Genomic DNA, 110164 nt, shown 5'->3' with positions numbered 1-110164 from the left:
CGAGATGCGGCACCAGCAGGATCATCAGCGCGACGGCGGCGGGATGGGCGACGAGCTTCATCGCGACGATCACGCCGGCCAGCGGAAGGGCGCCGCCATGCGGACGACCGACCAGCGAGCCGCCGATCACGAAGAGCGACAGCGGCGCGGATGCGGTGGCGACCATGCCGACCGTCCGGTCGAGCGGGGCCGGCAGGTGCATCCCGGTCAGGGCGAAGGCGAGGGCGGCCAGCAGCGCGAGGACGAGCGGCTGGCGGATCAGCCGGCGGAATACGCCCACGCCGACGCGCAGGCGGTTGCCGCCCGGGGGCGTAGAGGCGATTTCGAGCGCGGCGAGAATGGCCGGAATCATGACGAGGTTTTCCACCATCATGTTCAGCGCCAGGGCCACCCCGGCGATGCTGCCGAAGGTCAGAAGCACGATCGGATAGCCGATGAAGCCGGAATTCGAGCAGCTCATTCCCATCAGGCAGACGGTTCGCGTGGTGCGGTCCACCCCCGGCCAGCGGCGGAGGATAAGCCAGCCGGCCAGGACGACGAGAAGCGAGCCCGAGAGATAGGCGAGGAGGTAGCCGGCGTTGAAGATCTCGGCGAGGTCGCGCTTGGAGACCGCGTTGAAGATCAGCGCGGGCAGGGCGATGCGGATGACGAAGCGGCCGAGCGTGCGGATCGTCGCGGTGTCGAAGACGCCGCGCGCGGTCGTCAGATACCCGAGCCCGATCAGCGCGAAGATCGGGAAGGTGATCGAGAGGAGGCCTGCCACGTCAGCCGATCTTTCCGCGGATGCCCCCGGTCTGGCCCCTGTCGAGCAGGATGTGGTCGAGCAGCACGCAGGCCATCATCGCCTCGCCCACCGGCACGGCGCGGATGCCGACGCAGGGGTCGTGGCGGCCCTTGGTGACGATCTCGGCCCGTTCGCCGCCGGTGGTGATGGTCTTGCGGGGCGTCAGGATGGAGGAGGTCGGCTTCACCGCGAAGCGCACCACAACGTCCTGCCCGGTGGAGATGCCGCCGAGGATGCCGCCGGCGTGGTTCGACAGGAACCGGGGGCCGTCGTTGCCCATCTCGATCTCGTCGGCGTTCTCGACGCCGGTGAGGGAGGCCGCGCCCATCCCCTCGCCGATCTCCACGCCCTTGACCGCGTTGATCGACATCATGGCGGAGGCGAGGTCGCTGTCGAGCTTGCCGTAGATCGGCGCGCCAAGGCCGGGAGGGACGTTGCGGGCCGTGACCTCGATCACCGCGCCGACGGAATTGCCGGACTTGCGCAGCTCGTCGAGGTAATCGGCCCAGTCGGCGGCGGCGCGGGCGTCGGGCACCCAGAACGGGTTCTTCTCGATCTCGTCCCAGTCGAAGCGGCGGCGGTCGATCACATGCGGGCCCATCTGGACCATGTAGCCGGTGATGGAGAGCTCGGGCGCGAGATGGGCGAGCGCTGCGCGGGCGACGCCGCCGGCGGCGACCCGGGCCGCGGTTTCGCGCGCCGAGGAGCGGCCACCGCCGCGCGGGTCGCGCAGCCCGTATTTCTGCCAGTAGGTGATGTCGGCATGGCCGGGGCGGAACTTGGCGGCGATCTCGGAATAATCCTTGGACCGCTGGTCGGTGTTCTCGATGGCGAGCTGGATCGGGGTGCCGGTGGTCAGCCCTTCGTAGGTGCCGGAGAGGATTCTGACCGCGTCGGCCTCGCGCCGCTGGGTGGTGAACTTGTTCTGGCCGGGCTTGCGGCGGTCGAGCCAGGGCTGGATCGCCTCTTCCGTCAACGGAAGGCCGGGGGGGCAGCCGTCCACCGTGGCGCCAAGCGCCGGCCCGTGGCTTTCGCCCCAGGTGTTGACGCGGAAGAGGTGGCCGAAGGTGTTGAGGCTCATGGCAGGCTCCAGGCGGCGGCGGGCAAGCCATAGCAGGGGCGGGCGGGGATGAGAAGGCGGGAGGGGGAGATGCGCGGGGAAGAGGGCCGGTGGCCGTCCGCGGGTGGGCGCTGGCGGCGGCTGGGGTCCGTCCGTTTATGGGGTAAAGAACCCCTTCGGTTTGCCGGGGCGGTGAGTTCAAGAAGCGCCCGGCCTTGGGGGTGCGGAGGGGGACCGTGGCCCCGGTGGGGCCGCGTAAGGCCCCGAAGCGGGGCGCTGGCCCGGCGGGCTGCACCCGCTGTTTCGGGTCCGGGGGGCCGGTGACTGAGGCAGGTGCTCGCCCTGAGCGTGGTAGCCCCTCCTCCACCCCCCTTGCGCCCTGCGCGCTTCGCGTTATGGTCCGCCTCACCTCGGGGTGCCTGGGGGTCTGACGACCCAGGGCTGAGATGCGCAAGCGAACCCGTTGAACCTGAACCGGTTAAGACCGGCGGAGGGAAGGTAGAGGATCAGCCTCCAGCCCGACCCCGCCCGTCGCATTGGAGGACGATATGAAAGCTCTGATTGCTGCGGGTCTGATTGCCTTGGCGAGCACTGCTGCCCAGGCCGAGACCCCGACGCTCACCGTCTACACCTACGACAGCTTCGTGGCGAGCTGGGGCCCCGGCCCGGCCGTGAAGAAGGCCTTCGAGCCGATCTGCCACTGCCATCTGAACTTCGTCGCCACCGGTGACGGGGCGGCGCTGCTCTCTCGCGTGAAGCTGGAGGGCAAGCATACCAAGGCCGATGTCGTGCTTGGCCTCGACACCAGCCTGACTGCCGACGCCGCCGCGACCGGGCTTTTCGCCGATCACGGGCCGCTGCCGAAGCTCGACCTGCCGATCAAATGGACCGATCCGGTCTTCGTGCCCTTCGACTACGGCTGGTTCGCCTTCGTCTATGACAAGACCAAGGTGAAGGACGTGCCGAAGAGCTTTCCGGAGCTGGCCAAGACCAACCTGAAGGTGGTGATCGAGGATCCGCGGTCCTCCACGCCCGGCCTGGGCCTGCTCTACTGGGTGAAGGATGTCTATGGCGACAAGGCCGGCGAGATCTGGAAAAGCCTGAAGCACAACATCCTGACCGTCACGCCCAGTTGGGATGCGGCCTATGGCATGTTCACCAAGGGCGAGGCCGACATGGTCCTGTCCTACACCACCTCGCCCGCCTATCACCTGATCGAGGAGAAGGACGCGACCAAGGGCGCCGCGCTCTTCACCAAGGGCAATTACATGGAGGTCGAGGTCGCGGCGAAGCTGAAGAGCTCGAAGCACCAGAAGCTCGCCGACGAGTTTCTGAGCTTCATGACCACGGATGCCTTCCAGAAGATCATCCCGGAGACGAACTGGATGTACCCGGTGATCAAGCTGAAGGACGGGCTGCCGAAGGGGTTCGATGAATATCACCCGACGAAGACGCTCTTCCTCGCGCCCGAGAAGGCGAAGGCGCTGCGCGACAGCGCGCTGGCCGAATGGCGCGACGCGCTGAGCCGCTGATCCGGGTGGCCGGCGGCGCGGCGGGGGGCCTCCTCGCCGCGCTGACGCTCGGCACGCTCGCGGCCGTGGCAGCGAATGCCACGGGGGTTGCTCGGCTGGATCCGGCGGATCTGGCCGCTCTGCGCTTCACGCTGGTGCAGGCGGGGCTTTCGGCGCTCCTGTCAGTGGCGCTGGCCGTGCCGGTCGCCCGCGCGCTGGCGCGCCGCAGCTTTCCGGGGCGCGGGGTGCTGGTGGCGCTGATGGGGGCGCCCTTCATCCTGCCGGTGATCGTCGCCATCCTCGGGCTTCTGGCCATCTTCGGGCGGGGCGGCATGGTCAACGCGGCGCTCGGCGCTCTGGGGCTGCCGGGAGTGACGATCTACGGCTTCTGGGGCGTGATCCTCGGCAATGTCTTTTTCAACCTGCCGCTGGCGGTGCGGCTGATCCTGCAGGGCTGGCTGGCAATCCCGGCGGAGCGGTTCCGCCTTGCCGCCGCGCTGGGTTTCGGGCCCCGGGAGGTCGCGCGGCTGATCGAGCGGCCGATGCTGCGCGCCGTGGCGCCGGGGGCGTGCCTGGCGATTTTCCTCATCTGCCTCACCAGTTTCGCCATTGCGCTGACGCTCGGTGGCGGGCCGGCGGCGACGACGATCGAACTGTCCATCTACCAGGCCTTCCGCTTCGATTTCGACCTGGGCCGCGCGGCGCTGCTGGCCGGGCTGCAGTTCGGCCTCTGCGCCATCGCCACGCTCGTCGCGCTGAAGCTGACGCTGCCCGAGGCGGCGCTGGCGGGCCTGGACCGGCCGGTGCGGCGCTGGGATGCCGACGCCTTGGCGCTGCGGGCGCTCGATGCGGTGGCGATCGGCCTTGCGGGGCTGTTCCTGGTGCTGCCGCTGCTGGCGGTGGCCCTCAGCGGCGCGGCGGCGCTGCCGGGGCTGCCGGCAGAGGTCTGGACCGCCGCCCTGCGCTCGCTGGCGGTAGCGCTGGCCTCGGCCGCGATCTGCGCCGTGGTGGCGCTGGCGCTGGGCCTGGCGCGGAGCCGCGGGGTCGGGCGCTGGCTCGACCTTGCCGGGATGCTGCCGCTTGCCGCCTCGCCTCTGGTGCTGGGGACGGGGCTGTTCATCCTGATCGATCCGGTGGCCGACCCGGCGGCGCTGGCGCTGCCGGTGACGGCGCTGGTCAACGCGCTGCTGGCGCTGCCCTTCGCGATGCGGGCCCTGCTGCCGGCGCTGCAACAGATCGAGGCGACGCAGGGGCGGCTGGCGGACAGCCTGGATCTGCCGGCGCTGGCGCGGCTGCGGCTGGTGACCCTGCCGCGGCTGCGCCGGCCTCTGGGCTTCACGCTGGGGCTGGCGGCGGCGCTGTCGATGGGGGATTTGGGCGTCATCACCCTTTTCGCCGGATCCGATGGGGCGACCCTGCCGCTGGAGATCTACCGGCTGATGGGGGCATACCGGATGGCGGAGGCCGATGGCGCGGCGCTTCTGCTGCTGATCCTGAGCCTGGCGCTGTTCTGGATCTTCGACCGCGGGGGGCGGGTGAATGCTGAGGCTTGAGACTCTGAGGATCGAGATGACGGGCTTCACGCTCTCGGCCGATCTGACGGTGCCGGAGGGCGCGCGGGTGGCTGTCATCGGGCCCTCGGGCGCGGGGAAATCCACGCTGCTGGCCGCGATCGCGGGGTTCCAGCCGGTCGCCGCGGGCCGCGTGCTGTGGAAGGGCGGCGACCTGGGGCCGCTGGCGCCCGGGAAGCGGCCGCTTTCGATCCTTTTCCAGGATAACAACCTCTTCCCGCATCTGACGGCGGCGGAGAACGTTGGACTGGCGCTGAGGCCGGGCCTGCGGCTGGGCGAGCAGGAGCGGGCCCGCGTGGCTGGGGCGCTTGCGAGGGTGGGGCTGAAGGGGTTGGGCGACCGCCGGCCCGCCGCGCTGTCGGGCGGGCAGCAGAGCCGGGTGGCGCTGGCCCGCGCGCTTCTGCGGGCGCGGCCGATCCTTCTGCTCGACGAGCCCTTCGCGGCGCTCGGGCCCGCGCTGAGGGCGGAGATGCTGGACCTGGTGGCAGAGATCACGGCGGAGACGGGATCGACCCTGCTGATCGTCACCCATGATCCGCGCGATGCCGAGCGGATCGCCGATCTGACGATTCTGGTGGCGGAGGGCCGGGCGGAGGCGCCGGTGCCGACGGCGGCGCTCTTCGCCGATCCGCCGAAGGCGCTGGCGGAGTATCTGGGGGCGTGAGGGCTTGGTGCGCAATGAATGCGCACCCTACGGCCATGGCGCCCCCTTTTCCTTGGCCCGAATACTCACCTTCGGCCCGAAACAGCGGGCGTAGCCCGCCGGGCCAGCGCCCGCCCTTGGGGGCGGACGGGCGCTGGCCCTCCTCCGGGATGGAGCCCCAAATGAAAACGCGCCCCGGGTGGGGCGCGCTTCGGTGTCTCGGGCGGGCGTTGCCTCAGGCGTCGGCCTTCTTCTTGCCCTTCACATCGGCCCAGATCCGCTTGTTGGTGAGGTAAAGAAGCGAGGTCAGGATCACCAGCAGGAAGACTGCGTCAAAGCCCGCGTGCTTGCGCGCGTCCATATGCGGCTCGGCGGCCCACATCAGGAAGGCCGCGACATCCTCGGCCTCGCTCTTCAGGTCGTTGGGCGAGCCGTCGGCGAAGGTCACCTGCCCGGCCGCCAGCGGCGGCGGCATGCGGATCCAGCCGCCGGGGAAGATGTGGTTCTGGTAGACGGTGGAGCCGGCCAGGTTCTTGGTCTTGTCGGTGAAGCCCGTCAGCAGCGCCACGATGTACTGCGGCCCGCCGATGCCGTGGATCAGCTGGTTGATCCCCAGCTTGTAGGGGCCGTGGAACGCCGCCCGCGCCTTCGCCATCACCGAGAGGTCCGGCGCGCCCATCGAGTTGTTCGAGGGGAAGTGATCCGAGGGGATCAGCTTGCGCGGGTTGCCCGAGCTGTCGAGGAACTGCGGGTTCGAGGCGGTGTCGTTCACCGGGAAGGCGGCGGCATAGGCCTTCACCTGGTCCTGGCTCAGATGCGGGCCGCCGGGGTCGCCCAGCGTGCGCATCGCCACCAGGTCGAGGCCGTGGCAGGCCGAGCAGACCTCGGTATAGACCTGCAGGCCGCGCTGCAGCTGGTGCTGGTCGTAGGTGCCGAAGGGCCCGTCGAAGGAGAAGGGCACGTCGGGGATGGCAGGCGTCGCCGCCTCCTGCGCCTGCGCCATGCCCGCCATCAGGAGGGCGGTGGCGGCAATGGCCGAGAGCGTCAGTTTCCGGATCATCTTCGCGGTCCTTTCTCTCACTCGGCCGGATGGGCTGCGCCGCCCGTCCCGTAGTGGGCGTTGAAGTCCTCCTCGATCGTTGCCGGCGTTGGCAGCGGACGCTCCAGCACGCCGAGAAGCGGCAGGATCACGAGGAAATAGGCGAACCAGTAGGTTGCGGCGATCAGGGAGATCCAGCCGATCAGCGCGGTCGGGAATTGCGAGCCGCACCACATCAGAACCAGGAAGTCGACCACCAGCAGCCGGAACCACCACTTGAAGCTGGGCCGGAAGCGGCCGGAGCGGACGGTGGAGGTGTCGAGCCAAGGAACCAGCGCCAGCACCGCGATGGCGCCGAACATGGCCAGAACGCCGAAGAACTTCGCGTCGACGATGCCGAAGGTCACCCAATGGGCGAGCTGCACCACCCAGACGTCCTGGGTGAAGGCGCGCAGGATCGCGTAGAAGGGCAGGAAGTACCATTCCGGCTCGATCGAGGGCGGGGTCTTCAGCGAATCCGCCATGATGTAGTTGTCGGGCGAGCCGAAGTAGTTCGGCATGAAACCGACGATGGCGAAGAAGATCGTCACCACGATGCCCAGCGCGAAGAGGTCCTTCAGCACGAAATAGGGCCAGAAGGGCAGGGTGTCCTTCTCCGCCTCTTCCTTCGAGCCGCGCCGCACCTCGACCCCGGTGGGGTTGTTGTTGCCGGTCGAGTGGAAGGCCCAGATATGCACGATCACGAGCCCTGCGATGATGAAGGGCAGCAGGTAGTGCAGCGAGAAGAAGCGGTTCAGCGTCGCGTTCGAGACCGACGGCCCGCCGAGGAGCCAGGTCTGGATATGCGGGCCGATGCCGGGGATGGCGCCGAAAAGGCCGGTGATGACGGTCGCGCCCCAGTAGGACATCTGGCCCCAGGGCAACACGTAGCCCATGAAGGCCGTGGCCATCATCAGCAGATAGATCAGCATGCCGACGATCCAGGTCACCTCGCGCGGGGCCTTGTAGGAGCCGTAGAACAGGCCGCGGAAGATGTGGATGTAGACGGCGAGGAAGAACAGCGTGGCGCCGTTCATGTGCAGATAGCGGATGAAGTAGCCGCCGTTCACGTCGCGCATGATGTGCTCGACCGAGGAGAATGCCATGCTGGTGTTCGGCGTGTAATGCATCGCCAGGATGATCCCGGTGATGATCTGCAGCCCGAGGCAGAAGGCGAGCACGATGCCCCAGATCCACCACCAGTTCAGGTTCTTCGGGGTCGGGATCATAAGCGTGTCATAGACCAGGCTGACGATCTTCAGGCGTTCGTGCAGCCACTTCTCGATGCCCGACTTCGGCTCGTAGTGGTCGTGGGGAATTCCGGCCATCTCTCTCTCCCTTAGCCGAGCTTAACGGTTTTCGGGTCGGTGAACTTCGCGACCGGAATTTGCAGGTTGCGCGGCGCCGGGCCTTTGCGGATACGGCCGGCGGTGTCGTATTGCGATCCGTGGCAGGGGCAGAACCAGCCGTCGTACTCGCCGGCGTTGTTGCCGAGCGGCACGCAGCCCAGGTGGGTGCAGATGCCGATCATGACGAGCCACTTGCCCTCCTTGTCGAGGACGCGGTTCTCGTCGGTCGCCTGGGCGCCGTCGGGGAGGTTGGAGTTCTCGGCCTTCGGATCGGGCAGGTCGCTGATCTTGACGGCGCGGGCTTCCTTGATCTCCTTTGCCGTGCGGTGGCGGATGAAGATCGGCTTGCCGAGCCATTTGACGGTGATCTGCGTGCCTTCCTGGACGTTCGAGATGTCGACATCGACGGAGGCCAGGGCCGCGACATCGGCGGAAGGGTTCATCTGGTCGATCAGCGGCCAGGCTGCGGCGCCGGCGGCCACGGCGCCAACACCGGCGGTCGCGTAATACAGAAAGTCTCTTCGAGTTGCCCTAGGTTCTTCTGCGTGAGACACGTGGCTTCTCCCTTCCCAGGCCGGGATGCCGGCCCAATGCTTAGACCGCGGCGGTTTTCCGCCGTCCTCACAGGCTTGTTAGCGCCCTCCCATACGTCCGTCCAGCGGACAATCCGGCGCAGTGGCACGGATTACTGGGCGAATTTGCCGCGCCCCGGGGCTTTTCGCAAGCTTCGGGAACGGGGCAGGGCGCCGGGACGGGCGGCGGAGAGGGCGCGGGGGCGGCTCAGGCAGGGATGGTTTCGGCCAGGCTGGGGCGGGTCAGTATCGCCGCGTACCAGGCCGAGAGCGCGGGCCGGGGCGCGCGCCAGTCGCGCCCGGGATGGCGCAGATCCAGATAGCCGAGCGCGCAGGCGACGGCGATCTGGCCCATATCCATTGGGCCTGAGAGGTGGCTCATCCAGCGCGCCTCGATCGTGTCGAGGGCGCGGGCGATCTTTTCCCACTGCCCCTCGATCCAGGGCGCGAACTGCGCGGCCTCCGGGCGCACGGTGGTTTCGTAGCGCATCAGCACGGCGGCATCCATGATGCCGTCAGCGGTGGCCTCCAGCGTCAAAGTGTCCCAGAGGCGCGGCGCCGCGGGATAGAGCTTTCCGCCGGCCCGGTCGTCCAGGAAGCGGCAGATCACCCGGCTGTCGTAGAGCGCGGGACCCGAGTCGCGTTCCAGCGTCGGGATCTTGCCGAGCGGGTTCTGGGCGACCGGCATGGTGCCCGGGGCGACGGCATGGCCGGCAGCGGGAACGAGGGTAACGTCGGCCTCCTGCCCGGTCTCCTTCAGCAGGACGAGGACCTTGCGGACGAAGGGAGAGGCGGGGTTGGAATGGAGGCGCATGGCGGATCCTTTCGGCTGGCGGCGCCGGGAAGGTAGGGCGCGGCCGTGCGGCTGTCCATGGGGCGGGGCGGTGCGCAATGAATGCGCACCCTAAGGGGCTTGGAGGAAGCCTCTCCCACGGCCCGGCCCAAAACAGCGTCGCGTAGCGGCGCCGGGCCACCGTCCACCCCGGGACGGGCGCTGGCCCTCTTCATGGTAAGGGCGCTCAGACCTCGCGCATCAGCCTTGCGAGGGCGGCGGCTTCAGGCGCCTGCCCAGCCGCATCGACCCCATCGGCCGCGCCGAGGCGGGCGGCGTCGGGCTTGTTCTGCGACAGCTTCCAGGTGCCCTGCACGTCCTCTACCACCATGCGGCAGGGGACGATCATCCGCATCATACGCTCCATCGCGCCCGTGGACATCTTGGCCGAGGTCCAGGGCGTCTTCGGCGCAAGCCGCCCCTCGAACTGAGCCGAGAGCCGGTCGAGCAGGCCGTGCATCTCGTCCTCGGGCAGAAGCGAGAGCGTGCCGCGCAGGTGGACGGCGACGTAGTTCCAGGTCGGGACCTGGTCCTCCATCCCGTACCAGTCGGGCGAGATGTAGCCCTCCGGCCCGGTGACGGCGATCACCGCGGGCTGCGGCGTGGCGAGGGTGCGGCTGATCGGGTTGGAGCGGACGAGATGCAGATCCAGGCTCAGGCAGTCCTCGGCCAGCTGGAACGGGATATGCGACAGAAGCGGCCCGTCGGCGGCGTTCACCGCCAGCATCCCGAAGCTGCGGGCCCGCGCGAAGGCGAGGTTCTGGCCGGACGGGGTTTGGCGGAAGGCGGGATTGGGATGCATGGGCGCCTCGGGTTGTTCAAGGCGCCGTTCTAGGCCCGGACCGGCCCTCCGCCAAGCGGCATCAGCGTTGCAGCGACTCGAGGTAGAGCGCGATCGACATCACCTTGCCGCGGGCCTCGATCACCGCGCCAAAGGGATTGTCCGCGCCGCCCTGAGCGGCCTCGAAGCTTCGCCCGAAGACCGGCATCGGGTTGCCGTGGCTGCGCACGCCCGTGCGCCCGTCGATAACGTGGAACACCTTCAGGAAGGGGAAGGTGCCGTCGTTCTGCCGTGCGAGCAGCGTCAGGTCCGGCGCTGGAATGGTCATCACCCCGGCCATGTCGCCGTCGCCCTTGGCGGTCTCGCCGTGGCAGGCGGCGCAGTTCGAGGCGAAGAGCGCCTTTCCAACGCTTTCGTCCTGGGCGCGCGCGGGCGCGGCGAGAGACAGGGCCAGGCTGGCGGCGAGGGTCGCAAGGGCGGGCGATATGCGGAGGGCTGGCATCGTCTTCTCCTTCGGTTATCACGGTTTCGTGAATGCGAAGGATGGGCAGGGTCCCGGCCCTGGTCATTGACGCCGATCACAGGCGCGGGGCGCGGCGCCGCGGCCCGGGGCGGGTTCAGGCCAGAAGCGTGGCGCCGTCCTGGCCGGTGATGCGCGCCTCCAGAATCGTGCCCTCGGGGCGGTCCTCGGCAAAGCGGACCTCGGTGAAATGCTCGGTCCGGCCCATGCGGGGACGCTCGGTCAGGATGCGGTGGGTGCGGCCCTGCTCGGCCAGGAGATGGCGGGAGAGCGCGGCCTCGCCCGCGGCGCGCAGGCGCGCGGCGCGTTCACGGATCGCGGGGCCGGCGACGGCGGGCATGCGGGCGGCGGGCGTGCCCTTGCGGGCGGAATAGGGGAAGACGTGCAGGAAGGTCAGCCCGCACTCCTCGACCAGCTTCAGCGAGTTCTGGAAATGCGCCTCGGTCTCGGTCGGGAAGCCCGCGATGATGTCGGCGCCAAAGACCATGCCGGGGCGGAGGCGGCGGGCCTCTTCGCAGAACGCGATGGCGTCGTCGCGCAGGTGGCGGCGCTTCATCCGCTTCAGGATCAGGTCGTCGCCATGCTGCAGCGAGAGATGGAGATGCGGCATCAGCCGCGGCTCGGTCGCGATGGCCTGCATCAGCCGGTCGTCGGCCTCGATCGAATCGATCGAGGAGATCCGGAGCCGCGGCAGGTCCGGCACCAGCTTCAGGATGCGCAGCACCAGATCGCCGAGCTTGGGTTCCGCCGGCAGGTCCGCGCCCCAGCTCGTCAGGTCCACCCCGGTCAGCACGACCTCCTGGAACCCCTTGCCAACGAGGCGCTTGATCTGCTCCACCACCACGCCCGCGGGGACCGAGCGGGAATTGCCGCGGCCGTAGGGGATGATGCAGAAGGTGCAGCGGTGGTCGCAGCCGTTCTGCACCTGCACATAGGCGCGGTGGCGGCCGAAGCCGTCGATCAGGTGGCCGGCCGTCTCCCTGACCGACATGATGTCGTCGACCTGCACCCGCTCCGTCTCGCCGATCAGGTCGGGGGTGCGCAGGCCCTGCCAGCTTTCGGGGCGCATCTTCTCGGCATTGCCGAGAACGCGGGAAACCTCGGGCATGGCAGCGAAGGTTTCGGGCTCGGTCTGCGCGGCGCAGCCCGTCACCACAAGCGTGGCGGCGGGGTTCTGGCGGCGCAGCTTGCGGATCTCCTGCTTGGCCTTGCGCACCGCTTCCGCCGTCACCGCGCAGGTGTTGACGACGACGAGATCCTCGATCCCTTCGGAAAGCTCGCGCATCGCCTCCGTCTCGTAGGCGTTGAGGCGGCAGCCAAGCGTGGCGAAGACCGGGGCGCCCATGCTCAGGCCCCGGCCAGCGCCGGGTCGAGCAGGCCCGAGAAGACCCGCGCGGTCGGCCCGGTCAGCCAGACGCCGTCCTCCGCCCAGTCGACGAGAAGCGTGCCGCCGTCGACCTCAACCGTCACCTTGCGGCCCGTCAGCCCGCGCCGGGCGGCGGCGACGGCGGTGGCGCAGGTGCCGGAGCCGCAGGCCAGCGTGATGCCGGTGCCACGCTCCCACACCCGCAGGCGCAGGCGGTCGGGGCCCAGGAGGCTCGCGAATTCAACGTTGGTGCGCTCGGGGAAGAGCGGGTCGTGTTCCAGCCCCGGGCCGCGGGCGGCGAGGTCGACCGCCCCGGCATCCTCGACGAAGAAGATGCAATGCGGGTTGCCCATGCCGACCGCGGCGGGATCGCCGGGCATCGGCAGGTGCAGCGTGTCGGCAGCCTGCGCCAGCGGGATCTCTGCCCAGTCGAGCTGGGGCTGGCCCATGTTGACGCGGATCAGGCCCTCTGCCGTCTCTTCGGCGGACAGGAGGCCCCGGGCGGTGCGCAGCGTGAGGCGGGGCTTGCCGGTCTCGGCCATCAGCATCTGCGCGACGCAGCGGGTGGCATTGCCGCAGGCGCCGGCCTGGGTGCCGTCGGCGTTCCAGAAGGTCAGCCGCGCGTCGGCCTCCGGATCGGTCGTGATCGTCACCAGCTGGTCGTAGCCGACACCCCGATGCCGGTCGCCCACCACGCGGGCGAGCGCGGGCGTGACCTCGGGGGCGGCCGGGCTGCGCCGGTCGATCACCACGAAATCGTTGCCCGCCCCGTGCATCTTCACGAAGGGCAGGCCGGAAGGGGAATGCGCGCTGTCCATGGCCGCGCATATAGAGCCGGGCGGGCGGGGAATCCAGCGTTCCGCGCGGTGGCGTGCATTTTCCTCTTGTGCCCGGTTTGGCTTGGCGTTACTTCGCCGCCCGTGGGCCGTTAGCTCAGTTGGTAGAGCAGCTGACTCTTAATCAGCGGGTCAAAGGTTCGAATCCTTTACGGCTCACCATTTTCCCCCGAACATCGATCGCAGGCCGGGAAATGCGTGTTGCCCCCGATTGGGGGCTTGACCCCTGTCGCCCATTTCCGTAGCACCCGCGCCAGCGTGGGCCCGTAGCTCAGTTGGTAGAGCAACTGACTTTTAATCAGTGGGTCACAGGTTCGAATCCTGTCGGGCTCACCACCTTCTCCTCAGAACGGTCCGGATCGGATGGCGCGGTGGCGTTTGGTGCCCTGCGCGCGTGGCCGGCTCAGAGCAGGCCGAACTTCAGCGAAAGCGCCACCGCCTCGGCGATGGTACGGGCGCCGAGCTTGAGGCCCAGGTTGGTGCTGTGCAGGTCGATCGTCGGCACCGCCAGGTCGAGGTCGTGGGCGAGCTGGTCGCGCCGCAGCCCACGCATCAGCCCGTGCAGCACGTCGCGCTCGCGCGGGGTGAGGCGCACGCTTTCCAGTGGCGCGTCGAAGAGCGCCTGCAGCCCGCCCTCGGCCTCTGTCGTGGCGATCACCAGCACCTTCCGCCCGCCCTCGGTGCGGGGCAGGAAATTCAGCCGCAGCGCTGGGATCAGGCGCCCGTCCTCCGCCCGCGCCGGGCCGAGTTCCACCGCGCCGGCGCGGCGCCGCACGGCTTCGGTCGCTGCCCCGACCGCGGCGCGGAAGCCGCGCTCTCCGCGGCCCTGGGTCTTCAGCACGCGCCGGGCATCGACCGCCAGCGCCGGATGCAGGCGAACCAGCAGCTCCGCCTTGCCGTTCAGGCGCAAGAGGCGGCCCTGGTGGTCGAGCTCGAACACCGGCGTGTCGTCGATCAGGCTGTTGTCGGCGGCGACGATGTCGCGGATGCGGTTGCGGTGCAGCTCGCGCCGGATCGTGTGGAGCCGGCCGAGATCCTCGGCATGGCGGTTGATGGAGCGGTGCTCGGCATCGGTGAAATCCCCGCCCCGGCGGGACTTGTGAAAGGCCGTGGCCACCCGGCCATCGCGGGTGCCGTGCATCATGCCGAGGCACCAGTAGCGGTCCAGCCGGTTCTCTCGGATGAAGGCGTTGTACATCTCGCTGCGCTCGAACTCGCGGGCCGAGACGCTGTCCGACAGCCGGAACGCGCCGATGCCAAACTTGTCGTCGGTCGCCTGAGCCAGCCAGGGATCGTGGCCCTCGAAGTCGTTATAGACCTCGTTGGCCTCGGCCTGGGTGCCGGCGGTGATCTCGCGGTAGTCGCCGGGGTGCAGCCAGATGAAGACCGCCGAGGGTACGTCGATCTCGCGCGCCATCCAGACCGGCAGCGCGTCGAAGAGCGTGTCGTCGAGCGCGGCATCATAGATGTCGTGATGCGACAGCGGGCCGTTCATGCGGCGCTCATCCGCGGGGGGGCGGCCGGTCCACCAGGTGCGCGCCGCGCGCCGGTCCCATAAGCCTGTCCTGTCGGATGCCGGGCGGGATCGCGCGATGCCGCGATCGGAGCCGGCCAAAGTGCCGATCCCTCGCGTGCCAAACAGGCCCTACCGTCACAACTCCATCCCACATGCATCGATCTTGCCCGGTTCTGCTTAGAAATCAAGCGTTAGCGTCATTGCGCAATCGACCGAGCCGATGGTGTAGAGCGCGATGTTCGAACGGGTCCGCCAGGCCGTGCAGCTCAGGCGCGGCGTGCGGCCGAAGATCTTCAGGCGGCTGAGTTTCGCCCCGATGCCCAGGCTGAGGGTGCGGTCGCGCCGCCGCTCTCCGACGATCGGGAAGGCGGTGTCGTAGAGCCGCTGCCCCAGCCCCAGCGTGACCGAAAGCTGCAGGTCCGGCACGACCGGACGCGCGTAGCCGACGCGCAGCTCGACCCCGGAATAGCGGTGGTAGTTCTTGCGTGGCCGGCCGCGTTGCAGGTGCAGCCCGTAGCTGATCCGGCCATGCGCGGCCACTGGCCGGATCCGGGACAGGTCGAGGTCATAGGTCGGGCCGGTCAGATAGGGCTTTTCGGAGTAGCGCCGGTAGACCGCGCCGAGGTCCAGCAGCACGCGTCCGCCGCGCCCCGGCCGCCAGGCCTTGCGCAGCTCAAGCCCGCGCGCGGTGTTGTCGGCGGTGACCACCTGACCCGTGCCGCCGTAGCGGCGCCGGCTCGCGAAGGCCTCCAGCGACCAGGGTGCCCGGCCTCCGAGCCTTTCGTAGGTGATCCCGAGGCTCGGCTCGCCATAGCGCAGCGGGGCGGCGTCGAACCAGGCACCGGCGTAGTCCGCATGCAGCCGGACCCGCGCGCCGGGCCGGGAATGAAGGATGTAGTCGACGCCCGGCGAATAGCCGAGGCCGACGCCCGTGCTTTCCTGCCCACCGCCGTCGATCAGGAAGGTGCCGAAATCGGTGACCAGGTAGCGTTCGGAGGCGACGTGGTCGACGTTACTGCTGGGCAGGATCGAGGCCGAGCCGGAGAAGCGCAGCGGATGCGCCCGGTCGAGCGCCTGCCAGGCGGCGAGAAGCGCGCGCTCCCGTGCCGGATCCTCGGCAAGGGCGTAGCGCAGGAAGCCCTCGGCGCGGCCGACCGGGCCGAAGCGGGCGAAGGCCCTGTCCAGGCCCTCCTGGGCCGGGGGGTAATCCGGCTGGCGCGCCGCGACGGCGCCGAAGATCAGAACTGCCGCAGCGGCACGGCCCTGGGAGATCTGCCGGTCGCCGAGCGCGATCCAGTCGGCGACGGTGCGCGGGGCGGTCTCGGGGCTGGCCTTGCCTCCGGGCTGGGCCTGGCCTGCCGCCGGGGCCACCGTGCCGGCGTGGGCCGATCCGGAACCGGCGAGGCCGGAAAGCGGGCCAGCCGCGAGGACGGCCGCGATGAGCGGAGAGAATAGGCGCATGGCGCGTCGCAGCTTTCCGGGGCGCGGATTGGGGCAGGGCGGATCGGGGGGCGGCGCGGGATGGGGGAAACGGCATCCCGCGCCTGCGAAGACCGGGGGCATGGCCCCCGGCCCCGAACCGGTGGAGGTGCCGGCTTATTGCTTGGTGGCGTAGAAGCCGCCATCGACGTTCCAGGCACTTGAGTCGCTCGCGCCGTGGTCCTTCATCGTCCCGGTGTGAGTGCCGACCGCGGTCAGCGTGCCGGAGTCGTCATAGAACTTGCCGGTCATGTTCAGGTTGAGGTCCGAGGGCGTCGTGCCGTCGGACACCGTGCCGGAGGCGGTGGCCGAGAGCGCGGAGCCCGAGACCGTGCCCGTGACATCCAGCGAGCCGGTGACGTTGATATCCGTCTTCTCGCTGGCGGTGCCCGTGTAGACCCCGAAGTCAGAGGCCGTGCCGCTCAGCTTGCCGGCGTCGAAATCGACATCCATCGCCAGCTTGCCCAACGCGGACAGGTCGGGGTTGTCGGTGCTGACGTTGTCGATGCCGAGATAGCCTGCCATGGAGGCCTTCCCGGTCGGGGTGGTCTCGGTCAGCGAACCGTCCTTGATGCGGTTCTGGTAGTCCGTGTAGGTGGTGGCCACGGATTGCGCCTCTGCCGAGGACAGCGCCGCGGTGGTGCCTCCGGTGCTGCTGCCGGTGCTGCTGCCGCCGCCGCCACAGGCCGACAGCGCGAAACAGGTGGTGAGTGCGACGAGCGCGAATTTGGTGTCCATCAGTGTGCCCTGCTGTTGAGAGGTTTCCCGACCCGCCCGAGCGGACCGATCACGGGCATTTCACGACGCCGTGATGGCCGCGCGCAATCTATGAGAAACCATAGGGTCGGGCTGCCGGCCCCGCCGTTGCCGCAGTCCGGGCCCCTGTGGCAGACCCGGCAGCGACAGGCGGCGTGACGTGTCATCCGCGGTCGCCCAAGCGCCACAGTCCGGCGGGGACTGTGGCGAGAAGATGGCATTGCGGCTGTTCACCGAGAGGTTGCGTGGTAAGGTCTGCGCCGGGCTCGGCTGGGCCGGCACGGATGGAGAGCGAAGATGAACCAACCGGTGATCCACAGCGCCGAGACGCGGGAACCCGCCTCCGCCGCGCTGGCCACGAAGCCCATCGGCCTGATCGCCTTCGCGCGGCTGGCGGGCAAGAACATGCTCTGGGTGATCCCGGATGAGACCAAGCACCAGACCTATCTGCGCGGCCCGGTGAACATCCACTGGATCTGCGATCCGGAGATGATCACCGAGATCCTGATCGGGCAGGGGCGGACCTTCCCCAAGGCGAAGTTCACCAAGGATATCCTCGGCTCCGCCGTCGGGAACGGACTGATGCTGAGCGAGGGTGAGAAGTGGAAGGTGCAGCGTCACCGCTACGCGCCGCTCTTCGCCGCCCGGAACCTGCCGATGCTGGTCACCCATTTTGCAAAGACTGGCGAGGAGTTCGCCCAGCAGGCGCTGGAGGGTGGCGGCGAGATCGACGTGGCGCGGCTTTCGCCCGAGGCGACTCTGATGAACATTTCGCGGGTGATGTTCTCGGGGACCGAGACGGTGGCGCCACCGGTGATCCGCGCCGGCCTAAAGAGGTATTTCGAGTTCATCTCCTTCATCTCGCTGTTCGACCTGATGGGCCTGCCCTCCTGGGTGCCGCGGCGCAAATGGCTGAAGAGCAAGGAGCCGGTGACCAGCATGCGGGACCTCGCGCGCCAGGTGATCGAGAGCCGCCGCTCCGAGGGGCGGGAGGAGCCGCAGGATTTCCTCGACCTGATGATCGAGACGCTGGAGGAGGACGTCGAGGACATCGAGACCACCGTCGACAACCTGCTGACCTTCGTCGTCGCCGGGCACGAGACGGCGGCGAACACGATGGCCTGGGGGCTTTACCTTCTGGCGCTCTATCCCGAAGTGCAGGCAGTCCTGCGCGAGGAGGTGATCGCGGCCTGCGGCGACGGGCCGGTGACCTTCGAGAGTCTGCAGAAGATGCCGCGCCTTCTTGCCCATGTGCGCGAGACGTTGCGGCTTTACCCGGCGGCTGCCTTCTTCGCCCGGGATGCGAATGCGGAGCTGACCGTGAAGGGCGTCACCTTCAAGAAGGGCGATGCGCTGTTCTTCCCGATCTATTCCCTGCACCGGAATTCGGAGCTCTGGGAGGCACCGGAGGAATACCGGGCGGAACGGTTCCTGGGCGAGAAGCCGCGACGGGGGCAGTTCATTCCCTTCGGCGATGGCCCCCGGATATGCATCGGCGCACAATATGCCGAGACCGAGATTACCGTGCTGATGGCCTCGCTGATCCGGCGGGTGGACCTGTCGATGAGCGACAAGCCGATCCCGGAGCCCGTCCTGACGTTCACCATGCGGCCCGGCGGGCCGATGATGCTGCGTGCAAAGCCCGTTCAGGGCTGAGAGCTGAACGCGGACCGGCCTCCCCGCCCTGACAAGCGAAACGGCCGCCCCAGGGGGCGGCCGCTTCTTGCTTAAGCTTCGGTCCTGCCTCAGGCGCGGACGAGCTTTTCGTAGTCGGTGGAGATCTCGCGGGTGATGGCGCCAACCTCGAAGCTGTAGCTGCCGATCTGGCCCACCGGGGTGACCTCGGCGGCGGTGCCGGTCAGCCAGCATTGCTGGAAGCCCTCCAGCTCGCCCGGCTCGATGTGGCGCTCATGCACCGTGATGCCGCGCTCCTTCAGCATGGCGATGACGGTCTGGCGCGTCAGGCCGTTCAGGATGCAATCCGGCAGCGGCGTATGCACTTCGCCGTCCTTCACGAAGAAGATGTTGGCCCCGGTCGCCTCGGCCACGTAGCCGCGGTAGTCGAAGAACAGCGCGTCCGAGCAGCCCTTTGCCTCTGCCGCGTGCTTTGACATGGTGCAGATCATGTAGAGGCCGGCCGCCTTGGCCGCGGTCGGGATGGTCTCGGGCGAGGGGCGCTTCCACTTCGCGATGTCGAGCTTGGCGCCCTTGAACTTCGCGTCGCCGTAGTAGTTGCCCCATTCCCAGCCGGCGATCGCCAGCCGCACCGGGTTGCGCCGGGCGGAGACGCCCATGTCCTCGCCCGCGCCGCGCCAGGCGAGGGCGCGCACATAGGCGTCCGTCCAGCCGTTGGCCTTCAGCATGGCGTATTTGGCTTCCTCGATCTGGTCGACCGTGTAGGGGATTTGCATGTCCAGCAGCTCGCCCGATTTCAGCAGCCGCGCGGAATGGTCGCGGCCCCGGAAGATCTTGCCGGAATAGCAGCGTTCCCCTTCGAAGACGGAGGAGGCATAGTGCATGGCATGGGTCAGAATATGGACATTCGCCTCGCGCCACGGCACCAGCTTGCCGTCCATCCAGATCCAGCCATCGCGATCATCATAGGCGCCAGCCATCGCATCCTCCTTCGGCCCAGGTGTTCTTTTTGCGAAAATTGCGCATATTAGGTCCGGGGAGGACATAATATTTCGCGATTTCCGCAGTTCGGTAGCAATTGAATCTTGGATAGTCAACAAGGCTGACATAAAATCGGGAAAGTCGATGTGTTTTGTGATCTGCAAGGGGGAATGATGGCGGAAGGAGGAGCCGGGCCGGTTGGCGGCGAAAGCCTGCTGTTTCTGACCGACGAGCAGCTCAGGAAGGGCATCGAGGCGATGTTCTTCGCCTATCGCGGCTTCACCGCCGATCCCGACCGCATCCTGGAGCGGCACGACTACGGCCGCGCGCATCACCGGGCGATGCATTTCATCCATCGCTCGCCCGGCACGACGGTGAACAACCTTCTGTCGATTCTCGGCGTGACCAAGCAGTCGCTGAACCGCGTGCTGCGGACGCTGATCGAGGACGGTCTGGTGGCCAGCCAGGTCGGCCGGCGCGACAAGCGCGAGCGGCACCTGACGCTGACCGAAAAGGGCGAGGCGCTGGAGCGTGAGCTGTCGGAAGCGCAGCGGAGCCGGATGCGCGCGGCCTATCGCGCCGCGGGGCCGCAGGCGGTGGCGGGTTTCCGGCAGGTGCTGGAGGCGATGATGGAGCCTGAGATGCGGCGACAGTACATGACCCTGCGGGATGGTGGCGCATGAGCACGGAGACCGACATCCACCTTCTTATCGTCGATGACGACGAGCGGATCCGGGGCCTTCTGCAGAAGTTTCTGGTCCGCAGCGGGTTTCTGGTGACGGCGGCGCGGGATGCGGCGCATGCGCGGCGGCTTCTGGCGGGGCTCGACTTCGACCTGATCGTGCTTGACGTTATGATGCCGGGCGAGGACGGGATCAGCCTGACGCGCGCGCTGCGCGCGCAGCTGCCGACGCCGATCCTGCTGCTGACCGCGCGGGGCGAGACGGGCAGCCGGATCGAGGGGCTGGAGGCGGGCGCCGACGATTACCTGGCGAAACCCTTCGAGCCGAAGGAGCTTCTGCTCCGGATCAACGCGATCCTGCGCCGGGCGCCCTCGCCCAAGGCGGCCGAGTCCGGTCCGAAGGTGCTGAACCTCGGGCCGGTGCGCTACGAGGTCGACCGAGGCGAGCTGTGGCGCGGCAACGAGCAGGTGCGGCTGACAGCGACCGAAGCCGCGCTGATGCGGATCTTCGCGGCCCAGCCGGGCGCGGCGGTGAGCCGGGAAAAGCTCGTCTCCGACCTCGGGCGGGACGACGGGCAGGCGACGGCGAGGGCGGTCGACGTGCAGATCACCCGGCTTCGGCGCAAGATCGAGGCGGATTCGCGCCAGCCGCGGTATCTGCAGACGGTGCGCGGGTCGGGGTATATGCTGGCGCCGGATTGAGGCGGCGAGCGTTGGACCGGGGCGCTGCCGTCGCCATTGATTTCTCGGACCAATGGCGCAACCAATGGCGACCCCCGAGATATTTTGGACGGAAAGTGAGGCTGAGGTGACGACGGTTGTTTTCACGCATCCAGCGGGGCGGGGGCATCTGACGCCGCCGGGCCATGCGGAGCGGGTGGGTCGGATCGAGGCGGTGGAGGCGGCGCTGGACGCCATTCCGGGTCTCGAGCGGCGCGAGGCGCCAAGGGCGGAGGAGGCGGATCTGCTGCGCTGCCATCCTGAGGCCTATGTCGAGCGGATCCGGGCGGCGGAGCCTGCCGAGGGCTTCGCGCAGCTCGACCCCGATACCTTCATGTCGCCGGGCTCCTTCGAGGCGGCCCTGCGCGCGGCGGGCGGAGCCTGCGCCGCGGTGGATGCCGTTCTGGGCGGCGAGGCGCAGAACGCCTTCAGCGCGCTGCGGCCGCCGGGGCACCATGCCGAGCGGGAAAGCCCGATGGGCTTCTGCCTGTTCGGCAGCGTCGCCATCGCGGCCAAGCGGGCGCTGGAGGTGCATGGGCTGAGCCGCGTCGCGGTGCTCGATTTCGACGTGCACCACGGCAACGGCACGCAGGATCTGCTGTGGGACGAGGCGCGCGCCTTCTTCGCCTCCTCGCACCAGATGCCGCTTTATCCCGGCACGGGCTATGCCAATGAGCGCGGCGCGCATGGGCAGGTGCTGAACGTCCCGCTCGACCCCGGCACGGGGGGCGAGGAGATGCGCGCGGCCTGGGGCGAGGTGATCCTGCCGGCGGCGGAGGCCTTTGCGCCGGAACTGATCCTGATCTCCGCCGGGTTCGACGCGCATGCCGACGATCCGCTCGCGGGCCTCGAATGGCAGGTGGAGGATTTCCGCTGGCTGACCGGGGCGATCTGCGACCTTGCGGAGCGGGCCTGCGGCGGGCGGGTGGTCTCGACACTGGAGGGGGGATATGATCTTCAGGCCTTGGGCGCGTCGGTCGCGGCCCATGTCGAGATATTGAAGGAGCGGGGCGGATGACGGGCAAGCCGGTCGCGGAAATGAGCTTCGAAGAGGCGATGGCGGCGCTCGAGCAGGTGGTGACCCGGCTGGAGCGCGGCGACGTGCCGCTCGAGGAATCGATCTCGCTCTACGAGGACGGCGCGAAGCTGAAGAAGCATTGCGCCGAGAAGCTGAAAGCGGCCGAGGAGAAGGTGGAGAAAATCCGCGTCTCCGAGGGCCGCGCGGCCGGAACGGAACCGGCGGAAGGCCTCTGAGATGTTCATCACGGCGCTGGCCGAGGACGCTGCCCGCTGCGAGGCGCGGCTGGCGGAGGCCTTGGCGGGCCGGGGCGCGCTGCCGCTGATCGAGGCGATGCGCTACGCGGTTCAGGGTGGCAAGGGGATGCGCGGTTTCCTCGTCCTCGAAGGGGCGCGGCTGCATGGGCTGGCGCCAAAGCGGGCGGTTTCCGCGGCGGCGGCGGTCGAGGCGCTTCATGCCTACAGCCTGATCCATGACGACCTGCCGGCGATGGACGACGACGACCTGCGCCGGGGCCGCCCCACGGTCCATGTGCGCTGGGACGAGGCGACGGCGATCCTCGCCGGCGACGCGCTTCAGACCCTCGCTTTCGAGCTGCTGACCGATCCGGCGCTGGGCGCGGCGGACATTCGGCTGCGGCTGGTTGCGGGTCTTGCCCGGGCGGCGGGGTCCGAGGGGATGGTGCTGGGCCAGGCCCTCGACATGGCGGCGGAGGCGGCGGAAGCGCCGCTGACGCTGGAGGAGATCACCCGCCTGCAGGCGGGCAAGACCGGCGCGCTGATCGGCTGGGCGGCAGAGGCGGGGGCGATCCTCGCCGGGGCCGATCCGGCACCGCTGCGCGCCTATGCCACGGCGCTCGGGTTGGCCTTCCAGATCGCGGACGATATCCTCGACGTCACCGGCGATGCCGGCAAGGCGGGCAAGCGGCTTCACAAGGACGCGGCGGCGGGCAAGGCCACCTTCGTCTCGCTCCTCGGTCTGGAGGGCGCGCGGGCGCGGGCAGCGGCCCTTGTGGCCGAGGCCGAGGACGCGCTCGCCCCCTACGGCGCGGCGGGCGACACCTTGCGGCACTGCGCCCGCTTCGTTATTGCGCGCGACATGTAGGCGCCGAAAGGGCTCCGATGAGCGACCGACCCAAGACCCAGACCCTCGACCGCGTGACGGTTCCCGCCGATCTCAAGGCGCTCTCCGACCGTGAGCTGAAGCTCTTGGCCAAGGAGCTGCGGGAGGAGACGATCTCTGCCGTGTCGGTGACTGGCGGGCACCTGGGCGCGGGGCTGGGCGTGGTCGAGCTGACGACGGCGATCCATGCCGTCTTCGACACGCCGCGCGACAAGCTGATCTGGGACGTCGGCCACCAGTGCTATCCGCACAAGATCCTGACCGGGCGGCGCGACCGGATCCGCACGCTGCGGCAGGAGGGCGGGCTTTCGGGCTTCACCAAGCGCTCGGAAAGCCCCTATGACCCGTTCGGAGCTGCGCACAGCTCCACCTCGATCTCCGCCGGCCTCGGCTTCACGATGGCGCGGGAACTGGGTGCCGAGGGCGTGGGCGACGTGATCGCCGTGATCGGCGACGGCGCGATGAGCGCGGGCATGGCCTTCGAGGCGATGAACAACGCCGGCCACCTCGGCAAGCGGCTCTTCGTCATCCTGAACGACAACGACATGTCGATCGCGCCGCCGGTGGGGGCGCTCTCGACCTATCTCTCGCGCCTCTATGCGGGCGTGCCGTTCCAGGAGCTGAAGGAGATCGCCAAGGGCGCCGTCAGCTTCCTGCCGGAGCCGTTCCAGGAGGGCGCGCGCCGGGCCAAGGACATGCTGAAGGGCATGACCGTGGGCGGCACGCTGTTCGAGGAGCTGGGCTTCACCTATGTCGGCCCGGTCGACGGGCATGACCTGGACCAGCTTCTGCCGCTGTTGCGCACGGTGAAGGCGCGGGCGACGGGGCCGATGCTGATCCATGTGATCACCAAGAAGGGCAAGGGCTATGCCCCGGCGGAGGCAGCGGCCGACAAGGGCCATGCCACCGCCCGCTTCGACGTGCTGACCGGGGCGCAGACCAAGGCGCCATCGAACGCGCCCGCCTATACCAAGGTCTTCGCGCGCGGGCTGATCCGCGAGGCGGAGGCGGACGACCGGGTGGTGGCCGTCACCGCCGCCATGCCGGACGGCACCGGCCTGAACCTTTTCGCCGAGCGCTTCCCGCGCCGCTGCTTCGACGTGGGCATCGCCGAGCAGCATGCGGTGACTTTCTCCGCCGGGCTTGCGGCGGGGGGCATGAAGCCCTTCTGCGCGATCTATTCCACCTTCCTGCAGCGCGGCTACGACCAGGTGGTGCATGATGTGGCGATCCAGCGCCTGCCGGTGCGCTTCGCCATCGACCGCGCCGGGCTTGTCGGCGCCGATGGCGCGACCCATGCCGGAGCCTTCGACGTGGCCTTCCTCGCCAACCTTCCGGGCTTCGTGGTGATGGCTGCGGCGGACGAGGCGGAGCTGATGCACATGGTCGCCACCGCCGCGGCGATCGACGACCGCCCCTCCGCCTTCCGCTATCCGCGGGGCGAGGGTGTGGGCGTGGAGTTGCCGGAGCGCGGCACGGTGCTGGAGATCGGCCGCGGCCGCGTCCTGCGCGAGGGGAGCCGCGTGGCGTTCCTGTCCTTCGGCACCCGGCTTTCCGAGGTGCAGAAGGCGGCCGAGGCGCTCGCAGCGCGCGGGATCTCTCCCACAGTGGCCGACGCGCGCTTCGCCAAGCCGCTCGACCGCGATCTGGTGCTGCGGCTTGCGCGCGAGCATGAGGCGCTGATCACCATCGAGGAGGGCGCCATCGGCGGTTTCGGCAGCCATGTCGCCCAGCTTCTGGCGGAAGAGGGCGTCTTCGACCGGGGGCTCAGGTTCCGCTCCATGGTCCTGCCGGACATCTTCATCGACCAGGCGAGCCCGGCGGCGATGTATGCCGTCGCGGGCCTCGGCGCGGCGCAGATCGAGGCCAAGGCGCTGGAGGCGCTGGGCGTGTCGATGGTGGGGAAGCGGGCCTAAGGGCCGTGCTCAGCCCCCGGCGGCGAGGATCGCCGCCAGCCCCTCGCGATACCCGGGGTAGCGGAGCGTCACGCCGAGCTCGTCCTTGATGCGGTCGTTCCGCACCCGCTTCGAATCGCCGTAGAAGCTGCGCGCCATTGGCGACATCTCCGCCTCCTCGAAGGGGACTTCGGGCGGCTCCGGCAGGCCGAGGAGGCGGGCCGCATGGCCGATCACGTCCTCTGGCGGGGCGGGTTCGTCGTCGCAGACGTTGTAGATCGCGCCGGGGTTCGGGCGGGCGATCGAGGCGGAAAGGACCCGGCCGATGTCCTCGACATGGATGCGGCCGAAGACCTGCCCCGGCTTTATGATCCGCCGGGCGGTCCCGTTGCGGATCTTTTCGAACGGGCCGCGGCCGGGGCCGTAGATGCCGGCGAGCCGGAAGATATGGACCGGCAAGCCGGTGGCCAGCCAGGCCGCCTCTGCCGCCACGCGCGCCTTGCCGCGGCGGCTGGTGGCGGTGGGGGGCGTCCTCTCGTCCACCCAGTCCCCCTCATGATCGCCGTAGACGCCGGTGGTGGAGAGATAGCCGACCCATTCCAGATGTTTCGCCGCCGCGATCCGCGCGCCTTCGGCGGCGAGGAACGGGTCGCCCGCTGCATCGGGCGCGGCGGAGATGAGGAGATGCGTCGCCTCGGCCAGTGCCGGGGCGAGGTCCGCGCCGGGCCAGACGAGGGGCTCCACCCCCTCCGCGCGCAGCGCTTCCGCCTTCTCGGCCTTTCGCGTGGTTCCGATGACGCGCCAGCCCTGCGGCAGGATCTGCCGGGCGAAGACCTGCGCCGAATAGCCGTGACCGAGGGAGAGGAGCGTGGGCATGTCCCCGTTCTCGCGTCTCGGGCTCCGATCCGCAAGCGGGTTGATTTCCGGCGCGGTCTTTGGCCCTATCGGGGGATGGACGATCCCGATCTCGAAGACGCCTACGGCCTCAAGACGCCGGAGGATTCGATCCGGCTCTACCGCGACTGGTCGGAGAGCTATGACGAGGGCTTTGCGGCCACGCAGGGCTACCGGCTGCCCGCCGCCGTGGCAGAGGCCTTTGCGGCGGAAGGCGGCGCGGGCCCGGTGCTCGACGTCGGCGCCGGAACCGGCCTGCTGGCCGCGCGGCTGGCGGAGCTGGGCGTGGGGCCGGTTGAGGCCGCCGATATCTCGCCCGAGATGCTGGCCCGGGCGGAGGCCAAGGGGCTTTACCGCGCGACGCATGTTCTGGACCTGACCGGGCCCCTGCCGCTGGCGGACGGGCTTTATGGCGGCATCACCAGTTCGGGCACGTTCACGCATGGCCATGTTGGGCCCGAGGCGCTGGACGAGCTTCTGCGCATCGCCGCGCCGGGGGCGCTTTTCGCATTGTCGATCAATGCCGAGGTCTACGAGAGCAGCGGATTTGCCGAGAAGCTCGCAGCCCTCGGGGAGGCGATCACGGATCTGGACCTGCCGGAGGTCGCGATCTACGGCCCCGGAGCCGACCCCGCGCATCGCGGGGATCGGGCGTTGATCGCGTTGTTCCGGAAGGCGTGAGGGGGAGGCCGGGGTGGTGGTGCGCAATAAATGCGCACCCTACGGCGTTGAGCTAGGCCCCGTTCCGCCCGGTGCGCGCCGAAGGCGCAGGGCGAGCGCCTGCCCGCCCGGACGGGCTGGCGCTTTGTCACCCCTCGCAATGCTCCGGCTCAAGCAGAACCTGGCAGCCATAAATGGCGAAGCTCGACCGGCCCGACGCGCCATCCCGCGGGCAGGCGCTCGCCCTGCTTGGGCCGGCCTCTTGGTCGATCTGAAATCCCGGCGTAGGGTGCGCATTCATTGCGCACCGTCCCACCGCCGCCCCGATCAGGCCCCGCCTACCGCGTCGGGACCGGGGTCTCGCCGCGGTAGTCGTAGAACCCGCGCTTGGTCTTCCGCCCGAGCCACCCGGCCTCGACATATTTCACCAGCAGCGGGCAGGGCCGGTACTTGGTATCCGCCAGCCCCTCGTGCAGCACGTTCATGATGGCGAGGCAGGTGTCGAGCCCGATGAAATCCGCCAGCTCCAGCGGCCCCATCGGATGGTTCGCCCCGAGCTTCAGCGACAGGTCGATCGACTGCACCGAGCCCACGCCCTCGTAAAGCGTGTAGACCGCCTCGTTGATCATCGGCATCAGGATGCGGTTGACGATGAAGGCGGGGAAATCCTCGGCCGAGGCGGCGGTCTTGCCGAGCTTGCCGACGACCTCCAGCAGCGCCTTGTAGGTCGGCTCGTCGGTGGCGATGCCGCGGATCAGCTCCACCAGTTGCATCACCGGCACCGGGTTCATGAAGTGGAACCCCATGAATTTCTCCGGCCGGTCGGTGCGCGAGGCCAGCCGGGTGATCGAGATCGAAGAGGTGTTCGAGGTCAGGATCGTCTCGGGCTTCAGATGCGGCAGCAGATCCTCGAAGATCGCCTGCTTCACCGTCTCCCGTTCCGTCGCCGCCTCGATCACCAGGTCGGTCGGACCCAGATCGGCCAGCCGCAGCGTGGTGGAAATGCGCCCGAGGGCGGCGGATTTCTCCGCCTCCGAGATCTTCTCGCGCGCGACTTGCCGGTCCAGGTTGCGGCCGATCAGCGACATCGCCTTGTCGAGGCTCTCCTGGCTGATGTCGGTCATCAGCACCTCGTAGCCCGCGAGCGCGAAGACATGGGCAATCCCGTTGCCCATCTGCCCCGCGCCGACCACGCCGACCTTCCGGATCTCCATGCCCTGTCCCCCGATTGATGCGGCCGAACCATATGCGGCGGCGCGGCAGGGGCGCAAGGCCGCGCGGCGCCGAATTCCGCCCGCGCGCTGCGGGCCTGCCGCGTCTTAGGCAAATGGAAACCCGCATGCGCCAATCTGGGTGCGGACGCGCCGCGCCATGGGCGGGGCGGCGCCCTGCGGGGCAATCGGGTGGCTGGGGCATATGGCATTTGAACGCATGGCCGAGGGGGCGCTGGATTATTCCCCCTACAGATTCGGGACTTCGCGGCTTATGTTCCGCGGCCCCCGGCGGCGGCTGGAGGGCGGCTACATGACCGTTCTCGGCGGGACGGAGACCTATGGCAGGTTCATCGAAACCCCGTATCCCGCGCTGATCGAGGCGCAGACAGGGCTGCGGATCTTCAATTTCGGCTGTCTCAATGCCGGCGTCGACGTGTTCCTGAACGATGCGGAGGTGCTTGCCGCCTGCCGCCGCGGCATGGCGACGGTGGTGCAGATCCTCGGCGCGCACAACATGACGAATCGCTACTACGCCGTGCATCCGCGCCGGAACGACCGCTTCCTGCGCGCCTCCGGCCTGATGAAGGCCATCTTCCGCGAGGTCGACTTCACCGAATTCAACTTCACCCGCCACATGCTTTCCACCCTGCAGGCCGCCTCGCCAGAGAAATTCGCCATCCTTGCGGAGGAGCTGAAGGCCGCCTGGGTGGCGCGGATGCGGCTGCTTCTGGCGCGGCTCGGCGGCCGCTCGGTGCTGCTGTGGATGGCCGATCACCCCCCGGCGGAGGAGGGCGAGCCGCTGCGTCTCGACCGCGATCCCCTGCTGGTCGATCGCGCCATGATCCAGGCCGTCGCCACCCAGACCAGCGCCTATGTCGAGGTCGTGGGCCCCGCCATGGCCGAGGCGCAGGGCGCCTCCGGGTTGGTGCTGTCGGCCTATGATGTAGCCGCCGCCGCCGGCCTGCCGGGTCCCGCCGCGCATGAGGAGGTCGCCCGCCAGCTCTCCCCGGTCCTGAGGGAGCTAGTCTGACCCCCGGCCTTGCTTAAGCCTCCGTTAATCATGCGGCGCGATGATGGCCTCGCGGCCCGGGGAGGGGTTCGTGGCCCGGCCCGGGCCTGCGGCCTCCCTGGCCCCAGACAGAAGGGCGGCAGGTCATGGGTATCTCCTTCGGACACAGCTGGGCGGACCGCGGTGCGGCGGCGGCCAATCCTCTGCCGCCCTATGCCGCGGCGTTCGGGCTATCGGCCCGGCCTTTCGCCGCCACCCCCGCAGAGGGCGCGATCTACTGGTCCGGCGCGCATCTTCGGGCGCAGTCGGTGCTGGAATATGGCGTGGTCTCCGCCGCCACGGCGGTGGTGCTGACCGGCGAGCCCGGCACCGGCAAGACCACGCTGGTGCAGGACTTGATCGCCCGGCTCGGTGGGGATGTCAGGGTGGCCCTGCTGGCCAACGGGCAGCCCGGGCCGCGCCCGGTGGCGGCCTGGGTGCTTGCGGCGCTGGGCCAGCCCCCGGCTCCGGAGGCCGACGCGCTGGCCCTGGCGGGCCAGCTGGCGTCGGTGGCGCTGGGCGAACGCGCGGCGGGACGGCGGATTCTTGTGATCGTGGACGAGGCGCAGGCGCTCGACACCACCGCGCTGGAGGATCTGCGCCTGCTGACCAACCCGCTCGAGGGCACCGCGCCGCTGGCGCAACTGGTGCTGGTGGGCCATGGCGACCTGCGCGACCGCCTCCGCGGCCCGTGGCTGCGCCCCCTGGCGCAGCGGGTGGCGGCGGCCAGTCATCTCGGGCCGATGGATGCGGAGACGGTCGCGGCCTATGTCGCCCACGGGCTCCGCGCGGCCGGCGGCACTGGCGAAGAGGTGACGCCCGCGGCCGCCCAGGCCATCCACGCGGCCACCGGCGGAATCGCCCGGCTGGTCAACCAGCTTTGCGATTTCGCGCTGCTTTATGCCTGGGGCCTGGAGCGTGGACGGGTGGACGAGGCGCTGGTGGCGCTGGTCCTGTCGGAGGGCGTGTTTTTCGGTTGCGAGGCCCCGCCGCCGGTGCTGCCGCCCGCCTCGGCGGCCCAGGCGCCCGCGCTGCACCGGGCCGCAGGGTGATGGCAGCCGCTCGTACGATCGCCGGCCCGGGCCCGGCCAGGCGCAGCGCCCGGGCCTATTGGGCCGGGCGGGCGCTGCGGCGGCTGCCGCTGGCCCTGGCGGTGGCGTCGGTGATCGCGGGCCTCGCTGTGCTGGCCGTGCGGCATCTGCCGCCGGTCTACGCGGCGCAGGCACAGGTTACCCTCGTCGCGCCAGAGCTTGGCGACGATCGGCGCGCAGCCGTGCCGGCGCCTGGCCAGTTGCAGCTTTACCGGGAGCGGCTTCTGGCGCGGGAAACCCTGCTTGCGGTCGCGCATGAGGTCGGGGTTTTCCCGCCTCAGCGCAGAATGTCGCCCGACCGGATCGCCGCGGCGATGGCCCGGGCCACGCGGATCACCGCGCGGTCGGGGCGCGACCAGGCCCCGCTTCTGGAAATCGGCTTTCGTGCGCGCAGCCCGGCGCTGGCGGCGGGCGTCGTGAGGGCCCTTCTCTCGCGGCTTCTGGAGGAAGACCGGCAGCAGCGGATTGCGTCTTCGCAGGCGGCGGTGGCTTTCTTCGGGCGTGAGGTTACGCGTGCCGGCGCCGCGCTCGACGGGCAGGCGAAGGAGGTGCTGGCCTTCCGCCGCGCCCATCGGCTGGCGCTGCCGGAGAACCGCAGCCGGCTGGAGGCCGATCTGGCCGATCTGCGCGCCCGGCAGGACGCGTTGAACCAACCCGCGCCACGCCCGGCCGCTCCACCTTCGCAAACGGAGGCGACCCGGCAGCTCGCCGCGGCAGAGACCCACTTGGCGCAGGCCCGGGCGCTATATTCCGAACGAAATCCTCGGGTGGTGTTGATCGCAACCCGGGTCGCCGCGCTGCGCCGGGCGGTGGAGGCGGAACGCCTGGCCGACAGCCGCAGCCGGCCCGATCCGGCATCCGGTCCGGCGGCGCGCGCCGCCCGGAGCGCCGAACTCGGCCGGCAGATCACCGCGCGGGAGCGGGCGCTGGCCGACATTCCGGCCAATGCGCTGGCGCTCGAGGCGTTCGACCGCGACGGGGCGGCCCTGCGCCAGCGTTACCGCGCGGCGGTGGAGAAGCGCGATGCCGCGCGGCGGGCGGAGCGGATCGCGCTGTCCGCAGGCGGCGAAAGGCTGGAGGTGGTCTCGCCCCCCGAAGTGCCCAGTGATCCGGTGGCGCCACGGCGGCGGCTGATCCTGACCGGCGGCATCGGGGCGGGGCTTGTGGCCGGGGCGGTGCTGGGCCTCGGTCTGCTGGCGGTCTCGCCCGCCGGGGGCGGGCTGCGGCTCGACGCCGGGCTGATGCTTGCGCGGCTACGCGATCTTGCAGGCTAGGGGGCTGGATGGATTATCTGCAACAGGCGTTGGAAAAGGCGCGCCGCCAGCGCACAGCCGGGTCCGAACCCTCAGGCGGGGCCGGGGAGCAGACCGCACCAGCCGGGGCCTGGCCGCGCCCCCGGCTGGTGCCGAGTGCCGCAGCGGTGGCGCAGACCGGGGCAGGGCCGGCGCCGCGCGGCGCGATATCGCTTGCCTGGCACGGGCTGTCACCGATCGACCCGGACCCGGCCCGGCTTCAGCGCCTGCGCGTCGTGAGCCGCGAGGGCGGGCGCGCTGCGGCGCCCTGGGACCTGCTGCGCGCCCGGCTGGCCGAGGAGGCGCGGCGCAATGGCTGGCGCCGCATCGCGCTGGTCTCGGCCGCGGCCGGGACCGGGCGGACGACGGCGCTGGCCAACCTCGCCTTCTCCTTCGCCCGTGCGCCCGGTGTGCGGCTGATCGCGCTCGACCTCGACCTGCGGGCGCCGGGGCTGGGGCGGCTTCTGGGCCAGAGCCCGGTCACCGGCATGGCGAGCGGGCTTGCCGAGGTGCTGGAGGGCCGGGCGCCCTTCGCGGCCGCTGCGCGCCGTTTCGGGGGCGGCGTGGCCTTCGGCCTCGCGGCCTCGGGGCGGGCGAGCCCGGCGGATCTGCTGGGTGCCCCTTCGGCCGGGCAGGCGCTTGCGGCGATGGATCTTGCCTATGCGCCGGATCTGATCCTGATGGATGCCGCCCCGCTGGACGCCGGGCTGGAGGCGGAGGCGGCGCTGGCGCTGGCCGATGCGGCGCTTATCCTGGTGGAGGCAAACCGCGCCACGGTGCAGGAGGTCGACGCGACGGAGCGCGCGGTGGCCGCGATCACCGCGGTCGCCGGGCTCGTTCTGACCAAGGCCTGAGGCCCTTATGGCAGAAGGCCCGCGCGGGGGCGGGCCTTCCGGGGTCTTGTGGAGGCGGGGGCCTCAGAGCTTGTCGGTCAGCTCCGGCACGGCCTGGAAAAGGTCGGCGACGAGGCCGTAATCGGCGACCTGGAAGATCGGCGCCTCTTCGTCCTTGTTGATGGCGACGATGACCTTGGAGTCCTTCATCCCGGCGAGGTGCTGGATCGCGCCCGAGATGCCGACGGCGACGTAGAGGTCCGGCGCCACGACCTTGCCGGTCTGTCCGACCTGCCAGTCGTTCGGGGCAAACCCCGAATCGACTGCCGCGCGCGAGGCGCCCACGGCTGCGCCGAGCTTGTCGGCCAGCTTCTCGATCAGCGCGAAATCGGCTTCGGAGCCGACGCCGCGGCCGCCGGAGACGACGATCTTGGCCGAAGTCAGCTCTGGCCGGTCGGAGGCGGCGACCTTGTCTTCCACCCAGTTCGACAGGCCCGGGTCGGCGGCGGCGGAGATCGTCTCCACCGGCGCGGAGCCGCCCATAGGAGCCGCGTCGAAGGCCGAGGTACGGATCGAGACGACCTTGATCGGGTCGGACGATTTCACCGTCTGGACCGCGTTGCCGGCGTAGATCGGGCGTTCGAAGGTCTCGGCGTCGTCGACGCCGGAGACGTCCGAGATCACCATCACGTCCAGAAGTGCCGCGACGCGCGGCAGCACGTTCTTGGCGTCGGTCGTCGCCGGCGCCACGATGTGGCTGTAGCCGGAGGCGAGGCCCACGACCAGCGCCGCGGTGGGTTCCGCCAGCCGGTGCCCGAGCGAGGCATCCTCGGCGCAGAGCACCTTGGCCACGCCCGCGATCTTCGCGGCCTCGGCGGCGGCCTCGGCGGCATGGGCGCCGGCGCAGAGCACGGTGATATCGCCCAGGGCCTTGACGGCGTTGACGGTCTTGGCGGTGGCATCGACCGAAAGCGTGCCGTCGGTCACTTCGCCCAGAAGAAGAACGGCCATCAGATCACCCCCGCTTCGTCCTTGAGTTTCGCGATCAGCTCCTCGACCGAGCCGACCTTTACGCCCGCCTTGCGGCCGGCGGGCTCGACCGTCTTGACCACGGTCAGCCGCGGGGTGACGTCGACGCCGTAATCGGCGGGCGTCTTTTCCTCCAGCGGCTTCTTCTTCGCCTTCATGATGTTCGGCAGCGAAGCGTAGCGCGGCTCGTTCAGGCGCAGGTCGACCGTCACCACGGCCGGCATCTTCACCTTGATCGTCTGCAACCCGCCGTCGACCTCGCGGGTGACGACGGCGGTGTCGCCCTCCACCGCCAGCTCGGAGGCGAAGGTGCCCTGCGACCAGCCCAGCAGCGCCGCCAGCATCTGGCCGGTGGCGTTCATGTCATTGTCGATCGCCTGCTTGCCGGCGAGAACCAGGCCGGGGGCCTCTTCCTTCACCACGGCGGCCAGAAGCTTGGCCACCGCCAGCGGCTCAATGTCCTGATGCACGTCCGAGGCGGCCTCGATCAGGATCGCGCGGTCCGCGCCCATCGCAAGCGCGGTGCGGAGCGTCTCCTGCGACTGCTTCACGCCCACGGACACGACGACGATCTCTTCGGCCTGCCCGGCTTCCTTCAGCCGGATCGCCTGTTCAACAGCGATCTCGTCGAACGGGTTCATCGACATCTTCACGTTGGCCAAGTCAACGCCCGACCCGTCCGCCTTCACACGGACCTTAACGTTGTAGTCGATCACCCGCTTCACGGGCACCAGAACCTTCATGCGTGCACTCCTCTCTGTCAGCCCCCCGGGCCCCGGGGACATGGCGTCGTCCGAGGGTTGTTACCGGCTTGCCGCCCCAAACGACAGGTCAAAATCGACAGGTTTCGGCGACAGGACGCCGCGTTTTCCCCTAACGCGTCGCGCCGGGCACCCAGAGGACATCGGCGCGGCCGTCGTCATTGGCGATACGGGCGGCGACGAAGAACCAGTCCGACAGGCGGTTGAGGTATTTGACGGCGGCCGGGTTGACCTCCTCCTCGCCCGCAAGCTCGGTCGCGAGCCGCTCGGCCCGCCGGCAGATGGTGCGGCAGAGGTGGAGATGCGCGGCCAGCGGCGAACCGCCGGGCAGGATGAAGCTGCGCAGCGGTTCCAGCTTTGCGTTCATCGCGTCGATCTCGCCTTCCAGCCGGGCGACCTGGCTCTCGACCATGCGCAGCACGGGGTAGGGCGCCTCGGCGTCCTTGGCCATGTCCGGACGGCACAGATCGGCGCCAAGGTCGAACAGGTCGTTCTGGATCCGGGCAAGGGCGGCGTCGGCCTCCCCCTCTGCATGCAGGCGGGCGAGGCCGAGGGCGGAGTTCGTCTCGTCCACCGTGCCGTAGGCGGCAACGCGGAGCGAATGCTTGGGCACGCGGGAGCCGTCGCCGAGCGCGGTGGATCCCTTGTCCCCGGTGCGGGTGTAGATGCGATTCAGAACGACCATGGTCAGCGCCGGAAATATACGAAGATGAGGATGCAGAGGATGGCGACCGCCTGCGCCGCGATACGGTATCGCATCAGCCGGTTGGCGTTGTTTGCGTGGAACTTGCCGCCGAAGCCGAAGCTGCCGATCCCGAGCATCAGGATGAAGAGCGTGACCAGCACGGCAATGACGACGAGGATGAAGAGCGGATCGTGGAACATGGCAAGGCCCCCCTTGGCCATCCCTATCGCGACGGCGGGCAAAAGCGAACCGGAAACTGCTGCGGCGGGTCGGCGCAGCGGGCGGATTTCAGCCCTTGGCGATCAGCCAGTCGAGTGCCGATGTCGGCAGGATCCGCCTGAGCGCACCCATCAGGTAGGTCGGCGTGGTGACGTAATAGCGCGCCCGCGGCCGCGCACTTTCCAGCGCATGGACAAGCTTGCGGGTCACGGCGGCGGCGGGAAGCTCGAACGGGTCTGGCCCCCTGTCCTCGTAAAGCCGTTTCCTCAGCTGATCGCGGTACTGGCCGGCGCGGGGCGAGGCCTGCCAGTTCACCCAGCGTTCGAAATGGGGGATCGCGTTGACGCGGATCCTGGAGGTGACCGGCCCCGGCTCGATCAGGATGAATTTCAGGGGCGTGTCGCGCATCTCGATCCGCATCACGTCGGTCAGCCCTTCGAGGGCGAATTTCGTCGCCACATAGGCCCCCCGCCAGCGCGCGCCGACAAGCCCGAGGACGGAGGAGCAGGTGACGATCCGGCCGTGCCCTTGCGCCCGCATCACCGGGATGATCCGGCGGGTCAGGTCGTGGGTGCCGAAGACGTTGGTCTCGAAGATCTCGGCAAGCGCGCCGCGCGGCAGGTCCTCCACCGCGCCGGGGCAGGCAAAGGCGCCGTTGTTGTAGAGCGCGTCGAGCGTGCCACCCGTGCGCGAAAGCACCTCTTCCACCGCTGCGGCGATGCTTTCGGGGTCGGCGAGGTCGAGAGGCAGGCTTTCCAGCCCCTCGGCCTGAAGCCGTGTGCAGTCTTCCGGCTTTCGGCAGGTCGCGAAGACCCGCCAGCCCCGAGCCTTCAGCCCGCGGGCGGCGTCGTAGCCGATGCCGGAGGAACAGCCGGTGATCAGGATCGTGCGGTCCGCCATGCGTCCTCCGCGAAAACTGCTGCATTCTGGCTAGCCCGCGCGCGCTTCGGCGGCAAGGCGCGGGATTGGCTCTGGACCCCGGCTTTGGGGCGATTTACACCAGATCCATGAGCGCATCCGACGACGACAACAATATGGAGACGGCGCCGCTGGCCGAACCGCTTTCGCGGGCAATCGGCGAGCGTTACCTGACCTATGCGCTGTCGACGATCATGGACCGGGCGCTGCCGGATGTGCGCGACGGTCTGAAGCCGGTGCACCGCCGCATCCTTTACACGATGCGCGAGCTGCGGCTGGCCTCCTCGGGCGCCTACCGGAAATGTGCCAAGATCTCCGGCCAGGTGATGGGCGACTATCACCCCCACGGCAATGCCGCGATCTATGACGCGCTCGCCCGCCTGGCGCAGGATTTCAACGTCCGCTACCCGCTGGTCGACGGGCAGGGCAACTTCGGCAACATCGACGGCGACAACCCCGCCGCCGAACGCTACACCGAGGCCCGGCTGACCCCGGCGGCCGAGGCGCTGCTGGCGGGCCTGGACGAGAACGCCGTCGATTACCGCCCGAACTACGACGGCACGCTGGAAGAGCCGGTGGTGCTGCCCGCCGCCTTCCCGAACCTTCTGGCCAACGGGGCCAGCGGCATCGCCGTCGGCATGGCGACCAACATCCCGCCGCACAACATCGGCGAGCTGATCGAGGCCTGCCTGCACCTCATCAAGACGCCCGAGGCGCGCGACGAGACGCTGATGGGCTATGTCCCCGGCCCCGATTTCCCCACCGGCGGGGTGATCGTCGAGCCGCGCGGGAGCCTCTTGGAGACCTACCGCACCGGCCGCGGCTCGATCCGCCTGCGCGCCCGCTGGCAGGTCGAGGACCTCGGCCGCGGCCAGTGGCAGGTCGTGGTCACAGAGATCCCCTACCAGGTGCAGAAATCGAAGCTGATCGAGAAGCTCGCCGAGCTGATCCAGCTGAAGAAGGTGCCGATTCTCGCCGATGTGCGCGACGAGAGCGCCGAGGACGTGCGCCTGATCCTGGAGCCGCGCTCGCGGACGGTGGATCCAGAGGTGCTGATGGGCACGCTGTTCCGGAATTCCGATCTCGAGATCCGTTTCGCGATGAACATGAACGTGCTGATCGACGGGCGCACGCCCAAGGTCTGCTCGCTCAAGGAGGTGCTGCGCGCCTTCCTCGACCACCGGCGCGAGGTGCTGCAACGGCGCAGCGCCCATCGGCTGGGCAAGATCGACCACCGGCTGGAGGTCCTCGAAGGCTTCATCACCGCCTTCCTGAACCTCGATCGCGTCATCGACATCATCCGCTACGACGACGAGCCCAAGGCCGCGCTGATGGTGGAGGACTGGGGCAACCCGCACAGCCGCGCGAGTTCCGAGAAGGACTATGTCTCGCCCCTCAAGCTGGCCCGCCCGGGCGCTGCGGACGAGCCGACGCTGACCGAGATCCAGGCCGAGGCGATCCTCAACATGCGCCTGCGCAGCCTGCGCCGGCTGGAGGAGCTGGAGCTGCTGCGCGAGCAGGACGAACTGATGAAGGAGCGCGCCGGTCTGCAGGACCTCCTCGACAGCGAGTCGCTGCAATGGGGCGTCATCGCCGGTGAGCTGCGCGAGGTCCGCAAGAGCTTCGGCAAGGACGCGCCGGGCGGCGCCCGCCGCTCCGACCTCGCAGAGGCGGCGGAGGTGGAGGAAGTGCCGCTGGAGGCGATGATCGAGCGCGAGCCGATCACCGTCGTCTGCTCCAAGATGGGCTGGGTGCGGGGGCTGAAGGGCCATGTCGCGCTCGACACCGAGATGAAGTTCAAGGACGGCGACGGACCCCGCTTTGCCTTCCATGCCGAGACCACCGACCGGATCCTGATCTGCGGCTCGAACGGGCGGATCTACACCGTCATGGGCGCCAACCTGCCCGGCGGGCGCGGGATGGGCGAACCCCTGCGGCTGATGGTCGACCTGCCGAACGAGGCGGAGATCGTCGAGATGCTGGTCTATCGCAGCGGCGAGAAGCTGCTCGTGGCCTCCGACGCGGGCGACGGCTTCGTGGTGCCGATGGACGAGGTGCTGGCCCAGACCCGCGCCGGCAAGGTCGTGCTGAACGTGCGCGAGGGCGTGAAGGCAAAGGTCTGCCGCGTGGTGGCGGGCGATCATGTCGCCGTGGTCGGCGAGAACCGCAAGATGCTGGTCTTCCCGCTGGCCGAGCTGCCGGAGATGGCGCGCGGCAAGGGCAACCGGCTGCAGCGCTACAAGGACGGCGGGCTGTCGGATGCGACCACGTTCGAGCTTGCCCAGGGCCTCAGCTGGAAGGATCCCGCCGGGCGGACGCGGACCGAAACCGATCTTTCCGAATGGCTGGGCGCGCGCGCCTCTGCCGGGCGGATGGCGCCGCGCGGCTTCCCGCGCGACAACCACTTCACCTGATCCCGCTCACCAGAGCGCGACGATCGCTCCCGCCGTGGTGCCGGTCGCGCGCACCCGCTCGGCCCGCACCGGCAGCAGGCTGCCCGCCGCGACGCCCGCGAAGGTGACCTGCTGCCCCCCTGCCATGGTGACCGCCAGGTCCCCGGCCTGGCCGACGTAAAGCGCGCGGCTGACCTCGGCCAGCGCGGCGGCGTCGTCGGGGGTGACGGCGGCCGCGTCATGCGCGGGCGAGACCGGTGTGGTCGGAAATTCCTTGAAACTGTCCATCGGACCTCCTGCTTGGCTGGCAGGCCCCCCGGGCCGCGCCCGTATGCCTGCGACCTCGGACGGCCGCAGCTTTCGCCCGGCCTGGGCTGGTTCTCTGCCACCCCACGGTTAACCCCGCTTTAACTCTGCGCGCGGTTCACTGGCCCCGTGCTTGCGGACGGGGAGAGGGCCGTGACCGATGAGAGCTTTGTACCCGGGCCGCGCCGCCGGGTCCTGATCCTGGTGGAGAACCTGCCGGTCCCGCTTGACCGGCGGGTCTGGATGGAGGCAACGACGCTTGTGGCGCATGGCCACGAGGTCAGCGTCATCTGCCCGACGGGCCGGGGATGGACCGAGCCCTTCGAACTGCGCGAGGGGGTGGAGATCCACCGCTACCCCGAACCACCCGAGGCGCATTCCGGCGCCGGCGCCTACGCGCGGGAATACGTCCATGCGCTCCGCCACATGCTGCGCCGTACCCGGCAGGTCTGGCGGACGCGAGGCTTCGACGTGATCCACGGCTGCAACCCGCCCGATCTTCTGTTCCTCATCGCGCTGCTCTACCGCCCGCGCGGGGTGCGGTTCGTCTTCGACCAGCACGACGCCTGCCCCGAGCTGTTCGAGGCCAAGTTCCACCGCCGCGGCCCGCTCCGACGCCTGATGCGCCTCTGCGAGCGGTTGAGTTTCGCCGCGGCCAGCGTTTCGATCGCCCCGAACGAAAGCTTCCGGCGCATCGCGCTGACCCGCGGGCGGATGGCGGCAGAGGATGTCTTCGTCGTCCGCTCTGGCCCGCCGGCGCAAAGCTTCGCCCCCGGCCCCCCCGACGCGGCGCTGCGGAAGGGTGCGCGGACCGTGCTCGGCTACGTCGGGGTGATCGGCCAGCAGGAGGGGATGGACCTTCTCGTGTCAGCCGTCGACCACCTGGTGCACGAGATGGGGCATGCCGACCTTCATGCCCTTATCGCGGGCTTCGGGCCGCATCTGGCAGAGGTGCGGCGCGACGTCGCCGCCCGGGGGCTGGAGCGGCATTTCACCTTCACCGGTCCGCTCTACGGCGCGGCGCTTCTGGCCGCGCTCAACAGCTGCGACATCGGCGTCAGCCCGGACCCGAAGACCGCGATGACCGACATCTCCACCATGAACAAGGTGCTGGAATACATGGCGCTGGCAAAGCCGGTGGTGCAGTTCGACCTTGCCGAGGGGCGCGCCTCGGCGGGCGAGGGGGCGCTTTACGCAAGGCCGAACGACCCGCGCGATTTCGCCCGGAAGATCGCCAGCCTGATCGAGGATCCCGCGCGCGCCCGGGACATCGGGCAGATCGGCCGCGCGCGGCTGGTCGAGCGCCTCTGCTGGGCGCATTCGGTGCCCCCGCTTCTGGCCGCTTACGAGCGGGTCTTCGCAAAAGGCCAGCCGCGGCGGCCGAGCAGAAGCGCCACGACCCAGCCGGTCAGGAACCCGCCCAGATGCGCGCCCCAGGCGAGCTCGCCATTGGTGACGAAGAAGAAGACCACGTTGAAGGCGACGAGGTAGAGGATCGGCCGCGCCAGCGCCCGCGCAGTCTGCATCCGGCTCCAGCCGAAGGCGCGGCGGTCCGACCAGGCCCAGGCCAGCAGCGCGCCCGCCATGCCGAAGAGCGCACCGGAGGCGCCGATCATCGGATTGTTCGAGAAGCTGAAGAGCGCAAAGCCCGCACCGCCGCCCACCGCCGTGATCAGGTAAAGGACGAGAAACCGCCCCTGGCCCAGCCGCGCCGTCACCGGCGGGGTCAGCACCACAAGCGTCCACATGTTCAGCGTCACATGCAGGAAGCCGCCGTGCAGGAACGCGTAGCTGAGAAACATCGCCTCCCGCTGGCCGGGAAAGAGCGGCGCCACACCCTTCAGCAGCGGGGCCCAGAAGGCGCCGTAGTAATAGGCGGCGTCGCGCCAGCCCGGCGCGCCCCACAGCCCGGCGTCGTTGCCCTCCAGCGCCGCCTCGATCGCGACGCAGAGGATCAGGATCACGGCCGCCACCGGCTCCCTCCGGATCCAGCCGGTGAAGCGGCGGGGGAGGCTCTCGCGGGGCGGTCTGACTGGGGCGTCGGCTCGGATCATGGCCCCTGACTGCGGCATTGGGACCCCCGCGCGCAAGCGAATTCTCCGTCAGCTCAGGGCCGGACGGTCAGGCTGCGGCTGAGCCGGAGGAAGAGTAGGTTGTCGCGGCCCGCAATGCCGGCCGCGGTGCTGCGCCGATGGCTGATCCCGGCCGCGAGGGCCCAGCCGGGCGTCATCTGGCGGGTGAAGGTGGCGCTGAGCGTGGTCCAGCTCTGCCGCCCGGCACCGGATGCAAGCGCCGGGTCGGTGCGGGCGAAAAGCGCCGAGAGGTCGATCCTGTCGCGCGCGCTGATCTGGTAGCGGTAGCGTGCGTCGGCCCGGGTGATCAGCTCCTCGCCCACGTCGAGACCGCCGTCCGGCACCGGGCTCGCGATCTCGCGCGACAGGCGCAGGCGGAACCGTCCCGTGGGCAGGGCCTGGCGGTAGTCCAGCCGCGCCAGCCCCTCCGTCGCGCCGCCGTTGAGACGCGAGGCCCCGAGGCGGAAGCAAAGCCCGCCCTCCGGCAGCTCGATCACGCGTGAAAGCAGGAGCGTCTGCCGCGGCCCGTTCGGCCCTAGATCGCGGCGGAGCTCTGCCGAAAGCCGCCCACGCCCGGCCTCGCGGGTCAGCACCGCACCGCCGATCGCCGTGCTCCGGCGCCCGGTGGTCTGCGTCTGCCGCGCCGCGCCGAGGCTCAGCTCCAGCCGCAGCGCGCCGGGCAGGTCCTGCGCCAGCGTGACGCCCAGCCGGCCCTGCCGTTCCACTGACCCGGCAGGGTCCTTCGCGCGATAGTCGATCCGGCTGAGCCAGGCGCGGGCCTCGGCGCCCTCCGCCAGCTGCAGCCGAAGGCCAAGCCGGGCCCGCAGGCTGCGGCTGTCGTAATGGCCTGCGCCTGCCCCGGAATAGCGCCGGGTCCGCGCCCCGGCCTCGGCCGTCAGTCCGAGGGGTGCGTCGATCCCGGATGCGAAGCCGAGCCGAGCCGTAGTGATGCGCCGCTGGCCCGCCGTGCCGCCGGCGAGGTCGCTGCCCGACAGCCGGGCCTGCTCCAGCGGGTCGAGGAAGCGCAGATCGGCCACCCCGGTCTCGACGCGGACCTCCATCCGCGCACCGGCGCCGGTGTGGTGGTAGCCCAGCCGCGCCGTGCGGTCGTCAATGCGCGCCTCGTCCCCCTGCCCGGGCAGCCGGGCCAGCCGCAGCGTGCCGCCAAGATCGAGGATCAGCCGGTCCTGCCGCGTGACCGAGCGGAGGCCGAAGCCCAGCCGCGTGTCAAAAAGCGTGGAGGTTCCCGGCGCGGCGGGGGCGAGGGCGAAGTTGCGATCCACCCGCAGGGCGGATGCGAGATCGAAGCGCAGCGTGGTGCCCGGCGGCGGGTCCTCCCCGGCCCCTGCCGGGGCTGCGGCGGCGCAGAAATGCAGGGCCAGGCAGGCAAGGGCGATCCGCATCCCGGGCCTATTCGAAAAGCCGCCGCGTCGGCACCAGGATTACGTCGCCGGCCTGCACTTCCGTGCCGAGTGCTACGGCCCCCCTGCCTCGGGCGGGCCGGCCCGTCAGCGAGAAGACGTAGATCCGGTCGGTGCCGGTGCGGGGATCGTGGCGGTGCAGCTCGATCCGCCGGCGGGCGGCGAAGCCGGTCACGCCCCCCGCCTGCGCCAGCACCTGCAGAAGGGTGGTGCCGGGGGCGACCTCGACCTTGCCGGCCTTGGCGATCTCGCCGGTCAGAAACACGTCGATCCGGTGCCCTGCGGCCGGTTGCGCCGGGGCCCGCCGCCCCAGCCCGCGGACCGAGACGTTGACCGTCGGCCGGATCGCGAATTGCGGCGCGATGCCCCGGGTGATCGCCTTGGCGATGGCGTCGGTTGTCTGCCCCGCGACGCCGAGGGCGCCCAGATAGGGAAAAGAGATCGTGCCGTCCGGCAGAACCAGAAGCTCCCGGTTGAGGCTCTCGTCCTCCAGCACCTCGATTCGCAGCCGGTCTCCCGCTTGGACGGTGTATCGCATCTGGCCCAGCGCCTGCGCGGTGCAGGCAAGCCAGAAGAGGAGCCCCGCGACCGCGAGTACGGCGCGTCTGTGGCCGGGGCTGAACGGGCAGAGGTATCGGGCCATCGGATCGTCCCTCTTCCGGGTCTATTCGCCAGGCAGCTGGACCACCGCCCGCACCGTGCGCGCGAGGATCCGCATGTCGGTGGCGAGCGAGAGCGAGGCGGCATAGCAGCTGTCGAACAGGGCCCGCTCGGCGAAGGTGGCGTGGTTTCGTGCCTCTGTCTGCCAGAGGCCGGTGAGGCCGGGGCGCAGCCCCTCGTAGGCCGTGCCGGGGTAAAGCGCGCGCTGCTCCGGCAGCATCGGCCGCGGCCCGACGAGCGACATATGGCCGGCGAGCACGTTCAGCAGCTGCGGCAGCTCGTCGAGCGAGGCGGCGCGCAGGACCCGGCCAAGCGGGGCGATCCGGGGATCGCGGCGCAGCTTTTGGTACGCCGCCCATTCGCGCGCCGCGCCCGGGTCAGCGGCCAGCAGCGCCTGCAGCCGCGCTTCCGCATCCGGCACCATGGTGCGGATCTTGATCATCCGGAAGCGGGTGCCGCCGCGGCCAAGGCGGATCTGCAGGAAGAACGGGTTGTGCCCGTCGAGCGCCGCGAGGGCGGCCACCAGAAGGATCAGCGGCAGGCTGAACGGGGCCGAGGCGAGCACCAGCAGGATGTCCAGCGCCCGCTTGATTCCGTGGTCATAGAGCCCGCCGGCGCGGGCCTGCCGCGCCACGGCCCTCGCGGGCCGCGTGGTGTCGAAACTGTCGGATGCGAAGCTGCGGGTCATGGTCCCCCCGTCGGTTCTCCCGGGTCCTCCGGTGGGGTCATCAACACGCTATTAGGCTTAAAGTTCGGTTAATTGCGTGGGAGGCTCCCGAGCGGCCGATTGCGGGGGAAAACTCCCCGCGCGCCATGCTCGGGTGACAGCCTCGCCTTGTCATGCTAGCAGCGGCCTCGATTAGATGGTGAATGTGAGCGCACAGCCCCGATGCAGATTTCTCCGACCTCTCTTCCCGGCCTTCTCCTCCTCACGCCGCGCCGCCATGGCGACTCCCGCGGCTTTTTCGCGGAGACCTGGAACCGCCGGACGCTGGAAGGCGCTGGGGTGCGTCTGCCGGAGTTCGTGCAGGACAACCATTCGTTCTCGGCCTCTGCCGGCACAGTCCGCGGCCTGCATTTCCAGTCGCCGCCGCATGCGCAGGGCAAGCTCATCCGCTGCGGCCGGGGGCGGCTGCGCGACGTCGCCGTCGATGCGCGCGTGGGTTCGCCCACCTATGGCCAATGGGTCGCCGAGGAGCTGAGCTTCGAGAACGGCCGCCAGCTCTGGATCCCGGCGGGGTTCCTGCATGGCTTCGTCACGCTCGAGGACGACACCGAGATCGTCTACAAATGCACCGATTACTACGCGCCCGACTGTGACGGCGGCGTGCGCTGGGACAGCGCCGGCGTCGACTGGGGCTGGGACGGCCCGCCGATCCTGTCGGAGAAGGACGCCAAGGCCCAGGCCTTCGCCGATTTCGCCTCTCCCTTCCGCTGGGAGGGCGAAGAATGAAGATCCTCGTGACCGGCGGCGCGGGCTTCATCGGCTCGGCGGTGGTGCGCCTCGCCGTGGCGCGCGGCCATGCCGTGGTGAACCTCGACGCACTCACTTATGCCGCCTGCCTCGAGAACGTCGCCTCGGTCGCCACGAGCCCGCTCTATGCCTTCGAAGAGGCCGATATCCGCGACCGCGCCGCGCTCGACCGGGTCTTCGCCACCCACAGGCCCGACGCGGTGATGCATCTTGCCGCCGAGAGCCACGTCGACCGCTCCATCGACGGGCCCGGCGCCTTCATCGAGACCAACGTCACCGGCACCTACAACATGCTGGAGGCTGCGCGGGCGTACTGGACGGCCGAGGGCAAGCCCGAAGGCTTCCGCTTCCACCACATCTCCACCGACGAGGTCTTCGGCACGCTGGGCGAGACCGGGCAATTCACCGAAGACACGCCCTACGCGCCGAACTCGCCCTATTCGGCGTCGAAGGCCGCCTCCGACCACCTCGTCCGCGCCTGGCACGAGACCTATGGCCTGCCGGTGGTCATGACGAACTGCTCGAACAACTACGGGCCCTATCACTTCCCCGAGAAGCTGATCCCCGTGGTGATCCTGAACGCGCTCGCGGGCAAACCGATCCCGGTCTACGGGCAGGGCACCAACGTGCGCGACTGGCTTTATGTCGAGGACCACGCCGACGCGCTGCTGAAGGTGCTGACCGAGGGCGCGGTGGGCCGCAGCTACAACATCGGCGGCGAGAACGAGGCCCGCAACATCGACCTCGTCCACATGATCTGCGCCATCCTCGACCGGCTCCGGCCGGAGGGCGCGCCGCACGACCGGCTGATCAGCTTCGTCACCGACCGCCCCGGCCATGACGCGCGCTACGCGATCGACCCGACCCGCATCCGGACGGAGCTGGGCTGGCGGCCCTCGGTGACGCTGGAGGAAGGGCTGGAGCGCACGGTGCGCTGGTATCTGGACAACGAGGCCTGGTGGCGCGCGCTGCAAAGCCGCGAGGGCGTCGGCAAGAGGCTCGGAACCGCATGAGGCTCCTGGTCTTCGGCCGAACAGGGCAGGTCGCGCGCGAGCTCGCACGCCGGGCGCCGGCGGCAAGGTTCCTTGGCCGCGAGGCTGCCGATCTCGCCGATCCCGCCGCCTGTGCCGCCGCGATCGCCAAGGCCGCGCCGGAGGCCGTGATCAACGCCGCCGCCTGGACCGCGGTCGACAAGGCGGAAGCCGAGGACGCCGCGGCGCAGGTCGTCAATGGCGAGGCCCCGGGCGCGATGGCGCGCGCCTGCGCCGGCCTCGGCATCCCCTTCCTGCATGTCTCGACCGATTACGTCTTCGACGGCTCGGGTGACCGGCCCTGGCAGCCCGACGATCCGACCGGCCCGCTGGGCGCCTATGGCCGCACCAAGCTCGCGGGAGAGGATGCGGTGCGCGCGGCCAGTGGTCCCCATGCGATCCTGCGCACCTCCTGGGTCTTCTCGGCCCATGGCGCGAACTTCGTGAAGACCATGCTGCGGCTGGCGGAGACCCGCGAGGCGCTGAACGTGGTCGGCGACCAGGTCGGCGGGCCGACCCCGGCCGGGGACATCGCGGCGGCGCTGCTGGCCATGGCCGCGCAGCTCGCCGCCGATCCGGGCAAGTCCGGCACCTACCATTTCGCGGGGGCCCCGGACGTCAGCTGGGCCGATTTCGCGCGCGAGATCTTCGCGCAGGCCCACCGCCCCGTCGCCGTCACCGACATCCCGACCGCGGCCTATCCGACCCCGGCCAAACGCCCGGCCAATTCCCGGCTGGACTGCACCACGCTTGCCACCACCTTCGGCCTCCCCCGCCCCGACTGGCGCGCGGGCCTGGCCGAGGTTCTGGCCGACCTTGGAGTAACAAGTTGAAACGCAAGGGCATCATCCTCGCCGGCGGCTCCGGCACGCGGCTTTACCCGATCACCATGGGCGTCTCGAAGCAGCTTCTGCCGCTTTATGACAAGCCCATGGTCTATTACCCGCTCTCGGTGCTGATGCTGGCGGGGATCCGCGAAGTCCTGATCATCACCACGCCCGACGACCAGCCGCAGTTCAGGCGGCTCCTCGGCGACGGCAGCCAGTGGGGCATGGATCTTTCCTACATCGTCCAGCCCTCGCCCGACGGGCTGGCGCAGGCCTATATCCTGGGCGAGGACTTCCTCGCCGGCGCCCCCTCCGCCATGGTCCTGGGCGACAACATCTTCTTCGGCCATGGCCTGCCGGAGGTTCTCGCCGCCGCCGATGCGCGCGAGACCGGCGGCACCGTCTTCGGCTACCGCGTCTCCGATCCCGAACGCTACGGCGTGGTCGAGTTTGACGCCGAAGGCCGCGCCCGCGCCATCCTCGAGAAGCCGGAGGTGCCGCCCTCGGACTATGCCGTCACCGGCCTCTACTTCCTCGACGGCACCGCCCCAGAGCGGGCGCGCGCCGTCAAACCCTCGGCCCGCGGCGAGCTGGAGATCGTGACGCTGCTGGAGATGTACCTCGCCGAGGGCGCCCTGCGGGTGGAGAAGATGGGCCGCGGCTATGCCTGGCTCGACACCGGCACCCACGCGAGCCTGCTCGACGCCGGGAACTTCGTGCGCACGCTGGAACAGCGGCAGGGCCTGCAGGTCGGCTCGCCCGACGAGATCGCCTATACCGCCGGCTGGATCGACCGCGCGGGCCTGCGCGACCGCGCCAAACTCTTCGCCAAGACCGAGTACGGGCGGTACCTGGAACGGCTGGCGCGCGAATAGGTCGCGGCCCGGTCGGGATTGCCTGCGGGCGCTCCGCGGGTCTAGAGATATCCATGACTCAACCGCAGACGGAAGGACGCCCATGCCGGGCCCGACCGATCGCTCCCGCCGTGAACAGGGCGGTACCCGCAAGGCCGGCTTGACAGCCGATGCCGCGCCGCAGAAAGTTCTCGGCGCGGGGGGCGCGAAAACGCCGTTTCCCGCGCCCGTTGCTGGCGGAGACCGCGCCATGTCCGAAGGCCATCACGTCTTCTCCGCCCTTCTGGCGCGGGCCCAGGCCACGCCGCCGATCGATACCGCCGTCGTCTATCCGCTGAGTGAGGTCGCGCTGCAGGGCGCCTGCGAGGCGGCCTCGGCCGGGGTGATCAAGCCGATCCTCATCGGCCCCGTGCGTGAGATCGAGACGCTGGCCGCCGGCCTCGGGCTCGACCTCTCGGCCCATGTCCTCGTCGACATGCCGACGGAGGAGGCCGCCGCCGCCAAGGGCGTGGAGCTCTGCCGCAAGAACAAGACCCACGTCCTGATGAAGGGCAGCCTTCACACCAGCACCTTCATGCACGCCGTCATGGCCGACGATATCGGCCTGCGCGGCACCCGCCGGATCAGCCATGTCTTCATCTTCGACGTGCCGCGCTATCCGCATGTGCTGATGATCACCGATGCCGCAGTCAACATCGCGCCGACGCTTTCCGACAAGGCCGATATCGTGCGAAACGCCATCGACCTCGCCCATGTGCTGGGCATCGCCCAGCCCCGCGTGGCGATCCTCTCGGCGGTGGAGACGGTGGATCCGAAGATCCGCTCCACCATCGAGGCGGCGGCGCTCTGCAAGATGGCGGAGCGCGGCCAGATCACCGGCGGGCTGCTCGACGGGCCGCTAGCCTTCGACAATGCGGTGAACCTACGGGCGGCGCAGATCAAGCACCTGACCTCGCCGGTCGCGGGGCAGGCGGATATCCTAGTCGTGCCCGATCTCGAATCGGGCAATATGCTGGCCAAGCAGCTGGAATATCTCGCCGGGGCCGAGGCGGCCGGGATCGTCGTCGGCGCCCGGGTGCCGATCGTGCTGACCAGCCGGTCGGACGGACCGAAGGCGCGGCTCGCCTCGGCGGCGGTGGCAGCGATGCTGGCGGAGGCGCGCGCGCCGACGGCGATCGGGGTGGAAACGGGCGCGTAGGGGTAAGTGCGATGGCTGTGGTTGAAAACGAGGCCGTTGCAGAGACGCCGGCAGCCCCCGCGACCGACATCGAGACCGGCCTGACCGGCGCCGAGGCCGCCGCGCGCCTGTCCCGCTTCGGCCCCAACGCGCTTCAGGAGAAACACCAGAGCCTGCTGTCGCGCATCTCCGGCTACTTCTGGGGCCCGATCCCCTGGCTGATCGAGGCGGCGGCGATCCTGTCGCTGATGCTCGCCGACTGGGCCGATTTCGCGGTGATCGCGGCCATGCTTCTGGTCAACGCGGGCGTCGGTTTCTTCGAGGAGAACAAGGCCGATAACGCCATCGCGCTGCTGAAGCAGAAGCTCGCCCCCTCCGCCCGCGTCCTGCGCGACAAGCGCTGGCAGGAAATCGCGGCCCGCGACCTCGTGCCCGGCGACATCGTCCGGCTGGAGATCGGCAACATCGTTCCCGCCGACCTCACCCTGCGCGCGGGCGACTACCTGTCCACCGACGAGGCGGCCCTGACGGGCGAATCCCTGCCGGTCGACAAGAAACCGGGCGATACCGCCTATTCCGGTTCGGTCGTCAAACTGGGCGAGATGGTAGGCGAGGTCAGCGCCACCGGCATGACCACCTATTTCGGCCGCACCGCGGCGCTTGTGCAATCGGCCCAGCACCGGTCGCACTTCCAGCAGGCGGTGATGCGGATCGGGAACTTCCTGATCATCACCGCGCTGGCGCTGGTGGCGCTCATCCTCGTGGTTTCCGTTCTGCGGCAGAATCCGTTCTGGGAGGCGGTGCAGTTCGCGCTGATCCTGACCGTCGCCGCGATCCCGGTGGCGCTGCCGACGGTGCTTTCCGTCACCATGGCGGTCGGGGCAGAGCGGCTGGCGCGGATGAAGGCGATCGTCTCGCGCCTCGTCTCGATCGAGGAGATGGCGGGCGTCGACGTCCTTTGCTCGGACAAGACCGGAACGCTGACCCTCAACCAGCTGACGGTGGAGGCGCCGCGACCGGAGGAGGGGGTGGAGAAAGAGACGCTGCTGACGGCGGCGGCCATCGCCTGCAACCTCTCTGGGCCCGATGCGATCGACCAGGCGGTGCTGCGCGCGGCGGCGGATCTGGACGGGGTGAAGGCCTTCGCCCGGGGCCGGTTCACGCCCTTCGACCCGATCTCCAAGCGGACCGAAACCGCGGCCACGAAGGACGGGGAAGACTGGCGGTTTTCCAAGGGCGCGCCGCAGGTGATCCTCGATCTCGCCGGGCTCGACGGCGCCGCGCGCAAGGCGGTGGAGGCGCAGGTGGACGCGCTGGCGGGCGAGGGGTTCCGCGCCCTCGGCGTGGCGCAGGCGCGCGGCGAAAGCTGGCAGTTCCTCGGCCTGATTCCGATCTTCGACCCGCCCCGGCCGGATGCGGCCGGCACCATCGCCCGCGCCAAGGCGATGGGGCTGACGGTCAAGATGATCACCGGCGATCACGAGGCCATCGCCCGCCAGATCGCGGGGCAGCTCGGCCTTGGCCAGAACATCAGCCCGGCTGGGCAGCTCCTTGACGGGCCCTCCGCCGAGGTCTCTCAGCGGGTGCGGGCAGCGGATGGCTTCGCCCGCGTCCTGCCCGAGCATAAGTTCAAGATTGTGCAGGTTTTACAAGACAGTGGCAGTATCGTCGCGATGACGGGCGACGGCGTGAACGACGCCCCGGCGCTGAAGCAGGCGGATGCCGGGATCGCCGTCTCGGGGGCCACGGATGCGGCGCGGGCGGCGGCGGATCTGGTGCTGACGGATCAGGGGCTGTCGATCATCACCGAGGCGATTGCGGAGGCGCGGCGGATCTTCGAGCGGATGACGAGCTACGCCACCTTCCGCATCGCAGAGACGATCCGGGTGCTGCTGTTCATGACCGCCTCGATCCTCGTCTACAATTTTTACCCGGTCACCGCGATCATGATCGTCCTTCTGGCCGTGCTGAACGATTTCCCGATCATGATGATCGCCTATGACAATGTCGCCGTGGCCGAAAAGCCGGTGCGCTGGGACATGCGGCGGGTGATCACCATCGCAACCACGCTGGGCGTCATGGGGGTGGCGGAGACTTTCCTGCTGTTCTGGTATGCCGACACCGTCGCGCATCTGCCCCGCGACGTGATCCAGACGCTTATCTTCCTGAAATTGCTGGTTTCCGGACATATGACGCTTTACGTCACCCGCAACCAGAGCTGGTTCTGGCGCCGCCCGCTGCCGGCCTTGCGGCTGTTCCTGACCACCGAGGCGACGCAGCTGATCGGAACGCTGATCGCGGTCTATGGCGGGCTTGTCACGCCGATCGGCTGGCGGCTGGCGCTGATCGTCTGGGCCTATTGCCTGGTGGTGCTGCCGATCGAGGGCGCGATCGCGATGGGTATCCGCCGCCTCTACGCCCGCCGGCTCGCCCCCGCCGCCAGGAGCCCGGCCAAGGGCGCAGCCAAGAGCGCGGCGGGCTGAGCCCGCCCGCTTTCCCCCAGAGCTTACCGAGACCTTACCCGGGAGCGCGGCGAGGCCCGGCGCATTCCGGCCGGACCGGACCCAAGCCCTTGGTTCGGCTGCGAAAACGCCATACCGCTTTCGCACCGTATTCGCACCGCTTTCGCACCGTAGAGCGCCGTCCTCCCGACCGGGCGCATTGGCGTGAGGCGCCCCGGCCGAGGCTTGCCACCAGAGGTGGTATCGCTAAGCTCGCCCCCACCCGCCGGCCGGACCCGCGGCGGCAAGCCCTGGAGCGACCCGATGCGACGACCCGCCCGCGCCCTTCTCGCCCTTCTCGCCACGCTCGCCGCCACCCCGGCGCTGGCCGTGCCCTGCGGCGGCAGCTTCGATGCCTTCATCTCCGCGATGAAGGCGGAAGCGATCGCAGAGGGCCATCCCAAGGCGGCCGTCGATCGGTTCTTCGCCGGTGCGGCGGAGGATCCGGGGGTGCTGCGGCGCGACCGGGCGCAGGGGTTCTTCCAGAAGGATTTCCTCGACTTCTCGCGCGCGCTGATCAGCCGGGAGCGGCTGGACCGGGGCCGGGTGATGGCGCAGAAATACGCCTCCGTCTTCGCCCGGGCCGAGGCGCGCTATGGCGTGCCCAAGGGGATCCTTCTGTCCTTCTGGGCCTTCGAGACCGACTTCGGCGCGGTGCAGGGCGATTTCAACACCCGCAACGCGCTGCTGACGCTGGCGCATGACTGCCGGCGGCCGCAGATCTTCCAGCCGCAGGTGCTGGCCGCGCTCTCGCTTTACGAAAAGGGCGAGTTCGATCCCCTGCACACCACCGGCGCATGGGCGGGCGAGGTCGGACAGGTGCAGATGCTGCCGAAGGACATCCTGGAACGCGGGGTGGACGGCGACGGCGACGGCAAGGTGACGCTGAAGACCTCTGCCCCCGACGCGCTGATGTCGGCGGCGCATATGCTGCAGATGTTCGGCTGGCAGGCGCATCAGCCCTGGATGGTCGAGGTCCGGGTGCCGGAGCGGATGGACTGGGCGAAATCCGGGCTCGATACCCAGATGCCGGTTTCGCAATGGGCCGCGATGGGGGTGCGGGCGCGCGACGGGGCCCTGCCGGCCGGGGGGCTCGAGGCCTCGCTGCTGCTGCCTCAGGGGCGGCATGGGCCGGCCTTCCTCGTCTTCGCCAATTACCGGGTGCTGTTCCAGTGGAACAAGAGCTTCGTCTACGTCACCACGGCGGCCTATTTCGCCACCCGGATGGAGGGTGCGCCCCCCTATGACGCGGGCCATCCCGATCCCGGGCTCTCCGGGCCGGAGATGGTGGCCCTGCAGCGCAAGCTGCAGGCGCGGGGTTATGACGTGGGCGCGATCGACGGCGTTCTCGGCTCCGGGACCCGGGGGGCGGTGCAGAAGGCGCAGGAGCGGCTGGGCCTGCCCGCCGACGGCTGGCCGACGAAGGCGCTTCTGGACCGGCTCTGACGCCCCGGTTCCGCCGCCGGTTCCGCAGAGCCCGCCCCCCGGGGCGAGGGGTCACGCCACCAGCTGTTCGGCCTTCTTGAGGTCCACCGAGACGAGCTGGCTGACGCCCTGTTCCTGCATCGTCACACCGAACAGCCGGTCCATCCGGCTCATGGTCACCGCGTGGTGGGTGATGACGAGGAAGCGGGTCTCGGTCTGGCGCGTCATCTCGTCCATCAGGTCGCAGAAGCGGGTCACGTTGGCATCGTCGAGCGGCGCGTCGACCTCGTCGAGCACGCAGATCGGCGCCGGGTTGGCCAGGAAGACCGCGAAGATCAGCGCCAGCGCCGTCAGCGTCTGCTCGCCCCCGGACAGCAGCGAGAGGGTGGAGAGCTTCTTGCCCGGCGGCTGGCACATGATCTCCAGCCCGGCCTCCAGCGGGTCGTCGCTCTCGACCAGCACAAGGCGCGCCTCGCCACCGCCGAAGAGGTGCTGGAACAGCATCGAGAAGCTGGAGTTGACCTGTTCGAAGGCGGTCAGCAGGCGTTCGCGGCCCTCGCGGTTAAGTCCGGCGATCCCGGCGCGGAGCTTCTTGATCGCCTCCTCCAGGTCGGCCTTCTCGCGGGCGAGATCGTCATGCTCGGTCTGCACCTCGCGGGCGTCCTCCTCGGCGCGCAGGTTCACCGCGCCGAGCGCTTCCCGCTGCCGCTTCAGGCGGTTCACGTCGGCCTCCAGCGACTCGGCCGACGGCATCTTCTCGGGATCAGCGTCGAGCGTGGAGAGGAGCTTTGCCGGGCTTGCCTCGGTCTCCTCGCGGATGCGTTCGGCGGCGGTGGCGGCGGCCTCGCGGGCGGCCTCGGTCCGGGCCTCGGCGCGGGCGCGGGCCTCGCGCGCCTCGCCTGCCGCGCGTTCGGCGTCGCGCTCCGCGCCCTGCGCGGTCCTTAGCGCGGTCTCCGCTTCCGCCATCGCATCGGCGGCGCGGGCGCGGCGGTCCTCGGCATCGTCGATCGCCTCGGACAGCTCGGCGCGCTTGGCGGCGATGGCCTCGGGCTTCGACTGCGCCGTTTCCAGCTCCTCCTCGCTGGCCGCCTTGCGTTCCTCCAGCTCGGCGATGCGCCTTCCCGCGGTCTCCAGCCGCTGGCGCCAGCTTGCCACCTCCTGCGCGATCTCCTGCCGGCGGCGGGCGCGGGCCTCGCCCTCGCGGCGGATCTCGTCATGGCCGGAGCGGCGGGTCATCATCGTCATCCGCGCGGCTTCGACCGCGGTCTTGACCTCCTCCACCCCGGCGCGGGCGGTGTCGAGATCCGGCAGCCCCTTCACCGTGGCCTCCGCCTCGCGAAGCGCCGCGCGGGCGGACATCGCCTCTTCCTCGTGGCGCGCGACGGCGAGGCGGGCCGATTCGAGTCGCCCGCCGGTGATCGAGCGTTCGGCCTCGGCCCGCGACAGCGCGCGCTGCGCCTCGGCCACGCGGGCGTCGGCGGCGCGGCGGGCCTCGCGTGCGGACTGGTCGGCGCGGGCGAGTTCGGTCATCCGGGCGTGGAGGAGCTCGTGCGCCTGACGCGCGCCCTCGGCCCGGGCGGCGACATCCTCCAGGTCCCGCTTCAGCGCCACCAGCCGGTTGAGCTGCTGCAGCCGAAGCGCCGCGGCCGAGGGCGCATCCTCGGCCGAAAGCCGGTAGCCGTCCCAGCGCCAGAGGTCGCCGCCGCGCGTCACCAGCCGCTGGCCGGGCAGCAGCGCAGGCTGCAGCCGGTCGCCTTCCTCCGCCTCCACCAGCCCGATCTGGCCAAGCCGGCGGGACAGCAGCGCGGGCGCCTCGACATGCACGCCCAGCGGCACCACGCCCCCGGGCAGCGCGGGCGGCGCGTCGTAATCCGGCAGATCCGCCCAGCCGGTGCGCTCGTCGCCCTCGACCACCGGCGCGCGGAGGTCGTCGGCCAGCGCGGCGCCAAGGGCATGTTCGTACCCCGGCGCCACCGTCAGCCGGTCCAGAAGCTGCGCGCCGGCATGGCTCTCGCGCTCCACCAGCTTGGCGAGCGCCGCGACCTCGGCGCGCAGCGCGCTGGCCTCGCCCTCGGCCTCCGAGCGCTGGGCGCGGGCCTCGGCCTCGCGGCTCTGGGCCTCGGCGCGGGCGGCTTCGGTCTCCTCCAGGACCTCCTCGGCGCGGGCGGCGGTGGCGGTGGCGGCCTCGGCGGCGTCCTCGGCGGCGGTGAAATCGGCCCCGGCCTTGTCCAGCGCGGAGGCGGCGCCCTCGACCACGGCACGGGCCTTGCCAGCCTCGGCCTCGCTCTTGTCCAGCGTGGTGCGGGCATCGGCGAGCATGCGCTGGGCGGACTGGTGGCGGGCGGCGAGGCGGGCCACGTCCTCCGTCACCTCGGCCAGCGCCGCCTCGCGGTCCTGCAGCACCGAACCGGCCTCGCGCGCGGCCTCCGCTGCCGCCGAAAGCCGGTCGTCATGGCCGACCTGGGCCTTGGCGATCTGGGCCTCTTCCCAGTCGAGCTTCTCGATGGTCTCGCCCGCGTCGCGGTTGAGGCCGGCCTCGCGCTCCATGTCGCGGGCCATCTGGGCGATGCGGGCCTCCAGCGCCGCGATCTCCTGGCGGGCGCGGGCTTCCTCGTCGGCCAGCCGGTCGCGCTCCACCGTGAGGCGCTGCAGGACCGCGGCGGCGATGGTCTCCTCCTCGCGCAGCGGCGGCAGCGCCTCCTCGCGCGCGACGCGGGTGCGGCCGGCGGCAAGCGCCTCGGCCTCGGCGCGGGCGGCGGCGCGGGTGCGCTCGGTCAGCTGCCCCTCGGCCTCCTGCCTTGCAAGATCCGCCTCCGCCCAGCGGCGGTAAAGCAGCATCCCCTCGGCGCGGCGCAGCTCCTCGCCGATCTCGCGGTAGCGGGCGGCCTGGCGGGCCTGGCGGGCGAGGGTGGCGAGCTGCTGGGCGAGGCTTTCGATCAGGTCGTCGACCCGGGTCAGGTTGCCCTCGGTCGCCTGCAGCCTGAGCTCCGCCTCGTGCCGGCGCTGGTAAAGGCCGCCGATGCCCGCGGCTTCCTCGAGGATCACCCGGCGGTTCTTCGGCTTGGCGTTGATCAGTTCCGAGATCTGGCCCTGCCGGACCAGCGCGGGCGAATGCGCGCCGGTGGAGGCGTCGGCGAAGAGCATCTGCACGTCGCGGGCGCGCACGTCCTTGGTGTTGACCTTGTAGGCCGAGCCCGCGTCACGGGTGATGCGGCGGACGATCTCGATCGCGTCCTGGTCGTTGAAGCCGGAGGGCGCCAGACGCTCGGAATTGTCGATCGTCAGCACCACCTCGGCGAAGTTGCGGGCCGGGCGGGTGGAGGCGCCGGCAAAGATCACGTCCTCCATCCCCGAGCCGCGCATCGCGGTGGGCCGGTTCTCGCCCATCACCCAGCGCAGCGCCTCCAGCAGGTTCGACTTGCCGCAGCCATTCGGGCCGACAACGCCCGTCAGCCCGTCGGCGATCAGCAGATCGGTCGGGTCGACGAAGCTCTTGAAGCCGTTCAGGCGCAGGCGGGTGAACCGCAAGGGGTCCTCCGGATGATTCCCGTTTGGCCTGACATCGTCCGGGCAGGGGCCATGCGAGTCAACCGGGAACGCAAGTGGGTGGGGTGGATAGGCGGTTTATCCACAATATCTTGGTGGCCCACGGCCCTGGTGGTGGCTTCTTGACGGAGGCGCGGGCGCGCGGCCTAATAGAAGCGGTTTGCCTGGGGGTATGATGGGTACGAGCGCGACGGTAATGCCGGGCGGCGGAGGCCGCCCCTGCGGCGGGGCTTCCCCGGGCGCCGGGGGGATTTCGCCATGAAGCTGGTGCGCGCAGATGCCAAGACCGACTGGGCCGCCGTCCTGCGCCTGATCCGCGAGACCTTCGCCTATATGGACGGGCGGATCGACCCGCCCTCCTCCATGCACCGGCTGACCGAGGCCGACATCGCCGCCCAGGCTGAAAAGGGCGAGGTCTGGCTGATCGAGGCCGAGGGCGTGCCCGTCGCCTGCGTCTTTCTGACGGTGAAGCCGGACCGGCTCTACCTCGGCAAGCTGGCGGTGGCGGTGGGCTGGCGCGGCAAGGGGCTGGCGCGGCAGCTGGTGGCGATGGCGGAGGAGCGGGCGCGGGCGCTGGGCCTGCCGGCGCTGGAGCTGCAGAGCCGGGTGGAGCTGGTCGAGAACCACGCCGCCTTCTGGGCGATGGGGTTCCGCGAGGCGGGCGCGACCGCGCATCCGGGGTTCGACCGGCCGACCTCGCTCACCTTCCGGCGCGGCGTCTGAGGCCGGCGCCGCCGACGCCGCCCGCCCTCACAAGCCGATAAGGCGCGGCAGGTCTTCCATGGCATGAAACACCTGCGCCCCCTCTGCGGCCAGCCGCGCCCCGTCGTCATGGGGGGCGAAGCCCAGGCAGGCCATCCCGGCATTGCGCGCGGCGCGGCAGCCGGTGGGGCTGTCGTCCACCACCACCGATCGGTCGGGCGGGGCGCCGAGCGCGGCCGCTGCGTGCAGGTAGAGGTCCGGCGCGGGCTTCGGCGCGCCGAGCGTCTGGCCGGAGAAGAGCCGCCCGTCGAGCCTGCGGAACACGCCCGGGTGCTGGCTGAGCGTCACCTGCATCTTCTCGTCCGAGCCATTGGACCCCACCGCATAGGGAATCCCCGCCGCGTCGAGCCGGTCGAGCACCTCGGGGATGCCTGCGATCAGCGGCGTGCCCTCGGCCAGCCGGGCGTAGAGGCGGTCGTAGAACCGCTCCACCCAGTCATCGGGCAGATCGGCGCCGCGGGCGCGGGCACGTTCCCAGTTGTCCTTCATGGTGGAGCCGAAGAAGTCGCGCTCCATCTCCTCCGGCGTCACGGTCAGGCCGTATCCCGCGAACTCCTCGGCCATCAGCGCGAAGCCGGCGGGCTCGCTGTCGACCAGCACCCCGTCGCAGTCGAAGATCACGGCGGCGGGTGGGGTCATGGGGCCTCCGGGGGCTGTTGCGGTGCGGTCAGAAGGGTGACGGTGGTGTCGCCGTAGCGGCGCTGGTCGCGGATCTCGAAGCCCGGGGGCGGGGCGGGGGGCGCGCCTTCCTCCCAGACCACCAGCGCGCCGGGGGCGATCCAGCCGCCCTCGACCGCCGAGGCCAGCGCCCGCTCTCCCAGCCCCTTGCCATAGGGCGGGTCGAGGAACACCAGCCCGAAGGGCGCCCCGCGGTTCTCGCCCAGCCGGGTCGCGTCGCGGCGGTAGAGGTCGGTCGTGCCCATGGCGCGCATCAGCTCCACGTTCCGGCGGATCAGGGCGCGGCCGGCGGCGCCGTCCTCGACGAAGGTCACGCGGGCCGCGCCGCGTGACAGCGCCTCCAGCCCCAGCGCGCCTGTGCCGGCGAAAAGGTCGAGCACGCGCGCGCCCTCGATCGCCGGGTAGGGGCCGTGGGCGATGAGGTTGAAGATCGCCTCGCGCACGCGGTCGGTCGTCGGGCGCAGATGCGCGGCCGCATCGCCCTTGCCGACCTCGGCCAGTTGCAGGCCGCGATGGGTGCCGCCGACGATCCTCACGCCTTCAGAAGCGCCTTGAGGTCCGCCGCCGGGTCCGCGACCACCGCCGGATCGGGGGTCTTGCCCGCCTCGATCAGCCGCTTGCCGATCATGTAGGCGCGCGGATCGTTCATCGCGTCGACGGCCAGCAGCCGCCCCCCGCCGTAATACCAGAACGAGACGGAGCGCGCCGCGCCCGCGGTCCCGTCGTCGCGGGCGACGATCGTGTCGTAGCCGGTATTGAGGCCCGCGATCTGCAGCTTCACGTCGTATTGATCGGACCAGAACCAGGGCTTCGGCACGTAGTCCTGCGCCGCGCCCAGCATGTTGCGCGCCACCAGTTCGCCCATGTCGATGGCATTGCCGACGCTTTCGAGGCGGAGCCGCCCCGCGCCTGCCGGGAAGGAGGCGCAGTCGCCCGCCGCCCAGATGGCGGGATCGGAGGTGCGCCCCTGCGCGTCGGTGGCGATGCCGTTGTCGATGGCAAGCCCGGCCGCTTCGGCAAGCCGCGTGTCGGGCGTGATGCCGATGCCGACGATGACGAAATCCACCGCCATCTCGGTTCCATCGGTGAAGCGCGCGCCGCGCACCCGTCCCTCGCCGGTCAGCCGTTCCAGCCCCGTGCCCTCGCGCAGCGTCACGCCATGCGCGCGGTGCGTGGCGCGGAAGAAGTCAGAGGTCTCGGTCGCGGCGACGCGCTGCAGGATGCGGGGGGCCATCTCGACCAACGTCACCTCGAGTCCGAGCTTTGCAGCAACGGCCGCGGCCTCCAGCCCGATATATCCGCCGCCGATGACAAGAAGCCTGCGGCTGGGCTGGAATTCCGGCGCCATCGCGTCGACATCGGCCAGCGTTCGGACGGTGTAGACGCCTTCAAGATCGCCCCCGATCGCGGCGGGCAGGCGCCGCGGCAGGGCGCCGGTGGCGAGCGCGAGCTGATCGTAGGGGACCGCGCTGCCGCCCACGGTCACGGTCTTGCCCGCGCGGTCGATCGCGGTCACCGGATCGCCGAGGCGCAGCGTGATCTTCTGCTCGTCGTAGAAGGCGGCGGAGCGCAGGAACAGGCGCTCCAGCTCCATCTCCTTCAAGAGGTATTGCTTGGAAAGCGGCGGCCGCTGATAGGGGGCAAGCGGCTCCTCTCCGATCACGGTGATGGCGCCGGTGAAGCCCTCGGTCCTGAGCTTCGCCACCAGCGACGCCGCCGCCTGACCCGCCCCGATCACCACGATGCCCGCCATGGTTTCCTCCGAAAGCACTGGTTTGCCACCGTGGCGAGCTATAATCCCTGAGACGGGAAACGCAATCTGTGAGGATAACTATGGGACTTTCCGTTGGGGACCAACTGCCGGAGGCGACTCTGGTGGCGATGGGAGAGAATGGCCCGGAAGAGGTGAGCCTGGGCAGCCTGACCAAGGGCCGCAAGGTGGTGATCTTCGCGCTGCCGGGGGCCTATACCGGCACCTGCACCACGTCTCACGTGCCGAGCTTCATCCGCACCAAGGCGGATTTCGATGCCAAGGGGGTGGATGACGTCATCTGCCTTTCCGTGAACGACCCCTTCGTGATGGACGCCTGGGGCAAGTCCACCGGCGCCAGCGAGGCCGGCATCCGCATGATCGGCGACGCCACGGCGGACTTCACCAAGGCGGTGGGGATGGATTTCTCGGTGCCCTCGCGCGGGCTGGTGGACCGCTCCAAGCGCTACGCGATGTATGTGGTCGACGGTACGGTCGAGGTGCTGCACGCCGAGGAAAACCCCGGCGTCTGCGACCTGTCGGGCGGCGAATCCATGCTGGCCGCGATCTGAGCCGGGCGGCCTGACCTGACGGCCGGCGCGGGATCTGCCCGCGCCGGCCGCGTTTAACCGGCCTTCGCCTGGGCGGCCCCGTCTTCCGCGGCGGCCTCCTGCTGCAGCCAGACGGTGCGGTTGGGGAAGGGGATCTCGATCCCGTTGGCGTCGAGCGCCTCCTTCACCGCGCGGTTCATGTCGTTCTTGAACATCCAGAAATCCGAGCTCTTCGCCCAGCAGCGGCAGAGGAAATCGACCGAGCTGTCGTTCAGCCCGCTGACCTTGAGGAAGAAGGCGGGCTCGGCCAGCGCGCGGGGGTCGGAGGTGACCGTCTCGCGGATCACCTTCTCGGCCAGCGCGAGGTCCGTCGAATAGGCCACGCCGAAGGTCCATTCCGCCAGCCGCGTGTCGTAGACCGAGTAGTTCGTCACCACGTTGCCCCAGACCTTGGCATTGGGGACGATGATCTGCAGCCCGTCGTAGGTCTTCAGCTCGATGAAGTTCAGGTTGATGTCGAGAACGGTGCCGGAAACCCCGTCGACATTGATGAAATTGCCAAGCTTGAACGGGCGGAACAGGATGATCATCACCCCCGCCGCGACATTCGACAGCGTGCCCTGCAGGGCGAGGCCGACCGCCAGGCCGGCGGCGCCGAGAACGGCGATGATCGAGGTGGTCTGGATCCCGAAGGTGTTGAGGATGAAGAGCCCCGCGAAGGTCATCACCGCGTAGCGGGTGATGCTGCCCAGGAAGTTGAACAGCATGTCGTCGAGGCGTTCGTATTTCTTGCCGAAGGCGACGATGCGGCGGTCGGCCCAGCGGGCGATCACGAAGCCCGCGACCAGAATCACCAGCGCGGCTATGACATTGCCGAGGATCGTGGTCAGAAAGCCCATGGTGAGGAGCTGCCCCACCGTCTGGGTCTGAGTGACGTGGAGGTTCAGGATCTCTTTCAGCATTCGGCGAGTTGCTCCATCTTGCGCGCCAGCTTGATATCGAGCTCGGTCAGCCCGCCGGCATCATGGGTGGACAGCGTGACCTCGACGGTCTTGTAGACGTTGAACCACTCCGGATGGTGGTTCCATTTCTCGGCCCAGATCGCGGCGCGGGTCATCCAGCCGAAGGCCTCGACGAAATTCTTGAAGCTGAAGGTCCGGGTGATCGCGTCGCGGCCCTCGACCAGGGTCCATCCGGCCTCCAGCAGCGGCTGAAGCGCCTCGGTGCGGGCGGGGTCTGTCAGTTTCTCGGCCATGGGGTGTCCTTTCTCTGCGGCAGCGGGGGCGCGCGTCTTGGCGCCAAGGCTAACGCGCTTCGCCCGAAATGTGAATCGCGTGGCCGGACAGGCGCCCCCGGGCGGGGGCAGACGGCGCCCGGCCTACTCCGGCCTCTCGCCTCGTCGGAATGGGCCGTAGGCGGTGAGCACCTCGATCTCCTCGCCCACCGCGTCGCGTTCGGCCTCCAGATAGCGCGCCACGGCGTTGCGGAAACCGGGATCGGCGATCCAGTGCAGCGAATGGGTCGGCACCGGCAGGTAGCCGCGGGCGAGCTTGTGTTCGCCTTGCGCCCCGGCCTCGACCCGCGCGAGACCCCGGGCGATGGCGAAGTCGATCGCCTGGTAGTAGCAGAGCTCGAAATGCAGGCAGGGGTGGTCCTCGGTACAGCCCCAGTAGCGGCCGAAAAGCGCGTCGCGGCCGATAAAGTTCAGCGCGCCGGCCACCCAGCGGCCGTTCCGCTCTGCCAGCACCAGCAGGATGTCGTCGCGCATCGTCGCCTGCATCTCGTCGAAGAAGGCGCGGGTGAGGTAGGGCTGGCCCCATTTGCGCGCGCCGGTGTCCTGGTAGAAGCGCCAGAAGGCGTCCCAGTGCCCGGGCTCAATGGCCGGGCCGGTAAGCTGGTGGATCGTGCCGCCGAAGGCCTGCGCCTGCGCCCGCTCCTTGCGGATCGCCTTGCGCTTGCGGGACGAGAGGGTGTCGAGGAAGGCCTGGAAATCGCCGTAGCCCGCGTTCGCCCAGTGGAACTGCTGGGTGGTGCGGCGCATCAGGCCCATGGCGGCCCCGGCCTCGGCCTCTTCTTCCGTGCAGAAGGTGATGTGGAGCGAGGAGAGCTGGTTGTTCTCGGCCAGTTGCAGCGCGCCCTGGATCAGCGCGCGGCGGCCCAGATCCTCCAGCCCCGGGCGGGTGAGGAAGCGGCGGCCGGTCGCGGGGGTGAAGGGAACCGCCACCTGAAGCTTCGGGTAATAGCGCCCGCCGGCGTTCTCGTAGGCATGGGCCCAGTTGAAATCGAAGATGTACTCGCCCTGGCTGTTGCCCTTGACGTAGAGCGGCGCGACCGCGATCGCCTCGCCCCCCGCCCGGGCGACGAGCGGATGCGCGGCCCAGCCGGTGCCGGGCCCGACCGAGCCGGAGCGTTCCAGCGCCGACAGGAACCGATGCGTAGTGAACGGGTCCGCCGGGCGGCCGTCTGCCGCCTCCGGGCAGGCACAGGCGTCCCATTCGGCCGCCGGGATCTCCGACAGGCCGGCGAGGGCGGCAATCTCGATCGTCTCCGTCATGAGCCGGCCTTGAGGAGGTTTCGGCAGCCCCCTTGAGCTGGGCCGGAGGCGCCCGGCGTCAAGAGGGGATCACGGCAGCGTATCGCTCGAAGGTGATGTTGTCAGCGATCTTGCGGGCCTCGGCCTCGGCTTCGGGGCTGCGGATGGTCCAGCACAGGATCGCGGCCCCCGCCGTCTTCAGCGCCGCCACGCGGGGGCGCGCAAGATTCGCGGCCTCGTGGCTGATGAAGCTGCAGCCGGTGGGTTCGTAATCCGGGATCTCGGCCAGCTCGGCGCGGCGGTCCGCCGGCATCGGCCAGTCCTTCGCGGGGAAGGAGCAGCTGGTGATGCCGCGCGGGATCTGAGGGGCCACCCTGGCCATCGCGGCCATGGAATAGGGGTTGAAGGACATCACGGCCACCGGACCCTGGTAGCCCGAAAGCACCTGCGCCACCGCGGCCTCCAGCGGGCCGACGCCGGGGCCGCAATGCCCGTCCTGATCCTTGATCTCGATGAGAAGCGGCACGCGGCCGGCGACGGTCTCCAGCATCTGCGCCAGCGTCGGGATGCCCTCCGCCCCGCCCTTCAGCGTCAGCGCGCCGAGCTCTGCCGCCGTGCGGTCCGCGATCCGCCCTTCCGCCCCGGTCAGCCGGGCGAGCGTGTAATCGTGGAAGACCATCGGCACACCGTCCGAAGACGGCTGGATGTCGATCTCGATCCCGTAACCGGCCTCGATCGCCGCGCGGGCGGCGATGAGGGAGTTCTCCGGCCGCCCGGCGGCCTGGTCGTGGAAGGCGCGGTGGGCGATGGGGAGGCGCAGGAAGGCCTCGGGCAGGGTGGGCATGATCAGCGGATCTCGAAGATGGCTTCGATCTCGACTGCGACGCCCAGCGGCAGCGCGCCGGCGGAGACGGCGGAGCGGGCATGGCGGCCAGCCTCGCCCAGAACCTCCACCAGGAAGTCCGAGGCGCCGTTGACGACCTTCGGCTGGTCGGTGAAGTCGGGGGTGGAGTTCACGAAGCCGGTGAGCTTGATGACCCGCACGAGGCGCGAAAAATCGCCGCCGCAGGCCGCGCGGGCCTGGGCCAGCAGGCCGATCGCGCAGCGGCGCGCGGCGGCGGCGCCCTGCGCCACGTCAAGCTCGGCGCCGAGCTTGCCCTTGATCAGGCCCTCGGGGCCCTGGCTGATCTGGCCGGACACGAACAGCTGGTTGCCCAGCTGCACGAAGGGCACATAGTTGGCGGCCGGCGCCGCCGCCTCCGGCAATTCCACGCCGAGCTCCTTGAGCCGCGCCTCGATCCTGTCGGTCATCCTGGCCTCCCTGCCTTGCTTCTTCCGGGGATTCGGCGCCGAAGCTAGCCCCGTGCGGGCGGATGGGAAAGCCCCGATCCGCCGTCGCGGAAGGCATGGTCGAAATAGGCCTGCACCGGGCCGAGGAGATAGGCCAGCGGGCTGCGGCTGGCGGTGGCGATGAAGGCCTCCACCGGCATGCCGGGCAGGATGGCGTGGCCTGCGCCGTCGGTATGGGCGGGGGCGGACAGCGCGATGCGGACGCGGTAGTAGTCCGCGCCGGTGCGCGGGTCGGTCAGCCGGTCGGGCGCGATGGTGGTGATGCGGCCGGTCACGTCGGGGGCGAGCCGGTCATGTATGGCGGTGACGCGCAGCCGCACCTCTGCGCCCGGCGCCACGTCGTCGATCGCGGCAGGGGGGATGCGTGCGGCGACGATCAGCGGCCGGTCCTGCGGCACGATGTAAAGCGCCGGGTCGGCCGGGCGCAGCACCGATTGCGGCGCGGTGACGGCAAGGTCGTAGGCGATGCCGGCGACCGGCGCGCGGATCGTCAGCCGGGCGATGCGGGTGCGCTGGGCGCGCAGCTGCTCGGCCAGGGCGAGGATCCGGGGGGCGATCCTGCGCAGCTCCGTCGTCGCGTCCTCGCGCCGGGCGGCGTCGAGCTTCAGCGCGGCGATCCGGGTCTCCGTCGCGCGGCTTTCGGCCTGGCCGCGGCTGGCGCGGAGCGCGCCGATGCTGCCCTGAAGATCCGCCTGTTGCGCCTCCAGCGCCAGCACCCGGGCGGCGGGCGCAAGGCCGCGGGCGCGCAGGCCGCGCTGGGTGGCGAGATCGGTGGCGGTAAGCGAAAGCCGGGTGCGGGCGGCGGCGATCTGCGCGTCGATCCCCTCGATCTGGCGGGCGATCTGGGCCACTTGCGCGTCAAGCTGCGCCTGCTGGCGGGCGAAGGTCTCGCCCCGCGCGGCGAAGAGCTGGCGCTGCCCGGCGAGGAGGGCCGCGACCTCGGGGCTGCGCGCGGCCTCTGCGGCAAGGGCGGCGGGGAAGGCGACCGTGGCGGCGCCGTCGCGCTCTGCCATCAGCCGCGCCTTGCGGGCCTGAAGGTCGAGAAGCTGGTTGGCGGTCTGGCGCGCCTCGGACCGCAGGGCCGCGCCGTCGAGCACCATCAGCACCTGGCCCGCCGCGACATGCTCGCCCTCGCGCACGGCGACGCGGGTGACCAAGCCGCCCTCGGGGTGCTGCACGGGGCGGCGGTTCAGATCCACCTCCACCCGGCCCTCGGCGATCACGGCCCCGGCGATCCGCGCCCGCGTGCCCCAGAGGCCGAAGACCAGCACAAGCGCCAGGATCGCCGCGAAGCCGGTGACGAGCGCGCCGCGGGCGGAGAGGGCGGGCAGGTCGGGCATCAGCCGCGGCCCCCCGCCGCGGCGCCCGGACGCGGGGCCGGGCGGAAGAGGGGTGCGGGATCGGGCGCGGCGGGGCTTGCCCGCATCATGGCACGCATCATCTGCTCCCGCGGGCCGATGCCGCGGACGCGCCCGGCTTCGAGCAGCAGGACCGCGTCGCAGGTCTCGATCGCGGCGGTGCGGTGGGTCATCACCACCACCGCCGCGCCGCGGGCCTTTGCCTCGCGAATGGCGAGGTTCAGCGCCAGCGCCCCGGCGCGGTCGAGGTTGGAATTGGGCTCGTCCAGCACCAGCAGCACCGGATCGCCGAAAAGCGCGCGCGCCAGTCCCACCTGCTGGATCTGCCCGCCGGAGAACGGGTCGCCCGCCGGGCCGGTCAGGGTGTCATACCCCTCCGGCAGGGCGAGGATCGCCTCGTGCAGGCCCGCGCGGCGGGCGGCGACGATGATCTCCTCCGGCGCGGCGCCGGGCTGGAGGCGGGCGATATTCTCCGCCACCGTGCCCTCGAAAAGGGCGACCCGCTGCGGCAGGTAGCCGATCAGCGCGCCAAGCTGGTCCGGCGGGTATTGCCCGATCCCGGCCCCGCCAAGCCGGATCGCACCGGACTGCGCCGGCCAGATCCCGGCCAGCGCGCGCGCCAGCGTCGATTTCCCCGACCCCGACGGCCCGATCACCGCCAGCGCCTGCCCCGGCGCCAGCGTGAAGCTGGCCTGGCGCAGCGCCGGCCGGCTCTCGCCCGGGGGGGTGACGGTCAGCGCCTCCACCGCGATCTCGGCCGCCGGGCGGGGCAGCGCCATCGGCGCGGTCTCGACCGGCACGCGCGACATCAGCGCGGCCAGCCTGCGCCAGCCCTCGCGCGCCTGCAGGAAGGTGCCCCATTGCGCCACCGCCACCTCCACCGGCTGCAGCGCCCGGCCGAGCAGCACCGAGCCCGCGATCATCGCGCCGCCCGACATCTGCCCGCGCAGCACCACCAGCGCGCCGAGGCCCAGCATCGCCGATTGCAGGAACAGCCGCGCCCCGCGCGACAGCGCCGCGAATCCCGCCATCCGGTCCGACAGCGCGACCTGCGCCGACAGCGCCGCCCGCCGGCTGCGCAGCCAGCGCCCCGCCGCCGCCGCCTCCATCCCAAGGCCGCGGATCGCCCCGGCCTCGGCCCGGATCTCCGCCGCCTGACGCTCTGCGGTCAGCGCGGCGGCCCCGGCGCGGCCCGCGGCAGCGAAGGTCAGAAGCTGGTTCAGCCCGGCGATGCCGATCAGCGCCGCCGCCCCGGCGAGCGCCAGCCAGCCGAGCCAGGGGTGGAAGACGAAGATCGCCGCCGCGAAGACCGGCGACCAGGGAATGTCGAACAGCGCGATCGGCAGCGGCGAGGCGAGGAAGCGCTGCAGCGCCTCGATATCCCGCGTGGCCGATTGCGCAGCCGGATCCCCGGGCGCGGCCAGCTGGTGGACCAGCATCGCATGCAGCACCCGCGCGTCCAGCAGCGCCTGAAGCCGCGCGCCGACGCGGGCCATGACCCGGGCGCGGGCATGGTCGAGCACCGCCATGAACAGGTAGAGACAGCCCATCAGCAGGCTCAGCGCGGCCAGCGTCGCCTCCGACCGGCTGGTCAGCACCCGGTCGTAGACCTGCAGCATGTAGACCGGTCCGGTGAGCATCAGCAGGTTCACCGCGGCGCTGAAAAGCGCGGCGGCGAGGATCAGCCCGCGGCCGCGGAGAAGCGCAAGGCGCAGGGCCCGCGCGCCATCCGCCGTCTTCTGTGGCAATTGCGTCCCTTCCTGAGGCGAATCCTGCACGGCGGCGGGTGATCTTGGCGGCCGTCCGCGCGTGGCGGTTGTCTTGCTGCCGACCTGAGCCTAAATCACTCACGGTCGCGTCGGGCACTCGGGTCCGGCTTTTGAGCGGACAGAGTGACGGATGTTTTCTAAGATTTCCTTTCCCGCCCCCCGGCGCCAGGCGCTGCTGGCGGCGGTGCTCCTGGCGACGGGCCTGGCGGGCTGCGCCCCGGCCGTGGCGCCCGGCAAGATCAACGATCCCTACGAGGCGCAGAACCGAGAGAACCACGCCTTCAACATCAAGTTCGACAGCCATGTGCTGAAACCCGCGTCGCAGGCCTACGGCCATGCGCTGCCCGGGCCGGTGCGCCAGGGGGTGAGCAACCTTGCCGGCAACCTCGCGCTGCCGAGCTACGTGGCCAACGACCTGCTGCAGGCCAAGTTCGCCGCTGCAGGCCAGAACACGCTGCGATTCGCCTTCAACACGATCTTCGGCCTCGGCGGGCTCCTGAACCCGGCCGGCGCACTGGGCCTGCCCGCCGCCTCCAACGATTTCGGCGAGACGCTCTACGTCTGGGGCGCACCGGAGGGGGCCTATCTTGAAGTGCCCTTCCTCGGCCCCTCGACCCAGCGCGACCTCGCCGGCACCGTCGTCGACACGCTCGCCGATCCCGTGAACTCGATCCTGCCGCAGAACCTGCGCGGCTATCCCACCGCCGTCGATCTGGCCTCGAAGCTGGGCACCCGGTATCGCTACAATGACATGATCAACTCGATTCTCTACGGCAGCGCCGACAGCTACGCGCAGGAGAGGCTGATCTACCTGGAGAAGCGGCACCACGACATCGGGATGCCGTCGCCGACCACGAATTTCGATCCCTATGAGGACCCCTATGCCAATTCGAATTGACCTCACCCGCCGCCGGCTGATCGCCGGCCTGATGGGCGGCGCGGCGATCTCGGCGCTGGCCGGGCCGGCCGCGGCGCTGGATGTTTCCGCCGCCCGCACTCTGGTGAACCATGTCGTCGACGCGGTGAACCAGATCATCAATTCCGGCGAGAGCGAAAACAAGATGTTCGCTGACTTCGAGAAGGTCTTCGCCACCTATGCCGACGTGCCGATTATCGCCCGCTCGTCGCTGGGCATCGCCGCACGCTCGGCCTCCCCGGCGCAGATGAAGGCCTATACCGAGGCCTTCCAGGGCTATATCTCGCGCAAGTACGGCCGGCGATTCCGCGAATTCATCGGCGGCAAGATCACCGTCACCGGTGCGAAGCCGCTCAACAGCTTCTACGAGGTCCTCTCCACCGCCAAGCTGCGCGGCCAGCAGCCCTTCGACCTGCGCTGGTGGGTGTCGGACAAGAGCGGGCGGTTCCTGTTCTTCAACATGATCATCGACGGGGTGAACATGCTGGCGACGGAACGGACCGAGATCGGCTCCATGCTCGACCAGGAGCATGGCAATATCGAAAAGCTGATCGCGAAGCTGAAGGTTTCCGGCTGACGCCAGGGGGCGCAGCCCCCACCCGATACGCGGCGCGCACCACCGCCGGGTAGCGCCCGACCGCCCCCCGGGCGGTCGGGCCTAGTTCTTCCCGGTCAGCGCGCCGATCACCGAGTTCACCAGCCGGTCGATGACGTAATTGCCCTGTCCGCCCTGGGCGGTCTGGCCGCCGTCGATCGGGCCGGTCTGGCTGGGCGGCGGCGGCTGGATCATCGGCAGCGGCGCGGGGGTCACGTCCAGCGTCTTGTCGATGCCCACCATCGTCGCGTGCCAGATCTCGGCGGGAAGCCCGCCGCCGGTGGTGCCGGTCAGCGGCGAATCGTCGTCATTGCCGAGCCAGACCCCCACCACGTAATGCGCGGTGAAGCCGACGAACCAGGCGTCGCGGGACAGCTGGCTGGTGCCGGTCTTGCCCGCGGCCTCGCGGTCCGGCAGCTTGGCGCGCTGCCCGGTGCCCTGGTTGACCACCTGGTTCATCATGTAGATCAACTCCTGGTCGGCCTTCTGCGAGATCACGCGCTCGCCGATGCCGCCCTCCTTGCCGATCAGGGGCTGCTTGTCGCCCCGCAGCGACAGGTCGATCAGCCCGTAGGGCTTCACCGACGATCCGCCGTTCAGGATCCCGGCATAGGCCCCGGTCAGATCGAGCGGCGTGACCTCGGACACCCCCAGCGCCAGCGCCGGGCCCTTGGCAAGCTTGCTGTCGATGCCGAAATCGGTCGCCACCTTGCGCACGTTGTCGAGCCCCACCTTCAGCGCGATCCGCACGGCCGAGGTGTTCAGCGAATGCGCCAGCGCTGTGGTCAGCGTCACCGGACCCATGTAGGTCGGGTCGAAATCCTTCGGCGACCAGGGGCCGGAGCCGGGCACGTCCACCGTCAGGGGCGAATCCTCGACGATGTCGTTCGGGCTCATCCCCATGTCGAGCGCGGCGGCATAGACGAAGGGCTTGAAGGCCGAACCCGTCTGCCGCAGCGCCTGTGTCGCGCGGTTGAAGGCGCCGGGCGGCTCGGCCGTGCGCCCGCCCACCATGGCGCGCACCGCGCCGTCGGGCGACATCACCACGATCGCCGCCTGCACCTTCGAGCCGGGCTTCAGCTTCGATTCGAAGACGTCATGCATCGCCGCCTCCGCCGCCGCCTGGACCTTCTGGTCCAGCGTGGTGCGGATCGTCACGTCCTCGGTCGTGTCGTTGGTCAGGAAGCTCGGCCCCGAATCCATCACCCAGTCGGCGAAATAGCCCCCCGCCCGCGTCGCTGCCGCCTTCGACAGCACCGCCGGATGGGCATGCGCCTCCGCCGCCTGCGCCAGCGTCAGGTAGCCCTGCTGCTTCATCAGGTCGATGACGAGGTTGGCCCGGCTCTGCGCCCGTTCGAGGCTGGAGGTCGGCGCGTAGTAGGACGGCGCCTTCAGAAGCCCCGCCAGCATCGCCGCCTCCGCCGGGGTGACCTGGCTCGCGTGCTTGCCGAAATAGCGTTCCGAGGCCGCCTCGAACCCACGGGTGCCGGCGCCGAGATAGGCGCGGTTGATGTAGACCGTCAGGATCTGGTCCTTGGTGTACTTGGCCTCCATCGCCAGGGCGTAGGGGACCTCGCGGATCTTCCGCCACAGCGTGGTGCGGCGGCAGTCGGCGACATAGTCCTGCTGGGTCTTCCATATCTTGGGGTTGTAGGGCCGCCCGTCGCAGAGGAGCTTCGCCACCTGCTGGGTGATGGTCGAGCCGCCGTTGCCGTGGAACGGCCCGCGCCCGGCGCGCATGTTGATCAGCATCGCCCCGATGATCCCGCGCGGGCTGACGCCGAACTCGCTGTAGAAGCGCCGGTCCTCGGTCGCGATGATGGCGTGCTTCAGATAGGGCGAGATCGAGGCGGCGGTGACCTGGTCATAGGTCTCGCCGCGCCAGGCGAAGGGCTTGCCCTGGTCGTCGAGCAGCGTCACCGACCCGCGCGAGCGCCCGTCGTAGAGCTTCGCGACAGGCGGCAGGGTGGAATAGTCGTAGAACGCCCAGATGCCGATGATCAGCGCGGTCACCACGCTGACCCGCCAGCCGATTCCCCAGATGAGGCGGAAGATTCGCCGGAAGAAGCCGCCGAGGAAGCGCGTCAGCATGTTGCCGCCCTGGCGCCGCGGCGGCCGCCGGCCGCCGGATCCGCCGCCGCCGGAGCCCCGGCGGCCCCCGCCGCCGCCGCTTCCGCCGCCGGATTTTCCGCGCTGTGGCTTGGCCTTGGCGGTATTTTGCGCCGGATAGCGCCGCTCCGCCCTCAGGGGGGGCTTTCGTCCGGTCCCACTCATCTCGTAACTGCCCGTATGCTGCCTGGACCAGCTTCTCCCCGCCGCGGCGGGCTGCCGGTTTTGCGGCCAGACTACCCAACCGATGCGGAAATGTGGAGCGGGAACCGAGGGGGGTTCAGATTCCGTTAAGCCCAAAAATGCATCACCATGCCAGAAATGTGCAAAAAATGTGCAACTAAGGCCGCTCCTGCCCCGTCGGACGGCTCACGCTTGCTTGTGCTGCGGCTGCGAAGGCCGCTTTCTCCATCTGGGCGCCGCCACCAGGGGCCACCTGCCAAACCGGAAGGGGAAGGACGTGAAACTCATCATAGCAGCAATCAAGCCGTTCAAGCTGGAGGAGGTGCGCGAGGCGCTGACCTCCATCGGAGTGCGCGGTATGATGGTGACGGAAATCAAGGGCTTCGGCTCCCAGTCTGGCCATACCGAAATCTATCGCGGCGCCGAGTACGCGGTGAATTTCGTCCCCAAGGTCAAGCTGGAGATCGTGGTCTCCGACAGCCTGTGCGATCAGGTCGTCGACACGATCCGCAAGACCGCCAAGACCGACAAGATCGGCGACGGAAAGATTTTCGTTCTCGATGTGGACCAGGCAGTCCGCGTCCGGACGGGTGAAACCAACGACGACGCGCTGTGACGCGGCGGATCAGGGAAGAGAGACACGACAATGGCTGACATAAAGAAAACCCTGGGCCTTGCCGCGGCGGCGGCGATGCTCGCGCTGCCGGCTTTCGCCGACACCGCGCCCAAGATGGATTCAGGCGACACCGCCTGGATGATGACTTCGAGCCTGCTGGTTCTGTTCATGACGCTGCCGGGCCTGGCGCTGTTCTACGGCGGCCTCGTGCGGACCAAGAACATGCTCTCGGTGCTGATGCAGTGTACGCTGATCACCGGCCTCGTCATGGTGATCTGGGTGCTCTGGGGCTACTCGATGGCCTTCGGCGGCGGCACCTCGCCCTACTGGGGCGGCCTCGGCAAGGCGTTCCTTGCCGGCGTGACCCCGGCCTCGCTGTCCGGCACGATCCCGGAATATGTCTTCGTGGTGTTCCAGATGACCTTCGCGGTCATCACGCCCGCGCTGATCATCGGTTCCATCGTCGAGCGCATCAAGTTCTCCTCGCTCCTCGTCTTCATCGCGCTCTGGGTGACCCTGGTCTACTTCCCGATCGCGCATATGGTCTGGGACGGCTCGGGCCTGTTCTTCAAGATGGGCGCGATGGACTTTGCCGGCGGCACGGTGGTTCACATCAACGCCGGTATCGCGGGCTTCGTGGGCTGCCTCGTCCTCGGCAAGCGCACCGGTTTCGGGCGGGACAACATGGCGCCGCACTCGATGACGCTGACCATGGTCGGCGCCTCGATCCTGTGGGTGGGCTGGTTCGGCTTCAACGCCGGTTCCGCGCTCGCCTCCAACGGCACCGCTGCGCTGGCGATGATCAACACCTTCGTCGCCACCGCCGCCGCGATCCTGAGCTGGTCGGCCATCGAGGGCATGGCCCGCGGCAAGGCCTCCATGCTGGGCGCCGCCTCGGGCATGGTCGCGGGCCTCGTCGCCATCACCCCGGCCTGCGGCTTCATCGGCCCGATGGGCGCCGTGGTGCTGGGCCTGATCGTCTCGCCGATCTGCTACTTCTTCGTTACCACGGTGAAGGGCAAGTTCGGCTATGACGACAGCCTCGACGTCTTCGGCGTCCACTGCGTCGGCGGGATCACCGGCGCGCTGCTGACCGGCATCTTCGCGGCCTCCTCGCTGGGCGGCGTCGGCTACGGCAAGGGCGTGACGATGGGCAGCCAGGAGATGGTGCAGCTCGAAGCCGTGCTGACCACGCTGATCTGGTCGGGCGTGGTGTCCTTCATCCTCTACAAGCTCGTCGGCGCCGTGATGGGGCTGCGCGTGACCGAGGAAGAAGAGCGCGAGGGCCTCGACCTCACCTCCCACGGCGAAATGGCCTACCACAGCTGATCTCCTCCCCAGTCTGTGGATGAAAGAGGGGCCGGCGGGCAACCGCCGGCCCTTTCCCATTTCCCGACGGAGGGGGGGCGCCGTCGGGGGTGTTGCGCAGAACGCCCGGGCACCGTCCCGAAAGCCGGTACACTTACGGTGCGAAAGCGGTGCTGAAGCTGTGCTGAATCGGTAAGCGGATTTTCACGTCAGATCAGCACCTTGAACGAAAAACGCCGCGGGTTTCCCCGCGGCGTCCGTCCGTTCCCTTCACCGCCTTTTCAGATCCCGGCCTCGGCGATGGCGGCGGCGAGGACGGGGACCGTCTTCGCGTTCAGCCCGGCAATGTTCAGGCGCGAATCGCCGACCATGTAGATGCCGTGTTCCGTCCGCAGCCGCTCCACCTGCTCCGGTGTCGCGCCAAGGCGCGAGAACATGCCGCGGTGCTGGGCGATGAAGCCGAAGCGGTCCGATCCGGTCAGCCGCCGCAGCTCGGAGGCGAGCTGCTCGCGCAGGCCCAGCATGGCCAGCCGCATCTCCTCCAGCTCCTTTTTCCATTCGGCGCGCAGCGTGTCGTCGCCAAGGATCATCGTCACCAGCCGCGCGCCGTGATCGGGCGGGAAGGAGTAGTTCTGCCGGTTCAGATAGGCCAGCGAACCCTGCGTGACCTGCCGCGCGGCCGGCGTGCTCATCGCCATCAGGATGCCTACCCGCTCGCGGTAAAGGCCGAAGTTCTTCGAGCAGGAGGCCGCGATCAGCACCTCCGGCAGCCGCTCCACGATCAGCCGCGTGCCGGCGGCATCGTCCTCCAGCCCGTCGCCGAAGCCCTGATAGGCGATGTCGATCAGCGGCACCGCGCCGCGCTTGGCGAGGATCTCCGCCACCTCGGCCCATTGGCTGAGGTTCAGGTTCGCGCCGGTCGGGTTGTGGCAGCAGCCATGCAGCAGGACGAGGTCGCCCGCGGCCACCTTTCCGAGGTCCTCGACAAGGCCGCCGAAGTCCACCGCGCGGCTTTCGGCGTCGAAGTAGCGGTAGCTCGCGGTCTTCATGCCGAGATAGGCGACGATGGAGTTGTGGTTCGGCCAGGTCGGATCGGGCAGCCAGACGGTGGCGCCAGGGGTCGCCATGCGCACGAGGTCCAGCGCCTGGCGCACCGCGCCGGTGCCGCCGGGCGTCGCCGCGGCCGAAAAGCGCGCGGTATCGTAATCCGGCCCAAGGATCAGCCCGGCCATCGCGGCGTGGAAGCCGGCGTCGCCGACAAGGGCGGTATAGCTCTTGGTCGTCTCCGCGGCCCAGAGCTGCTGCTCCGCGGTCTTGACGGCGCGCATGATCGGCGTGTTGCCGCTCGCATCCTTGTAGACGCCGACGCCGAGGTCGATCTTCTCCGCCCGCGGGTCATCGCGGTACATCTGCATCAGCGCCAGGATCTTGTCCGCCGGCTGCGGCTTCAGGGCCTCGAACATCTTTGCCTTACTCCTTCGCGACCTTGAGGTCGTCATACATGCCCCATTCCGCCCAGGATCCGTCGTAGACGGCGTGGGCGCGGTGTCCGATGCGTTCCAGCGCCAGGTCGAGGACCGAGGCGGTGATGCCCGAGCCGCAGGAGGAGATCACGGGCTTCGCCAGATCCACCCCCGCCGCGACGAAGGCGGCGCGCAGCGCGTCGGGGTCCTTCATCGTCCCGTCCGGGTTCAGAAGGGTCTGGAACGGCAGGTTCCTGGAATTCGGTATATGGCCCGAGCGCAGGCCGGCGCGCGGCTCCGGCGCCTGGCCCAGGAAACGCTCGGCGGAGCGGGCGTCCACGATCTCCCAGTCGCCGAGCTTGGAGGCGGCCGCGACCTGCGTGACGTCCTTCACCAGCCCGGCCTGGCGCTGCGCCGTCATGTGGCGGTCGCGGATGGCGGGCGGCATGTCCTCGATCTCGCGGCCCTCGGCGCGCCATTTCGGCAGGCCGCCGTCGAGCACGGCGACATCGGTCTTGCCCATCAGCCGGAAGGTCCACCAGACCCGCGGCGCAGAGAGGATCCCGGCGCCGTCATAGATCACCACCTGATGGCCGTCGCCCACGCCCATCGCGCGCAGGCGCGAGATGAACTTCTCCGCCGGCGGCGCCATGTGCGGCAGGGGAGAGCGGGCCTCGGAGATCTCGTCGATATCGAAGAAGCGCGCGCCCGGGATATGGCCGGCGAGGTATTCCGCCCGCGCGTCGCGGTCGGCGGCGGGCAGGTACCAGGAGGCGTCCAGGATGCGCAGATCGGGGTCGCGCAGATGGGCGGCAAGCCAGTCTGTGGAAACGAGTGTTCTCGGATCGTCCTGCATGATCGGGGGCTCCCGGCGTCGGCCCGACCGGCTTAGCCGTGCGCGCCCCGGGGGGCAAGTCAGAGATTCTGCTTAAGAAGCCTGCGCTTCTGCCGGTCCCAGTCACGTTTGGCAGAGGTCTGGCGCTTGTCGGCGGCCTTCTTGCCCTTGGCGATGCCGAGCTTCAGCTTCACCATCCCGCGGTCATTGAAATACATCCGCAGGGGCACGATGGTCATCCCCTCGCGCGCCGTGGCCGACCAGAGCCGCGCCAGCTCCTTGCGCGAGACGAGCAGCTTGCGCTTGCGCCGTTCCTCGTGGCCCCAGGTCTTGGCCTCGCGATACGGCGCGATATAGCCGTTGATCAGCCACAGCTCGCCATCCTCGACCGAGGCGTAGCTGTCGGCGATGTTGGAGCCGCCCTGGCGAAGGGATTTCACCTCGGACCCGAGCAGCACGATGCCGGCCTCGAGATCGCTCTCGATGGCATAGTCGAACCGCGCGCGGCGGTTCTCGGCAATCAGCTTGGAATTGGGGTCGGAGTTCTGGGCCATGGCGGCTTCGAGATAGGGGAGGGGAGGAGGCCTGTCCAGCGGGGGCAGCGCGGATTCGGGCGAATTCGCAAGGCTCCGGGCGCTTTCGGGCGGGGCCGGGGCTGGATACAGTCGGCAGGGCCCGGTCCGGAGGGCGCCGGGGTGACAGGGAGGCACGCATGGCAGGTGAAGCAGGGAGCCGGCTCATTCCCCGCGGCACACCCGCCTCTGCGGCGATGGTGGCCGAGGCGCGCCGCGCTATGGCGATCACCGCCCGGATCAACCGGCTGGGGTTCGAGGAGGCGGCAGAGGTCCGCACGCTGATGGCCGAGCTGATCTGTCGCCCGCTCGACGACGCCTTCACCCTGATCCCGCCCTTCTTCGCCACCGGCGGGCTGGAGACGCGGATCGGGCGCAATGTCTTCGTCAATCAGAACTGCACCTTCTACGATCTTGGCGGGATCGAGATCGGCGACGACGTGATGATCGGGCCGAATGTGAGCCTGATCACCTCGGGCCACCCGCTCGATCCCGCCAGGCGGCGGGCGGGGGTGACAGCGGCCCCGATCGTGATCGGGGCGAATGTCTGGATCGCCGCTGGGGTCACCGTCATCGGCGGGGTGCGGGTGGGGGCGAATTCCGTCGTGGCGGCGGGATCGATCGTCACCCGGGACGTGCCGCCCGATACGCTCGTCGGCGGCAATCCGGCGCGGGTGATCCGGATCCTCCGCTCCGGCGAGGGCGGGGGCCGCGACCTCGGCGACGTTTGACAGCAGCCGCGCGGCCGGTACTCTCGATCAGGCGCTGCGGCGGAGGCGGAAATGGTCCTGCAGATCCTCGTCGGAACCGTGCTGATGCTGATCAGCCTCGGCGTCGCCGGGCTGAGTTTCTGGGTGATGGAGATCGTGCTGGCCCGCGCCACGCCCTGGTTCTTTCGAGAGCCGCATCGGCCGAAGATGATGCTCGCGCTCTTCCTGGCAGGGGTCTGGAGCATGTGGCTGGTGACCGCGGGCGTCTGGGTCTGGGCCATCGCCTTCCGGCTGATGGAGCTGTTCCCGACGATGGAGCAGGCGGTCTATTTCTCGCTCGTGGCCTTCACCACGCTGGGCTTCGGCGATGTGCTGTTGCCGCCGCAGTGGCAGCTTCTCGGCGGCATGGCGGCGGCGAACGGGCTTTTGAATTTCGGGCTGATCGTGGCGATCCTCGTCGATGCGCTGCGCCATGTCCGGCTGGGCCAGCTCGAGGCCCGTCAGCGGCTTCACCCCCATGCCGCACGGGTAGATGCCTTGACGCGGGCCGACGCAGCGGCGAAGTCTGGCCGGCCAGTCAATTAGACACCCGAGGGAGGATGGGATGAAGCTTCTGCGCTATGGGCCGGTCGGGGCCGAGAAGCCGGGGATGCTCGATGCGGAGGGGCGGATCCGCGACCTCTCCGGCGTTGTCGCCGATATCGCGGGCGAGGTGCTGGAGCCGGCGGGGATCGCCAGGCTCGCCGCGCTCGATCCCGCAAGTCTGCCGCTGGTCGAGGGCGACGTGCGCTACGGGCCCTGCGTCGGACGCGTCGGCAAGTTCATGTGCATCGGGCTCAACTACGCCGACCATGCCGCCGAATCCGGTCTGCCGCTGCCGAAGGAGCCGATCCTCTTCATGAAGGCGACCTCTGCCATCGGCGGCCCGGATGACGGCGTGCTGATCCCGCGCGGATCGGAGAAGACCGACTGGGAGGTCGAGCTTGGCGTCGTCATCGGCAAGCGCGCCAAATATGTCTCGGAAGCCGAGGCGCTGGACCATGTCGCGGGCTATTGCGTCATCAACGACTATTCCGAGCGCGCCTTTCAGCAGGAGCGCGGCGGGCAATGGACCAAGGGCAAGAGCTCTGACACCTTCGGGCCGATCGGGCCCTGGATGGTCACCCGCGACGAGGTCGCCGACCCGCAGGACATGCACATGTGGCTGACGGTGAACGGCGAGAGCCGGCAGGACGGCTCCACCAAGACGATGATCTTCGGCGTGGCGCATCTGGTGAGCTACCTCAGCCAGTTCATGAGCCTTGAGCCCGGCGACGTCATCTCCACCGGCACGCCGCCCGGCGTCGGCATGGGGATGAAGCCGCCGACCTACCTCAAGCCCGGCGACGTGGTCGAGCTTGGCATCGACGGCCTCGGCCGCCAGCGCCAGGTGCTTTCGACCGACATCTGAGATTTGCCCCGGCCGCCGCCCTTGCGGGGGGGCGGGGAGCCCAAGAAGACGCGGTGCGGCCCGCCCAGGGAGCCTTCGACGGCCCCCGGGGCGGGCCGCGATCATTTTCGCGGCTTATCCCCAACTCTTTTCCAGAAATCGCTTTACAGAGTCCGGCTTGTCCTACACCATATCTAGTAAGAGCCGCAGACCAACTCGCAGGTTCTTGGCCGGACACCCAGCAAATTGTGGGTTTTTACCCACTCTAGGCTATCTTGAGGCAAGCAGTGAGAGGCCGGGCATGTCGTTAGCAGAAGACTTCCTCATCAGCGACGAGTTGCATCCGATTGATATCGTCGAGACTCTGGCGGAACACCATGAATGGGACTTCGACCGGATCGCCGAGGATCAGATCGCCATGGCCGTTACCGGCCAGTGGCGGACCTATTCGATCACCCTGGCCTGGTCGGCCGGGGACGAGACGCTGCGGCTGATCTGCACCTTCGAGATGGAGCCGCCGGAAGATCGGATGGCCGAGATCTACGAGGCGCTGAACCGCGTGAACGACTGCTGCTGGGCCGGCGCCTTCACTTATTGGGCCGAGCAGAAGCTGATGGTCTGGCGCTACGGGCTGGTGCTGGCCGGCGGCCAGATCGCCGGTCCGGAGCAGATCGACCGGCTGATCACCACGGCGGTGGTGACCTCGGAGCGCTTCTACCCCGCCTTCCAGCTGGTCGCCTGGTCGGACAAGACCCCGGCGCAGGCGATGCAGGTGGCGATTGCGGAGGCCTACGGGCGGGCCTGAGGCCCGCCGGCACGGAAAAGCTGCGGGGAACTTGTCGAGCAGGATCGATGTTCGGCCGTGGTTGATCCAGAGGAAGGCGAGACCTTCCCGTACCCCCGCCCGGGACAGGCCCCGGGTCCTGCCCGCCCTCTGGGGCGGGCGTTTTCTTTTTGGGGAACGGGCATCGCGCCCCTGCGCCGAAGCGGGGGCGGCGGCTGTTCGCGGAGGGGCCCCGGCCCGGTGGGCCCTGCCTGCAGTTTCGGGCCGGACCCCGGCCATCCTTTTTTTGCGGTTCATCTCCGCGGGAAGCCGCACTAGGGTCCGGGGCGAACGGGACAGAGGAGGATGACATGAGCCTCGATGATGTGCGCCGCCGCGGGCTGGTGCTGCTGGGCTGCGGGAAGATGGGCTCGGCCCTGCTGGAGGGCTGGCTCGGCCGCGGGCTGCCCGAGGCCTCGGTCTGGGTGCTTGATCCCCGGCCGTCGGACTGGGTGACGGGGCTGGCGGCCAGGGGCCTGCACCTCAACACCGACCTGCCGCCGGACCCCGCCATCGTCATCGTCGCCGTGAAGCCGCAGATGATGGGCGAGGCGCTGCCGCGGATCTCCGCCCTTGGCGGCGGCGGGACGCTCTTTCTTTCCATCGCCGCGGGCACCACGATCCGCAGCTTCGAGGCCGCCTTCGGCGCAGAGACGCCGATCGTCCGGGCCATGCCGAACACGCCCGCCGCAATCGGGCGCGGCATCTCGGCCATCTGCGGCAATGCCCGGGCCACGGCCGCGGACCTCTCGCTGGCCGAGGAACTGCTTTCGGCGGTGGGCGAGGTCGTCCGCCTCGAGGGCGAGCATCAGATGGATGCGGTCACCGCCGTCTCCGGCTCCGGCCCGGCTTATGTCTTCCACCTGATCGAGACGCTGGCCGCGGCGGGCGAGGCCGAGGGGCTGGCCCCCGAACTGGCGCTGCAGCTCGCCCGTGCGACGGTGGCGGGGGCGGGCCAGCTTGCCATGGAGGCGGGCGAGGATCCGGGCCAGCTTCGCGTCAACGTCACCTCGCCGGGTGGGACGACCGCGGCGGCGCTGGCGGTGCTGATGGATCCGAAAACCGGCTTTCCGGCGCTATTGAAACGCGCGGTCCACGCGGCGGCGGAACGGGGAAGGGAACTGGGCAAGTGACGATCAGTTATGACGATTTCCTGAAGGTCGACATCCGCGTGGGCCGCATAACGCGGGCCGAACCCTTCCCGGAGGCGCGCAAGCCCGCGATCAAGCTCTGGGTCGATTTCGGGGCTGAGCTCGGCGAGAAGAAAAGCTCGGCCCAGATCACGAAGCACTACACGCCCGAGGGCCTTGTCGGCCGCGAGGTGCTGGCCGTCGTGAACTTCCCGCCGCGCCAGATCGGGCCGGTGATGTCGGAGGTGCTGGTGCTCGGCGTTCCCGATGCCGAGGGCGAGGTGGTCCTCATCGGCCCCGGGCAGGATGTGCCCCTGGGCGGGAGGCTTTTCTGATGCGGCTTCTGATCACCCGTCCCCTGCCCGATCCGGTGGTGGAAACCGCACGCGCCCATTTCGACGTGACGCTTCGCGAAAGCGCGCTGCCCCTGTCCCGGGCGGAGATCGCCGCGGCGCTCAGAGATTACGATCTTGTGCTGCCGACGCTGGGCGACGCCTTCGACGCCGCGGCCTTCGCCGAGGTGCCGGCGCCGCGCTGCAAGCTGCTGGCCAATTTCGGCGTTGGCTACAACCATATCGACGTGGCTGCCGCGAAGGCCGCGGGGGTGGCGGTGACGAACACGCCGGGCGCGGTGACCGACGCCACCGCCGATATCGCGATGACGCTGATCCTGATGTCCGCCCGCCGTGCCGGCGCAGGCGAGCGGCTGGTCCGTTCCGGCAACTGGCAGGGCTGGGCGCCCATGCAGATGCTGGGGATGCATGTCACCGGCAAGGTGATCGGCATCGTCGGCATGGGGCGGATCGGCAAGGCGATTGCCCGCCGCGCGCACCACGGCTTCGGGATGGAGGTGGTGTTCTTCAACCGCTCGCCGGTGGCGGAACCGGGCGTGCCCGCCCGCCAGCTCGGATCGCTGGCCGAGGTGATGGCGGCGGCCGACGTGGTGGTTATCGCGGTCCCCGGGGGGGCTGCGACGCATCACCTGATCGATGCGCAGGCGCTTTCGGCGATGAAGTCCACGGCCCATCTCGTCAACATTTCCCGCGGTGACGTGGTGGAGGAGGCGGCGCTGATCGCGGCGCTGGAGGCGGGGCGGATCGCGGGCGCCGGACTCGACGTCTACGAGTTCGAGCCGAAGGTGCCCGACGCCCTGAAGCGGATGGAGAACGTGGTGCTGCTGCCGCATCTCGGAACCGCGGCGCTGGAGGTGCGGACCGCCATGGGCGCGATGGCGGTGGAGAACCTCATCGCCTTCGCGGAGGGCCGGGTACTGCCGAACGCGGTCTGACCGCGACGCCCGGCTGTCGCTTTGAGGGCTGACGGCGCGGCCGGCTTGGCCTAGGCCCGATCTGGCAACAGACGGGGATCTTCATGGCGGTACTTCTCGGCGTCGACACCGGCGGGACCTATACCGATGCGGTTCTGGTGGACGAGGGGGGCGAGCGTGTCCTCTCCTCGGCCAAGTCCCTGACAACGCGCGCGGATCTGGCGCTGGGGATCGGCCGGGCGGTGGATGCGGCGCTGCAGTCAGCGGGCCTCGCGCCGGGCGACGTGGCCATGGTCTCGCTGTCGACGACGCTGGCCACGAACGCGCTGGTCGAGGGGCAGGGCGGCCGCGTGGCGCTGGTCTTCATCGGCTTCGGCGAGGACGACCTGGGCCGCGAGGGGCTGGCGGAGGCGCTGGCCGGTGATCCGGTGGTGGTGCTCGCGGGCGGGCACAGCCATGCCGGGACGGAAGCGGCGCCGCTCGATCTGGCACGGCTGGAGGCGGAGGTGATCCGGCTGGGACCGCAGGTCGCGGGCTTCGCCGTGGCGGCGCGCTTCGCGGTACGGAACCCCGCGCATGAGATTGCCGCGGCGGAGGCGATCGGGCGCGTGACGGGGCGGCCGGTGACCTGCTCGCACGAGCTTTCGGCCAAGCTCAACGGGCCGAAACGGGCGCTGACGGCGGTGCTGAACGCGCGCCTGATCGGCATGATCGCGCGGCTGATCGACGCCTGTGCGGGGCATCTGGCCGAGATCGGCATTGCCGCGCCGCTTATGGTGGTGCGGGGCGACGGGGCGCTGATCTCGGCCGGTCTCGCCCGGGCCCGGCCGATCGAGACGATCCTCTCCGGTCCTGCCGCCTCTATCGTCGGGGCGCGCTGGCTGACGGGGGAAAGCGACGCGCTGGTCTCCGACATCGGTGGCACGACGACGGACGTGGCGCTGTTGCGTGGCGGGCGGCCGGAGATCGATCCGCTGGGAGCTCGCGTGGGCGGCTGGCGGACCATGGTGGAGGCCGTGGCGATGCGCACGACGGGCCTGGGCGGCGACAGCGAAGTCCATGTTTCCGAAGGGCTTTCCGGCGGTCTGCAGCTTGGGCCGCGGCGGCTGATCCCGGTCGCCTTGATGGCGCGGGACTGGCCGGAGCTGGTGCATGGGGCGCTGGACAGGGCGCTTTCGGCCGAGGTCGCTGGCGAGAACGACGGGCGCTTCGCGGTGGCGGTCGAGGGGGCCTCTCCCGCCGGGCTGGCGGCGCGGGAGGCGGCGCTGCTGGAGCGGATCGGGGCGGGCGCGGTGGCGCTTCCGAAGGTGCTTCTGACCCGGCTCGACGCGGCGGCGCTGAACCGGCTGGTCGCGCGGGGGCTGGTGATGCTCTCGGGCGTGACGCCGTCGGATGCAAGCCATGTGCTGGGCCGGCTGGGGGACTGGGACCGCGAGGCGGCGGTCAAGGCGCTAACACTGTTCGCCCGCAAGCGCAACGGCGCGGGCGAGCGCATCGCGGCGGGGCCGGAGGTGCTGGCGCAACAGATCGTCGACCGGCTGACGGAGCAGACCGTGACCTGCCTGCTGGAGGCAGGTTTCGCCGAGGACGGGCGCGACTGGGACGGGGCCGCGCCAGAGGATCTTGCGCGCCATGTGCTTGTCCGCGAAGGCCTTTTCCGCGCAGGCGGGGTGGTGGACATCGGGCTGCGGCTGGGGGTGCCGGTGATCGGGCTGGGGGCTTCGGCGCCCTCCTATTACGGCGCGGTGGGCGACCGGCTGGGCTGCCGCATGGTGCTGCCTGAGCATGCCGGGGTGGCCAATGCGATCGGCGCGGTGGTGGGGCAGGTGGCCCAGCATGCCGAAGCGCTGGTGACATCGCCGGCCGAAGGGCGGTTCGTGGTGCATCTGGCGGCCGGGGCGGAGGTCTTCGCGGACCGCGACACGGCGCTGGCCCGGGCGGAGGCTGCGCTGTCGGAAGAGGCGCGGGTGCGGGCGCGGGAGGCGGGGGCCGAGGAGGTCCGGCTGAGCGTGGCGCGGGAGGTCCAGGAGGTGGAGATCGAGGGCCGCGCGATGTTCATCGAGGCGCGGATCCGGGTGACGGCGACGGGGCGGCCGCGGATCGCGGAGGCAGCCCTGGAGGCGGAATACCGGGGGCCGGCGCTCTGACCCGGTAAGGGCTTTCGGGGGCTGGAAAAACCGGGTGCCGATTCAGCAGAGATTTCGCACCGCTTTCACACCGTAAATGTACCGAATTTCGGGACGGTCGCAGGCGGTTTCGCGCAACGGTTTTCGTGCCGAGGCGGGGAAGCGCCCGCCCTTGGGGGCGGACGGGCGCTGGCCCGGCGAGCTGCGCCCGCTGCTTCGGGCCGGGGTATAGGGTGCGCAATGAATGTGCACCCTACAGGGGCCGGTTGGCTCAGTTCGTGGTCGTGGTATCCAACCCGAGCTGCTGGCGGAAATAGGCCAGCGCCGCGTCCGACAGGGTGCGGTTGTGCGTGGCGGCGTCGAGCGCGGCCTGTTCGTCGAGCTGGGCTTGGGTCGGGTTCGCCTCGTCATAGGCGACGGCGGCCTGAAGCTCGTCGACCGTGGGCTGACCCTGATAGTTGGGATCGGCCAGGGCCGCGGCGAGGGCAGCCTTGTCGGCGGCGAGCTTGGCGTCGTCCGGCTGCGCGGTGATCGCGGCCTCGCGATAGGCGGCGATCAGGCCGACCTGGCTGCCGGGCGCGGCGTTCTCGAAGGCCGTGGGGCTGGCGTGATAGGCGTTCAGCCCCTTCAGCTCGGAGGCCATGAGGCCATGGGCATTGGGCGGGGGCGTGTCATCCTCCGTCGTCGTGCCGGTGTCGGCCGAGGCCGTGGTGAGCTTCTGGTGCCCGTAGGAAGCGCCGGCCTGGCCGTGCGCGCCGCTGTTGCCATGGCCATGACCATTGCCGTGGTCGCCGCCATTTCCGCCGCCCCCACCGCCGCCGCCCCCACCGCCATGACCGTTCCCGGCGAAGGCCGGCAGGGCGCCGATGCCGGGAAGGCCGGCGATCGGCGGGGTGGCAAGAAGCAGTGCCGCGCCCAAAGTGGCGGCTGCGCGTTTGATCGTGGTCATTGGTACCTCCTCAGGAGTGCCTGATCTGCTCTGAGGCCAGCATCCCCACCCGCTGTCCGGCGTCAATTCAAGCTCAGGATCATGGCGAAACTTGGCCGTCTCATTTGCGCGGATCGTTGCCGGCGGAGGTCCGCTTGGGGCGGGAACATGCCGGGGCGCTGCGACAACTGATACACATGCGTATTCTTGAATGTTTTTGGCCGCTACGCTATCTTTCCCGCAGTGCCGCGGTGTGCGGCGGATCGAAAGGATGCCGAGATGACCCTCGACCGTGCCGTTCTCTTCTTCGCCGGGGTGATGATCCTCGTGAGCCTCGCGCTGACGCTGTGGGTTTCGCCGCTGTGGATGTGGCTCACCGCCTTCGTCGGGGCGAACCTGATCCAGTCCTCCTTCACCGGGTTCTGCCCGGCGGCGATGGTCTTCAAGCTTTTCGGCGTGCAGGGCGGCTGCGCGTTCAAGTAGCGCCGCAGGCGCGCGCGGCGCGCCTCACTCAGGCCGGGATGCGCGAGGCGATCCAGCGGGCGAATTCGAAATTCGGCCGCTCGAGATGGCTGAGCGGCCCGGGCGCGGAAAGCCCGGCCGAGAGGCCGCGGTAGACCCGTTCGACGCAGCCCTTGTCCTCCATGTTCACGGCGTCGAGGAGCGCCTTCAGCCGGGTGAAGTGACCCTCGGCCGCCGGGTCGGCGGCCCAGTCGGGGGCGAGGCCGCCGCCGTAGAGGACATTCACCCGGCCGGGGCCGTCGGGCGTCAGGCAGAGATACCAGAAATAGCCCGGCGTGAGCGTGATCAGCAGCGAGGGGTAGACCGAGATCAGCCAGGTTGTGCGCCGCTCGTCCCCCTTCAGCGTGGTGTTCGACGGATGCGCCAGCGTCAGGTCCAGCGCGTCGTTCTTGGTGATGTAGTGGTAGTTGAAGGCCGCGTGCCCTTCCGGGCAGGTCATCTTCATCAGGTCCACCGTGTTGCCGATCGTGCCCTCGTGGCAGACCGGCAGGTGGTAGCTTTCCATGAAATTCTCGGCCAGGACCTTCCAGTTGGTGGCCCAGTTGAATTCCTCGCGGAAGGATTCGACGTAATCCTCCATGTGGAGATGGCCGATCAGGGCGTCGAGGTCGGCCAGCGCCTCGGAGGGGGGCGGGGCCTCCGGGTTCAGCGAGACCATGATCCAGCCGGCCCAGACCTCGCAGCGGATCTGCGGCAGGGCGATGTCGGTCTTGCAGAAGCCCTCGTTCAGGGTCATCGCCGGGGCGCCGCGGAGCGTGCCGTCGAGGTTGTAGGTCCAGGCGTGGTAGGGGCAGGTGATCGTGCGGGCCCTGCCGCGGCCCTCCAGCAGCACCGACATGCGGTGGCGGCAGACGTTGGACAGGGCGCGCAGGTGCCCCTCGCGGTCGCGCAGCACGATTACCGGCTCGCCCGCGATCTGCATCGTCAGGTAGTCGCCGGGCTCCGGCAGCGCGTCGGCCCGCCCGGCGCAGAGCCATTCGCGGGCGAAGATATGCGCCTGTTCCTGGGCGAGGAAGTCGGGCGAGGTGTAGACCGACTTCGGCATCGCCGTTGCCTGCTCGAACGGCCGGGCGGTGTTGGCGCGCAGCTCCTCGATCGGGGAGAGGGCCGGGGCAGGGACGGCGTGCTGGTTCATCGGGGCTGCTCCTTCTGGTCGCGCAGGGGCAGCGTGGCGCAGAAGGATGGCGCGGGCAAGAACGGCGTGCGGACCGGGGCCGCCGTCAGCGGGCGATGACTTCCTCTTTCACGAACATGTTGGCCCAGGCGCGGTCGATCAGTTCGGGCGTCATCTGGTAGGGGATGCCCTCGAATTCGCAGATGGCGATGACCTGGTCGGTCAGGAACAGCGGCTGGTAGTTGGCGTAGAGGTTGTCGATCGTCGGATATTTCTTCTGCAGCAGGTGAACCAGCGTAGCCTCGTCCAGCGGCAGTTTGCGCTTGCGGGCGACCATGGCGAAGATCTTCAGGAAATGTTCCTGCGTCGGGCCGTCGATCTTGATCTTGTAGAAGATCCGGCGAAGGGCCGCGCCGTCGAAGATCTCGTTCGGGTGGAAGTTGGTGGAGAAGATCACCAGCGTGTCGAAGGGCACGGTGAACTTCTCGCCCGACTGCAGGGTGAGGATGTCGCGGTTTTCCTCCAGCGGGACGATCCAGCGGTTGATCAGCGCCTGGGGGCTTTCCTTCTGGCGGCCGAGGTCGTCGATGATGAAAACGCCCCCGGTGGCCTTCAGCTGCAAGGGCGCCTGGTAGGTGCGCGCGGTGGGGTTGTAGGTGAGGTTCAGCATCTCCAGCGTCAGCTCGCCGCCGGTGATGACGGTGGGCCGGTCGCAGAGAACGTAGCGGCTGTCGAAGCGGTTGGCGTTGCGGCGCAGCGAGGTCGGGTCGTCGACCGCCATCTGCGCCTTGGTGTGGATGATCGGGTCGTAGACGGTGATCACCTGGCCGGAATATTCCAGCGCCCGGGGCACGAAGATCTTGTCGCCCATCGCGTCGCGGATGCCGTTGGAGATCGAGCTCTTGCCGTTGCCGGGCGGCCCGTAGAGCAGGATCGAGCGGCCGGAGTTCACCGCCGGACCGAGGTTCTGGATCAGATCCTCGGGCAGGATCAGGTGGCCCATCGAGGCCAGAAGCTGGTCGCGGGTGAGCTGGATGTTGCGGATCGACTGGCGGGTGACCTGTTCCTTGTAGCTTTCCAGCGGAACCGGCATGGCGCCGTAATATTCGGACTGGGCCAGCGCGTCGAGCGCGCGGGACTTGCCGGCCTCGGTCAGCTGGTAGCCCATCTCGTTGCCGGAATTGGCATGCAGCGTGCCGGTCGCCTCCACCAGGCGCTGAGCGCGGGCGAGGTCCACGATCTCCTGCGTGGCCGCCAGCGAGAGGCAGATCACCTGCGCGATCTCGCTGGTGTGCGAAAGGTTCATGCGGAACATCGTCTTGATCAGGATGTCGCGCATCATCACCTGCGACAGGCCGGTCTCGGCCATGCTGCGGGGCGAGGTGGGGGCGAGGACGTTGGTCGATTGCAGGTTCATCGGCGGTCCGATCGGCTGTCCGTTGGTTTGACGATGGGGCCGGCGGGGGCCGGCGCTGCGAGTCTGTCTGTCATTCTAGCCCCGGAGGTGGCCGGGTATGGGCGAATTAGTGGCCGAAGACGGCGACCAGCGCGAGGTAGAAGATCAGCACGCCGGAAAGCGCGAAGCCCATCGGGAAATCCCGCCGCTGCCAGCTTTCCCAATCGACGGTGGCGCGGCGCATGGCCGGCACCTGGCGCAGGATGCGGTGCGTGGCGAAGGCCGCCAGCAGCACCGCCGAGAGCAGCAGCGCGATGATCATCGCGTCGTTGGCGGCGAAGAAGGGCGCCATGGCGGCGATGTATTTCGCGTCCCCCGCGCCCATCGCCCGGGCGAGGTTCAGAACGAAACCCACGCCCAGCAGCACCGGGAAATGCACCAGTTGCCAGAGATAGCCGTGCCAGGGCAGCACCAGGGGGCCGATCACGACGAAGACCAGCGCCAGCGCGATCACCGCCAGGTTGGGGATGCGCATGAACTTCATGTCGGACCAGGACACCCAGATACCGATGGCAAGCGCGAAGGGCAGAAACGCCATCGCGGCGTGGGCGGGCATCGCGGCCATCAGTTGATGACCTTGGCGTTCAGCGCGTCGAGGCTGCGCTGGGCGGCCCCGTAATACTCGGGGTTGGTGTCGATCGCCTCCTGCAGCAGGCTTTTCCCTATCGACACGTCATCCTGTTTGATCGCGACGAGCGCCATCGTGTAGAGCAGGTGCGCCCGCTCGGTCTGGGTCATCGACACCACCGGCAGGTCGTACTTGCGCTGCGCGCCCCGGGCGAGAACGAGGTTGTTCTTGGCGATATACATGTTCGGGTCGAAGCTGAGCGCCTTCTCGAACAGCTTCTCCGCCCCGGCGTAATCGTGGCGGGTGAGCTTGGAGAAGCCCCAGTTGTTGTAGATCGTCGCCGGGTTCGTCGTCATCTGCGCGGCGGTGGAATAGAAGCTGTCGGCCTTCTTCCATTCGTGCTTGCTGTCGGCGATCAGCGCCTCGAGCCGGTAACGGTCGAAGGTCGCATGGGTCGGCGGGATGGCGTTCAGCACCGCCGAGGCCTTCTTCCAGTCGCCCGCCCGGATCAGCGCGTCGGCATAGCCCACGCTGTCGTCCTCGGTCGCGTCATGGGCCTTGACGACCTTGGCCCAGACCTGGATGGCGCCCTGCGGATCGCCGGCGCGTACCAGCGATTTCGCCAGGTAGCGCTTCGACTGGGTGCGGTCGGGGTGCTTCTCGACCGATTTTGTGAAATAGGCCACCGCTTCCTGCGGGTTGGCGACCGTCATCTCGATAGCGTCGAGGCTTGCCTCGTCCTTGGCCGAGAGATTGGCGATTTCCTTCTGGATCTTCGCCTGTTGCGCCGCACGGTCGCAACCTGCCAGGGACAGAGCGCCCGCAAGGCACAGAATAATCACACCAGGGTGGCGCATTTCGCGTCCTTTTTCGCTGCCCGTCTTATTTCTTGGCGCGCAGAAGATACGTACCGTCCCCCTGCGGAACCAGTTCGAAATTCGAGACCTCTCGAGGCTGAGAGTAGCTGGATTTCTGCGACAAGGCGATAGCGCGGCGCAGATTTTCGCGGATCAGGTCGGAATGGCCACTGTCGAGCGCGAAGGCGCGGCGGAAGGTCTCGCGCGCCTCGGGGTAGCTGCCCTTCTCCATCAGCAGGACGCCGAGGTTGTTTAGCGCGGGAACCGATGTCGGCTCCTTCTCCAGCGCGGCGCGGAAATCGCCCTCGGCCTGCTGCAGGCGGCCGAGCTGCATGTTGGCCGAGCCGATCGCGGTCAGCACCTCGGGGGTCAGCCCATGGTCGGCGGCGGCGCGGTAGAAGGCCTTGAGCGCGAGCTCGTTATCGCCGGCGGCCATCAGGCGGCGGCCGACCACCAGGCCATCGACCGGCTGGGTGATCCGGGGCGTGCCGGGCGGGGGCGGGAGGCCGTGATACTGCGGGCCGAGCCGGTCGGTCGACTGACAGCCCGAGAGAAGCGCCAGGACCGCGCCCGTACCTGCGATCCAGCCCAGTCCCTTCAGCCCCAGCTCCCTTACGGATGACCGCCCAGCGTCGTTGCGATCCCCATGACGGCGGGCCCGATCAGGATGATCAGCAACGGAGGCACGGTGAAGAGCATCGTGCCGAGTGTCAACTTCGTCGGCAGCTTGTTGGCCTTTTCCTCGGCCCGCATCACCCGTTTGTCACGCATTTCGGCGGAGAAGACCCGGAGCGCGTCGGCGATCGAGGTGCCGAAGCTCGCGGACTGGATCAGAACGGTGACGAAGGAGGCGATGTCGGGCACGCCGCAGCGTTCGCCCATGTCGCGCAGCACCGAGACACGGTCCTTGCCGGCCTTGACCTCATGCGCGACCATCTCGAACTCGTCGGCGAGCGCGGGGTAGCCGGCGCGGGTTTCCTGCGCCACGCGGATGATCGACTGGTCGAGCGACTGGCCGGCCTCGACGCAGACCAGCATCATGTCGAGCGCGTCGGGGAAGCCGTTGGTGATTTCCTTCTTGCGGTTCTCGATCCGGCCCTGGAGGTAGCGCTTGGGCAGGTAGTAGCCCGCCGCGCCGGGCAGCAGAGCATAGACCAGCATGGTCTGGTTGCTAAGATGCTGCGACTGGCTGAGGATCAACGTGTAGATCACGCCGCCGAACAGTGCCGCCATCCCCAACGCGAACTGGATCGCGTGGAAGGTGCGCACCGCGTCCTTGGAGCGGTAGCCGGCCTGCAGCATCTGCAGCCGCGCCGCGGACATTTCCTTTTCGTCCTTCGGCTCCAGGAAGTTGGCGAATTTCTCGAGCTTGTCGCCGCGGTCGGAGCTGCGCAGCGCCTGGCCCTTGGGCTTGCGCTTGGCCTCGGCCTCGGCCTTGAGCGAGCGCTGCAGCTTCTCCATCGGGTCGACCCGATGCTTCAGGAAGGCCGGCAGGGTGAGCAGCACGAGCAGAAGCCCCAGCCCGCCGACCGCGATCAGCGGCCCGAGCGGCCCGAGTTCCTTCACCAGAAGGGCGTTCGCCGTGTTCAAGAACTGCATGACGTCCCCCTCAGACCTTGATGTTGACCATGATGCGCATGAAGATCACGTTCGCGATCAGCAATGCGCCGACGATCAGGCAGGCCGGGATGAAGGCCGCGGTCTTCTCAACCTGATCGTAGTAATGGGGCTGGGCGATGTTGATCATCACCAGCGCGCCGAGCGGGAAGGCCGACAGGAACATGCCGGACCATTTCGCCTCTGCCGTGATCGCGCGGACGCGGCGGAACAGGCGGAAGCGGGCGCGGATGACCTTGGCGAGGCCTTCGAGGATCTCGGCGAGGTTGCCGCCCGATTGCGACTGGATCGTCACCGCCACGGCGAGGAAGCGCATGTCCTGCATGTCGACGCGCTCGGCCAGGGCCTTCAGGCTTTCGGTGACGTCGCGGCCATAGGCGGCCTCGTCCGCGATGATGCCGAATTCGGTGCCGAGCGGGTCGGGCACCTCCTTGGCCACAATGTTGATCGCCGAGGAGAACGGGTGGCCGACGCGCAGCGAGCGGACCATCAGCTCCACCGCGTCGGGGAGCTGTTCCTCGATCGCGGAGATGCGCTTCTTGGCCTTGTTGTTGACCCAGGCGTAGACGCCGCCGACGCCCATGGCGATGGCCACCACCAGCCGGATCGGGGCCGAAGCCTGGGTGCCGATGGTGAGGCCGAGATAGGCCATCACGGTCACCAGCGCCATGACCCCCATCAGCGCCTGCGGCGAGAAGGCGATGTTGGCCTTCTGCGCCTTGTCGGCGAGGATCGAATAGAGCGGGATGCCCTTGGAGTTGATGTGCTGGCTCATCTCCTTGCGGAGCTGTTCCAGGACCTCCTCGCGCCGGCCGCCCTTTTCCATCAGCGCCAGGCGCCGGTTCACGCGGGCGGAGGTGGAGATCGACTTGCCGAAGGCGACCAGGTAGATCCCCTCGACCAGCAGAAGCACGGCGACGAAGATCGCGACATAGACGAAGGGGGCGGTGCTGATCATGTTTGCGTCCCTCAGGGAATGGGATCGAAGATTTCGGCCGGCAGGACATAGCCCCACTGCTTGAACCGCTCGGAGAAGTGCGAGCGCACGCCGGTGGCGTTGAAGCGGCCGATGATCTTGCCGTTGGGTTCAAGTCCGAGGCGCTCGTAGCGGAAGATCTCCTGCATCGAGATCACCTCGCCTTCCATGCCGGTCACCTCGGTGATCGAGACCATGCGGCGCGAGCCGTCCTGCAGGCGCGAGGCCTGCACGATCAGGTTGACGGCCGAGGCGATCTGCGCGCGGACCGCCTTGATCGGCATCTCGATGCCGGACATGGAGATCATGTTTTCCAGGCGGGAGCAGGCGTCGCGGGCGGAGTTGGCGTGGATCGTGGTCATCGAGCCGTCGTGGCCGGTGTTCATGGCCTGCAGCATGTCGATCACTTCCTCGCCCCGCGTTTCGCCGACGATGATGCGGTCGGGACGCATCCGCAGAGCGTTCCGCAGGCAGTCGCGCTGTGTGACGGCGCCCTTGCCCTCGACGTTGGCCGGGCGGCTTTCCATCCGGCCGACGTGGATCTGCTGAAGCTGGAGTTCCGCCGTATCCTCGATCGTCAGGATGCGTTCGGAGTTGTCGATGAAGGACGAGAGCGCGTTGAGCGTGGTCGTCTTACCGGAACCCGTACCGCCTGAGACGATGACGTTCAGCCGGCAGGCGACGGCGGCCTGGAGATAGGCGGCCATCTCCTCGGTGAACGCGCCGAACTTGACGAGGTCGTCGATGGCGAGCTTTTCTTTCTTGAACTTCCGGATCGAGACCAGCGACCCGTCGACCGCGATCGGCGGCACCATCGCGTTGAAGCGCGAGCCGTCGGAGAGGCGGGCGTCGACATAGGGGTTCGATTCATCGACGCGGCGGCCCACGGCGGAGACGATCTTGTCGATGATCCGCAGCAAGTGGCGTTCGTCCTTGAAGGTGACGTCGCTGAGTTCCAGTCGGCCGTCGCGCTCGATGAAGATCTGCTGCGGGCCATTCACGAGGATATCGTTGATCGTGTCGTCCTTCAGGAGCGGCTCGAGCGGGCCGAGGCCCATCACCTCGTCGTAAAGCTCCTGGTTGATCGTGCTGCGGTCTTCCTTGTTCAGGACGATCGACATCTCGTCCAGCGCCTCGCCAGCGATGGCGGCGATCTCTGCCCGCAGGCTGGCCTCCGGCGCGTTTTCCAGCGCGGCGAGGTTGAGGCTGTCGAGCAGGCGCTTGTGCAGTTCCACCTTCAGGTCCTGCAGGCGCTCGCGGCGCTTGCGGTCCTTGTCGGCGGCGACCGGAACGGCCTTGGCCGTCGGCGCGGCGGGCGCGGCGACGGGCTTCGGCTTGGCTTTCGGCGGTTCCGGCGCGGCAGCGGCCACCGGGGCGGCGAGCGGCTTGGTGACCGGGGCCATGGTGGCCGGCCGCTGCGGCACGCCGTCTTCAGGCTTCTTGAAGCGCGAGAACATCGCCATCGGTTACACCTTTCCCGCTTCGGCGGCCTTGTTCAGCTCGTAGAGCGACTTGGCGAGCTTCTGCAGCTCGCGGCGCAGCGGGTTCTTGCCCGCGCTCTCGGCCAGCGGCAGGCCGTGGTCGTTGGCCTGGGTGACCTGTTTGGTGCCGTCGGGCAGGTTGACCTCGATCTTGATGTCGAGGCTTTCTGCCATGCGCTTGGCGCGGCTCTTGCCCGAGAGATCGGTGAACTTCGGCGCGCGGTTCAGCGCGTAGCGGAGCTTCTCGAAGGGCAGCTCCTCCGCCTTCAGGGCGCGGATGAAGCGCAGCGCGTTCTGGGCCGAACGCATGTCGAGCTCCAGCAGCGAGAAATAGACATGGGCCTGGTTCAGCACCGCTTCGGTCCAGGGCACGACCGTCTTCGGCATGTCGATCACGACGAAGTCGAAGTTGGTCTTGGCCATGTTCAACAGCCGGTCGACGTCTTCCGGGCTGACGATGTCGAGCGGAAGCATCTCGGACGGCGCGGTGAAGACATGCAGCTTGTCGTTGAAGGTCTGCAGCGACTGGATGAAGGCGTCGGTGTCGACGGTGGCGATGTCCGACAGCACGTCGAGGATCGCCTCGCGCCGCGGCAGGTCGAGATAGGTGCCGACGGAGCCGGACTGGAAGTCGAGGTCCATCAGGCAGACCCGCGGGCCGTCCTTCTTCGTCACCGTCGCCAGTTCCCAGGCGAGGTTCACCGCGAAGGTCGTGGCGCCGGCGCCGCCGACGAGACCGTGGACCGGCAGGACCACCCCGTCGCGGTCGCCCTTGGCCTTGAAGGTCGGGGCGGCGCGTTCCTGGCCCTCCTCGCCCTCGACGACGGCGATGGGCGCGGGGCGGCGGACCCGCTCGATCGCCTCGTGCAGGGCGCCCTCGGGCAGCGGGTAGGGGACGAAATCATCGGCGCCGAGGCGCAGCATCTGGTGCAGGACCATCGGCGAGAGTTCGTCGGCGATCAGGATCACCTTGATGCCGAGCGTCTTGGCCTGCTTGATCAGGTCGGAGATGCGCGGCAGGTCGGCCTCGTCCTTCTCGTCGACGGCGACGGCCAGGAATTCCAGCGTCGCGGCATCGGTCTGGGTCAGGAAGAGCGATGCGTCATTGAAGCTAAGATCACCCCAGCTCTCGCCGAGCTCGGCTTCCATGTCCTCGATCAGCAGGTCGAAGATCTGAACATCCCGCGAGATGGTACAGGCCCGGATCGGCGCGGGTTCCTGCTTCAGAGCAGCTACAGTCGTCATGCCTCTCGTCCTTCCTCTGATGGGTCACGACGATCGGTTCGCGGTCCGGCTTCATTGTGCCTGTTCCGGTTCCGCCCGGTCGATGCCCACGCGCGACTCGGGGTCGCGCCCTTACTCATCTGCATTGGAAGTTGTTGGAGAATGGTGGCAACAATGCGGCTAAAATTACGTTATTATCCGGCCATTTCGGGCTGTTTGGGGCGGAATTGGATCCAATTGGGAAACGCCCCGAAGGGCGTTTCACAGGTCCTGCCGGACGGTCGGAAAAGGGGTGTTCCGGGCCCGAAGCGTGCGGGCCGGAACGTTACCCGCCGGAGGGCGCCGTGGTGCCGCCGCTGGCGCCCGTCGAGCCGGTCGAGCCGGAGCTCGTGCTCGTGGCCGGGGCGGGTTCGGCCGAGGTGATGTAGGAGCGGTAGACGATCTCGGCATATTTGCCGTCGAGCACCAGCGGCGCGTTCTTCACGAAGCCCGAGACGTCGGTGATCGCGCGCCGGTTCTGGCGCTCGCGCGTCGGCACGTCGACCAGCGGCCGGGTTTTGCCGTAGGAGACGACCGCCTGCAGCCGGCTGCGGGATATCCCCTGGCCGACGAGGAAGTTGACCACCGCCTGGGCCCGGCGCAGGCCGAGGCCGTAGTTGTAATGCTCCGATCCGACCTCGTCCGTGTAGCCGTAGACGCGGAAGCGGACCTCGGGGAAGCGCTTGATCCAGGCGGCCTGCTTGCGAAGGATCTCCTGCGCCTGGCCGTCGAGGTAATGGCTGTCGAAGGCGAAGTTCACCGTGTCCGGCACCTGCGAGGCGAAGCGCTTCGACAGGTCGATAACGTAGTTGAGCTGCCCGGTCTCGACCGCGAGGTTGTTCGCCGTCGGCCCGCCGAAGTCGCCCTCGTTCACCGAGGCTCCGACGGTGTCATTCATACAGCCGGCCAGCCCGATGAGGCTGACGCCGACCAGTATCGCCTTGAGATGTCCACGCGCCATGATCGCCCCCTCAGTTCATCGAGTAGCCGTAGGGGCCGCTGAAGTCCTGCTTCGCGACCTCGCCGGCACGGCCCGAGGGCTTCTTGCCGACCACATTGCCGTAGAGGAACATGCCGCGCTCGCTGGGCAGCGTGATCCGGTCTGTCGGCTGCTCCAGCGCCACGCCGTTGGTGGGCGAGACGAGATGCGGGGTGACGATGATCACCAGCTCGCTCTGCTGACGCTGGAAGTCGGCGCTGCGGAAGAGCGCGCCAAGCACCGGGATATCGCCGAGCCAGGGCACCTGACTGATCGAGTTGTTGAAGTTGTCCTGCAGCAGGCCCGCGATGGCGAAGCTCTGCCCGTCATGCATCTCGACCGTGGTCGAGGTCTGCCGGGTCTTGAAGGCGTTGATGGTGAAGCCGTTGTTGTTGTAGCTCACCGTCGTGTCGATGCCGGAGACCTCGGCGTTGATCTGCAGGTTGATGGTGTTGTTGTCGACCACCGTGGGGGTGAAATTCAGCGACACGCCGAAGGGCTTGTACTGCACCGTCACGTTGCCGTTGGAGTCCACCACCGGGATCGGGTATTCGCCGCCGGCGAGGAACTTCGCCTGCTGGCCGGAAAGCGCGGTCAGGTTCGGTTCCGCCAGCGTGCGCACGACGCCCTTCGATTCCAGCGCCTCCAGCAGCACCGCGAATTGCAGGCTGCCGGCGGAGAAGCCAAGCGTGATCTGGCCCTGGGTCGAGTTGGCGATGTTGGCGTTGCCGCCGTTGAAGACGTTGGAGATCGCCGAGCCGGTCTTGAACTGGTTGGTGCCGCCCTTCAGGCCGACGCCGCCGCCGGTGCCGCCGTTGATGGCGAGGCTCGACGACAGGCTTTTCTCGACCGAGCGCTGCATCTCGGTGAAGCGGACCTGCAGCATCACCTGCTGGGTGCCGCCGACCGTCATCAGGTTCGAGACGCGCTTGGGCGCGTAGCGCTTGGCCAGCTCCAGCGCGCGGTCGAGCTTCTGCGTGCTCGAGACTGTGCCAGAGAGCACGATGCCGTCGTTCGCGGTGCGCACGTCGATATGCTCGTTCGGCAGGATTTCCTTGAGGCGCTGCTTCAGCTCGGCAATGTCCGGGGTCACCCGGACCTCGACGTTGGTGATCAGCTTGCCATCGGGGCCCAGCAGCGTCAGCGTCGTCCGTCCCGGCGCCTTGCCGAGGACGTAGATCGTCTTGTCGGAGAGGGTCGAGATGTCGGCGATGCCCGGGTTGGCCACCGAAAGCTCGGAGAAGGAGGTGTCGCTTTTCAGCACCACCGCGCGGTTCATCGGCACGTTGAGGGCGTTGGAAGGCGCCCCCGCCTCGACCGTGAGCGTGTCGGCACCGGCATGACCAAGGGCGGCGATCGCCAGCGTGGCGCCGATCAAACCTGCCCGGAAGATTTTCTGCATACTCATGTGACCTGCCTCTCCGATCACGCCTCGTTGCGGGTCTTCGCGCCCGGATTGCGAGTTAATGTGCTTGAAAGGACGTTTTTTTGCAAGAATCAAACCGTTGTCAGGCTTCCCTTATGTGGATAACCGGCAACAGGCGGGCAGGGATGGATGCCACGCCGGGGCAGCCCCCAAGATGCTGTGCCGCCTCAGCCCATTGCGCGGCCACGCGACTACCCTGAAACGAAACGGCGCCCCGGCCGGATCCGGCGGGGCGCCTGTCGCGAGGATCTGGGGCCGGGTCAGTCGGTGCAGGGGATCGGCACTTCGACGACCTTGGAGCCGGTGCGCTGCTTGACGGTGCAGACCTTCTTCTTCTGCTGCACTGGCGCGGGCGTCGAGGCGGTGATGCCGAGGAGGCTGTTCTGGTTCACCTCCACCGCGCTCGCCACGGTCTGGTCCTGGGTGCCGACCAGCGAGAGCGCCAGCCGCCCGGTGGCCTGGGCCTGGGCGAGGGTTGCGACCTGCTGCGGCGTCGCCTCCACCGTCACGGTGCGGGCGATCATCGTCGAGGCCGTCGCCGAGGCGTTGGCGTTCTGGTCGATGGCGATGATCCTCATACCCGGGTCGATCAGGCGGGTGATGTCGGAATTCGCTTCGGGGCTGTGGCCGGTCCAGTAGACGTCGACGTGATCGTCGGGCTTAAGGAAGCCGGAAACGCCGGTGGCGACGTCGACCTTGATGGCGAAGGCGCGCATGCCCGGCCCAAGGCGCGAGGTGATGCCGGCGTCCTGGCCGGGCGCGGTCACCGCGGCGTTCAGGATCGGCTCGAACCTGTCCATTTCGCGCAGCACGATGCGCTGCTTGTTGTCGCCGGCCGGGAACAGCGCCTTGGCCTGGGTGAATACGGAGGCGGGGACCGCGTCCTTCGGCCAGGCGATCTCGCGCACGTCCTGCTTGGTCAGCACGTCGCCATACTTCAGCTTCTTGGAGGCGACATAGACCATGACCGTGGGCGTGATATGGGCCCTGGCGCGGGCCAGCTCGACCGCGTTCTGGTTGAGGATCCCGCGCGCCATGTAGACTGCGAAGCCCGCCAGCGCGACGCCGATGATGAGAACCAGACCGAATACAGCACGCATCTCGTCTTCCTTTCGCGACCGTCTCTTTGCTGCCCCTGGCCGTGATGCGGTTGCGGGCAATGTAGGATTATCGCGGGGATTGTGGCCAATTCATGGACAAGCCGCGATCTAATGGTGATACCGGAGTGCCCTTTTCGAGGCCACTCCGAGGGGGCGCCGCGGGCGCGGATCGGCCACGGAAGGGCCGGGCGTCGCGTAGCGGCGGAAGCTCTTACGGGACGATCTTGACGGAGGAGATCACTCCGCCGATCTGGGTGGCGAGGTTCACCGGCGCGTAGCCGAGAATGTAGAACACCAAGCCGCAGAGCGAGCAAATCAGGGCGGTCAGGACGACCCAATCCACCGTGACGGCACCGTCATCATCGCGAAGAAAGCTGGCGAGTTTCCTCATCTCAGGGTCCTTTCAGCCTCAACCCTTCAGGGGGCAATGGGGCGGAGAAGCGACGTGTGATCCCTGGTCGCGCGTAAGATAGCGATCGAAGCGGACCAGATTGGTGCACCAGACGTCTGCCGCGCGATTGTTTCCAAATCGTGGCCGAGCTATCGGGCAGGTCCCGGATCGAGCCGGAGGTCTTCTAAGGATCGGGCGGCCGCATCCGCAGGGATGCGGCCGCCTGTAACTTCCACCGGAAGCGCCTGGCGCGGGCCCGGCGGACGGGCGATCACTTGCTCATCGAGGTGACGATGTTCGACGCGAGGCTGGTGACGCCCGGCTTGATGATGCCCATCACCACGATGCCAAGGCCGACGACCGCGGCGGTCAGCACGACCCAGTCAACGGTCACGGCGCCGTCTTCACTCTTGCGGAAACGCTTGATCAGGTTCTTGAGTTTCATGTCCATGTTCCTTCGTTTGGTCGACGTTTCGGTTTTGCCGTTTCCGTTCGACCGACCCTGGGGTTCGCGTCGACTTCCGTCTCGGCATGAGGACATATGGCCTGCGAATCGTGGCGGGACTTGGGCGAGCCGCGTACATTTTCGGGCAATCAAATAATAAGTTTCGGCCGGATTTTCTCGATTCAGTATTTTTAAAATATTGATTTTTAAGAAAAAAGTTAGGATCCGTGGTTTTGGCAGCGCGAAAGGACGCATGCGCAGGCGCATCACAGGTGTTGCGATTCGGATGGTGGATTTCTCCCGCCTGGAAGAAGGATTGGAAAATTCGGCGGGATTCTGAGATGAAGGGGAAAGACCTCCGAAGAGGCAGAGCAGGTGCCCCGAATGAGTGATCCGACCCGAGATCGCGGCCGCCGCGGCGGCAGGGCCGCACCCTGCAGCGCAGGAGGCCGGGGGGCTTGGCCCGGCGCGGCTGGCCGGGGGGTGGTGCTGGCGCTGGCCGCGGGGCTCTTTCTCGCGCCAGGGGCGGGGGCGCCCGCCGCAGCCGGGTTCACCTTCCGCATGGTCAAGCCGCCGGCGCCGGGCACGAAGAAGTTCATCACCGTTCAGATCGACCCGGCCGAGCAGGCTAAGGAGCTGGCCGCGCTGCCGCCCGTGCCGCAGGTCGTCACCCCTGCGCCGGCTCCGCCGCCGGCGGGGACGGGCGTGGCGGGTCCCATGCGATATGCCTGGTTCTGGAAACAGATCTCTCCCGCGCTCGGCGCCGGAGCGGGCCGGTTCACCGCCGCGCTGCAGGCCCTGACCCAGGGGCCGGAGGGGCAGAACGTCGCCACCCCGCGCCTGGCCGACGTGCAGGGGCTGGCCACGCGCTATGGCCGCGACATCCTGGCCGCGACCGTGGGCACGCGGGTCTCGCCCGCGCTGGTGCTCGCGGTGATGGCGGTGGAGAGCGACGGCAACCCGAAGGCCGTCAGCCCGCTCGGCGCGCAGGGGCTGATGCAGCTGATGCCGGCCACCGCCAAGCGCTTCGACGTGACGAACGTCTTCAGCGCGGATCAGAACATCAAGGGCGGGGTCGCCTATCTCAACTGGCTGATGAAGAAGTTTCACGCAGACCCGCTGATGGTGCTGGCGGGCTACAATGCGGGCGAGCAGGCGGTGATCTCGGCCGGCGGCGTGCCCACCTATGCCGAGACGCGGGACTACGTGCCGAAGGTGCTGGCGGCCTGGACGGTGACGCAGGGCCTTTGCCTGACGCCGCCGGAGCTGGTCAGCGACGGCTGTGTCTTCCGCACCATCGCCGCCGGGGGCGAGGCGACGGCGGACATTCAGACCGCCGTCACCCAGTGATCCGGGCGATGATCCCGGCCGATCACACCGAGAAGGCGTCCGCCCATTCGGGGTGACGCTTGCGCATCGCGTTCACGAAGGGGCAGAGCGGCATCACCTTGAAGCCCTCGGCCCTGGCATCGGCCACCAGCCGTTCCACCAGCGCGCGGCCCGCGCCGGTACCGCGGAAGCTGTCGGGAACGTCGGTATGATCGGCGATCACCAGGGTCGGTGAGGCGATGGAGAAGGTCAGCTCGGCCTCCTCCCCGCCCTGCCGGAGGACGTAGCGGCCCTTGGAGCCGCTGATCGTCTCGCGGATGATCCCGTCAGTCGACAATCGTCGCCTCGGTCGCGGCGCGGAGCTCGGCCTCGCTCACCCCCTCGGCGCATTCGACGATCCTCAGCCCGCCCTCGACCACGTCGAGCACCCCGAGATTGGTGATAATGCGGTCGACCACGCCGGTGCCGGTGAGCGGCAGCGTGCAGGCCTTGAGTACCTTCGTCTCGCCATGCTTGTTGGTGTGGTCCATCACCACGATCACCCGGCCGACACCGGCGACGAGGTCCATCGCCCCGCCCATGCCCTTGACCAGCTTGCCCGGGATCATCCAGTTCGCGAGGTCGCCGTTCTCGGCCACTTCCATCGCGCCGAGGATCGCCATGGCGATCTTGCCGCCGCGGATCATCGCGAAGCTGGTGGCGCTGTCGAAATAGGCGGTCTGCGGCAGCTCGGTGATGGTCTGCTTGCCGGCGTTGATCAGGTCGGCGTCTTCCTTGCCGGCGATCGGGAAGGGGCCCATGCCGAGCATCCCGTTCTCCGACTGCAGCGTGACGCTGACGCCGTCGGGGATGTAGTTCGACACCAGCGTCGGGATGCCGATGCCGAGGTTGACATACATCCCGTCTTCCAGTTCCTGCGCGGCCCGCGCGGCCATCTGGTTTCGGTTCCAAGCCATATCTCTACACTCCCCCTCAGGCCGCCTGGACGGTGCGGTTCTCGATCCGCTTTTCGTGCTCGCCCTGGATCAGGCGGTGGACGTAGATGCCCGGCAGGTGAATCTTGTCGGGGTCGAGCGAGCCGAGCGGCACGATCTCTTCCACCTCGGCGACGCAGACGCGGCCGCAGGTCGCGGCGGGCACGTTGAAGTTGCGCGCGGTCTTGCGGAAGACGAGGTTGCCAGAGGGGTCGGCCTTCCAGGCCTTGACGATGGCGAGGTCGGCGACGAGGCCGCGTTCGAGGATGTAGGACCTGCCGTCGAACTCCTTCACCTCCTTGCCCTCGGCGATGACGGTGCCGTAGCCGGTGGCGGTGTAGAAGCCCGGGATCCCGGCTCCGCCGGCGCGCATCCGTTCGGCCAGCGTGCCCTGCGGGTTGAACTCGAGCTCCAGCTCGCCCGACAGGTACTGGCGCATGAATTCCGCGTTCTCGCCGACGTAGGAGGAGATCATCTTCCTGATCTGGCGGGTCTGCAGCAGCAGGCCGAGCCCGAAATCGTCCACGCCCGCGTTGTTCGAGGCGACCGTGAGGTCCTTGGTGCCGGCATCGCGGATCGCCGCGATCAGCAGTTCCGGAATGCCGCAGAGGCCGAAGCCGCCGGCGGCAATCGTCATTCCGTCGCTCAGCACGCCCTGAAGCGCGGCGGCGGCGTCTGGATAGACCTTTTTCATCAAGCTCTCCCGCAAATTCTCCGCTGCCGGTTTAGGCAGGGCGCGGGCGAGGTGTCAATCGCCGCGCCGCGGCGCAGGCGAGAGGGGCCGGTATGAACGGCGGCGGCGCGATAGATTGCGCCGCCGCGGGAGTATCCGGACCAGGAAGATGGGCCGGGCCCGTTCAGTCGCCCGAAGCGGCCTTTTTCGTCTTCGCGGCCGTTTTCGTGGCTGTTTTCGCCTTCGGCTTCGCCGCGGCCTTGGCCTTCGGCTTGGCGGCCGGTTTCCTGGCCGCGGCCTTCTTCGTGCCCTTGCCGCCCTTCGAGGCCTTGGCGGCGATCAGGGCCAGCGCCTCTTCGAGGGTGACCGTCTCCGGCTCCGTGCCCTTCGGCAGGGTGGCGTTGATCTTTTCCCATTTCACGTAGGGGCCGTAGCGGCCGGCCATCACCTGCACCGGGCCGCCGTCGGGATGGGCGCCGAGCTCGCGCAGGGGGGCCGCCGCCGCCGGACGTCCGCCGCGGGTCTTCTTCTGGGCCAGCACCTCCACCGCGCGGTTCATGCCGATGGTGAAGACCTCCTCCACATCCGGCAGGTTGGCGTAGGTGGCGTTGTGCTTCACGTAGGGCCCGTAGCGGCCGATGCCGGCCTCGACCGGGGCGCTGTCCTCGGGGTGGGCGCCGATCAGGCGCGGGAGCGCCAGAAGCTCCAGCGCGCGCTCCAGCGTCAGGTCCTCGGGCGGCCAGGTCTTCGGCAGGCTGGCGCGGTCGGGCTTGGGCTGCGCCTCGGTCGGCTCTCCGCGCTGGACATAGGGGCCAAAGCGGCCGGTGCGCAGCGAGATGTCGTTGCCCGCCGCATCCTGGCCGAGGATCTTGCCGTCGAGCGCCGCCGCCTCGCCGTTCGGGGCGGAGAGCGGGCGGGTGTAGCGGCATTCGGGATAGTTCGTGCAGCCAATGAAGGCGCCGCCGGAGCGGGCCGTCTTCAGGTTCAGCCGGCCCTTGCCGCAGGTCGGGCAGATGCGCGGATCCGACCCGTCCGGGCGGGGCGGGTAGAGATGGGGGGCGAGGACCTCGTCGATCTTCTCCAGCACCTCGCCGATGCGGAGGTCGGCCGTCTCGGCGATCGCGGCCGAGAAATCGCGCCAGAAGCGGGCAAGCACGTCCTTCCAGGCGCGGTCGCCGGCGGAGATGTCATCAAGCTCCTCCTCCAGCTCGGCGGTGAAGTCGTAGCCGACGTAGCGGCGGAAGTAGTTGGACAGGAAGGCGGTGACGAGGCGGCCCTTGTCCTCCGGGATCAGGCGGTTCTTGTCCTTGCGGACATATTCGCGGTCCTGGATCGTGGTGATGATCGAGGCATAGGTGGAAGGCCGGCCGATGCCGAGCTCTTCCATCCGCTTCACCAGCGTCGCCTCGGTGTAGCGCGGCGGGGGCTGGGTGAAGTGCTGCTCCGGCGTGACGGATTTCTTTTCCGCCGGCTCGCCCTGCATGATCTGCGGCAGGCGGGCGCTGTCCTCGCCCTCGTCATCGTCGCGGCCCTCGTCGTAGACGGCGAGGAAGCCGTCGAACAGGACGACCTGGCCGGTCGCGCGCAGCTCGACGTTGCCGTCGGCGCTTGCGATGTCGACGGTGGTGCGTTCCAGCCGCGAGGCGGCCATCTGGCTGGCGATGGTGCGCTTCCAGATCAGCTCGTAAAGCCGGCGCTGGTCGGCGTCGGAGATGCGCAGCTTGTCGGGCCCGGCGGACATGTCCGTCGGCCGGATGCACTCGTGGGCTTCCTGCGCGTTCTTGGCCTTGTTCTTGTACATCCGCGGGCTGTCGGGGATGTATTTCGCCCCGAAGCGGCGGCCGATCTCTTCGCGGGCGGCCATCACGGCCTCGGGCGCCATGTCGATGCCGTCGGTCCGCATGTAGGTGATATGGCCGGCCTCGTAGAGGCGCTGGGCGGCGGACATGCAGGCCCGCGCGCCGAGGCCGAGCTTGCGGCTGGCCTCCTGCTGCAGGGTCGAGGTCATGAACGGCGGGTAGGGGTTGCGGGAGGCGGGCTTGGCCTCGACCGACTTGACCGACAGGGCGCGCGAGGTGATGGCTTGGACGGCGAGCTCGGCCGCCTCGGCCGTCGCGATGTCGAAGCGCTCGAGCTTCTTGCCGCCGAGGACGGTCAGGCGGGCCTCGTACCCCTGCCCGCGGGGCGTGGCGAGCTGGGCGGCGATGGTCCAGTATTCACGGGGCTTGAAGGCCTCGATCTCCATCTCGCGCTCCACGATGAGGCGGAGGCAGACGGATTGCACCCGCCCGGCCGAGCGCGCGCCGGGCAGCTTGCGCCAGAGCACCGGCGAGAGATTGAAGCCGACGAGGTAATCCAGTGCGCGGCGGGCGAGATAGGCGTCGACCAGCGCGGTATCGACCTCGCGCGGGGCGGCCATGGCCGAGGTGACGGCGGATTTGGTGATCGCGTTGAAGGTGACGCGGGAGACCTTCGTGTCCTTCTTGATCGATTTCGCCAGCGCCTCCTTGAGGTGCCAGGAGATCGCCTCGCCCTCGCGATCGGGGTCGGTGGCGAGGATCAGATTGTTGTCGGATTTCAGCGCTTCGGCGATGGCGCGGACGTGTTTCTTGCTGTCGGCGGCGACTTCCCATTTCATCGAAAAATCGTGTTCGGTGTCGACCGAACCATCCTTCGGGGGCAGGTCGCGGACATGGCCGTAGGAGGCGAGAACCGTATAGTCCGGGCCGAGATATTTGTTGATTGTCTTGGCCTTGGCCGGTGACTCGACGACGACGACTGGCATGAATTCCCCTTACGGCACGGCTGCTTCGGCGGCGGCGCAACATGTGGGCGATGGCTTGGCAATGTCAATGGAGGGGGCGCGAGGAGGCTGCCGGGGCGTACCGTTTCGGCACCGCTTTCGCACCGTAAAAGCACCGTATTGCGGGACGCCGGTCAGGACTCTCGCGCAACGCTTTCGGTCCCCGGCGCCGGATGGGCCCCGCTAGTTCGGCCGCGAAAGCAGGCCGCCGGGCTGGCGCAGGATGCGGCCGGCGAGTTCCAGCGTCACCAGTTCCGGCGCGACCGCGGCGGCGGGCAGGGCGAGGTCGCGGATCAGCTGATCCTCGGCCAGCGGGCTGGGGCCGAGCCGGTCGAGGATCTGGCGGTGAAGGGCTGCGATCTCGCGCAGCGCGGGCGAGGGCGCGCGGCGGCGCTTCGGCGGGACGGAGGCTGCGGCGGCAGCGGCGGGACGGGCCGCGACGGCGGGGGAGGGGCGCAGGGGCGCGGCGGCCGTCAGCGCCTCGATCACGTCCTCTGCCGAGCGGACCAGCGTGGCGCCGTCGCGGATCAGCAGGTTGCAGCCGCCGGAGCGGGCATCGAACGGGTGGCCGGGCACGGCGAGGACCTCGCGCCCCTGGTCGAGCGCGTTGCGCGCCGTGATCAGGCTGCCGGAGCGCGATGCGGCCTCGACCACCACGACGGCGCGGGAGAGGCCGGAGATCAGCCGGTTGCGCAGCGGGAAGTGGCGTGGCGCTGGCTGCAGGCCGATCGGCTGTTCGGACAGGCGGCAGCCGGTCTCGCCGATCCGGCGGGCGAGATCGGCGTTCTCGGCCGGGTAGAGCACGTCGAGGCCGCCGGCCTGGACGGCGACCGTGGCCCCGGGCAGCGCCGCCTCATGCGCGGCGGCGTCGATGCCGCGGGCGAGGCCGGAGACCACGGTGAAGCCGGCCTCGCGCAGCTCGCCCGCCAGGCGGCGGGCGATGCGCAGCCCGAGGCTGGAGGCGTTGCGGGCGCCGACAAGGCCGACCATCGGGCGGGCGAGCACGGCGGGGTCGCCGAGCATCCAGACGAGCGGCGGCGCGTCGGGCAGTTCGGAGAGCGGCGCAGGATAGGCCAGCATGTCGGAGGTGACGAGCCGGGCGCCCAGGCGGTTGCCGGCGGCGATCTCGGCCGCGGCGGTTTCCGGCGGGCAGGGGGCGTAATCGGCGAGGCCGGCGGCGCTGGCGATCCCGGGCAGCGCGTCGAGCGCGGCCGAGGCGCTGCCGTGCTCGGCGATCAGGCGCCAGTAGGTGACCGGGCCGATACGGGGGGAACGAATGAGGCGAAGCCGGTTCAGGGCATCGTCCGCCGGGGTGGCTGGGGTGCAGGGTGTGGATCCGGTGAACCGCCCGTCTGCCATCGTGGCCTCGCCTCATTCGCGATTCGCAGGTTGCGTGCGGAAGGTTAACGGGTCGTAAACGGATGTTGGGGAGGGGCCCGGCCCGATACAGCGTCGCGCAGCGACACCGGGCCAGCGCCCATCCGCCCCAAAGGGCGGGCGCTGACCTTCCCCGGTGCAGGGTCTCAGGCGGCGGAGCCGCCCACCGTCAGGCCGCCGATCAGCAGCGTGGGCTGGCCGACGCCCACCGGCACCCATTGCCCGGCCTTGCCGCAATTGCCGATGCCGGGGTCGAGCGCCATGTCGTTGCCGATGGCGCGGACGTGTTTCATCGCGGTCGCGCCGTCGCCGATCAGCGTCGCGCCCTTCACGGGCGCACCGACACGCCCGTTCTTCACCCGGTAGGCCTCGGTGCAGGAGAAGACGAACTTGCCGTTGGTGATGTCGACCTGCCCGCCGCCGAAGCCCACGGCGTAGATCCCGTCCTTCAGCCCGGCGAGGATGTCGGCCGGGTCGGCGTCGCCGCCCAGCATGTAGGTGTTGGTCATCCGCGGCATCGGCGTATGGGCGAAGCTTTCGCGCCGCCCGTTGCCGGTGGGGGTCACGCCCATCAGCCGGGCGTTCTGGCGGTCCTGCATGTAGCCGACGAGCACGCCGTCCTCGATCAGCACGTTCTTGCCCGAGGGCGTGCCCTCGTCGTCGACCGAGATCGAGCCGCGCCTGTCGGGGATGGTGCCGTCGTCGAGAATCGTCACGCCCTTCGCCGCCACCTGCTGGCCCATCAGCCCGGCGAAGGCCGAGGTGCCCTTGCGGTTGAAATCGCCCTCCAGCCCGTGGCCCACGGCCTCGTGCAGCAGGACCCCCGGCCAGCCGGGGCCGAGGACCACGTCCATCACCCCCGCCGGGGCCGGTTCGGCCTCGAGGTTGACCAGCGCGATGCGCAGCGCCTCACGCGCGGTCGCCTGCCAGTGATCACGCGTGAGCAGCGCGTCGAGCCCGGTGCGGCCGCCGCCGCCGGTGCCGCCGGATTCCCGCCGGCCACCCTGTTCGACGATGACTGAGACATTTAGCCGCGCCATCGGGCGGATGTCCGCCAGGCGCTGCCCGTCGGGGCGCAGAATCTCCACCTCCTGCAGCCCCGCTGCGATGGTGGCGGAGACCTGGACCACCCTGGGGTCGAGGGCGCGGGCGTAGGCGTCGATCTCGCGCAGGACCTCGACCTTGGCGGCGAAGGTGGCGCCGGCGATCGGGTCGGCATCGGTGTAGAGCCGGCGGTTGGTTCCAAGCGGCGGATCGGCCAGCGTGCCGCCGCCGTCACCCACCGCGAGACGGGCGGTTTCGGCCGCGCGGCGCAGGGCATTTTCGGTCAAATGCGTGGAATGGGCATAGCCGCAGACCTCGCCCTTCACCGCCCTCAGGCCGAAGCCCTCGGAGGCGTCGTAGGAGGCGTTGCGGATGCGTCCGTCGTCCAGCACGAGCGCCTCCGAGCGGCGCCGTTCGAGGAACAGCTCGCCATCCTCGGCGCCCAGCGTTGCGGCCTGGAGCACCTTCAGCGCCTGCCCCTCGTCCAGGTGGGTCTCGAAGGGACGGAAGCTGTCCTGCGTCATGAATTGCCCTTTCGCCTGTCGTTGATCCCGGTCAAGTGGCGGCCGTTTGCCGCAACAGTTTTGCTTGTCGGATACGCCGTAATATGGTTTCTCGGAAAGCACAAACAATGGGAGGCGGGGCAGCCAAGACCGTGCCCCGAGGCGGCCCTGAAGGCCGCATAGGAAACGGGAAGACATGATGCGGACCACGACCCTCACCGCGGGCCTCGCCGCGGGTTTCGGCGCAGCCCTCGCCCTCTTCGCAACGGCTGCCACCAGCGTCGCCCAGACCACCCTGCCGGCGATCGGCAAGCCGACGGACGGCGCGGTGGGCTTCCAGCCGGCGGGGACCGAGGTGGCCACGCGGCTTCAGGGGCTGGAGCATTTCATCACCTGGATCATGGCCGTGATCGTCCTCTTCGTGACGGCGCTCCTGCTCTATACTATCGTGCGCTACAACCGGCGGGCCAATCCCAAAGCCGCGAGCTTCACCCACAACTCGCCGCTGGAGATCGCCTGGACGCTGATTCCGATCGTGATCCTCGTCGTTATCGGCGCCTATTCGCTGCCCGTTCTTTTCCTCGAGGAGGAGATCCCGAAGCAGCCCGACATCACGATCCGCGCCACCGGCAACCAGTGGTACTGGCATTACGACTACATGGCCGCGAACACGACCAAGGCGAAGGCCGAATTCGGCTTTGACAGCTACATGATCGGCAGCCCGGCCTCGATCTCGGCGGCGGACGACAAGGCGGGGGTCAAGCCCTACATCCTGAACGACGCGATGCGCGCGAAGCTGCAGAAGGCGGGCTATACGCCGGACGAGTTCAAGCTGGCCGTCGACAATCCCGTGGTCGTGCCCGTCGGCAAGACCGTGGTGGTGCAGGTGACCGGCGCCGACGTCATCCATTCCTGGAAGGTTCCGGCCTTCGGGGTGATGCAGGATGCGGTGCCCGGCCGGCTTGCCGACGTGTGGTTCAAGGCCGACAAGGAAGGCATCTACTTCGGCCAGTGCTCCGAGCTCTGCGGCAAGGACCATGCCTTCATGCCGATCGAGGTGAAGGTGGTGAGCGAGGCGGAATACCAGGCCTGGCTCGGCAAGGCCAAGCAGCTCTTCGCCGAGGCGGCGCCCGAAGTGTCGGCCCCGGTCCAGGTTGCCTCGGCCGACTGAGCCGGATAAGCGCGCGCATTCGATGAAGCGCGAGCGGAGAATGAGATGAGCGACGTCCAGACCTACGATCAGCACGGAGAGGCGGGCTTCGGCGATTATGTCCTGCTGCTGAAGCCGCGGGTGATGTCGCTCGTCGTCTTCACCGCGCTGGTCGGGCTTCTGGTCGCGCCGGTCCATATGAACCCGGTTCTGGCGGTGGCCTCGGTCCTGTTCATCGCGCTGGGCGGCGGCGCCTCGGGCGCGCTGAACATGTGGTGGGACGCGGACATCGACATCCGCATGCGGCGGACGCGGAACCGCCCCGTCCCCTCCGGCAAGGTCGAGGCGCGCGAGGCCCTGGCGATCGGGCTGGCCCTGTCGCTGATCTCGGTCGCGATGCTGTCGCTGGTGGCGAACCTCGTCGCCGGCGCGCTTCTGGCCTTCACCATCTTCTTCTACGCCGTGGTCTATTCGATGCTGCTGAAGCGGACGACGCCGCAGAACATCGTGATCGGCGGCGCGGCGGGGGCCTTTCCGCCGATGATCGGCTGGGCCTGCGCCACCGGCGACGTGAGCCTGCAGAGCATGCTGATGTTCGCGCTGATCTTCATGTGGACGCCGCCGCATTTCTGGTCGCTCGCGCTGTTCATGAAGGACGACTATTCCAACGCCGGCGTGCCGATGCTGACCGTCACCCACGGCCGCAAGTCGACCCGCCGCCACATCATGGCCTACACGGTCCTGCTGGCGCCGGTCTCGCTCGCCGCCGGGTTCACCTCGATCGGCGGGCCGGTCTACCTGGCCTCGGCGGTGGTGCTGAACGCGATCTTCCTGATGGGCGCCTGGTCGATCTGGCACCGCGACGAAGCCGTGGCCGAGGCCGACGGCTACGCGGTGGAGAAGCGGGTCTTCAAGTTCTCGCTGCTCTACCTCTTCCTGCATTTCGTGGCGCTGCTGGCTGAGGCCGTGCTGCACGCCGCCGGACTGGGGGGCTGGTGATGCCGCTGGCGGAGGAACACGAGATCCACAAGCGCCGGCTGGGCCGGAACCTCGGGATCGGGCTGTCGCTGATGGCCTTCGTGCTGATCGTCTTCGCCGTGACCGTCGTGAAGGTCGCCGAGGCGCCGCAGCCGGGCCATGTCGCGGCGCAGTTCCTGGGGGCCAAGCAATGAGCGGCGGGTTCCTGAGGGCCTTCGGCGCGCTTCTGGTCGTGGCGCTCTGCGCCGGAACGGCGGCCTGGGCGGCATGGCCGCGCATCGCGGCGCTGACCGGGGCGGGGACCGCCAATCCGCTTGGGCCGCGGCTGACCATCCGGCTGGCCTCCGGCGACGCGGCGGGGAGCCCCTGGGCCCTGCATCCGCTGAACGACAGGGTGCACCTGCGGCTGGGCGAGACGGCGACGACCTTCTACGAGGCCGACAACGCGACGGCGCGCAAGATCACCGGACATACCGCCTATGACGTGACGCCGGCGGCAGCGGAGAAATACGTCGTCCGCATCGGCTGCGGCTGCCGGGCGGAGCAGGCGCTCGGCCCGCATCAGACGCTGGACATGCCGGTGAGCTTCTACGTCGATCCCGCGATCGCGAGGGATCCGAAGCTCGCCCATCTGAAGACCATCACTCTTTCCTTGAGCTTCAACGAGGCGAAAACGCCCGAACGGCAGGCGGCCTTGCCGCTTCCGCCGACCCTTTCAACTGAGCCGACGAGGGATCGCCATGGCGCATGAGAAGAACCACGACTACCAAATCCTGCCACCGTCGATCTGGCCCTTCCTGGGTGCGGTCGGCGGGTTCACGATGCTGTTCGGCGCGGTCCTCTGGATGCACAAGGTGCCGGGGCTTCACCCCTGGGTCTTCATCATCGGGGCGCTGATCGTGCTTTACACCATGTACGGGTGGTGGTCGGACGTGATCCGCGAAGGCAACGCGCATGAGCATACGCCGGTGGTGCGGATCAGCCTGCGCTACGGCTTCATCATGTTCATCATGTCCGAGGTGATGTTCTTCTCGGCCTGGTTCTGGACCTTCATCAAGCACGCGATGTACCCCGGCGGGCCGATGGAGCCCGCGGCCTTCCACGTCTGGCCGCCGGCCGGGATCGACACCTTCGACCCCTGGCACCTGCCGATCATCAACACGCTGATCCTTCTGTGCTCCGGCGCCGCCGCGACCTGGGCGCACCATGCTCTGGTGCATGAGAACAACCGCAAGGACCTGGTCAACGGTCTGATCCTCGCCATGGTGCTGGGCGCGCTCTTCACCGTGCTGCAGGCCTACGAGTATTCCAGCGCCACCTTCGGCTTCGCCGGCAACATCTACGGCGCCTCGTTCTTCATGGCGACGGGCTTCCACGGCGCCCACGTGATCATCGGGACGATCTTCCTCGGCGTCTGCCTGATCCGGGCGCTGAGGGGCGATTTCACGCCGACCGAGCATGTCGGCTTCGAGGCCGCGGCCTGGTACTGGCACTTCGTCGACGTGGTGTGGCTGTTCCTCTTCGCGCTGGTCTACATCTGGGGCGGCAACGGCCTCGGCTGAGCCATCGCGCCGCCGGGGCGCATTGACCCGGGCGGAGGAGTGACCGAGAAAGCGCGGGGCCGCCTGGGCCGCGCGCTTTTTCCTTTCCCGAGGAGGCGATGATCCGCCGCTATATCTTTCCGGTGCTCTTGGGCCTTGTCGGCTGCGGGATCCTCGTCGGGCTCGGGGTCTGGCAGCTGGAGCGGCTGGGCTGGAAGGAGCGCCTGCTGGCCGAGATCCGCGGGAGGATCGACGCAGCCCCGGTGGCGCTGCCGGCCCATCCCGATCCGGCCCGCGACCGTTACCTGGCGGTGGTGGCCAAGGGCCATGTCGGGCAGAGGGAACTGCATGTGCTGACCGGCACGGTGCTGGGCGGGCCGGGCTACCGGATCGTCTCGCCCTTCACGCTGGGCGATGGGGAGCGGGTGCTGGTCGACCGCGGGTTCGTGCCGCAGGACAAGGCGGGCGCGGTGCGGCCCGGCTATGACACGACGCTTGTCGGCAACCTCGACTGGCCGCGGGAGACGGATTCCTTCACCCCGAAGCCGGATCTGAAAAACAACATCTGGTTCGCCCGCGACGTGGATGCGATGGCGAAGGCGCTGAAGACGCGGCCGCTGCTGATCGTGGCGAAGACGGAACCGGGGGAGGCGGCCTATGTGCAGCCGATCCCGGTCGACACCCACGGCATTCCCAACGACCATCTCAACTACGCCATCACGTGGTTTTCCCTGGCCCTTTGCTGGCTGGGGATGACAGGGCTGCTGCTGTGGCGTATCAGGCGGAAACAAGTCTAGA

General features: G+C 69.2%; 107 protein-coding genes, 2 tRNA genes, 1 pseudogene and 1 riboswitch (1 of these 111 cut by a window edge). Of the genes and pseudogenes, 48 read left to right on the top strand and 62 right to left on the bottom strand.

Annotated features, from left to right (window positions below; genetic code table 11):
- Positions 1 to 763 carry the 5' portion of an AEC family transporter gene (locus EIP85_RS10475; protein ID WP_127902135.1) on the bottom strand. Its footprint begins 185 nt before the window's first position, so the window shows 763 of its 948 coding nt (coding positions 1–763); it begins with the start codon at positions 761 to 763; the stop codon falls past the left edge of the window.
- A gap of 1 nt (position 764) precedes the next feature.
- The gene (aroC, locus tag EIP85_RS10470) at positions 765 to 1865 is read right to left on the bottom strand and encodes a chorismate synthase (protein ID WP_127902134.1); all 1101 of its coding nucleotides are present in this window, start codon (positions 1863 to 1865) and stop codon (positions 765 to 767) included.
- Positions 1866 to 2245: 380 nt separating this feature from the next.
- A riboswitch (TPP riboswitch) is annotated at positions 2246 to 2357 on the top strand.
- Positions 2358 to 2392: 35 nt separating this feature from the next.
- Here aroC and thiB point away from each other — a divergent pair.
- Genes thiB through EIP85_RS10455 form a run of 3 tightly spaced genes read left to right on the top strand, consistent with a single transcriptional unit; the run spans position 2393 to position 5590 of the window.
- A complete protein-coding gene (gene thiB / locus EIP85_RS10465) occupies positions 2393 to 3376 on the top strand; it encodes a thiamine ABC transporter substrate binding subunit (protein ID WP_127902133.1) in 984 nt (327 codons plus the stop codon).
- On the top strand, positions 3352 to 4908 hold the full coding sequence (locus EIP85_RS10460; protein WP_127902132.1) for an ABC transporter permease family protein: 1557 nt from the start codon (positions 3352 to 3354) through the stop codon (positions 4906 to 4908). Before thiB ends, EIP85_RS10460 begins: the two co-directional genes overlap by 25 nt.
- On the top strand, positions 4895 to 5590 hold the full coding sequence (locus EIP85_RS10455) for a thiamine ABC transporter ATP-binding protein (RefSeq protein WP_127902131.1): 696 nt from the start codon (positions 4895 to 4897) through the stop codon (positions 5588 to 5590). The genes EIP85_RS10460 and EIP85_RS10455 overlap by 14 nt, the downstream gene beginning before the upstream one ends.
- A 214-nt stretch (positions 5591 to 5804) precedes the next feature.
- Here the strand turns inward: EIP85_RS10455 and EIP85_RS10450 are convergent, their stop codons facing one another.
- The 8 genes from EIP85_RS10450 to dapF all read right to left on the bottom strand — a co-directional run bounded on the left by EIP85_RS10450 (position 5805) and on the right by dapF (position 12885).
- A complete protein-coding gene (locus tag EIP85_RS10450; protein WP_127902130.1) occupies positions 5805 to 6629 on the bottom strand; it encodes a cytochrome c1 in 825 nt (274 codons plus the stop codon).
- A gap of 17 nt (positions 6630 to 6646) precedes the next feature.
- Positions 6647 to 7975, bottom strand: a complete 1329-nt coding sequence (locus EIP85_RS10445; protein WP_127902129.1) for a cytochrome b — start codon at positions 7973 to 7975, stop codon at positions 6647 to 6649.
- Between the two features lie 11 nt (positions 7976 to 7986).
- Positions 7987 to 8550 carry a ubiquinol-cytochrome c reductase iron-sulfur subunit gene (gene petA / locus EIP85_RS10440; RefSeq protein ID WP_127902128.1) on the bottom strand — a complete coding sequence of 188 codons (564 nt, stop codon included), beginning with the start codon at positions 8548 to 8550 and terminating at the stop codon, positions 7987 to 7989.
- A 226-nt stretch (positions 8551 to 8776) separates the two neighbouring features.
- Positions 8777 to 9382 (bottom strand): glutathione S-transferase, encoded by a 606-nt coding sequence (locus EIP85_RS10430; protein WP_127902127.1) that lies wholly within the window; start codon positions 9380 to 9382, stop codon positions 8777 to 8779.
- 205 nt (positions 9383 to 9587) lie between these two features.
- Entirely contained in the window at positions 9588 to 10202 is a 615-nt protein-coding gene (locus EIP85_RS10425; protein ID WP_127902126.1) for an FMN-binding negative transcriptional regulator, read from the bottom strand.
- A 61-nt stretch (positions 10203 to 10263) separates the two neighbouring features.
- Positions 10264 to 10683, bottom strand: a complete 420-nt coding sequence (locus EIP85_RS10420; protein WP_127902125.1) for a c-type cytochrome — start codon at positions 10681 to 10683, stop codon at positions 10264 to 10266.
- Between the two features lie 115 nt (positions 10684 to 10798).
- Positions 10799 to 12046, bottom strand: a complete 1248-nt coding sequence (gene mtaB, locus EIP85_RS10415) for a tRNA (N(6)-L-threonylcarbamoyladenosine(37)-C(2))-methylthiotransferase MtaB (RefSeq protein ID WP_127902124.1) — start codon at positions 12044 to 12046, stop codon at positions 10799 to 10801.
- Positions 12047 to 12048: 2 nt separating this feature from the next.
- Positions 12049 to 12885, bottom strand: a complete 837-nt coding sequence (gene dapF / locus EIP85_RS10410) for a diaminopimelate epimerase (RefSeq protein ID WP_127902123.1) — start codon at positions 12883 to 12885, stop codon at positions 12049 to 12051.
- A gap of 104 nt (positions 12886 to 12989) precedes the next feature.
- On the opposite strand from dapF, the gene EIP85_RS10405 reads away from it, so the two are divergent.
- Positions 12990 to 13065 (top strand) — tRNA-Lys (locus EIP85_RS10405).
- Between the two features lie 98 nt (positions 13066 to 13163).
- A tRNA-Lys gene (locus EIP85_RS10400) sits at positions 13164 to 13239 on the top strand.
- A gap of 67 nt (positions 13240 to 13306) precedes the next feature.
- Here EIP85_RS10400 and EIP85_RS10395 read toward each other — a convergent pair.
- The 3 genes from EIP85_RS10395 to EIP85_RS10385 all read right to left on the bottom strand — a co-directional run bounded on the left by EIP85_RS10395 (position 13307) and on the right by EIP85_RS10385 (position 16636).
- The gene (locus EIP85_RS10395) at positions 13307 to 14398 is read right to left on the bottom strand and encodes a LuxR C-terminal-related transcriptional regulator (RefSeq protein WP_127902122.1); all 1092 of its coding nucleotides are present in this window, start codon (positions 14396 to 14398) and stop codon (positions 13307 to 13309) included.
- Between the two features lie 198 nt (positions 14399 to 14596).
- Positions 14597 to 15880 carry a surface lipoprotein assembly modifier gene (locus EIP85_RS10390; RefSeq protein ID WP_164871693.1) on the bottom strand — a complete coding sequence of 428 codons (1284 nt, stop codon included), beginning with the start codon at positions 15878 to 15880 and terminating at the stop codon, positions 14597 to 14599.
- Positions 15881 to 16015: 135 nt separating this feature from the next.
- Complete coding sequence (locus EIP85_RS10385) at positions 16016 to 16636, bottom strand: hypothetical protein (RefSeq protein ID WP_127902120.1); 621 nt, start codon at positions 16634 to 16636, stop codon at positions 16016 to 16018.
- 315 nt (positions 16637 to 16951) lie between these two features.
- Here EIP85_RS10385 and EIP85_RS10380 point away from each other — a divergent pair, with 315 nt between their 5' ends.
- Positions 16952 to 18310 (top strand): cytochrome P450, encoded by a 1359-nt coding sequence (locus EIP85_RS10380; protein ID WP_127902119.1) that lies wholly within the window; start codon positions 16952 to 16954, stop codon positions 18308 to 18310.
- Positions 18311 to 18399: 89 nt separating this feature from the next.
- Here the strand turns inward: EIP85_RS10380 and EIP85_RS10375 are convergent, their stop codons facing one another.
- Entirely contained in the window at positions 18400 to 19269 is an 870-nt protein-coding gene (locus tag EIP85_RS10375) for a branched-chain amino acid aminotransferase (RefSeq protein WP_127902118.1), read from the bottom strand.
- A gap of 174 nt (positions 19270 to 19443) precedes the next feature.
- On the opposite strand from EIP85_RS10375, the gene EIP85_RS10370 reads away from it, so the two are divergent.
- The 6 genes from EIP85_RS10370 to dxs all read left to right on the top strand — a co-directional run bounded on the left by EIP85_RS10370 (position 19444) and on the right by dxs (position 24728).
- Positions 19444 to 19953 (top strand): MarR family winged helix-turn-helix transcriptional regulator, encoded by a 510-nt coding sequence (locus EIP85_RS10370; RefSeq protein WP_127902117.1) that lies wholly within the window; start codon positions 19444 to 19446, stop codon positions 19951 to 19953.
- Positions 19950 to 20654: a response regulator gene (locus EIP85_RS10365; protein ID WP_127902116.1), complete on the top strand. Its 705-nt coding sequence runs from the start codon at positions 19950 to 19952 to the stop codon at positions 20652 to 20654. Before EIP85_RS10370 ends, EIP85_RS10365 begins: the two co-directional genes overlap by 4 nt.
- A 106-nt stretch (positions 20655 to 20760) precedes the next feature.
- Entirely contained in the window at positions 20761 to 21690 is a 930-nt protein-coding gene (locus EIP85_RS10360; protein ID WP_241559955.1) for a histone deacetylase family protein, read from the top strand.
- A complete protein-coding gene (locus EIP85_RS10355) occupies positions 21687 to 21926 on the top strand; it encodes an exodeoxyribonuclease VII small subunit (RefSeq protein ID WP_127902114.1) in 240 nt (79 codons plus the stop codon). Before EIP85_RS10360 ends, EIP85_RS10355 begins: the two co-directional genes overlap by 4 nt.
- 1 nt (position 21927) lies before the next feature.
- Positions 21928 to 22794: a polyprenyl synthetase family protein gene (locus EIP85_RS10350; protein ID WP_127902113.1), complete on the top strand. Its 867-nt coding sequence runs from the start codon at positions 21928 to 21930 to the stop codon at positions 22792 to 22794.
- Between the two features lie 17 nt (positions 22795 to 22811).
- A complete protein-coding gene (dxs, locus tag EIP85_RS10345) occupies positions 22812 to 24728 on the top strand; it encodes a 1-deoxy-D-xylulose-5-phosphate synthase (protein ID WP_127902112.1) in 1917 nt (638 codons plus the stop codon).
- A gap of 9 nt (positions 24729 to 24737) precedes the next feature.
- On the opposite strand, the gene EIP85_RS10340 is transcribed toward dxs, so the two are convergent.
- Positions 24738 to 25583, bottom strand: a complete 846-nt coding sequence (locus tag EIP85_RS10340; protein ID WP_127902111.1) for an SDR family oxidoreductase — start codon at positions 25581 to 25583, stop codon at positions 24738 to 24740.
- A gap of 75 nt (positions 25584 to 25658) precedes the next feature.
- On the opposite strand from EIP85_RS10340, the gene EIP85_RS10335 reads away from it, so the two are divergent.
- Positions 25659 to 26282 (top strand): class I SAM-dependent DNA methyltransferase, encoded by a 624-nt coding sequence (locus EIP85_RS10335; protein WP_127902110.1) that lies wholly within the window; start codon positions 25659 to 25661, stop codon positions 26280 to 26282.
- Between the two features lie 317 nt (positions 26283 to 26599).
- On the opposite strand, the gene EIP85_RS10330 is transcribed toward EIP85_RS10335, so the two are convergent.
- On the bottom strand, positions 26600 to 27475 hold the full coding sequence (locus EIP85_RS10330; protein ID WP_127902109.1) for a 3-hydroxybutyryl-CoA dehydrogenase: 876 nt from the start codon (positions 27473 to 27475) through the stop codon (positions 26600 to 26602).
- 202 nt (positions 27476 to 27677) lie between these two features.
- Between EIP85_RS10330 and EIP85_RS10325 the strand changes: the two genes are divergently transcribed.
- From EIP85_RS10325 to EIP85_RS10310, 4 genes are all read left to right on the top strand, one after another.
- Entirely contained in the window at positions 27678 to 28505 is an 828-nt protein-coding gene (locus tag EIP85_RS10325; RefSeq protein WP_127902108.1) for a DUF6473 family protein, read from the top strand.
- 125 nt (positions 28506 to 28630) lie between these two features.
- The gene (locus tag EIP85_RS10320; protein ID WP_127902107.1) at positions 28631 to 29575 is read left to right on the top strand and encodes an ExeA family protein; all 945 of its coding nucleotides are present in this window, start codon (positions 28631 to 28633) and stop codon (positions 29573 to 29575) included.
- The gene (locus EIP85_RS10315; protein WP_127902106.1) at positions 29575 to 30888 is read left to right on the top strand and encodes a GumC domain-containing protein; all 1314 of its coding nucleotides are present in this window, start codon (positions 29575 to 29577) and stop codon (positions 30886 to 30888) included. The genes EIP85_RS10320 and EIP85_RS10315 overlap by 1 nt, the downstream gene beginning before the upstream one ends.
- Positions 30889 to 30896: 8 nt before the next feature.
- Positions 30897 to 31760: a tyrosine-protein kinase family protein gene (locus EIP85_RS10310; protein ID WP_127902105.1), complete on the top strand. Its 864-nt coding sequence runs from the start codon at positions 30897 to 30899 to the stop codon at positions 31758 to 31760.
- A 63-nt stretch (positions 31761 to 31823) separates the two neighbouring features.
- On the opposite strand, the gene EIP85_RS10305 is transcribed toward EIP85_RS10310, so the two are convergent.
- From EIP85_RS10305 to EIP85_RS10285, 5 genes are all read right to left on the bottom strand, one after another.
- A complete protein-coding gene (locus EIP85_RS10305) occupies positions 31824 to 32750 on the bottom strand; it encodes an electron transfer flavoprotein subunit alpha/FixB family protein (RefSeq protein WP_127902104.1) in 927 nt (308 codons plus the stop codon).
- Positions 32750 to 33511, bottom strand: coding sequence for an electron transfer flavoprotein subunit beta/FixA family protein (locus EIP85_RS10300; RefSeq protein ID WP_127902103.1), 762 nt, complete (start codon positions 33509 to 33511; stop codon positions 32750 to 32752). Before EIP85_RS10300 ends, EIP85_RS10305 begins: the two co-directional genes overlap by 1 nt.
- Before the next feature lie 130 nt (positions 33512 to 33641).
- The gene (locus tag EIP85_RS10295) at positions 33642 to 34214 is read right to left on the bottom strand and encodes a cob(I)yrinic acid a,c-diamide adenosyltransferase (RefSeq protein ID WP_127902102.1); all 573 of its coding nucleotides are present in this window, start codon (positions 34212 to 34214) and stop codon (positions 33642 to 33644) included.
- A 2-nt stretch (positions 34215 to 34216) separates the two neighbouring features.
- Entirely contained in the window at positions 34217 to 34414 is a 198-nt protein-coding gene (locus EIP85_RS10290; protein WP_127902101.1) for a twin transmembrane helix small protein, read from the bottom strand.
- Between the two features lie 88 nt (positions 34415 to 34502).
- Positions 34503 to 35333, bottom strand: a complete 831-nt coding sequence (locus EIP85_RS10285) for an SDR family NAD(P)-dependent oxidoreductase (RefSeq protein ID WP_127902100.1) — start codon at positions 35331 to 35333, stop codon at positions 34503 to 34505.
- Positions 35334 to 35440: 107 nt separating this feature from the next.
- On the opposite strand from EIP85_RS10285, the gene EIP85_RS10280 reads away from it, so the two are divergent.
- Positions 35441 to 37765: a DNA topoisomerase IV subunit A gene (locus EIP85_RS10280; protein WP_127902099.1), complete on the top strand. Its 2325-nt coding sequence runs from the start codon at positions 35441 to 35443 to the stop codon at positions 37763 to 37765.
- A 6-nt stretch (positions 37766 to 37771) separates the two neighbouring features.
- Here the strand turns inward: EIP85_RS10280 and EIP85_RS10275 are convergent, their stop codons facing one another.
- The gene (locus EIP85_RS10275) at positions 37772 to 38032 is read right to left on the bottom strand and encodes a spike base protein, RCAP_Rcc01079 family (protein ID WP_127902098.1); all 261 of its coding nucleotides are present in this window, start codon (positions 38030 to 38032) and stop codon (positions 37772 to 37774) included.
- Between the two features lie 171 nt (positions 38033 to 38203).
- Here EIP85_RS10275 and EIP85_RS10270 point away from each other — a divergent pair, with 171 nt between their 5' ends.
- Complete coding sequence (locus tag EIP85_RS10270) at positions 38204 to 39541, top strand: glycosyltransferase family 4 protein (protein WP_241559954.1); 1338 nt, start codon at positions 38204 to 38206, stop codon at positions 39539 to 39541.
- Here EIP85_RS10270 and EIP85_RS23205 read toward each other — a convergent pair.
- The 4 genes and pseudogenes from EIP85_RS23205 to EIP85_RS10250 form a co-directional block, all read right to left on the bottom strand.
- A pseudogene (locus EIP85_RS23205) lies at positions 39487 to 39798 on the bottom strand (rhomboid family intramembrane serine protease); the annotation flags it as partial. The gene EIP85_RS10270 and the pseudogene EIP85_RS23205 sit on opposite strands and share 55 nt — an antisense overlap.
- Positions 39799 to 40157: 359 nt before the next feature.
- Positions 40158 to 41525 (bottom strand): hypothetical protein, encoded by a 1368-nt coding sequence (locus EIP85_RS10260; RefSeq protein WP_127902095.1) that lies wholly within the window; start codon positions 41523 to 41525, stop codon positions 40158 to 40160.
- Positions 41526 to 41532: 7 nt separating this feature from the next.
- The gene (locus EIP85_RS10255) at positions 41533 to 42186 is read right to left on the bottom strand and encodes a polysaccharide biosynthesis/export family protein (protein WP_127902094.1); all 654 of its coding nucleotides are present in this window, start codon (positions 42184 to 42186) and stop codon (positions 41533 to 41535) included.
- Between the two features lie 21 nt (positions 42187 to 42207).
- Positions 42208 to 42891, bottom strand: a complete 684-nt coding sequence (locus EIP85_RS10250) for a sugar transferase (protein ID WP_127902093.1) — start codon at positions 42889 to 42891, stop codon at positions 42208 to 42210.
- A 201-nt stretch (positions 42892 to 43092) separates the two neighbouring features.
- Between EIP85_RS10250 and rfbC the strand changes: the two genes are divergently transcribed.
- The 7 genes from rfbC (at position 43093) to EIP85_RS10215 (ending at position 51513) form a co-directional block, all read left to right on the top strand.
- The gene (gene rfbC, locus EIP85_RS10245; protein WP_127902092.1) at positions 43093 to 43656 is read left to right on the top strand and encodes a dTDP-4-dehydrorhamnose 3,5-epimerase; all 564 of its coding nucleotides are present in this window, start codon (positions 43093 to 43095) and stop codon (positions 43654 to 43656) included.
- On the top strand, positions 43653 to 44690 hold the full coding sequence (rfbB, locus tag EIP85_RS10240) for a dTDP-glucose 4,6-dehydratase (RefSeq protein WP_127902091.1): 1038 nt from the start codon (positions 43653 to 43655) through the stop codon (positions 44688 to 44690). Before rfbC ends, rfbB begins: the two co-directional genes overlap by 4 nt.
- Positions 44687 to 45541 carry a dTDP-4-dehydrorhamnose reductase gene (gene rfbD / locus EIP85_RS10235; protein WP_127902090.1) on the top strand — a complete coding sequence of 285 codons (855 nt, stop codon included), beginning with the start codon at positions 44687 to 44689 and terminating at the stop codon, positions 45539 to 45541. Before rfbB ends, rfbD begins: the two co-directional genes overlap by 4 nt.
- A complete protein-coding gene (rfbA, locus tag EIP85_RS10230) occupies positions 45538 to 46410 on the top strand; it encodes a glucose-1-phosphate thymidylyltransferase RfbA (protein WP_127902089.1) in 873 nt (290 codons plus the stop codon). Before rfbD ends, rfbA begins: the two co-directional genes overlap by 4 nt.
- A 229-nt stretch (positions 46411 to 46639) precedes the next feature.
- Complete coding sequence (locus EIP85_RS10225) at positions 46640 to 47587, top strand: bifunctional enoyl-CoA hydratase/phosphate acetyltransferase (RefSeq protein WP_127902088.1); 948 nt, start codon at positions 46640 to 46642, stop codon at positions 47585 to 47587.
- Between the two features lie 11 nt (positions 47588 to 47598).
- Positions 47599 to 50049, top strand: a complete 2451-nt coding sequence (locus EIP85_RS10220; RefSeq protein WP_127902087.1) for a plasma-membrane proton-efflux P-type ATPase — start codon at positions 47599 to 47601, stop codon at positions 50047 to 50049.
- 282 nt (positions 50050 to 50331) lie between these two features.
- Positions 50332 to 51513, top strand: coding sequence for a lytic murein transglycosylase (locus EIP85_RS10215; protein ID WP_127902086.1), 1182 nt, complete (start codon positions 50332 to 50334; stop codon positions 51511 to 51513).
- Between the two features lie 51 nt (positions 51514 to 51564).
- On the opposite strand, the gene EIP85_RS10210 is transcribed toward EIP85_RS10215, so the two are convergent.
- Positions 51565 to 55020: a chromosome segregation SMC family protein gene (locus EIP85_RS10210; RefSeq protein ID WP_127902085.1), complete on the bottom strand. Its 3456-nt coding sequence runs from the start codon at positions 55018 to 55020 to the stop codon at positions 51565 to 51567.
- Positions 55021 to 55296: 276 nt separating this feature from the next.
- On the opposite strand from EIP85_RS10210, the gene EIP85_RS10205 reads away from it, so the two are divergent.
- Entirely contained in the window at positions 55297 to 55761 is a 465-nt protein-coding gene (locus tag EIP85_RS10205) for a GNAT family N-acetyltransferase (protein WP_127902084.1), read from the top strand.
- Positions 55762 to 55788: 27 nt separating this feature from the next.
- Here EIP85_RS10205 and EIP85_RS10200 read toward each other — a convergent pair whose 3' ends face one another.
- Genes EIP85_RS10200 through EIP85_RS10190 form a run of 3 tightly spaced genes read right to left on the bottom strand, consistent with a single transcriptional unit; the run spans position 55789 to position 58231 of the window.
- Positions 55789 to 56439, bottom strand: a complete 651-nt coding sequence (locus EIP85_RS10200; protein ID WP_127902083.1) for an HAD family hydrolase — start codon at positions 56437 to 56439, stop codon at positions 55789 to 55791.
- Positions 56436 to 57014, bottom strand: a complete 579-nt coding sequence (gene rsmD / locus EIP85_RS10195) for a 16S rRNA (guanine(966)-N(2))-methyltransferase RsmD (RefSeq protein WP_127902082.1) — start codon at positions 57012 to 57014, stop codon at positions 56436 to 56438. Before rsmD ends, EIP85_RS10200 begins: the two co-directional genes overlap by 4 nt.
- Complete coding sequence (locus tag EIP85_RS10190) at positions 57011 to 58231, bottom strand: NAD(P)/FAD-dependent oxidoreductase (RefSeq protein WP_127902081.1); 1221 nt, start codon at positions 58229 to 58231, stop codon at positions 57011 to 57013. Before EIP85_RS10190 ends, rsmD begins: the two co-directional genes overlap by 4 nt.
- Before the next feature lie 80 nt (positions 58232 to 58311).
- On the opposite strand from EIP85_RS10190, the gene EIP85_RS10185 reads away from it, so the two are divergent.
- Complete coding sequence (locus EIP85_RS10185) at positions 58312 to 58800, top strand: peroxiredoxin (protein WP_127902080.1); 489 nt, start codon at positions 58312 to 58314, stop codon at positions 58798 to 58800.
- A 53-nt stretch (positions 58801 to 58853) separates the two neighbouring features.
- Here EIP85_RS10185 and EIP85_RS10180 read toward each other — a convergent pair whose 3' ends face one another.
- From EIP85_RS10180 to EIP85_RS10150, 7 genes are all read right to left on the bottom strand, one after another.
- Entirely contained in the window at positions 58854 to 59741 is an 888-nt protein-coding gene (locus EIP85_RS10180) for a mechanosensitive ion channel family protein (protein ID WP_127902079.1), read from the bottom strand.
- Positions 59735 to 60034 carry a 4a-hydroxytetrahydrobiopterin dehydratase gene (locus tag EIP85_RS10175; RefSeq protein WP_127902078.1) on the bottom strand — a complete coding sequence of 100 codons (300 nt, stop codon included), beginning with the start codon at positions 60032 to 60034 and terminating at the stop codon, positions 59735 to 59737. The genes EIP85_RS10180 and EIP85_RS10175 overlap by 7 nt, the downstream gene beginning before the upstream one ends.
- A 123-nt stretch (positions 60035 to 60157) precedes the next feature.
- The gene (locus tag EIP85_RS10170) at positions 60158 to 61333 is read right to left on the bottom strand and encodes a GNAT family N-acetyltransferase (RefSeq protein ID WP_127902077.1); all 1176 of its coding nucleotides are present in this window, start codon (positions 61331 to 61333) and stop codon (positions 60158 to 60160) included.
- Positions 61334 to 61391: 58 nt separating this feature from the next.
- Complete coding sequence (locus EIP85_RS10165; RefSeq protein WP_164871697.1) at positions 61392 to 62159, bottom strand: glycerophosphodiester phosphodiesterase family protein; 768 nt, start codon at positions 62157 to 62159, stop codon at positions 61392 to 61394.
- Complete coding sequence (locus EIP85_RS10160; protein WP_127902075.1) at positions 62159 to 62623, bottom strand: RidA family protein; 465 nt, start codon at positions 62621 to 62623, stop codon at positions 62159 to 62161. The genes EIP85_RS10165 and EIP85_RS10160 overlap by 1 nt, the downstream gene beginning before the upstream one ends.
- A gap of 44 nt (positions 62624 to 62667) precedes the next feature.
- The gene (locus EIP85_RS10155; RefSeq protein ID WP_127902074.1) at positions 62668 to 64002 is read right to left on the bottom strand and encodes an HlyD family type I secretion periplasmic adaptor subunit; all 1335 of its coding nucleotides are present in this window, start codon (positions 64000 to 64002) and stop codon (positions 62668 to 62670) included.
- Positions 64002 to 65768, bottom strand: coding sequence for a type I secretion system permease/ATPase (locus EIP85_RS10150; protein WP_206615499.1), 1767 nt, complete (start codon positions 65766 to 65768; stop codon positions 64002 to 64004). Before EIP85_RS10150 ends, EIP85_RS10155 begins: the two co-directional genes overlap by 1 nt.
- A 151-nt stretch (positions 65769 to 65919) precedes the next feature.
- Between EIP85_RS10150 and EIP85_RS10145 the strand changes: the two genes are divergently transcribed.
- Together EIP85_RS10145 and EIP85_RS10140 are read left to right on the top strand one after the other, a co-directional pair.
- Positions 65920 to 66687, top strand: a complete 768-nt coding sequence (locus tag EIP85_RS10145; RefSeq protein ID WP_127902073.1) for an MlaA family lipoprotein — start codon at positions 65920 to 65922, stop codon at positions 66685 to 66687.
- Positions 66671 to 67282, top strand: coding sequence for an MlaC/ttg2D family ABC transporter substrate-binding protein (locus tag EIP85_RS10140; protein ID WP_127902072.1), 612 nt, complete (start codon positions 66671 to 66673; stop codon positions 67280 to 67282). The genes EIP85_RS10145 and EIP85_RS10140 overlap by 17 nt, the downstream gene beginning before the upstream one ends.
- 81 nt (positions 67283 to 67363) lie before the next feature.
- Here the strand turns inward: EIP85_RS10140 and EIP85_RS10135 are convergent, their stop codons facing one another.
- Complete coding sequence (locus EIP85_RS10135) at positions 67364 to 69574, bottom strand: transglycosylase domain-containing protein (protein ID WP_127902071.1); 2211 nt, start codon at positions 69572 to 69574, stop codon at positions 67364 to 67366.
- A 295-nt stretch (positions 69575 to 69869) separates the two neighbouring features.
- Here EIP85_RS10135 and EIP85_RS10130 point away from each other — a divergent pair, with 295 nt between their 5' ends.
- Together EIP85_RS10130 and EIP85_RS10125 are read left to right on the top strand one after the other, a co-directional pair.
- On the top strand, positions 69870 to 70208 hold the full coding sequence (locus EIP85_RS10130) for a P-II family nitrogen regulator (RefSeq protein ID WP_127902070.1): 339 nt from the start codon (positions 69870 to 69872) through the stop codon (positions 70206 to 70208).
- A gap of 30 nt (positions 70209 to 70238) precedes the next feature.
- Positions 70239 to 71537: an ammonium transporter gene (locus EIP85_RS10125; protein ID WP_127902069.1), complete on the top strand. Its 1299-nt coding sequence runs from the start codon at positions 70239 to 70241 to the stop codon at positions 71535 to 71537.
- A gap of 260 nt (positions 71538 to 71797) precedes the next feature.
- Here the strand turns inward: EIP85_RS10125 and EIP85_RS10120 are convergent, their stop codons facing one another.
- The 3 genes from EIP85_RS10120 to smpB are packed head-to-tail and all read right to left on the bottom strand — an operon-like array spanning position 71798 to position 74368.
- On the bottom strand, positions 71798 to 72979 hold the full coding sequence (locus EIP85_RS10120) for an amino acid aminotransferase (protein WP_127902068.1): 1182 nt from the start codon (positions 72977 to 72979) through the stop codon (positions 71798 to 71800).
- A 7-nt stretch (positions 72980 to 72986) separates the two neighbouring features.
- Entirely contained in the window at positions 72987 to 73835 is an 849-nt protein-coding gene (gene sseA / locus EIP85_RS10115; protein WP_127902067.1) for a 3-mercaptopyruvate sulfurtransferase, read from the bottom strand.
- A gap of 59 nt (positions 73836 to 73894) precedes the next feature.
- Positions 73895 to 74368 (bottom strand): SsrA-binding protein SmpB, encoded by a 474-nt coding sequence (gene smpB / locus EIP85_RS10110; RefSeq protein WP_127902066.1) that lies wholly within the window; start codon positions 74366 to 74368, stop codon positions 73895 to 73897.
- 158 nt (positions 74369 to 74526) lie between these two features.
- On the opposite strand from smpB, the gene EIP85_RS10105 reads away from it, so the two are divergent.
- The 8 genes from EIP85_RS10105 (at position 74527) to EIP85_RS10070 (ending at position 81892) form a co-directional block, all read left to right on the top strand.
- Positions 74527 to 75117 carry a sugar O-acetyltransferase gene (locus tag EIP85_RS10105; RefSeq protein WP_127902065.1) on the top strand — a complete coding sequence of 197 codons (591 nt, stop codon included), beginning with the start codon at positions 74527 to 74529 and terminating at the stop codon, positions 75115 to 75117.
- A gap of 51 nt (positions 75118 to 75168) precedes the next feature.
- Complete coding sequence (locus tag EIP85_RS10100; protein WP_127902064.1) at positions 75169 to 75681, top strand: ion channel; 513 nt, start codon at positions 75169 to 75171, stop codon at positions 75679 to 75681.
- Between the two features lie 19 nt (positions 75682 to 75700).
- Entirely contained in the window at positions 75701 to 76546 is an 846-nt protein-coding gene (locus EIP85_RS10095; RefSeq protein WP_127902063.1) for a fumarylacetoacetate hydrolase family protein, read from the top strand.
- Positions 76547 to 76826: 280 nt separating this feature from the next.
- A complete protein-coding gene (locus EIP85_RS10090; RefSeq protein WP_127902062.1) occupies positions 76827 to 77330 on the top strand; it encodes a type III secretion system chaperone family protein in 504 nt (167 codons plus the stop codon).
- 329 nt (positions 77331 to 77659) lie between these two features.
- Positions 77660 to 78481, top strand: coding sequence for a pyrroline-5-carboxylate reductase (proC, locus tag EIP85_RS10085; RefSeq protein WP_127902061.1), 822 nt, complete (start codon positions 77660 to 77662; stop codon positions 78479 to 78481).
- On the top strand, positions 78478 to 78813 hold the full coding sequence (locus tag EIP85_RS10080; RefSeq protein ID WP_206615498.1) for a tRNA-binding protein: 336 nt from the start codon (positions 78478 to 78480) through the stop codon (positions 78811 to 78813). The genes proC and EIP85_RS10080 overlap by 4 nt, the downstream gene beginning before the upstream one ends.
- Positions 78813 to 79766 (top strand): 2-hydroxyacid dehydrogenase, encoded by a 954-nt coding sequence (locus tag EIP85_RS10075; protein WP_127902060.1) that lies wholly within the window; start codon positions 78813 to 78815, stop codon positions 79764 to 79766. Before EIP85_RS10080 ends, EIP85_RS10075 begins: the two co-directional genes overlap by 1 nt.
- 83 nt (positions 79767 to 79849) lie before the next feature.
- Entirely contained in the window at positions 79850 to 81892 is a 2043-nt protein-coding gene (locus EIP85_RS10070) for a hydantoinase/oxoprolinase N-terminal domain-containing protein (protein ID WP_127902059.1), read from the top strand.
- A gap of 250 nt (positions 81893 to 82142) precedes the next feature.
- On the opposite strand, the gene EIP85_RS10065 is transcribed toward EIP85_RS10070, so the two are convergent.
- The gene (locus EIP85_RS10065; RefSeq protein ID WP_127902058.1) at positions 82143 to 82820 is read right to left on the bottom strand and encodes a hypothetical protein; all 678 of its coding nucleotides are present in this window, start codon (positions 82818 to 82820) and stop codon (positions 82143 to 82145) included.
- A 258-nt stretch (positions 82821 to 83078) separates the two neighbouring features.
- Here EIP85_RS10065 and EIP85_RS10060 point away from each other — a divergent pair, with 258 nt between their 5' ends.
- Positions 83079 to 83282: a YgaP family membrane protein gene (locus EIP85_RS10060; RefSeq protein WP_127902057.1), complete on the top strand. Its 204-nt coding sequence runs from the start codon at positions 83079 to 83081 to the stop codon at positions 83280 to 83282.
- A 28-nt stretch (positions 83283 to 83310) separates the two neighbouring features.
- Here the strand turns inward: EIP85_RS10060 and EIP85_RS10055 are convergent, their stop codons facing one another.
- The 14 genes from EIP85_RS10055 to EIP85_RS22770 all read right to left on the bottom strand — a co-directional run bounded on the left by EIP85_RS10055 (position 83311) and on the right by EIP85_RS22770 (position 96994).
- The gene (locus tag EIP85_RS10055; RefSeq protein ID WP_127902056.1) at positions 83311 to 84456 is read right to left on the bottom strand and encodes an aromatic ring-hydroxylating oxygenase subunit alpha; all 1146 of its coding nucleotides are present in this window, start codon (positions 84454 to 84456) and stop codon (positions 83311 to 83313) included.
- 85 nt (positions 84457 to 84541) lie between these two features.
- Complete coding sequence (locus EIP85_RS10050) at positions 84542 to 85852, bottom strand: ATPase (RefSeq protein ID WP_127902055.1); 1311 nt, start codon at positions 85850 to 85852, stop codon at positions 84542 to 84544.
- 106 nt (positions 85853 to 85958) lie between these two features.
- Positions 85959 to 86456, bottom strand: a complete 498-nt coding sequence (locus EIP85_RS10045) for an A24 family peptidase (RefSeq protein WP_127902054.1) — start codon at positions 86454 to 86456, stop codon at positions 85959 to 85961.
- Positions 86456 to 87316, bottom strand: a complete 861-nt coding sequence (locus tag EIP85_RS10040) for a tetratricopeptide repeat protein (protein ID WP_127902053.1) — start codon at positions 87314 to 87316, stop codon at positions 86456 to 86458. Before EIP85_RS10040 ends, EIP85_RS10045 begins: the two co-directional genes overlap by 1 nt.
- A gap of 25 nt (positions 87317 to 87341) precedes the next feature.
- Positions 87342 to 87770 carry a tetratricopeptide repeat protein gene (locus tag EIP85_RS10035; RefSeq protein WP_241559953.1) on the bottom strand — a complete coding sequence of 143 codons (429 nt, stop codon included), beginning with the start codon at positions 87768 to 87770 and terminating at the stop codon, positions 87342 to 87344.
- 158 nt (positions 87771 to 87928) lie between these two features.
- A complete protein-coding gene (locus EIP85_RS10030) occupies positions 87929 to 88915 on the bottom strand; it encodes a type II secretion system F family protein (RefSeq protein WP_127902052.1) in 987 nt (328 codons plus the stop codon).
- 10 nt (positions 88916 to 88925) lie between these two features.
- Entirely contained in the window at positions 88926 to 89891 is a 966-nt protein-coding gene (locus EIP85_RS10025) for a type II secretion system F family protein (protein ID WP_127902051.1), read from the bottom strand.
- A gap of 11 nt (positions 89892 to 89902) precedes the next feature.
- The gene (locus EIP85_RS10020) at positions 89903 to 91366 is read right to left on the bottom strand and encodes a TadA family conjugal transfer-associated ATPase (RefSeq protein WP_127902202.1); all 1464 of its coding nucleotides are present in this window, start codon (positions 91364 to 91366) and stop codon (positions 89903 to 89905) included.
- Positions 91367 to 91375: 9 nt separating this feature from the next.
- Positions 91376 to 92635 carry a CpaE/TadZ family protein gene (locus tag EIP85_RS10015; RefSeq protein ID WP_127902050.1) on the bottom strand — a complete coding sequence of 420 codons (1260 nt, stop codon included), beginning with the start codon at positions 92633 to 92635 and terminating at the stop codon, positions 91376 to 91378.
- Between the two features lie 304 nt (positions 92636 to 92939).
- On the bottom strand, positions 92940 to 93614 hold the full coding sequence (locus tag EIP85_RS10010) for an OmpA family protein (RefSeq protein WP_127902049.1): 675 nt from the start codon (positions 93612 to 93614) through the stop codon (positions 92940 to 92942).
- 10 nt (positions 93615 to 93624) lie between these two features.
- Positions 93625 to 95040, bottom strand: coding sequence for a type II and III secretion system protein family protein (locus EIP85_RS10005; protein ID WP_127902048.1), 1416 nt, complete (start codon positions 95038 to 95040; stop codon positions 93625 to 93627).
- A gap of 278 nt (positions 95041 to 95318) precedes the next feature.
- Complete coding sequence (cpaB, locus tag EIP85_RS10000; protein WP_127902047.1) at positions 95319 to 96158, bottom strand: Flp pilus assembly protein CpaB; 840 nt, start codon at positions 96156 to 96158, stop codon at positions 95319 to 95321.
- Positions 96159 to 96369: 211 nt separating this feature from the next.
- A complete protein-coding gene (locus tag EIP85_RS09995) occupies positions 96370 to 96549 on the bottom strand; it encodes a Flp family type IVb pilin (RefSeq protein WP_127902046.1) in 180 nt (59 codons plus the stop codon).
- Positions 96550 to 96820: 271 nt separating this feature from the next.
- Positions 96821 to 96994: a Flp family type IVb pilin gene (locus tag EIP85_RS22770; RefSeq protein ID WP_164871692.1), complete on the bottom strand. Its 174-nt coding sequence runs from the start codon at positions 96992 to 96994 to the stop codon at positions 96821 to 96823.
- A 384-nt stretch (positions 96995 to 97378) separates the two neighbouring features.
- Here EIP85_RS22770 and EIP85_RS09990 point away from each other — a divergent pair, with 384 nt between their 5' ends.
- Entirely contained in the window at positions 97379 to 98344 is a 966-nt protein-coding gene (locus EIP85_RS09990) for a lytic transglycosylase domain-containing protein (protein WP_127902045.1), read from the top strand.
- A 22-nt stretch (positions 98345 to 98366) separates the two neighbouring features.
- Here the strand turns inward: EIP85_RS09990 and EIP85_RS09985 are convergent, their stop codons facing one another.
- From EIP85_RS09985 to tldD, 6 genes are all read right to left on the bottom strand, one after another.
- Positions 98367 to 98660, bottom strand: coding sequence for a GNAT family N-acetyltransferase (locus EIP85_RS09985; RefSeq protein ID WP_241559946.1), 294 nt, complete (start codon positions 98658 to 98660; stop codon positions 98367 to 98369).
- Complete coding sequence (locus EIP85_RS09980) at positions 98650 to 99279, bottom strand: CoA transferase subunit B (protein WP_127902044.1); 630 nt, start codon at positions 99277 to 99279, stop codon at positions 98650 to 98652. The genes EIP85_RS09985 and EIP85_RS09980 overlap by 11 nt, the downstream gene beginning before the upstream one ends.
- A 16-nt stretch (positions 99280 to 99295) precedes the next feature.
- A complete protein-coding gene (locus tag EIP85_RS09975; RefSeq protein ID WP_127902043.1) occupies positions 99296 to 99991 on the bottom strand; it encodes a CoA transferase subunit A in 696 nt (231 codons plus the stop codon).
- Between the two features lie 163 nt (positions 99992 to 100154).
- Complete coding sequence (gene topA / locus EIP85_RS09970; protein WP_127902042.1) at positions 100155 to 102755, bottom strand: type I DNA topoisomerase; 2601 nt, start codon at positions 102753 to 102755, stop codon at positions 100155 to 100157.
- Positions 102756 to 102956: 201 nt separating this feature from the next.
- Entirely contained in the window at positions 102957 to 104132 is a 1176-nt protein-coding gene (dprA, locus tag EIP85_RS09965; RefSeq protein ID WP_127902041.1) for a DNA-processing protein DprA, read from the bottom strand.
- Between the two features lie 164 nt (positions 104133 to 104296).
- Positions 104297 to 105718: a metalloprotease TldD gene (gene tldD, locus EIP85_RS09960; RefSeq protein ID WP_127902040.1), complete on the bottom strand. Its 1422-nt coding sequence runs from the start codon at positions 105716 to 105718 to the stop codon at positions 104297 to 104299.
- A gap of 178 nt (positions 105719 to 105896) precedes the next feature.
- Here tldD and coxB point away from each other — a divergent pair, with 178 nt between their 5' ends.
- From coxB to EIP85_RS09935, 6 genes are all read left to right on the top strand, one after another.
- Positions 105897 to 106868 (top strand): cytochrome c oxidase subunit II, encoded by a 972-nt coding sequence (gene coxB, locus EIP85_RS09955; RefSeq protein WP_127902039.1) that lies wholly within the window; start codon positions 105897 to 105899, stop codon positions 106866 to 106868.
- 45 nt (positions 106869 to 106913) lie between these two features.
- On the top strand, positions 106914 to 107846 hold the full coding sequence (cyoE, locus tag EIP85_RS09950) for a heme o synthase (protein WP_127902038.1): 933 nt from the start codon (positions 106914 to 106916) through the stop codon (positions 107844 to 107846).
- A complete protein-coding gene (locus tag EIP85_RS22765) occupies positions 107846 to 108019 on the top strand; it encodes a hypothetical protein (protein ID WP_164871691.1) in 174 nt (57 codons plus the stop codon). The genes cyoE and EIP85_RS22765 overlap by 1 nt, the downstream gene beginning before the upstream one ends.
- The gene (locus tag EIP85_RS09945; RefSeq protein ID WP_127902037.1) at positions 108016 to 108576 is read left to right on the top strand and encodes a cytochrome c oxidase assembly protein; all 561 of its coding nucleotides are present in this window, start codon (positions 108016 to 108018) and stop codon (positions 108574 to 108576) included. The genes EIP85_RS22765 and EIP85_RS09945 overlap by 4 nt, the downstream gene beginning before the upstream one ends.
- Positions 108566 to 109387 carry a cytochrome c oxidase subunit 3 gene (locus EIP85_RS09940; protein WP_127902036.1) on the top strand — a complete coding sequence of 274 codons (822 nt, stop codon included), beginning with the start codon at positions 108566 to 108568 and terminating at the stop codon, positions 109385 to 109387. The genes EIP85_RS09945 and EIP85_RS09940 overlap by 11 nt, the downstream gene beginning before the upstream one ends.
- Before the next feature lie 98 nt (positions 109388 to 109485).
- On the top strand, positions 109486 to 110163 hold the full coding sequence (locus EIP85_RS09935; RefSeq protein WP_127902035.1) for an SURF1 family protein: 678 nt from the start codon (positions 109486 to 109488) through the stop codon (positions 110161 to 110163).
- Position 110164: the final 1 nt, after the last annotated feature.

The sequence above is a fragment of the Solirhodobacter olei genome (genome assembly GCF_004010155.1).
GTDB lineage: Bacteria > Pseudomonadota > Alphaproteobacteria > Rhodobacterales > Rhodobacteraceae > Solirhodobacter > Solirhodobacter olei.
Note: the sequence above shows the minus strand (reverse complement) of the source record. Positions and strands in the feature narration are given on the sequence as shown.

Coding starts and splice junctions, on each gene's coding strand:
- EIP85_RS10335 (WP_127902110.1), top strand. CDS start 25,659: ATGGACGATCCCGATCTCGAAGACGCCTACGGCCTCAAGACGCCGGAG.
- EIP85_RS10215 (WP_127902086.1), top strand. CDS start 50,332: ATGCGACGACCCGCCCGCGCCCTTCTCGCCCTTCTCGCCACGCTCGCC.
- EIP85_RS09940 (WP_127902036.1), top strand. CDS start 108,566: ATGGCGCATGAGAAGAACCACGACTACCAAATCCTGCCACCGTCGATC.
- EIP85_RS10100 (WP_127902064.1), top strand. CDS start 75,169: ATGGTCCTGCAGATCCTCGTCGGAACCGTGCTGATGCTGATCAGCCTC.
- EIP85_RS10015 (WP_127902050.1), bottom strand. CDS start 92,635: ATGACGACTGTAGCTGCTCTGAAGCAGGAACCCGCGCCGATCCGGGCC.
- EIP85_RS10430 (WP_127902127.1), bottom strand. CDS start 9,382: ATGCGCCTCCATTCCAACCCCGCCTCTCCCTTCGTCCGCAAGGTCCTC.
- EIP85_RS10280 (WP_127902099.1), top strand. CDS start 35,441: ATGAGCGCATCCGACGACGACAACAATATGGAGACGGCGCCGCTGGCC.
- EIP85_RS10275 (WP_127902098.1), bottom strand. CDS start 38,032: ATGGACAGTTTCAAGGAATTTCCGACCACACCGGTCTCGCCCGCGCAT.
- rfbC (WP_127902092.1), top strand. CDS start 43,093: ATGCAGATTTCTCCGACCTCTCTTCCCGGCCTTCTCCTCCTCACGCCG.
- coxB (WP_127902039.1), top strand. CDS start 105,897: ATGCGGACCACGACCCTCACCGCGGGCCTCGCCGCGGGTTTCGGCGCA.
- dxs (WP_127902112.1), top strand. CDS start 22,812: ATGAGCGACCGACCCAAGACCCAGACCCTCGACCGCGTGACGGTTCCC.
- EIP85_RS10040 (WP_127902053.1), bottom strand. CDS start 87,316: ATGCGCCACCCTGGTGTGATTATTCTGTGCCTTGCGGGCGCTCTGTCC.
- EIP85_RS10175 (WP_127902078.1), bottom strand. CDS start 60,034: ATGGCCGAGAAACTGACAGACCCCGCCCGCACCGAGGCGCTTCAGCCG.
- tldD (WP_127902040.1), bottom strand. CDS start 105,718: ATGACGCAGGACAGCTTCCGTCCCTTCGAGACCCACCTGGACGAGGGG.
- EIP85_RS10425 (WP_127902126.1), bottom strand. CDS start 10,202: ATGCATCCCAATCCCGCCTTCCGCCAAACCCCGTCCGGCCAGAACCTC.
- EIP85_RS10325 (WP_127902108.1), top strand. CDS start 27,678: ATGGCATTTGAACGCATGGCCGAGGGGGCGCTGGATTATTCCCCCTAC.
- EIP85_RS10140 (WP_127902072.1), top strand. CDS start 66,671: ATGCCAATTCGAATTGACCTCACCCGCCGCCGGCTGATCGCCGGCCTG.
- EIP85_RS10225 (WP_127902088.1), top strand. CDS start 46,640: ATGTCCGAAGGCCATCACGTCTTCTCCGCCCTTCTGGCGCGGGCCCAG.
- EIP85_RS10095 (WP_127902063.1), top strand. CDS start 75,701: ATGAAGCTTCTGCGCTATGGGCCGGTCGGGGCCGAGAAGCCGGGGATG.
- EIP85_RS10370 (WP_127902117.1), top strand. CDS start 19,444: ATGGCGGAAGGAGGAGCCGGGCCGGTTGGCGGCGAAAGCCTGCTGTTT.
- EIP85_RS10320 (WP_127902107.1), top strand. CDS start 28,631: ATGGGTATCTCCTTCGGACACAGCTGGGCGGACCGCGGTGCGGCGGCG.
- EIP85_RS10460 (WP_127902132.1), top strand. CDS start 3,352: ATGGCGCGACGCGCTGAGCCGCTGATCCGGGTGGCCGGCGGCGCGGCG.
- EIP85_RS10350 (WP_127902113.1), top strand. CDS start 21,928: ATGTTCATCACGGCGCTGGCCGAGGACGCTGCCCGCTGCGAGGCGCGG.
- EIP85_RS10120 (WP_127902068.1), bottom strand. CDS start 72,979: ATGTTCGAGGCCCTGAAGCCGCAGCCGGCGGACAAGATCCTGGCGCTG.
- mtaB (WP_127902124.1), bottom strand. CDS start 12,046: ATGGGCGCCCCGGTCTTCGCCACGCTTGGCTGCCGCCTCAACGCCTAC.
- EIP85_RS10125 (WP_127902069.1), top strand. CDS start 70,239: ATGGCTGACATAAAGAAAACCCTGGGCCTTGCCGCGGCGGCGGCGATG.
- EIP85_RS10105 (WP_127902065.1), top strand. CDS start 74,527: ATGGCAGGTGAAGCAGGGAGCCGGCTCATTCCCCGCGGCACACCCGCC.
- EIP85_RS10380 (WP_127902119.1), top strand. CDS start 16,952: ATGAACCAACCGGTGATCCACAGCGCCGAGACGCGGGAACCCGCCTCC.
- EIP85_RS10285 (WP_127902100.1), bottom strand. CDS start 35,333: ATGGCGGACCGCACGATCCTGATCACCGGCTGTTCCTCCGGCATCGGC.
- EIP85_RS10070 (WP_127902059.1), top strand. CDS start 79,850: ATGGCGGTACTTCTCGGCGTCGACACCGGCGGGACCTATACCGATGCG.
- rfbD (WP_127902090.1), top strand. CDS start 44,687: ATGAGGCTCCTGGTCTTCGGCCGAACAGGGCAGGTCGCGCGCGAGCTC.
- EIP85_RS10135 (WP_127902071.1), bottom strand. CDS start 69,574: ATGAGTGGGACCGGACGAAAGCCCCCCCTGAGGGCGGAGCGGCGCTAT.
- EIP85_RS10220 (WP_127902087.1), top strand. CDS start 47,599: ATGGCTGTGGTTGAAAACGAGGCCGTTGCAGAGACGCCGGCAGCCCCC.
- EIP85_RS10010 (WP_127902049.1), bottom strand. CDS start 93,614: ATGGCGCGTGGACATCTCAAGGCGATACTGGTCGGCGTCAGCCTCATC.
- dprA (WP_127902041.1), bottom strand. CDS start 104,132: ATGGCAGACGGGCGGTTCACCGGATCCACACCCTGCACCCCAGCCACC.
- cyoE (WP_127902038.1), top strand. CDS start 106,914: ATGAGCGACGTCCAGACCTACGATCAGCACGGAGAGGCGGGCTTCGGC.
- EIP85_RS10065 (WP_127902058.1), bottom strand. CDS start 82,820: ATGACCACGATCAAACGCGCAGCCGCCACTTTGGGCGCGGCACTGCTT.
- EIP85_RS10395 (WP_127902122.1), bottom strand. CDS start 14,398: ATGAACGGCCCGCTGTCGCATCACGACATCTATGATGCCGCGCTCGAC.
- EIP85_RS10315 (WP_127902106.1), top strand. CDS start 29,575: ATGGCAGCCGCTCGTACGATCGCCGGCCCGGGCCCGGCCAGGCGCAGC.
- EIP85_RS10420 (WP_127902125.1), bottom strand. CDS start 10,683: ATGCCAGCCCTCCGCATATCGCCCGCCCTTGCGACCCTCGCCGCCAGC.
- EIP85_RS10205 (WP_127902084.1), top strand. CDS start 55,297: ATGAAGCTGGTGCGCGCAGATGCCAAGACCGACTGGGCCGCCGTCCTG.
- topA (WP_127902042.1), bottom strand. CDS start 102,755: ATGCCAGTCGTCGTCGTCGAGTCACCGGCCAAGGCCAAGACAATCAAC.
- EIP85_RS10355 (WP_127902114.1), top strand. CDS start 21,687: ATGACGGGCAAGCCGGTCGCGGAAATGAGCTTCGAAGAGGCGATGGCG.
- EIP85_RS10025 (WP_127902051.1), bottom strand. CDS start 89,891: ATGATCAGCACCGCCCCCTTCGTCTATGTCGCGATCTTCGTCGCCGTG.
- EIP85_RS10045 (WP_127902054.1), bottom strand. CDS start 86,456: ATGGCCGCGATGCCCGCCCACGCCGCGATGGCGTTTCTGCCCTTCGCG.
- thiB (WP_127902133.1), top strand. CDS start 2,393: ATGAAAGCTCTGATTGCTGCGGGTCTGATTGCCTTGGCGAGCACTGCT.
- EIP85_RS09945 (WP_127902037.1), top strand. CDS start 108,016: ATGAGCGGCGGGTTCCTGAGGGCCTTCGGCGCGCTTCTGGTCGTGGCG.
- EIP85_RS10185 (WP_127902080.1), top strand. CDS start 58,312: ATGGGACTTTCCGTTGGGGACCAACTGCCGGAGGCGACTCTGGTGGCG.
- EIP85_RS10145 (WP_127902073.1), top strand. CDS start 65,920: ATGTTTTCTAAGATTTCCTTTCCCGCCCCCCGGCGCCAGGCGCTGCTG.
- aroC (WP_127902134.1), bottom strand. CDS start 1,865: ATGAGCCTCAACACCTTCGGCCACCTCTTCCGCGTCAACACCTGGGGC.
- EIP85_RS10020 (WP_127902202.1), bottom strand. CDS start 91,366: ATGTTCTCGCGCTTCAAGAAGCCTGAAGACGGCGTGCCGCAGCGGCCG.
- EIP85_RS10200 (WP_127902083.1), bottom strand. CDS start 56,439: ATGACCCCACCCGCCGCCGTGATCTTCGACTGCGACGGGGTGCTGGTC.
- EIP85_RS10170 (WP_127902077.1), bottom strand. CDS start 61,333: ATGACGGAGACGATCGAGATTGCCGCCCTCGCCGGCCTGTCGGAGATC.
- EIP85_RS10180 (WP_127902079.1), bottom strand. CDS start 59,741: ATGCTGAAAGAGATCCTGAACCTCCACGTCACTCAGACCCAGACGGTG.
- sseA (WP_127902067.1), bottom strand. CDS start 73,835: ATGCAGGACGATCCGAGAACACTCGTTTCCACAGACTGGCTTGCCGCC.
- EIP85_RS10060 (WP_127902057.1), top strand. CDS start 83,079: ATGACCCTCGACCGTGCCGTTCTCTTCTTCGCCGGGGTGATGATCCTC.
- EIP85_RS10090 (WP_127902062.1), top strand. CDS start 76,827: ATGTCGTTAGCAGAAGACTTCCTCATCAGCGACGAGTTGCATCCGATT.
- EIP85_RS10455 (WP_127902131.1), top strand. CDS start 4,895: ATGCTGAGGCTTGAGACTCTGAGGATCGAGATGACGGGCTTCACGCTC.
- EIP85_RS09990 (WP_127902045.1), top strand. CDS start 97,379: ATGAGTGATCCGACCCGAGATCGCGGCCGCCGCGGCGGCAGGGCCGCA.
- rfbB (WP_127902091.1), top strand. CDS start 43,653: ATGAAGATCCTCGTGACCGGCGGCGCGGGCTTCATCGGCTCGGCGGTG.
- EIP85_RS10305 (WP_127902104.1), bottom strand. CDS start 32,750: ATGGCCGTTCTTCTTCTGGGCGAAGTGACCGACGGCACGCTTTCGGTC.
- EIP85_RS10290 (WP_127902101.1), bottom strand. CDS start 34,414: ATGTTCCACGATCCGCTCTTCATCCTCGTCGTCATTGCCGTGCTGGTC.
- smpB (WP_127902066.1), bottom strand. CDS start 74,368: ATGGCCCAGAACTCCGACCCCAATTCCAAGCTGATTGCCGAGAACCGC.
- EIP85_RS10055 (WP_127902056.1), bottom strand. CDS start 84,456: ATGAACCAGCACGCCGTCCCTGCCCCGGCCCTCTCCCCGATCGAGGAG.
- EIP85_RS10190 (WP_127902081.1), bottom strand. CDS start 58,231: ATGGCGGGCATCGTGGTGATCGGGGCGGGTCAGGCGGCGGCGTCGCTG.
- EIP85_RS10260 (WP_127902095.1), bottom strand. CDS start 41,525: ATGCGGATCGCCCTTGCCTGCCTGGCCCTGCATTTCTGCGCCGCCGCA.
- EIP85_RS10160 (WP_127902075.1), bottom strand. CDS start 62,623: ATGACCGACAGGATCGAGGCGCGGCTCAAGGAGCTCGGCGTGGAATTG.
- EIP85_RS10365 (WP_127902116.1), top strand. CDS start 19,950: ATGAGCACGGAGACCGACATCCACCTTCTTATCGTCGATGACGACGAG.
- EIP85_RS10155 (WP_127902074.1), bottom strand. CDS start 64,002: ATGCCCGACCTGCCCGCCCTCTCCGCCCGCGGCGCGCTCGTCACCGGC.
- EIP85_RS10295 (WP_127902102.1), bottom strand. CDS start 34,214: ATGGTCGTTCTGAATCGCATCTACACCCGCACCGGGGACAAGGGATCC.
- cpaB (WP_127902047.1), bottom strand. CDS start 96,158: ATGCGTGCTGTATTCGGTCTGGTTCTCATCATCGGCGTCGCGCTGGCG.
- EIP85_RS22765 (WP_164871691.1), top strand. CDS start 107,846: ATGCCGCTGGCGGAGGAACACGAGATCCACAAGCGCCGGCTGGGCCGG.
- EIP85_RS10385 (WP_127902120.1), bottom strand. CDS start 16,636: ATGGACACCAAATTCGCGCTCGTCGCACTCACCACCTGTTTCGCGCTG.
- EIP85_RS10255 (WP_127902094.1), bottom strand. CDS start 42,186: ATGGCCCGATACCTCTGCCCGTTCAGCCCCGGCCACAGACGCGCCGTA.
- EIP85_RS10250 (WP_127902093.1), bottom strand. CDS start 42,891: ATGACCCGCAGCTTCGCATCCGACAGTTTCGACACCACGCGGCCCGCG.
- EIP85_RS10340 (WP_127902111.1), bottom strand. CDS start 25,583: ATGCCCACGCTCCTCTCCCTCGGTCACGGCTATTCGGCGCAGGTCTTC.
- EIP85_RS10310 (WP_127902105.1), top strand. CDS start 30,897: ATGGATTATCTGCAACAGGCGTTGGAAAAGGCGCGCCGCCAGCGCACA.
- EIP85_RS09995 (WP_127902046.1), bottom strand. CDS start 96,549: ATGAGGAAACTCGCCAGCTTTCTTCGCGATGATGACGGTGCCGTCACG.
- EIP85_RS09975 (WP_127902043.1), bottom strand. CDS start 99,991: ATGAAAAAGGTCTATCCAGACGCCGCCGCCGCGCTTCAGGGCGTGCTG.
- EIP85_RS10390 (WP_164871693.1), bottom strand. CDS start 15,880: ATGCGCCTATTCTCTCCGCTCATCGCGGCCGTCCTCGCGGCTGGCCCG.
- EIP85_RS10300 (WP_127902103.1), bottom strand. CDS start 33,511: ATGAAGGTTCTGGTGCCCGTGAAGCGGGTGATCGACTACAACGTTAAG.
- proC (WP_127902061.1), top strand. CDS start 77,660: ATGAGCCTCGATGATGTGCGCCGCCGCGGGCTGGTGCTGCTGGGCTGC.
- EIP85_RS22770 (WP_164871692.1), bottom strand. CDS start 96,994: ATGAAACTCAAGAACCTGATCAAGCGTTTCCGCAAGAGTGAAGACGGC.
- EIP85_RS10030 (WP_127902052.1), bottom strand. CDS start 88,915: ATGCAGTTCTTGAACACGGCGAACGCCCTTCTGGTGAAGGAACTCGGG.
- EIP85_RS10450 (WP_127902130.1), bottom strand. CDS start 6,629: ATGATCCGGAAACTGACGCTCTCGGCCATTGCCGCCACCGCCCTCCTG.
- EIP85_RS10050 (WP_127902055.1), bottom strand. CDS start 85,852: ATGAACCTGCAATCGACCAACGTCCTCGCCCCCACCTCGCCCCGCAGC.
- EIP85_RS10075 (WP_127902060.1), top strand. CDS start 78,813: ATGCGGCTTCTGATCACCCGTCCCCTGCCCGATCCGGTGGTGGAAACC.
- EIP85_RS10375 (WP_127902118.1), bottom strand. CDS start 19,269: ATGGCTGGCGCCTATGATGATCGCGATGGCTGGATCTGGATGGACGGC.
- EIP85_RS10005 (WP_127902048.1), bottom strand. CDS start 95,040: ATGAGTATGCAGAAAATCTTCCGGGCAGGTTTGATCGGCGCCACGCTG.
- EIP85_RS10445 (WP_127902129.1), bottom strand. CDS start 7,975: ATGGCCGGAATTCCCCACGACCACTACGAGCCGAAGTCGGGCATCGAG.
- EIP85_RS10330 (WP_127902109.1), bottom strand. CDS start 27,475: ATGGAGATCCGGAAGGTCGGCGTGGTCGGCGCGGGGCAGATGGGCAAC.
- dapF (WP_127902123.1), bottom strand. CDS start 12,885: ATGGACAGCGCGCATTCCCCTTCCGGCCTGCCCTTCGTGAAGATGCAC.
- EIP85_RS09935 (WP_127902035.1), top strand. CDS start 109,486: ATGATCCGCCGCTATATCTTTCCGGTGCTCTTGGGCCTTGTCGGCTGC.
- EIP85_RS09980 (WP_127902044.1), bottom strand. CDS start 99,279: ATGGCTTGGAACCGAAACCAGATGGCCGCGCGGGCCGCGCAGGAACTG.